The sequence below is a fragment of the Microbacterium sp. CIAB417 genome (assembly GCF_022788845.1).
Genome location: NZ_JAHZUT010000003.1, coordinates 850844 through 963948, shown reverse-complemented (window position 1 = coordinate 963948; position 113105 = coordinate 850844). Strand labels below are relative to the sequence as shown.

Below are 113105 nucleotides of genomic sequence, written 5' to 3'. Positions count from 1 at the left end.
TCCCGCACCTCCTCCACCGTGCCCCACCCGGTGGAGGGACGCTGCTGGAACAGGCCCTGCGAGTCGCGGTCGCCCCAGTCGAGGTTGCGCAGCCACGACTCCTGCATGGCGGTGCCCAGCGCGATGGCGATCCCGCGCTCGGGAACACCCAGCTCGCGGCCGATGCGGATGATGGTGCGCGCGTTCTCGGACTGCTCCGCGTCCAGCTCCAGGCCGGTCCCGGCCGCGGCGGCCGGTGCCGGTGCAGGCGCGGATGCGGCGACGGCCGGCACGGTGATCGTCTGGCCCGGGTAGATGATCGAGTCCCAGGTGAGGCCATTGGCGGCGAGGACCGCCCCCGCCGTGACCCCGTGGCGCCCGGCGATCCCGCTGATCGTGTCGCCGGCGACGACCGTGTAAGAGGCTCCGACAGCGGGCGTCGGTGCGGCAGCGGGTGCGGGTGCGGTCGGCGCGACGAGGGTCAGTACCTGGCCGGGTCGGATCAGCGAGTTCTCCCACGACAGACCGTTCCAGGAGAGCACGTCGGCTGTGGCGAGTCCGTAGCGCGCGGCGATCGCCGCGACGGACTCTCCGGCCGCGACGGTGTGCGTGCTCGCCGGCGGCGTCTGGGCCGGGCGCGGCGCGCCCAGCCGCGACTGCTCCGTCGTGGACGCGTGCGCGGGCGCGGCGATCAGGGTGAGCGCGACCGCGCTCACGAGGGCGGAGGCGCCGATGACGGCGCGCGGGTGGGGGGAGACGTCCACGAGCATGGTCGTCCTCTCTTTCACATCCGGGGTCCCGCCACCCTGACACGCGTGTGTACCCAGGTCAACGGAAGTGACGGGTGTGACAGATGAGATCTCTCCCATCTTTCGGCGCATGCGCCGCGCGGCGTGCGGCGCGCGGATGAGAACATGGACGGGTGAGTTCTGAGACCCCTGTCCCCACCGAATGGCTTGCACTGCCCGAGCTGGTCGAACTGACCGGCGAGTCGCTGAGCCGTGTCCGGCGTCTGCTCGACGAGGGCTATCTGATCGGGTCGCGTCGTGAAGGCTCCTTCCGTGTGCCGAGCGTCTTCTTCGTCGACGGTGCGCCGTTGTCGTCGCTGCGCGGCACGATCTTCGCGCTGCGGGACGCGGGACTGACCGACGACGAGGCCATCGACTGGCTCCTCGCGTACGAGGAGTCGATCGGGCAGGCGCCGATCACGTCGCTGCTGCAGGGGCGCAAGAGCGAAGTGCGACGCGTCGCGCGCGCCCTCGCCTGAGGCGAGTCTCGCTCAGGAGCGGCGCTCGGTGGCGGCTCGCGCGAGATCGCGCAGTTCGCCGACCGTCGCGTTCGCCAAGGGGGCGGCCGACAGGGCTCGGTCCGCTTCGCGCACATAGGCGGTGATGAGCTGCTCGACGCGATCGACGGCGCCGCTGTCGATGATGGTGCGCTGCAACGCCGCGATCTGCTGCTCGTCGAGATCGGGATCGCCCAAGAGTTCGTCGAGGGTGCGTCGCGCGCCCGCCCCGAGCGCGTCGCGGGCGTAGGCGATGAGCACGGTGCGCTTGCCCTCGCGCAGGTCGTCGCCCGAGGGTTTCCCGGTCTCGGCGGCGTCGCCGAAGACTCCGAGCACGTCGTCGCGGAGTTGGAACGCCATTCCGACCGGATGTCCGAACGCGCTCAACGCGTCGAGCTGCGTCCGATCGGCGCCGGCCAGCGAAGCGCCGATGCGCAGCGGTTGTTCCACGCTGTAGCGCGCCGACTTGAGCGAGGCCACACGCAGCGCGCGATCGGCGTGCGTCGCGTCGTCGGCTACCGCGAAGGCGGACTCCTCGGCGATGTCGAGGTACTGCCCGATGGTGACGTCGCGCCGCATCCGCGCATACTCGGCACGCGCGGCGGCCGCATGGTCCGTGAGCGCCAGCCCCTCCTCGAGGAGGTCGTCGCTGAAGGCCACCAGCAGATCGCCGCCGAGGAGGGCGGCCGAACGACCGAAGGCGGCGGCGTCGCCCGCCCACGAGCGGGCGACGTGCTGGGCCTGGAGGGCGCGGTGCAGGGAGGGTCGTCCGCGGCGGGTGTCCGAGTTGTCGATCAGGTCGTCGTGCACGAGGGCGGCGGCCTGGAAGATCTCCAACGCCGCAGCGGTCGCGACGACGGCTGCGGGCGGCGTGGCGCCGGGGTCGACACGCTCCGCGACGGCGCGCCAACCCGTCACACAGAATCGCGCGCGCAGGCGCTTTCCGCCGGTCACGGTGTCGCGCACGTCTTCGACGAAGGCGAGGGCGTCCGGGCCCATCGCCCGCGCGGCCTGCTCCTGCGATCCGAAGAACGTATCCAGTCGCTGGGAAACCGCTTCGATCGCGTCTGTGGTCCTCGACACGGGCCTAGCCTAGTTCGACAGGCGGCGCGTAGAATCCAAGCATCGCCGTGACCCTAGGGGGACGAATGCCTCTCTCCGAACAAGAGCAGCGCCTGCTCGACGAGATGGAACGCCATCTCATGAGCAATGACGCCGACGTCGTCAGCGCGCCGCAGGGCGGCCGCGCGCTCAGCTACCGCAACATCGTGTACGGCACGATCCTCGTGCTCGTCGGGCTGGGCGGACTGATCGTCGGACTCTCCACGCAACTGATCGTGGTGGGCGTCATCGGCTTCATCGTCATGCTCGGAGGCGTGATCTTCGCGCTCACCCCCTCCAAGACCGCCCGTTCCAGCGCCGCACCTCGAGCCGGCGGCTCCGCATCCCGGCCCTCCGCCGGATTCATGGACCGCATGAACGACCGATGGGACCGCCGCCAAGAAGGCCGCTGACCCTCCCGCTTCTCACAAGCGCCGACCCTTCGGGGTCGGCGCTTTTTTCGTGTGTGGGGAGCGTCCGCCCAGATCTGCCCCCGAATGTGTAGTGAAGTGGAGGGAAGTGGAGTAAAGTGGTGATCACCTCACACGTGGGCCGGACGAAGGAGGGGGGATGCGCGAATGCTGCTCGGCACGCACACCCCCAAGCTCGACGACAAAGGGCGCGTCATCCTCCCGGCCAAGTTCCGTGACGACCTCGGCGGCGGCGTCGTGATCACCCGCGGGCAGGACCGCTGCCTCTACGTCTTCGCGACCGAAGAGTTCGAGAAGGTGCACGAGCGCATCCGCGAGGCGCCGCTGACCAACAAGCAGGCGCGCGACTTCTTGCGGATGTTCCTCTCGGGTGCGAGCGCCGAGAAGCCGGACGGTCAGAACCGCATCACGATCCCGCCGGCGCTGCGCACGTACGCCGGCCTCGAGCGGGAGCTCGTCGTCACCGGTGTCGGTGCCCACGCGGAGATCTGGGATGCCGAGGCGTGGAACTCCTACGCCGAGAGCAATGAAGAGACGTACTCCGAGATGGAGCAGGAGGTGATCCCGGGCCTGTTCTGAGCCCTCGACCCTGATTCCCAGCCGCTCGAGCCCTGACGCACTTCCCCGGTGTCAGGTCGGAGCGGATGGGGATCAGGATCGAGGGACCCGGCCCCCGCATCATGGACTTCCGCGACATCCACACCCCGGTCCTGCTCGAGCGCTGCGTCGAACTGCTGGCACCCGCGCTCGACCGCGAGGGCGCCGTCTTCGTCGACGCGACCCTCGGCATGGGAGGCCACAGCGAAGCCTTCCTCGAACGATTCGACGGACTCCGGCTGATCGGCCTCGATCGCGACACCGACGCGCTGCGCATCGCGGGGGAGCGGCTGGCCCGATTCGGCGATCGCACGACCCTCGTGCACACGGTGTACGACGGCATCCGCGCCGCTGTCGCATCGGCGGGGGTCGACCGCATCGACGGCATCCTGTTCGACCTGGGTGTCTCTTCGCTGCAGCTGGATGAGGCGGAGCGCGGCTTCGCCTACGCCAAGGACGCGCCGCTGGACATGCGGATGGACCAGTCCGCCGGTGTGACCGCGGCGGACGTGCTGGCCACGTACGGCGAGGGGGATCTGCGTCGGATCTTCGAGCGGTACGGCGAGGAGAAGCTGGCGGCGCGCTACGCGCGCGCGATCATCGCCGCCCGTCAGACGGAGCCCATCGTCCGTTCGGGTCGTCTCGTCGAGATCCTCGACGCCGCCACCCCCGCCGCACTGCGCAACGCGGGTCACCCGGCCAAGCGGGTGTTCCAAGCCCTGCGCATCGAGGTCAACGCGGAACTGGCCGCTCTGGAGCAGGCGCTGCCCGCGGCCCTCGAGCTGCTCGCCGTGGGCGGCCGCATCGTCGTGCTCAGCTACCAGTCGCTCGAAGACCGCTTCGTCAAGCGCGAGCTCGCCCGCGCGAGCAGCTCGACCGCCCCCGCGGGCCTGCCCGTCGAGCTCCCCGAGCACGCGCCCCAGTTCCGCCTGCTGGTGAAGGGGGCCGAACTCGCCTCCGACGCCGAGCGCGAGTCCAATCCGCGCGCCACCCCGGTACGACTTCGTGCCGCCGAACGAGTCCGGGAGATCGTATGAGCACCACCACGAGCACGGCCTGGGCCATCGAGCCGCTCGAGCGCGGATCCGAGGTCGGGCGTCGGGCGGAGCGCACTCTCCGCCCCGTCGAATCCCCGGCCCGCCGTCGTCGTCCCCGCCTGGTGTACGGCATCATCGCCGTCGCGGGGGCGCTGGCGATCGCGGGTGCGCAGATGGTGCTGTCGGTCCTGTCGACGCAGAGCTCGTTCGAACTCGCGAGCCTGACGCAGCAGCAGCGTGATCTGACGGTGCAGAAGCAGATCCTCTACGACCAGGTCGCCGGCCTCAGCTCGCCCCAGTACCTCGCCGCGAACGCCGCGGCACTGGGCATGGTCATCAACGAGTCGCCGAGCTATCTCCGCCTCAGCGACGGTGCGGTCCTCGGTGCGCAGCAGGCATCCGTCTACACGTCGACGATCGACCCGCTGGGGCGCGGCGCCGTGTCGAACGCGCTCATCACCGAGACCCCCCTCGTCACCGCACCCGACGCCACCATCAACGGCGTGCAGGCACCGCCTGCGCCCGAGACCGAGACGGGCACGGGGACCGATCCGACGACACCCCCCGCGCTGACCGACGGACTGCCCACCCCTGCCACACACTGAGACCATGACGACGAGAAGCACGCGAACCCCCCGTCGCCGCACCGTCATCGCCCTGGCCGTGGTGCTGGCCGTCCTCGTCGCCTTCGTGGTGCGCCTGGTGGACATCCAGGTCGTGAACGCCGGAGAGCACATCGACGACTCGCTGCGGATCGCCATGGGCGGCAAGACCACCCTGTACGGCACGCGCGGATCGATCGTCGACGAGAACGGCAACGTCCTCGCGGGAAGCATCCTCACCTACGACGCCGAGCTGGATCCCAGCAATGTGGGACCGATCGAGCGCACGGATGCCTCGGGCAACGAGATCGAGGTCGACTGGCCGACCGTCGCGGGCGAGATCGCCCAGATCACCGGCCAGAGCTCCGAGGACGTGCAGAAGATCGTCGCGGACGCTCTCGCGGTCAACCCGAAGTCGCAGTACGCGTCGCTCAAGAACGGGCTCTCGACCGAGAAGTACCAGCAGCTGCTGGATCTGCGCATCCCGTACCTGACGATGCGACCGCATCCCGCCCGGACGTACCCCGATGGGGCCGTCGCCGGCAACCTGGTCGGATTCGTGGGCTCCGACGGGGAGCCGCTGGAGGGACTCGAGGCCGCTCAGAACTCGTGCCTCGCACCGACCGAGGGCGAGCGCGTCTTCCAGCGCGGCAAGGACGGCGTGATCATCCCCGGCACCGAGCAGGTGACGCCCGCTGTCGACGGCGGCACACTGACCCTGACGATCGACCGCGACCTGCAGTACTACCTGCAGCAGCTGATCGCGGAGCAGGCGACCAACCAGGGCGCGCAGCACGGACAGATCATGGTGGTGGAGGCCAAGACCGGCAAGATCCGGGCCGCCGCGGAGTGGCCCACCGTCGACCCGAACAACGTCTCGGCGACCGCGCCGGAGGATCGCTCCAGCCGGATCTTCCGCGGCACGTTCGAGCCCGGCTCGACCTTCAAGGCGCTGTCGGCGGCGACGGTGATCGACGCGGGTGCGGCGACGCCGACCTCGACAGTGACCGCTTCTGGGCGCGAGACCTTCCCCAACGGCGCCCGCGTCCAGGACGCGATCCCCCACGGGGCATTGAACTACACGCTCGCGGGCGTGCTCATCGACTCCTCGAACGTCGGCATCTCGAAGTTCGCCGAGAAGGTCCCGGCGCAGACGCGCTACGACTATCTGCAGAAGTTCGGCATCGGCCAGATCAGCGGCGTGGACTTCCCCGGCGAGGCGAAGGGGACCCTGCGTCCCGTCGACCAGTGGGACAACCAGACCTTCTACAACACCTCGTTCGGTCAGGGTGTCGCCACCACGCTGCCGCAGCTGATGGGCGCCTACCAGGCGATCGCCAACGACGGCACGAAGGTGCCGCTCTCGCTCGTCGAATCGTGCACGAAGGCCGACGGAACGGTCCAGGAGACGGATGCGGGCGCGAGTACGCAGGTCGTCAGCGCGAGCACGGCCAGCCAAGTGCGCGAGCTGCTCGAGAACGTCGCCGTGCAGGGCGGCAACGCCAAGACCACGGCGATCAGCGGCTACCGGGTGGGGCTGAAGACCGGAACGGGCGAGATCTCCGACGGCTCCGGCTACAAGAGCGGTGTCTACTTCACCACCATGATCGGCATGGCGCCGGTGGACGACCCGCAGTACATCGTCGCGGTCACCCTCGATCAGCCCACTGCGGTACGCTCGTCTGCGGCCAACGCTGCGGCCTTCCAGAAGGCGATGACCCAGGTCCTGAAGACCTACCGGGTCCTGCCGTCGGACTCGCAGCCCGAGCTGCTGCCGAAGATCGGCTGAGCGGCGCCCTCCCAGACATGATCGCACTCACACTCTCCCGCATCGCCGAGATCCTCGGCGGCACCCTGCTTCCCGCCGGCTCTGACGACGCCGACACCGTGGTCTCCGGCGACGTCGACACCGATTCGCGTCAGATGCGCCCCGGCGGCATCTTCGTCGCCAAGCCCGGCGAGACCACCGACGGGCATCTGTTCGTCGACGCGGCGGTCGCTCTCGGCGCCGCCCTCGCGATCGTCGAACGCCCGGTCGAGGTGGGAGTGTCCCAGATCGTCGTGCCCGACGCGGTCGCGGCCCTCGCCGACCTCGCACGCGCCGTCGTCGCCGAGGTGCGCGCCGGCGGCCGGTTGCAGATCGTGGGGATCACCGGCTCCAACGGCAAGACGACCACCAAGAACCTGCTGGCCCGCATCCTGGAGGCCGAGGGCGAGACGGTCGCCCCCCGCGCGTCGTTCAATAACGAGGTCGGCGCTCCACTGACGATGCTGCGCGTCACCCACGACACGCGCTTCCTGGTGAGCGAGTTCGGGGCCAGCGCCCCCGGGGCCATCGCGCACCTGGCGGGCCTGGTCGAACCCGACATGGGCGTCGTGCTGATGGTCGGCATGGCCCACGCCGGCGGCTTCGGCGGCATCGAGGCGACCTTCCACGCCAAGAGCGAGCTCGTGCGGGCGCTGCGCCCGGGCGGACTCGCCGTGCTCAACGTCGATGACGCACGCGTGCGCGCCATGGCCCCCATCGCAGCCGAACAGTCCGTCGGCGTGCGCTGGTTCGGCCTCGGCGAGGATGCCGCCGTGCGCGGCAGCGAGGTCGAGGTCACCGCATCCGGCACTCGCTTCGTGCTCACGATCGACGGCGAGAGCCGCCCCGTCGCGCTGCGCGTCCTCGGCGCCCACCACGTCATGAACGCCCTCGCTGCGGCCGCCGCCGCGACCGCTCTGGGGGTGGTGATCGACGACGTCGTGACCCGCCTGGAGTCGGTCGAGCTCGCCGAACGCTGGCGTATGCAGCCGCTGGGCTCCGATCGCGTGCGCATCATCAACGACGCGTACAACGCGAGCCCCGACTCGATGGTCGCGGCACTGCGGACGCTGGCGCAGATCACCGCACCGGACGAGCGCATGGTCGCCGTCCTCGGCGCGATGAGCGAGCTTGGCGAGTACGCGGGGGAGGAGCACGACCGCATCGGAGAGCTCGCCGTCCGCCTGCGCATCCCGCGGATCGTCATCATCGGACAGGCCGCACGGCGCATGTACCTCGCCGCGGTCGCCGAGGGCTCCTGGAACGACGAGGCCGTGTTCTTCGACGACGCGGACGCGGCGTACGCCTACCTCATGGGCGAGCTCCGCGACGGCGACCGCGTGCTCGTGAAGTCGTCCAACTCCGCCGGGCTCCGCTTCCTCGGCGACCGTCTGGGAGAATCGTTCTCGTGAGATCCCTCCTGACAGCCGCCGCGATCTCGCTCGCCTTCACCCTGTTCCTGACCCCCGTCTTCCTGCGACTGTTCCGCGCGTGGGGATGGGGTCAGGTGATCCGCACGCCGGAGAACGAGCACAACCCGAGCCATGGCGCCAAGCGCGGCACGGTCACGATGGGCGGCACGATCTTCATCGTGGGCAGCCTCGTCGGCTACTTCATCGGCACCTATGCGGGTGGCAACCCGCCCACGATCTCGGGCCTGCTCGTCATCTGGATGATGGTCGGCTTCGGCGTCGTCGGGTTCATCGACGACTTCATGAAGGTGCGTCGCCAGAACAGCCTCGGGCTGTCGGGATGGCGCAAGATCATCGGTCAGATCCTCGTCGTGGTTCCGTTCGGCATCGTCGGACTGAGCCTGCCGAACGCCGACGGACAGACGCCGGCGAGCCCCTTCGTGTCACTCTTCCGCGACATCCCCGTGCTCTCCTTCATGGCGCTGGGCGCCGTCGTCGGATGGGTGCTCTACCTGGCGTGGATCGCGTTCCTCGGCGTCGCCGCCTCGAACTCGGTCAATGTGGCCGACGGTCTCGACGGGCTCGCCGCCGGCTCCGGCATCTTCGTCACGAGCGCCCTCGCCCTGATCTCCTTCTGGCAGTTCAAGCAGCCGTGCGACCTCGACGCGATCAGCCGAGGGCTGCAGGACGCCTGTTACCAGACGCGCGATCCGTTCGACCTCGCGATCATCGCCGCATCCTTCATCGGTGCACTCGTGGGCTTTCTCTGGTGGAACGCCCCCAAGGCGCGGGTGTTCATGGGTGACGTGGGCTCGATGTCGATCGGCGGTGTGATCGTCGCTCTCGCGATCCTGACCCGCACCGAGATCCTGCTCGCCGTCATCGCCGGCGTCTACGTCATCGCGTCGGGCTCGGTCATCCTGCAGCGCTTCTACTTCAAGCTCACGCGCGGCAAGCGGCTGTTTCTCATGAGCCCGCTGCACCATCATCTCGAGATGCGCGGCTGGCCCGAGATCACGATCGTGGTGCGGATGTGGATCATCGCCGGCCTTCTCGCGCTCACCGGCGTCGGTCTCTTCTACGTGGAATGGCTCGTGCGATCGTGACGGATGCTCGCCTGGACGCCCTGAACAGCTGGCACGCCGACTGGAAGGGCCTTCGCGTCGTCGTGCTCGGCCTGTCGATGACCGGGTTCTCTGTCGCCGACACCCTGGCCGAACTGGGCGCCGATGTGCTCGTGGTCAGCGAGAGCGCCGACGAGGAGTACGCCCGGTTGCTGCCGGTCATCGGCGCGCAGCTGTGGACCGGGCCGCTGGACACCGTCCCCGAGGCGCTGATCGCCCATCGCCCCGACCTCGTCGTCGCCTCGCCTGGCTTCCCCCCGCACCACCCGGTGATCTCCTGGACTCGCGCAGAGGGCGTCCCGCTCTGGGGCGACCTCGAGCTGGCGTGGCGCGTGCGCGACAAGGTGCCACGGCCGGACGGTTCCCCGCACGAGTGGATCCTCGTCACCGGCACCAACGGCAAGACGACGACCACGCGCCTGACCGCCACGATGCTGCAGACCGCGGGCTACCGCGTCGCCCCCGTCGGCAACATCGGGGTCCCGGTGCTGGATGCGGTGCGCGATCCCGCCGGGTTCGACGTACTCGTCGTGGAGGTGTCCAGCCACCAGCTCTGGTATCTGTCGCTGCAGACAGGGCCGGAACCCGTGTCTCCCTGGGCCAGCGTGTGCCTCAACCTCGCCGACGACCACCTGCAGTGGCACGGCTCCTTCGCTGCGTACCGCGATGCGAAAGCCGTCGTCTACGCCCACACGCGGATGGCCTGCGTCTACAACAAGGCCGACGACGCCACGCGCCTGATGGTCGAGGAGGCCGACGTCGTGGACGGCGCGCGCGCCATCGGCTTCGACCTCGGGATGCCGGGGCCCAGCGACCTCGGCGTCGTGGAGGGCATCCTCGTCGACAGGGCCTTCCTCGACGACCGTCGCAACAGCGCCCTGGAGCTCACGACGCTCGAGGAGCTCGCCCGGCAGCAGCTCGCGGCTCCCCACATGGTCGCCAACGTCCTCGCGGCCGCGGCGTTGGCCCGGTCGGTGGGCGCGGAGCCCGCCGCCATCCGCGAAGCGCTCGCCCAGTTCCGACTCGACCCGCATCGCATCGAGATCGTCGCCACAGCGGCGGGGGTGACCTGGGTGGACGACTCCAAGGCCACGAATCCGCACGCCGCCGCCTCCTCGCTCGCCGCCTACCCCGGCGCCATCTGGATCGTCGGCGGTCAACTGAAGGGCGTGGACGTCTCGGATCTCGTCGCGACACGCGGCATCCGGACGAAGGCTGCCGTCGTCATCGGCGCCGATCGCACCGAGGTGCTGGCGGCGTTCGCGCGACACGCGCCCGCGGTTCCCGTCTTCGAGGTCGCTGACACCGAGACTGAAGACGTCATGGCGCAGGTCGTCGAGCTGGCGATGAAGATCGCGCACGACGGGGATGTGGTTCTGCTCGCCCCCGCCGCCGCATCCTTCGATCAGTTCACGTCTTACGCGGACCGCGGGACACGCTTCGCGGACGCCGTGCGCACGAGGATCGAAAGGGATGCGGGTGGTCGACACGACGAGGACCAGGCCCCTCCCGCAGGAGCCTGAGCCCGCGAAGCGGGGACTGGCCGCGCGCGTCTCTCTCGGACGCGTCTTCGCTCCCGTGCCCAGCGAGTTCCTGCTCATCGCGTCGACGGCGCTGATCCTCACCGGCTTCGGGCTCGTGATGGTGCTCTCCGCCACCTCGGCGACGAGCGAGGACGCGGGCGGCGGTCCCTACGACGCCGTCATCAAGCAGGGTGTGTTCGCGGTGATCGGCATTCCGCTCATGTTCCTGGCCTCCCGCATGCCCCTGCGGTTCTGGAAGCGCATGGCCTGGCCTGCTCTCATCGGGGCGACCGTCTTCCAGCTGCTCGTGTTCACGCCGTTGGGCATCACGAACGACGGCAACCAAAACTGGATCCGCATCGCAGGCCTCCAGGCGCAGCCGTCGGAGTTCCTGAAGGTCACCCTCGCGATCTGGCTGGGATACATCCTCTATCGCAAGCGAACGCTGCTCGCCGACTGGCGCCACGTCTTCATCCCCGCCGTTCCGGTGGGCATCGCCGTGATCGGAACGGTCATGGCCGGGCACGACCTCGGCACCGCGATCATCCTCGTGCTCATCATGCTCGCGGGTCTGTTCTTCTCCGGTGTGAAGCTGCGGGTCTTCCTCCTGCCGCTCCTGCTCTTCGCGGGCGGCGTCGCGTACTTCGCGATCTCGAGCCCCGACCGCATGCGCCGGTACATGAGCTTCCTCTCCAACGACTGCCTCGCCGACTACTACGGCGACTGCTACCAGCCGCTGCACGGCATCTGGGGCCTCGCCGGCGGCGGCGTGTTCGGCGTGGGCCTCGGTAACTCGAAGGAGAAGTACAGCTGGCTGCCCGCTGCGGCCAACGACTACATCTTCGCGATCGTCGGAGAGGAGCTCGGACTGATCGGCTGCATCGTCGTGCTCATGCTCTTCGCGATCTTCGCGGTCGGGGCCTTCCACATCGTGCGCAAGACCGACGATCCGTTCGTGCGGATCGCCGCCGGGGCGATCACCGTCTGGATCATCGGCCAGGCGTTGCTCAACATCGGTGTCGTGCTGCGGCTGCTGCCCGTCTTCGGCGTCCCCTTACCGTTCCTGTCGCAGGGCGGGACCTCGCTCATGTCGGTGCTCATAGCCTGCGGTGTGCTGCTCTCGTTCGCGCGCACCATCCCGCACAAGGCGCGCTCAGCGGCATCCCCGTCGCCGCGTGGCAGAATCGCCCGGTGACGACGTATCTTCTCGCCGGCGGTGGCACCGCCGGTCATGTGAACCCCCTGCTCGCGGTCGCCGACGGGCTGCGCGAGCGCGAGCCGGACGCGGAGATCCTCGTGCTCGGTACCCGCGAAGGGCTGGAATCGCGGCTGGTCCCCGCCCGCGGCTACGAGCTGCTCATCGTCGACAAAGTGCCCTTCCCGCGTCGGCCGAACGGCGCAGCGTTGCGCTTTCCCGCCCGGTGGCGGCGTGCCGTGGCGCAGGTGCGCGGCTACATCCGCGAGCGCGGGGTCGATGTCGTGGTGGGATTCGGCGGGTACGCCGCGGCTCCCGCGTACGTCGCCGCCCGCCGTGCCGGGGTTCCCGTCGTCGTGCACGAGGCGAACGCGAAGCCGGGGCTGGCGAACGTGCTCGGCGCGCGTCGCGCCGCCGCCGTGGGAGTGGCCTTCGAGGGGACGCCGCTGCGCCGCTCCGAGGTCGTCGGGATGCCGCTGCGCCGAGAGATCGTGTCACTCGATCCCGCGGCTCTGCGGCCACAAGCGGCAGCGTCCTTCGGCCTCGACCCGGCTCGCCCCACGCTCCTCGTCTTCGGTGGCTCGCTCGGTGCGCAGCGACTCAACGACGCGTTCGGCGCCGCGTACGAAGACGTCCTCGCGGCCGGCTGGCAGCTGCTGCACATCACCGGGGAGCGGTCCGAGCTCGCCGACCCCGCCGTGCGCGGCTATGTCGTGCGTCGATACATCGACCGGATGGACTACGCCTTCGCGGTCGCCGATGCGATCGTCTCCCGCTCGGGAGCGGCGACGGTCAGCGAGATCAGCGCGCTCGGCATTCCCGCCGTCTATGTTCCGTATGCGGTCGGCAACGGCGAGCAGAGCCTGAACGCCGCATCCGCCGTCGCCGCGGGAGCGGCGGTCGTCATCCCGGACGCAGAACTGGACGCCGACCGGGTGCGCTCCGAGATCCTGCCGCTGATCGCGGACCGCTCTCGCATCGCACGGATGCGGGAGGCATCGGGCACCGTCGGCACGCGCCGCGGAACGGAGAACGTCATCGCGCTCATCGACCGCGCGCGGGGCTGAGCCGGTTCAGCGCATCGCGCGCAGCGCATCGGTCACGAGTCGGACCGCTTCGTCGTCGTCGATTCCGAGCGAACGAACCGTCGCGGTGTACGCCACCGCGGCGCGCTGGGCCTGGCTGCGCAGCGGGTCCTCCGCGAACGACACGAACGTGCCCGCGCGACCTCGTGTCTCGATCACGCCGTCCGCTTCGAGCTCCTTGTACGCGCGAGCGACCGTGCCGGGTGCGAGGCCCAGTCCGTCCGCGAGCGCCCGCACGGTGGGCAGCTTCGCGCCGGGCGCGAGTGAGCCGTCGGAGATCGCGGAGACGACCTGCGAACGCAGCTGCGCGTAGGGCGGTTCGGGCAGAGTCTGGTCCACGTTCAGCGAGAGCATGCTCCCCTTCGTAGCGTCGGCGCAGAGCGTCGTCAATGTGGAGCGGGGCCGTCAGCGCGCGCCGGAGCCGTGCTCACACGGGGCGAACGTAGACTTTGACGGTCATGATCAGACCCGACCTGAGCCTTCCCCTGCCCGCCGACATCACGGCGGCCCATTTCATCGGCATCGGCGGATCCGGGATGTCCGGACTCGCGAAGATGTTCCTCGAGCGCGGCATCCGCGTGTCCGGTTCGGACCGCTCCGACTCCCGCGCCCTGCGCGAGCTCGCCGCTGCGGGTGCCGACGTCCATGTCGGTCACGACGCTGCACACCTCGGGGATGCGGACACCGTGGTGCACACCGGAGCCATCTGGCCGGAGAACCCCGAGTTCGTGACGGCCAAGGAACGTGGGCTGAGCGTCATCCACCGTTCGCAGGCGCTTCACTGGCTCATCGGGTCCCGCCCGCTCGTCGCCGTCGCCGGAGCACACGGCAAGACGACCTCCACCGGGATGATCGTCACCGCGCTGCAGGCCCTCGGCGCCGACCCGAACTACGTCAACGGCGGTGTCATCGCGCAGCTGGGCACCTCCAGCGGCACGGGCGCCGACGAGCTCTTCGTCATCGAGGCGGATGAGTCCGACGGCACGTTCCTGCTGTACGACACCTCTGTCGCGCTCATCACGAACGTCGATCCCGACCACCTCGATCACTGGGGCAGTCGCGAGGCCTTCTTCGACGGTTTCGTCCGCTTCGCCGACGACGCCTCTGAAGCTGTCGTGATCTCGGCGGACGACCCCGGCGCCCGCGACGTGCGCGCCCGCATCCGGCACGAGAGGGTGCTGACCTTCGGCGCGAACGAGGACGCGGACGTGCGTGTCACGGACATCGACGCCGCCGCGACGGTTTCGTTCACCGTCAGCGTCGAGGGGCGGTCAGAGCGCGTGTCGCTCTCCGTCCCCGGGGCGCACAACGCCATCAACGCGGCCGGCGCGATCGCCGTCCTTCTCGCGCTGGGCCATGCCTTCGCCGATGCGGTGCGCGCCGTCGCGGGGTTCTCGGGCACCGTCCGCCGGTTCGAGCTGCACGGCGTCGAGCGCGGCGTGAGCGTCTACGACGACTACGCGCATCATCCGACCGAGGTGCAGGCCGCGCTGAGCGCCGCGCGCACCGTCGTGGGCTCGGGCCGGCTGATCGCCGTCCACCAGCCGCACACGTATTCGCGCACGCAGCTGATGTCCGGCGAGTTCGCCCGCGTGCTCGAGGAGCTCGCCGACCACACGGTCGTGCTGGACGTGTACGGCGCGAGGGAGGATCCGATCCCCGGCGTGACCGGGGAGCTCGTCAGCGACGCATTCGTCGATGCCGCCCGCGTCCACTACGTCGCCGACTGGCAGGAGGCGGCCGACTACACCGCCGAGATCGCTCGTGAGGGCGACTTCGTCATCACGCTCGGCTGCGGCAATGTGTACCAGATCATCCCGCAGGTGCTCAGCGCGCTCTCCGCCTCGCCGACGCCCGAGGACTGAGGATGCGTCGACCCTCGCCGTTGCCGCCGCAGGGCGGGAGACCCGCCGACACGCCGCTGCGCGCGCGCCCGGTGGAGCCGCGGCGCGACGAAGCGTCGCAGCCTGTCGCGGACGAGGATCTTCAGGAAACGGCCCCCATCGCGCCGCTGTTCCTGCCCGGCGCCGGTCCCGGGAGGTCGAAGCCCGACTCGGCGCAGGACGCCGAGCGCACGGATGCCGAACGCGTCGACAGCGACACCGCGCCCGTCGGCTGGCGCGACGTCTGGCGCGCCGCCCGCTCCCGGCGCAAGGCCCTGCGCGCCGAGGTCAGGCGCTTCACGGTCCGCCAGCGTCGCCGGCGCATCATCTGGCTGAGCGCGGCCGCATCCCTCGTGCTCGTCACGATCGCGACGGTCGGCGCGGCGTACAGTCCGCTGTTCGCCGTGGAGAAGATCAGCATCGTGGGCACCTCCCAGCTGTCCGCCGCCGACGTCGAGGCCGCCCTCGACGGCGAGCGCGGAACCCCGCTCGCCGCGATCGACGCGTCCTCGATCAAGGCGGCGCTGGTGGCTTTCCCGCTCGTGGAGAGCTACACGCTCGAAGCGCGTCCGCCGCACGAGCTCGTCGTGCGGATCGTGGAGCGCACGCCCATCGGCGTGATCTCCGGCGCGGCCGGTTACACCCTCGTGGATGCGGCCGGCGTCGCGCTGTCGACCTCGCCGACTCCGCCGGCGGGCTACCCGCTCATCGACGCCGCGGGCGGTGAGGACGGGGTCGCCTTCGCCGCGATCGGCAAGACGATGCGCGCGCTGCCCGCCGACCTCCGTGCTCAGGTCACGCAGGTCGAGGCGAAGACCGCCGACGATGTGACGCTGACCCTCGGCGGCACGAACACGCGCGTGGTGTGGGGGAGCGCGGACGAATCCGCGCTCAAAGCGCTCGTGCTGCAGAAGCTCACGGCGACCCGTCCACCGGACGGCGTCGCCGTCTACGACGTCTCCTCGCCTGAGGTCCCCGTCATCCGCTGACGCCTCCGGCGACGAATCCCGCAGCACTTGGGCGACACGCCCGCGCGCCTGCGCGCAGCACGGCGTGCGGCGCATACCTTCGATTCAGGAATTGCATACCGGGCAATACTTTAACCCTTTACGTGAGGTTTAAGGTTCAACGCTTCGGTAGGGACGTCGGTTCAACGAGACGAAAGGGCTGGGATGAGCCAGAACCAGAACTACCTCGCGGTCATCAAGGTCGTCGGGGTGGGTGGCGGTGGAGTCAACGCCGTCAATCGGATGATCGAGCTGGGTCTGCGCGGAGTGGAGTTCATCGCGGTGAACACCGACGCCCAGGCGCTGCTGATGAGCGACGCGGACGTCAAGCTCGACGTCGGCCGCGAGCTCACGCGCGGTCTCGGAGCGGGAGCGGATCCCGAGGTCGGCCGACGTGCCGCCGAGGATCACGCCGAGGAGATCGAGGAGGCGCTGGCCGGTGCCGACATGGTCTTCGTGACCGCCGGTGAAGGCGGCGGAACCGGCACGGGCGGCGCACCCGTGGTCGCACGCATCGCGAAGTCGATCGGCGCGCTGACCATCGGTGTCGTCACCAAGCCGTTCTCCTTCGAGGGGCGCCGCCGCCAGAGCCAGGCCGAGGCCGGCGTGGCGAAGCTGAAGGAAGAGGTCGACACCCTCATCGTCGTCCCCAACGACCGTCTCCTGGAGATCAGCGACCGCGGCATCTCGATGATCGAGGCCTTCGCCACGGCGGATCAGGTGCTGCTCGCCGGTGTGCAGGGCATCACGGACCTCATCACGACCCCGGGTCTGATCAACCTCGACTTCGCGGACGTGAAGTCCGTCATGCAGGGAGCGGGTTCCGCCCTCATGGGCATCGGCTCGTCCCGTGGTGCGGACCGCGCCATTAAGGCAGCCGAACTGGCCGTGGAGTCGCCGCTGCTGGAAGCCTCGATCGAGGGTGCGCACGGTGTGCTGCTGTCCATCCAGGGTGGTTCCAACCTCGGCATCTTCGAGATCAACGATGCGGCGCAGCTGGTCAAGGAGGCCGCGCATCCGGAGGCGAACATCATCTTCGGCACGGTCATCGACGACACGCTCGGCGACGAGGTGCGCGTGACGGTCATCGCCGCAGGATTCGACGGCGGCGAGCCCAGCCCGCGGCTTGAGCCCGTGACGGCGACGCGCCCCGCGGTCAACCCGCTCACGACCCCGGCCGCCCCCGCCGTCGCCGTGGAAGAAGCAGCTTCCACCCCGGTGCCCGCCGCTGAGGAGCCGCCGGTGGTGCCGGTCACCGCAGGCGTCTCGGAGTCGTCCTCGTACGACTCCGCCTTCGGCGACGACGACCTCGACATCCCCGACTTCCTGAAGTAAGCCACGCGCAACGGGCGGGTCGCGGACATCCGCGACCCGCCCGTGCCGATTCTCCTGGAGGACGAGTGGGCGACACCCTCGCATCCCGTCTGGCATCGATCGACGCGCGCATCGCGGAGGCGGCGAAGGCCGCGGGCCGGGACGCGAACGACATCACCCGGATCGTGGTGACCAAGTTCCATCCCGCGTCGCTCGTGCGTGAGCTGCACGCGCTCGGTGTGCGCGAGGTGGGCGAGAACCGTCAGCAGGAGCTGACGACCAAGCGTGAAGAGACGTCCGAGCTCGCGGACCTCGTCTGGCATTTCATCGGTCAGGCCCAGACGAACAAGGCGCGCGCCATCCGTGACGCCGCATCCGCGGTGCACACCGTGGATCGTGCGCGACTCGCCGACGCGCTGCAACGCGCAGCAGGCGAGGGTGACGCGGCGCTCGACGTGCTCGTGCAGATCAACCTCACCGACGACCCCGGACGCGGAGGGGTCGCCCCGGAACGCCTCGAGGCGTTGGTCGAGCACGTGCTCGGCTGCGACACACTGCGCCTGCGCGGCGTGATGGCGGTGGCCCCTCTGGATGAGGATCCCGCCGCGGCCTTCGCCCGCGTGGCCGAGTATGCCGCGCGCGTGCGCCGGATCGAGCCCGCGGCGAGCTGGATCTCCGCCGGGATGACCGGCGATTTCGTCGAAGCGATCGCCGCAGGCGCGACACACCTGCGGATCGGGTCGGCAATCACGGGTCCGCGCCCGCTACACGGTTAGCCTCGAAGAGGACGAGCAAACGGAGGATGCGATGTCGAACCCGCTGAAGAAGACCATGGTCTACCTGGGCCTCGCTGACGAGGAAGAGGTCTACGAGGAGCAGCCTGCTCCGGTGCGCGAGCGCCGCAGCAAGCCCGAGCAGGTCGTCGAGAAAGCCGCGCCCGTGACCCCCATCCACCGCCCCGCGGTCGTCCGTCAGCCGTCCGTCGGTGCGGTGACCGAGATCCTCACGGTGCACCCCAAGCAGTACCGCGATGCACAGATCATCGCCGAGAACTTCCGCGAGGGCGTGCCGGTCATCATCAACCTGTCACAGATGAGTGACGCCGACGCGCGCCGTCTCATCGACTTCGCGAGCGGACTCTCGCTGGGGCTCTACGGTCGCATCGAGCGCGTGACGAGCAAGGTCTTCCTGCTCTCGCCGGAGAACGTCGCCGTCTCGGGCGACGGTGCCGTCGCACAGGCCGACCCCGAAGCGACGCCGTTCGCTGCACAGCAGTAACGCGTCGTGGAGGTCGTCCGCCTCGTCGCCTCGATCGCGAACATCCTGCTTCTGATCTATCTGCTGGTGCTGTTCGCGCGGTTGGTGCTGGATTACATCCCCATCTTCAATCGCGAATGGCGCCCGCGTGGTGCGGGTCTCGTGGCCGCTGAGCTCGTCTACACGGTCACGGATCCGCCCATCAAGCTGTTCCGTCGTTTCATCCCCCCGCTGCGCGTCGGCCCGATCGCGATCGACTTCGCTTTCACGCTGACGATGCTGCTCTGTTTCATCCTGCTGTCGGTCACCGGTTCCCTCGCAAGGTGATTCACGGCCGACTATGCTTGGCTGGAGCGGCCCGTCCGCGGGCATCATCCCCCTGAAATCGGCACGCCGCCACGCCCCGAAAGAGGAATCATCATGGCATTGACTCCGGATGACGTCGTCACCAAGCAGTTCCAGCACGTCCGGTTCAAGGAGGGCTTCGACCCGGACGAGGTCGACGACTTCCTCGACGAGATCGTCGTCGAATGGCGCAAGACCATTGCCGAGAACGACGAGCTGAAGGCGAAGGTCGCGGCGCTCGAGTCGGGCGCATCCTCGGCTCCCGCTGCCGCCGAGCCCGTCGCCGAGGAGCCCGTCGCCGAGACGCCCGCTCCGGCTCCGGTCCCCGCTGCGGCTCCGGCTCCCGCCGAGGGCGCCGCAGCCACCGCCGGCATCATCGAGCTGGCGCAGCGCCTGCACGACGAGCACGTCGCGGAGGGCAAGGCCCAGCGCGACCAGCTCATCGCCGACGCTCAGGCCCAGGCCGCGACGATCGTCGCCGAGGCCGAGGCCAAGGGTCGCGACGAGATCGCTCGCCAGGAGAAGGAGCGCAAGGCGCTCGAGGCCCGCATCACCGAGCTCCGCCAGTTCGAGCGCGATTACCGCGCCGAGCTGCGCAGCTTCATCGAGGGCAAGCTCCGCGACCTCGAGACCTCGCCCAGCGGCTCGTCCAACACGCCGGTCTCGGCCATCGGTCTCTGAGTAAGGCCTTGTCGGACCGACGACCCCTGCGTCAGGCGGCGGCCGGCATCATCATCGCGTCTCTCGCGGTGCTGGTGCTGGCCGCCGACCAGTTTGCGAAGCTCCTTGCGATCGCCGAGCTGCCTCCCGAGCAGCCCGTGCCGATCATCGGGGACTTTCTGATCTTCTACCTCGTGAGGAATCCGGGGGCGGCGTTCTCGCTCGGCGAGGGCGTGACCTGGATCTTCACCATCGCGATGGCGGCCGTGGCCGTGGCCATCGTGGTCATCGCTCGCCGCATCCGTTCGCGGCTCTGGGCGGTCGTGCTGGGGCTGCTGCTCGGCGGCGTCCTGGGTAACCTCACCGACCGGTTGTTCCGTGAGCCTGGTTTCGCGGTCGGCCACGTGATTGACTACATCTCCACGCCCTGGATGATGCCCGCGATCTACAACGTCGCGGACATCTTCATCGTGACGATGATGATCTCCGTCGCGCTGCTCGTGCTCGTCGGCCTTCGCTTCGACGGCACGCGCGAGCGTCGTTCGAGCGCCTCCGCACCGACAGACGATGCGGCCGCGGCCGGCGACGCCACTCCCGCGGGCACCGGCGAGTTGCGCGATCCGCTCTTCCCCACGGCAGACCCCGACGCGGGCGCTCCGCCGGCGGTCGACGACGGTCGCCGCGAGAGCTGATGGAGTCGCGCAGTCTGCCCGTCCCCGACGGGCTCGACGGCGTCCGTGTCGACGCCGCCCTCGCCAAGATGCTCGGTTTCTCGCGGACGTTCGCCGCGGAGATCGCCGACGCCGACGGCGTGGAACTCGACGGCCGGGTCGTCGGGCGCTCGGACCGCCTGCGTGCCGGCGGCTGGCTTTCGGTGAGCTGGGAGCCCAAGCGCGAGCCCGAGGTCGTTCCAGTGGAGGTGCCGGATCTCGGCATCGTCCACGACGACGACGACATCGTGGTGGTCGACAAGCCTTCCGGTGTGGCGGCGCATCCCTCGCTCGGGTGGGACGGCCCCACCGTGCTCGGCGCCCTCGCCGCCGGCGGCTATCGGATCGCGACCACCGGTGCCGCCGAGCGACAGGGGGTCGTTCATCGGCTGGATGTGGGCACCAGCGGGCTGATGGTCGTCGCGAAGACCGAGAGCGCCTACACCGCGCTCAAGCGCGCGTTCAAGGAGCGCGAGGTCGAGAAGATCTATCACACCGTCGTGCAGGGGCATCCCGACCCCCTCGCCGGCACGATCGATGCGCCGATTGGGCGGCATCCGTCGCACTCGTGGAAGTTCGCGGTGCGCCCCGAGGGCAAGGATTCGGTGACGCACTACGAGACGCTGGAGGCGTTCCCCGGCGCGTCCTTGCTCGAGGTGCACCTCGAGACGGGCCGCACCCACCAGATCCGGGTGCACATGGCCGCGCACCGGCATCCGTGCGTCGGCGACCCGCTCTACGGTGCCGACCCGACGATGTCCGCCCGCCTGGGCCTCACGCGACAGTGGCTCCACGCTCGAGAGCTCTCGTTCACGCATCCGCTGACCGGCGAATGGGTCACCTTCACGTCCGAGTACGCGCCGGACCTCGCCGCTGCCCTCGCGATCCTCCGTCGCGACTGATCCGCGCTTTCCCCGCCTTCTTGCCCGCGAGACTGCATCCCGTTCACGAGATCACGGTATTTACCCGTGATCTCGTGCGGGAAATGCAGTCTCGCGGGGAGGGAGCGGGGGAGAGAGCGAGGGAGAGGAGATCAGGGTTCGCCGAGGCGGTCGGCCAGCGCGCGGGTCTCGACGCGGGACGTCAGCAGCGCGCCGACCAGCGCACGGTACGCGGCCTCGAGTGCGGTGGCGTCGCCGTGCGCGGAGGCCAACGTGAGCCCGCCTCGGAGGTTCGTCGCGGCCGCGCCCAAGCCCGCGGCCGTGATGTCGGCAGCGACCGCCAGATCCGACATCAGGTGACGGTTGCCCACATCCGCCACCTCCCGAAGCTCCCGCGCCAGCGCGAGGGACAGGTCGCCGAGAGCTGCGGATGCGGCGCAGGCGTCCGTCGCGGCGGCGAACACCGCCGGTGAGCGGTCCGGAGAATCGGGCAGCGCAAGCGCGGCGCCCAGCATCTCCGAGGCTTCGGCATCCGCCGCGGCCGCCGCCATGAGCCGATCGCCCAACAGGTCGAGGGCGAGCGCGCGTTCGCGCGCGCGGGGTTCGTCGGGCGTGTAGGCGCACACCATCGTCCCCAGTGCCGCGCCGACCGCCGCCACGACCCCGCCCGCGGCGCCGCCGCCGGGATTGCCGGTCGGGCGGCGCAGGCCCTCGAGGAAGGCGCCGAGCGTGCGCCCGGTCAATGCGGCGGTCGCCATCAACGGCCGCCGGCGAAGCGTGTCGGACCGTCCTCGAGAGCAGCGGCGACGCGCGCGCGCATCTCGTCATCCAGACGCGACAGGTCGTCGAGCGGATACCAGCCCACTTCGGTCATCTCGCCGTCGGCGGGGTAGGGCTCACCCTCGAGCCACGCGCACCGGAAGGTGAGGTCGAGGTAGTCGGTCTGGTCGCCGTTCGCGTAGACCACGCGCGGGATCTGGTGCACCCAGGCCAGGCGGTCCACGCGGATGCGGACTCCCGCCTCCTCTTCGGCCTCCCGGCGCGCGGCGTCGGCGGGCTCCTCGTGCGGGTCGACGATGCCCGTGATGGGGGTGAGCGCGCCGTTGTCGCTGCGCCGTCCCAGCAGGATGCGTCCCTCGTGCACGATCACCGCCGTGACGCCGGTGAGGGTGAGCGGATGCGTGCCGACCATGCGGCGTAGTTCGAGGATGAACTCGGGGGTGGCCATGCCGCAACGCTAGTCGACGGGGCCGATCGGGCGTCCGATGTCGGAGGGCCGCGTACGCTGGATAGGTGGCAGACTCCTTCGTTCACCTCCATGTGCACAGCGAGTACTCGATGCTCGACGGCGCCGCCAAGATCGGCGCGATGACGCAGGCGGCGTCCGAGTACGGGATGCCGGCGATCGCCGTCACCGACCACGGAAACACATTCGCGGCGTTCGAGTTCTACCGTGCCGCGCAGGGCGCCGGCGTGAAGCCGATCATCGGTCTCGAGGCCTACGTGACCCCGGGAACGCACCGCAGCGACAAGTCGCGTGTCGCCTGGGGATCGCCCGACCAGAAGAGCGACGACGTCTCCGGCTCGGGTGCGTACACCCACATGACGATGTGGAGCCAGACCACCGAGGGCATGCACAACCTCTTTCGGCTGAGCTCGCTGTCGAGCATGGAGGGGTACTACTTCAAGCCGCGCATGGACCGCGAGCTCCTGCAGACCTACGGCAAGGGGCTCATCGCGACGACGGGCTGCCCGTCGGGCGAGGTGCAGACGCGCCTGCGGCTGGGGCAGTACGACGCGGCGCGGGCGGCGGCGGCGGAGTTCCAGGACATCTTCGGCAAGGAGAACTACTTCGCCGAGATCATGGACCACGGGCTCTCGATCGAGCGGCGGGTCATGAGCGACCTCATCCGATTGGCGAAGGATCTCGACATCCCGCTCGTCGCGACGAACGACTCGCACTACACCCACCAGCACGAGGCGGATGCGCACGAGGCGCTGCTCTGCGTGCAGTCGGGGTCCACGCTGGACGACCCCAACCGCTTCAAGTTCGACGGCGACGGCTACTACATCAAGACCGCGCAGGAGATGCGTCAGCTCTTCCGCGACCACCCGGAGGCGTGCGACAACACGCTGCTGATCGCGGAGCGCTGCGAGGTGGAGTTCAACACCTCGGCCAACTACATGCCGCGCTTCCCCGTGCCCGACGGCGAGACCGAGGACAGCTGGCTGGTCAAAGAGGTCGAGAAGGGGCTGCACTACCGCTACCCGCAGGGAATCCCCGACAAGGTGCGCAAGCAGGCCGAGTACGAGACCGGCATCATCTTGCAGATGGGGTTCCCCGGCTACTTCCTCGTGGTCGCCGACTTCATCAACTGGGCGAAGGACAACGGCATCCGCGTCGGACCCGGCCGCGGCTCCGGTGCCGGATCCATGGTCGCGTACGCGATGAAGATCACCGACCTCGACCCCCTCGAGCACGGCCTCATCTTCGAGCGCTTCCTGAACCCCGACCGCGTCTCCATGCCCGACTTCGACGTCGACTTCGACGACCGTCGCCGCGGTGAGGTGATCGACTATGTCACCGAGAAGTACGGCTCGGAGCGCGTCGCCCAGATCGTGACGTACGGCACGATCAAGTCCAAGCAGGCGCTGAAGGATGCGGGTCGCGTGCTCGGCTTCCCGTTCTCCATGGGGGAGAAGCTCACCAAGGCCATGCCGCCCGCGGTCATGGGCAAGGACATGGAGCTCGGCGGCATGTTCAACAAGGAACACCCGCGATACAAGGAAGCCAGCGAGTTCCGCGCGCTCATCGACAGTGACCCCGAGGCCAAGACCGTCTTCGACCGCGCGCTGGGCCTGGAGGGCCTGAAGCGCCAGTGGGGCGTGCACGCGGCCGGCGTCATCATGTCGTCGGAGCCGTTGCTGGACATCATCCCGATCATGCGTCGCGAGCAGGACGGCCAGATCGTCACGCAGTTCGACTACCCGTCGTGCGAGACGCTCGGGCTGATCAAGATGGACTTCCTGGGGCTGCGAAACCTCACGATCATCTCCGACGCGCTCGACAACATCCGCAGCAACCGCGGCGAGGAGCTCGACCTCGAGCATCTCGCGCTGGATGACCGACCCGCCTACGATCTGCTGACTCGCGGTGACACGCTCGGGGTGTTCCAGCTCGACGGCGGCCCCATGCGCTCGCTCCTGCGGCTCATGAAGCCCGACAACTTCGAAGACATCTCGGCCGTCATCGCGCTGTACCGCCCGGGCCCCATGGGGGCGAACTCCCACACGAACTATGCCCTCCGCAAGAACGGGCTGCAGCCGATCACCCCGATCCATCCCGAGCTCGAGGAACCGCTGCGAGACATCCTCGACACGACCTACGGCCTGATCATCTATCAGGAGCAGGTCATGGCGATCGCGCAGAAGGTGGCCGGTTTCTCGCTCGGTCAAGCAGACATCCTGCGCCGCGCGATGGGAAAGAAGAAGAAGTCCGAGCTCGACAAGCAGTACGAGGGCTTCTCCGGCGGGATGAAGGAGCGCGGGTTCGGCGACGGCGCGATCAAGGCGCTGTGGGACATCCTGCTGCCTTTCTCCGACTACGCCTTCAACAAGGCGCACTCGGCGGCTTACGGGCTGGTGTCGTACTGGACCGCCTACCTAAAGGCGCACTACCCCGCCGAGTACATGGCAGCGCTGCTGACCAGCGTCGGCGACTCCAAAGACAAGATGGCGATCTACCTGAACGAGTGCCGTCGCATGGGGATCAGGGTGCTGCCGCCGGATGTGGGGGAGTCGATCAACTTCTTCGCGGCCGTCGGCGACGACATCCGCTTCGGCCTCGGAGCGGTGCGCAACGTCGGATCGAACGTCGTGGACGGCATCGTCACCTCCCGCGAGAAGGAAGGGTTCGCCTCCTTCCACGACTTTCTCGCGAAGGTTCCGATGCACGTCGCGAACAAGCGCACCGTCGAGTCGCTCATCAAGGCGGGTGCATTCGATTCCATGGGCCACACGCGGCGCGCGCTGCTGGAGATCCACGAGGATGCGACCGAGCAGGCGGTCCTCGACAAGCGCCGCGAGGCCAACGGCGAGGTCGGGTTCGACTTCGACAGCCTGTGGGGCGACGACGAGCCGCAGCAGGTCTCGAAGGTTCCGGATCGTCCGGAGTGGACGAAGAAGGACAAGCTGGCCTTCGAGCGGGAGATGCTGGGGCTCTACGTATCCGACCATCCGCTCGCCGGTCTCGAGATCCCTCTCGCCAAGCACGCCTCGACCTCGATCCATGACCTGGTCTCCTCGGAGAGCGTGCAGGACGGTGATCAGGTCACGGTGGCGGGCCTGGTTACCAGCGTGCAGCACCGTGTGGCGAAGCAGAGCGGAAATCCGTACGGCATGATCACCGTCGAGGACTTCAACGGCGAGGTCACCGTGATGTTCATGGGTCGCACCTACACGGAGTTCCAGTCGGTGCTGCAGGCGGATTCGATCCTGGTCGTGCGCGGACGCGTGTCGCGCCGCGACGACGGTCTGAATTTGCACGCACAGAGCTGCTTCAGCCCGGATCTGGGAGCTGTGGATGCCACGTCCGCTCTCGTCCTCGTGGTTCCGGAGCAGAAGGCCACCCAGTCGGTCGTGGAGGAGTTGGCCGCCGTCCTGCACCGCCACCCGGGTGAGACCGAGGTGACTCTGAAACTGCACCGGGCGGGCACCGCGAAGGTGTTCGAGGTGCCGCATCCGGTCACGATCAGCGCGGACCTGTTCGGCGACCTCAAGGGTCTGCTCGGTCCGAGCTGCCTGGGATGACCACCCTGTGGAAGCTATGACTGCTCATAGCCGCCGCCGTTAGGATCGACTCGCTCTTTCCCCTGCCCGCGCCGAGAGGATGCGACATGACCGATGAGAACCCCGTCGTGACCGGTGACGACGAGTTCGTCGACGCCGTAGAGGACGACCAGTTCGACGCGTTCGAAGACGACGACGAGCAGGCGGCGCCCCCGCAGTACGGCGTGTGGCCGTTCTCGATCCGCGAGGTCGTGCTCCTCGGGATCTGGGCCCTCGCGTTCATCGTCTCCTTCTTCTCCCTCAGCTACTACGCCCCCGTCTCGGTGTGGACGATGGGCATCGCGTGGGTGCTGACGATCGGCGTGCCCACGGTGGCCGTGTTCCTGATCGTGCTGCGCCGGCTCTCGCCCCAGGGCATCCGGCGGGTGGGCTCGCTCGGCATCGACCAGTTCGCCTCCGTCGCCTTCGCCGTCTCAGCGGTGGTGTGGGTGCAGATGGTCTGGGAGTCCTTCGCGCTTCCTGGCCTCGGCAGCTGGGTGCACTGGGTCGAGCTCGTGCTCATGGCCGCCGGTGTCGTCTTCACGGCGATGGCCCCCTTCATCCCGGGCCTCAAGGACGACTTCGAGTACCGCGCGGAGACCGTCGCCCACCGCGTCGCGCGGGGTGCCCGCCCCGTCGCGCAGCGCCCGGCGCCGGCGCCCGTCGCCCACGCCGCTGCGCCCGCCGCGACGTACCCCGTGGCACACTCCGAGGCGGGGTGGACGCAGTCCGCACAGACAGCCGAGCCCGCTCACGATGAGGCCGCCGCGCTGTTCGCCACCACCGGCGACGTGTACGCCGATCCCCACGCGCAGACCGCCGACTACGATCAGGGCTTCACCACGGCGGCAGAACCCGCCACCGAGCAGCTCCCGGTCTCCCAGGCGTTCTGGGCCCTCGTGCCCGAGGAGCGCGAGGTGCTCGACGAGATGGGCGTGCCGATCTTCCGGGTGGACTCCACGGCGTGGGCCCTGGTCATAGAGGATCGCGGAGAGGTCTTCGTGGTGCGCCACGAGGACGGTCGCATCGGCTATCTCCACGATGTGTCCGGAGTCACGCGCGGCTGAGGAGCGCACGGAACCGGATGCTCGAGACGGTAGCCTGAAGGGATGCTTCAGACGATCGACCTGCGCGGTCGCACGCTCTCCGCGAGCGAGCTCCTGGCCGCTGTCCCGCGTGCGGAGATGGCGCGCGAAGCGGCTCTGACGGCAGCGGCGCAGATCGTCCATGATGTCGCCGCGCGCGGCGAGCAGGCGCTGCGCGAGCAGGCGGAGCGTTTCGACGGCGTCACCAACCACTCGCTGCGCGTACCGGCGTCGCACCTCGACGAGGCTCTCGCAGCGCTCGCCCCCGAGGTACGCGCAGCGCTCGACGAGGCGATCATCCGCGTACGGGCAGCCTCCAAGGCGCAGGTCCCGCCGCCCACGACGACCGAGCTCGCCCCCGGCGCGCGGGTCGTTCAGCGCTGGCAGCCGGTTCGACGCGTCGGTGTGTACGTGCCCGGCGGCAAGGCCGTCTATCCCTCGAGCGTCGTCATGAACGTCGTGCCCGCACAGGTCGCAGGCGTGTCGGTCGTGGCGCTCGCGTCACCGCCGCAGCGCGAGTTCGGCGGTCGCATCCACCCCGTGATCCTCGCGGCGGCCAGGCTGCTGGGGGTCGACGAGGTCTACGCGATGGGCGGGGCCGGTGCGATCGGCGCCCTCGCCTACGGCGTGCCCTCCCTCGACCTCGACCCGGTCGACGTGGTCACGGGGCCCGGCAACAACTTCGTCGCCGCGGCCAAGCGTGCCGTGGCGGGACTCGTCGGGACGGATGCGGAGGCCGGAGCGACAGAGATCCTCATCGTCGCCGACGACTCCGCCCAGCCCGCGCTCGTTGCGGCGGATCTCATCAGCCAGGCCGAGCATGACGAGCAGGCCTCCGCGGTGCTGGTCACCCCGTCCGTCGAACTCGCCGAGCGGGTCAGCGCCGAGCTCACCATCCGCCAGCCGCGTACCCGCCACGCGGAGCGCGTCGCGGCCGCGCTGTCGGGGCCGCAGTCGGCGATCGTGCTCGTCGATGACGTGGACCAGGCGATCGCCTTCAGCAACGCGTACGCGCCCGAGCACCTCGAGATCCACCTGGCCGAGCCCCGTGTCGACGATTTCGTCAACGCGGGTGCCGTCTTCGTCGGCGATCACGCGCCCGTCAGCCTCGGCGACTACCTGGCCGGCAGCAACCACGTGCTGCCCACCGGCGGTCAGGCGCGGTACGCGTCGGGACTGTCGGCATCGACGTTCCTGCGCCCGCAGCAGGTCATCGAGTACGACCGTGCCGCCCTCGCCGACGTGCGGGACGCGATCGTCACGCTCGCCCGCGCCGAAGCCCTCCCGGCACACGGTGAGGCCGTCGAGGCCCGTTTCGAGGACTAATCTGGCCTGGTCATGCATTGCCCGTTCTGCCGCCATCCCGATTCCCGCGTCATCGACTCCCGCACCACCGATGACGGACTCAGCATCCGCCGACGTCGTCAGTGCCCCGAGTGCGGCGGACGTTTCTCGACCGTCGAGACGGCGAGCCTGAACGTCATCAAACGCTCCGGCGTCATCGAACCCTTCAGTCGCGACAAGGTCGTCTCCGGCGTGCGCAAGGCATGCCAGGGGCGTCCGGTCACCGACGGCGATCTGGCGCTGCTCGCGCAGCGCGTGGAGGAGATCCTGCGACGCACCGGTAGCTCGCAGATCGACACGAACGAGATCGGGCTGGCGATCCTCGATCCCTTGCGCGAACTCGACGAGGTCGCCTACCTCCGGTTCGCGAGCGTCTATCAGGCGTTCGAGTCGCTGGAGGACTTCGAGTCGTCGATCGCGCAGCTGCGCGCCGATCACGAGCTGCGCGCGGCCGCCGCGTCGGAGGCCACGACCGACTGACGGCGCACGAGGCCGCGCGCGGCAGCGATAGCCTGGCTGTCGATGTATGACCTTCTCTTTCGCCGCGTCCTGTCCCGCATGGATCCCGAGACGGCGCACCACGCAGCCATGCTCGTCATCCGGGCGCTGGGGGTCCGCCCGCTCACGCCGCTCGCTCGCGCGCTGACGCGCCCCGCGCCGCAGATGAGGGTTCGCGCCCTCGGGCTGGAGTTCGACTCGCCCTTCGGCGTCGCCGCGGGATTCGACAAGAACGCGGTCGCCGCCGCCGGTCTGTACGCGCTCGGCTTCGGCCACGTCGAGGTGGGCACAGTGACGGCCGTGCCGCAGGAGGGGAACCCTCGCCCGCGTCTGTTCCGTTTGATCCCCGACCGCGCAGTCATCAATCGCATGGGCTTCAACAACGCCGGTGCGGATGCGGCGGCCGCGCGTCTGCGGCGGCTGCGCCGACGGCGCAAACGGCCCGTCCTGGGCGTCAACATCGGCAAGAGTCGTATCGTCGACGTCGCCGACGCCGTGGACGACTACGTCCGCAGCGCGCGCCTGCTCGCGCCACTGGCGGACTACCTGGTCGTCAACGTGTCCTCGCCCAACACGCCGGGGCTCCGGGGACTGCAGGAGATCGATACGCTCCGGCCGTTGCTCGAAGCGGTGCGCGCGGCATCCGGTGCGACGCCCCTCCTCGTCAAGTTCGCTCCCGACCTCTCCGACGACGGCATCCGCGCCGTGGCACGTCTCGCGGTGGAGCTGGGGCTCGACGGGGTCATCGCCACCAACACCACGATCTCCCGCGAGGGCCTGCGCACCGCTCCCGAGATCGTCGAGGCTGCGGGAGCCGGAGGCCTCTCAGGTGCTCCGCTGCGCGAGCGTGCCATCCAGGCGCTGCGGATCGTCCGCGAGGAGGTCCCGTCGGACTTCTGCGTCATCGCGGCCGGCGGCATCGAGACGGCGCAGGATGTTCAGGATCGGTTGGATGCGGGTGCGACGCTCACGCAGGGCTACACCGGATTCCTGTATCGGGGACCGTTCTGGGCGAGGCAGATCAACAGGGGCCTCGCCGCTGCGCCCTCCCGCGTGCGCTGACACGCGAAAGCGGCCGGTCCCGAGGGGCCGGCCGCTGTGTCGATTCGATCAGGCGGGACGCTGTCCGCGCTTCACCTGAGGCTTGGGAAGGCGCATGAAGCGCATCTGGACCGTGCGCATGGCGCCGTAGAAGCCCAGTCCCTTCTCGATGCGATCCTCGCCGAACTTCGCGCGCGCGGCGCGCTTGACGCGGATCGCGGTGATCACCATGTCGAGGACGGCCACGATGATGAAGGCCCACAGGACCAGGTACGCGTAGATCTGGATCGCCGGGATGCCGACGAACATGAGCAGAAGGACCGCCACCATGATCGGCATCACGAGTTCAGCGACGTGCCACGTGGAGTCCACCCAGTCGCGGACGAATCGGCGCTGAGGGCCCTTGTCGCGGGCCTGCAGGTAGCGGTCGTCGCCGTTGGCCATGCCGATACGCGCCTTCTCCTGCCGCTCTCGCAGCTCGGCGCGTGCGCGGGCCTTGGCCTCCTTGGTGTCGGCGACGAGGGGGCGCTTTCGCGCGGCCTCTCGCTCGGCGCGGGTGGGCGTCGCGCGCCCCTTGCCCGTCGTCGGGGTGCTCGGCGCGTCGTGCGCGGCGGAGTCGGCAGAGGTCTTGGCCACGATGGTCCTCAAAAGAACGGGGGAGGGGTGCGCCTTAAGATTACCCGCATGACCTCCGAGAATCCCAGGAACGGGGCCGTTCACGAAGCGGCCGCCGCCGGCATCCCCGTCGCCCTCGCCGATCTGGGTGCGCTCGTGCGCATCCCCTCGATCGCGTGGCCCGCTTTCGACCAGGAGGCGCTCGTGCGCAGCGCCGAGGCGATCGCCGCTCTCGCCGAGGGGATCGGCATCTTCGATTCCGTGGAGATCGCCCGCTCGGCCGTGCCGGGCACGGACGAGGTCGGTCAGCCCGCCATCCTCGCCACGCGCGCTGCGCGCGAGGGTGCGCCGACCGTGCTCCTGTATGCGCATCACGACGTGCAGCCGCCCGGAGACGACGCCCTCTGGGAGACGCCGCCCTTCGAGCCCACGGTGCGCGACGGACGTCTGTACGGTCGCGGCGCGGCGGACGACAAGGCCGGCGTGATGGCGCACATCGCCGCGCTGCGTGCGATCCAGGAGGTGTACGGCGACGACCTGACGCTCGGCATCGCCCTGTTCATCGAGGGAGAGGAGGAGTACGGCTCGCGCTCCTTCGCGCAGTTCCTCTCCGACCATCGCGATCAGTTGCGCTCCGACGTGATCGTCGTCGCCGACTCGGGCAACTGGGATGCGGTCACTCCCGCGCTGACGGTCTCCCTCCGCGGCAACGCCCGCTTCACGCTCACGGTGCGCACGCTCGAGCACGCCTCGCACTCGGGGATGTTCGGCGGCGCCGTGCCCGACGCCACGATGGCCGCCATCAAGCTGCTCGCGACGCTGTGGGACGACGACGGCGCCGTGGCCGTCGAAGGTCTCGCCGAGCGCGACGCTCCGACGCCGGACTACACCGAGCAGACGCTGCGTTCCGAGGCGGGTCTTCCGTCCGGCGTCACCCCGATCGGTCGGGGCACGATCCTGTCGCGCATCTGGAACAAGCCGTCGGTGACGGTGACGGGCATCGACGCGACGAGCGTCGCCGCCGCATCCAACACGTTGGCGCCGGAGATCTCGGTCGTGGTGAGCGCGCGCGTCGCTCCCGGACAGTCGGCGCGCGAGGCGTATGCCGCGATCGAGGCCCACTTGCGCCGGCACGCCCCGTTCGGCGCCGAGCTGACCTTCTCCGACATCGATCTCGGCGACGGCTTCCTCGTCGACACCGAGGGCTGGGCCGTCGAGATGGCTCGGGCGAGCCTCGCGACCGGTTACGGGGTCGACCCGGTCGACGTCGGTGTGGGCGGATCCATCCCGTTCATCGCGGATCTCGTGGAGCAGTTCCCCGGAGCGCAGATCCTGGTGACCGGCGTGGAGGATCCGCATTCCCGTGCGCACAGCCCGAACGAGTCCCTGCACCTCGACACCTTCCGTCACGCGGTGCTGGCCGAGGCGGCGTTGCTGGAGTCATTGAACGAACGGCGCTGAACCGCCCTCACCGCGCCTCGGCGGCGTAGAATCGGCGTGATCCGTCCCTCCGCGGGCGCTCCGCCCCGCATCCGACGTCATCAGACCGTGCCGAGCAGTACACGAGGAGAGTCATGACCGACACCGCCCTGTCGAACGAAGCGACGGCCCGCGCACACGGCGTGGCCCTCACCGACGACGCCGCCGCCAAGGTGAAGAACCTGCTCGAGCAGGAGGGCCGCGACGATCTGCGTCTGCGCGTCGCCGTGCAGCCCGGGGGATGCAGCGGGCTGATCTATCAGCTGTACTTCGACGAGCGCCTGCTCGAGGGCGACCAGACGGTCGACTTCGACGGTGTCGAGGTCGTCGTGGACGACATGAGCGTCCCGTACCTGGACGGCGCGAAGATCGACTTCAAGGACACGATCTCGGAGCAGGGGTTCACCATCGACAACCCCAACGCGGCGGGATCCTGCGCCTGCGGCGACAGCTTCCACTGACCCCGCGACACGCCGAGAGTCGGCGCGTCCAGGCTCGCTTTCCCGCGATCCGGACGCGCCGATTCGTCGTTTCGGGCTGAACGCGTGGCCTGAATCAGGTGTGAGCTTGCTCTAGACTGAAGGAAGCTTTATTCGTGACCTGGAAAGGTGCACCGTGCCTTCGAAACGTCGAATCCGACTAGCCGTTCTTCCGCTGGGGATCGCGACGGCTGCCATCCTCGCCGGATGCAGCCCGACCCAGTTGCACGGCTTCCTTCCCGGGTTCACCGAAGACGGCCAGGCTGCGACGAACCACACCGACATGGTCGCCGGGCTGTGGGTCAACTCCTGGATCGTCCTGCTCGCCGTCGGCGTGATCACGTGGGGTCTGATGCTCTGGGCGATGATCGCCTACCGTCGTCGCCGCGGACAGACCGGTCTGCCGGTCCAGCTGCGTTACAACATGCCGATCGAGATCTTCTACACGATCGTGCCACTGATCCTCGTGGTCGGCTTCTTCGCGTTCACCGCGCGCGACCAGGCGACTCTCGAGACCCAGACCGAGAACCCCGACGTGTCGATCGTCGCGATCGGCAAGCAGTGGGCGTGGGACTTCCAGTACAACGGCGAAGAGGCCTCCGGCGACGACGCCGTCTGGTCCATGGGCATCCAGGCCCAGACCGACGCCGCGGGCAACGTCGACCAGTCGCAGCTGCCGACGCTGTACCTGCCCGTCGACAAGAGCGTCAAGATCAAGCTCGAGTCCCGCGATGTCATCCATTCCTTCTGGATTATCGACTTCCTCTACAAGAAGGACATGTACATCGGCCGTGACAATTACTGGTCGTTCACGCCGACCCGTGAGGGCACGTACGCCGGCAAGTGCGCGGAGCTGTGCGGCGAGTACCACTCGATGATGCTCTTCAACGTCAAGGTCGTCAGTGACGCCGAGTACGAGCAGTATCTCGAGAGCCTGCGCGACAAGGGTCAGACCGGTGACATCCAGGACGCCTACGACCGACTGGGCAACCTGCCGGGCACCGGCGCAACCGCCAAGGGAGACGAGTGATCATGGCGACGACAGTCCCGCTTCAGGAAGCGCCTTCCCGCCCCACGACCCTGCCGCCGCGCCAGGCCGCTCTGCTGAGCTCCTCGCGGATCGAGCAGAAGGGCAACATCATCGTCAAGTGGATCACCTCCACTGACCACAAGACCATCGGGTACATGTACCTGATCGCGTCGTTCCTGTTCTTCCTGCTGGGCGGCGTGATGGCGCTGATTATCCGCGCCGAACTGTTCGAGCCCGGGATGCAGATCATCCCGACGAAAGAGCAGTACAACCAGCTGTTCACGATGCACGGCACGATCATGCTGCTGATGTTCGCGACGCCGCTGTTCGCGGGCTTCGCGAACGCGATCCTGCCGCTGCAGATCGGTGCTCCGGACGTGGCGTTCCCGCGACTGAACGCGTTCGCCTTCTGGCTGTTCCTCTTCGGTTCCACGATCGCCGTCGCCGGATTCCTCACGCCGGCAGGCGCCGCATCCTTCGGCTGGTTCGCGTATCAGCCGCTGGCGAGCGCATCCTTCACCCCGGGCGCCGGAGGAAACCTCTGGATGCTGGGCCTCGGCATCTCGGGCTTCGGAACGATCCTCGGCGCGGTGAACTTCATCACGACGATCGTCACCATGCGAGCCCCCGGTATGACCATGTGGCGCATGCCGATCTTCTCGTGGAACACGCTCGTCACGAGCATCCTGATCCTGCTCGCGTTCCCCGTGCTGGCAGCGGCGATCTTCGCTGCCGCCGCGGACCGCGTGCTCGGCGCCCACATCTATGACCCGCACAACGGCGGCGTGCTGCTGTGGCAGCACCTGTTCTGGTTCTTCGGTCACCCGGAGGTCTACATCATCGCGCTGCCGTTCTTCGGCATCGTGTCGGAGATCTTCCCGGTCTTCAGCCGCAAGCCGATCTTCGGATACAAGACGCTGATCTACGCGACCATCGCCATCGCCGTGCTGTCGGTCGCGGTCTGGGCTCACCACATGTACGTGACGGGCGCAGTGCTGCTGCCGTTCTTCGCCTTCATGACGATGCTCATCGCGGTTCCGACCGGCGTGAAGATCTTCAACTGGATCGGAACGATGTGGCGAGGATCGGTGACGTTCGAGACGCCGATGGTCTTCTCCCTCGGCTTCCTGGTGTCGTTCGTCTTCGGTGGTCTGACCGGCGTCATCCTCGCTTCGCCGCCGCTCGATTTCGCACTGAGCGACTCGTACTTCGTCGTCGCGCACTTCCACTACGTCGTCTTCGGCACCGTCGTGTTCGCGATGTTCGCCGGCTTCTACTTCTGGTGGCCGAAGTGGACCGGCAAGATGCTCAACGAGCGTCTGGGCTACATCCACTTCTGGATCCTGTTCATCGGCTTCCACATGACCTTCCTCATCCAGCACTGGCTGGGTGTCGACGGCATGGTCCGCCGTTACGCGGACTACTCGTCGGCGGACGGCTGGACGTGGCAGAACCAGGTGTCGACGATCGGCTCCATGATCCTGGCCGCATCGGTCATCCCGTTCCTGCTGAACGTCTGGATCACCGCGCGCACGGCGCCCAAGGTCACCGTCAACGACCCCTGGGGCTACGGCGGATCGCTGGAGTGGGCCACGAGCTGCCCGCCCCCGCGCCACAACTTCACGTCCATCCCGCGCATCCGCTCCGAGCGTCCCGCCTTCGATCTGAACCACCCCGAGGCTGCTGTGCCGGTGGGTGTGGGACCCGCGAAGGATGCCCCTGACGCCCCGGTCGTCGATGCGGCCGACGGAGAGGTCAAGTAAGTGCGCACCAACATCAACCTGTGGTGGATCCTGGTCGGGTTCTTCGTCTTCATCGACGTCGTCTACACCGGCTGGAACATCCTCGCCCACCCCGATCTCGCTTGGCACAACGCCATCGAGTGGGTCGGCTCGGTCGCTCTGCTGTTCGGTGCCTTCATGGCGCTCATGATCGGGTTCTACACGCACCGCGTCTACAAGGCCCAGCAGGGTGAGCTCCCCGAGGACACGCTGACGGCCGACATCGACGACGGCGACCCCGAGCTCGGCGAGTTCAGCCCCTGGTCGTGGTGGCCGCTCGTTCTCGCAGCCTCCGCCGCCGTGGCGGCGATCGGTCTCGCGGTCGGCACCTGGATGCTCCCGATCGGTCTCGGCATCTTCGCCGTGGCGATCGTCGGCTGGGTGTACGAGTACTACCGCGGGTACTTCGCGCACTGATCCGTGCCGATCAGGCTCAACGCGGCCGCCGTCTCCGACATCGGCCGATATCGCACGTCCAACCAGGATGCGGCCTTCACCGCGTCCTGGGGGGCCGCCGTCGCCGACGGTGTCGGAGGAGGGCCCTCGGGGGATCTCGCCTCCGCAGCCTTCGTGCACCGGCTCGTGCCTTCGCCCCTCGCGGCGACGGATGCAGAGCAGTTGCTCGTGCAGATCCGAGAAGCGAACTGGGACCTGCGTGCCCACGTGCAGCGTGATCCGTCGCTGCAGGGGATGGCGACGACCTTCACCGGGGTCTTCGTCGCACCCGAGGACCGCCTGTTGCTGGCTCACACCGGCGACTCCCGCGCGTACCTTCTCCGACACGCGCAGCTGCGCCGCGAGACCCGTGACGATTCGTACGTGCAGGCACTCGTCGACAGCGGTCTTCTGACGCCCGAAGCCGCGGCCTCGCACCCCCGACGCAACATCATCACGGCCTCGCTCGGCGGTGGTGAGGAGGACGTCGTTTCCATCGCGGAGCGCGACTCGGTGATCGGTGATCGTTGGCTGCTGTGCAGCGACGGGGTCAGCGACTACCTGGACGACGAGGAGATCGGGTTGACACTGCTCCGCCACCGCGGCGTTGCGGATGCCGCTGCGGCCCTCGTGGCGCTCGCTCTCGACAGCGGCTCACGCGACAATGTCACCGCCGTGGTCTGCGACGTCCTCGATGGCGACGCCGCGGCGGAGCCCGCCACATTCAGCGGCTCGGCGGGTGAGCTCTTCCAGGAGCATCTGGACGTCTCCGCCTGAGCGCCGGTGCCTCAGGGTGCGACGATCGACACGAGCGGGTCGCGGTGGCGCGGGAGAGGCCCGGAGGCGTCCTCAGCGGGATATCCCTCGCGCACCCAGTACTCGTACCCGCCGATCATCTCCTTGACCGCGTAGCCCGCCTCGGCGAAGGCGAGAGCCCCCTTCGCGCCCGCGTTGCATCCGGGACTCCAGCAGTAGACGACGACAGCGGCGCCGTTGGGAACGAGCTCTGCGGCGCGCTCCGCTATTTCGCGGTACGGAAGATGGATGGCGCCGGGAATGTGGCCCTGGTCCCACGCTGCAGCGCTGCGCACATCGACGAGGATGAACTCCTCACCGGCGCGCTGTGCGGCGAAGACGTCGGAAGCGTCGGTCTCGTGGGCGAGCTTGGAAGAGAAGTAGCTGCGTGCATCCTGCATGCTGCGACTCTAGGCATCCTGGGGCCGGCGGGCAGTAGTCAGAACGGCCGTGGACCGGCGGGATCCTGCCTGTCAGGTCAGGAGACCACCGATCGTGACGGGGCTGTCGACGATGTTGCCGACGATTCCGCGGATGACGTTCTCTCCGGTCTCCTGGCGCAGCCCCGCATACCATGCGGCCGTGGTCTCCGGGTCGAAGCCGTGGGTCTCGGCGGCCCGCTTACGCGCCCTGAGCACGAGGTCGCCGGCCCGAGCCGTGCGCGCAGCCTCATACCGCCGTAGGGCGTCCGGGACTCCGAGTGTCGTGGTCGCGAAGACGAGGCCGAGCACGAAGCTGTCCTCGAGGGCCGAGCAGGCGCCCTGGCCGATGTCGGGGGCGGTGTTGTGCGCGGAGTCCCCGAGCAGGACGACGCGACCGCGCGTCCACGTGTGGAAGGGATCGATGTCCCAGATCTCGACGCGATTGAGCGACGTCGCCGGATCGATGGCATCGAGCAGGATCTGTACCCCCTCCGTCCATCCGGCGAACGCCTCACGCAGCGGCGCGACGCCCTCGCTACGGTCGTAGGGGAGCCCCGAGGGCTGCGGGACGTCGAAGAAGAAGTAGAAGCGATCGCCGGCGACGGGCATCACCGACACGCGCTTTCCCTCGCCCACGTACGTCGTCCACTGGTCGGTGGGGGAGATGCGGGCATCGACCGGAACGAGGCCGTTGAAGTTCGTGTATCCCGAGTATCGACGTTCCGTGGGCGCACCCAGCACGTACTCGCGGGTGAGTGAGCGCGCCCCGTCTGCCCCGATGACCAGGTCAGCCTGTGCGGTACTGCCGTCCTCGAACGTGACGGTGACCTCGTCGTCCGCCTCGGAGATACCCGTCATCCGCATCCCGAGGTGGATGCGGTCGCCGCCGACCGTGTCCATGAGCAACGCCTGGAGGTCGGCGCGGGCGACCGGGTAGGCGCGCTGGCCCGTCTGCTGGGTGACGGGGTCGAGACTGAAGCGGCACATCTCGTCTCCGGCGAGCCCGTCGACGTAGGCCATGTAGTCCATACGGCCGCCGAGAGCGGCCACCTCGTCGCCGAGGCCGAGCCAGTTCAGGACCTTGACGCCGTTGGGCCAGAGCGAGAGCGCCGCACCCACGGGGCGGTTCTCGCGGATCTGGTCGTAGACGTGAACGTCGTGGCCGAGCCGGGCGAGCGCGATCGCCGCGCTCGTTCCGCCGATGCCTGCTCCGATGATGATGACTCGCACATTGTCACGCTAGCGAGGCGCTGTCACGGGAATGTTACAGACACCAACATCGATGAGCACAGATGGAGAGAGGGCCCCGATCCGCGGATCGGGGCCCTCTCTCCATCTGACCGCGACTACTTCTTGTCGTCGTCCGCTTCGGGCTTCTCTGCGCCCTCGAGGAACTTCGGCGCGGGGATCTCGACCTCTGCCTTGTCGTGCAGGGCGACGGTCGGGCGGCCCTCGGCGGCGGCGCGCTCGGCGGCGCCCTCGAGTTCTGCCGTCTCCTCGGCGTCGATGTGGTCGAGCTCGTGGTGCTGGTGCGCCAGGGCAGCATCCACCTCGGCCTGCGTGACCGGGGTCAGACGGTCCTCGAAGAACCAGCGGGACAGCGATGCACGCATGTTCTCGTGCCACGGGATGCGGCCCTGCGCGTTGGGGCGTACGACCAGCGGTTCGTTGACCTCGAAGTCCACCAGCTTCCAGCGCTCGTACTCGTCGACGGGCTGGTGAACCTCGATGTACTCACCGCCGGGCAGGCGCACGATGCGGCCGGACTCGTAGCCGTGCAGCGCGATCTCGCGATCCTTCTTCTGCAGCGCGATGCACAGGCGCTTCGTGACGAAGTAGGCGATGATCGGGCCGACGATGAGCAGAGCCTGCAGCGTGTGGATCACGCCCTCCATCGTCAGATGGAAGTGCGTCGCGATGATGTCCGACGAAGCCGCGGCCCAGAGAACCGCGTAGAACGTGACGCCCGCGGCGCCGATGGCCGTGCGGGTCGGCGCGTTGCGCGGACGCTGCGCGATGTGGTGCTCGCGCTTGTCACCCGTGATCCACGCCTCGATGAAGGGGTAGATCAGCACGAGGACGATGAACAGGCCCAGGATGAGCAGCGGCAGGAGGATGTTCCACGACCAGGTGCGGTCGAGGAAGACGAACTCCAGGTGCGGCGGGACGAGGCGCAGCGCGCCGTCGGCGAAGCCGATGTACCAGTCCGGCTGCGTACCGGCCGACACGGGCGAGGGGTCGTACGGGCCGTAGTTCCAGATCGGGTTGATCGTGAACAGCGAGGCGATCAGAACGATCACACCGAAGGTCAGGAAGAAGAAGCCACCCATCTTGGACGCGTACACGGGCACCATCGGGTAGCCCACCACGTTGCTGTTCGTGCGGGCGGGGCCGGCGAACTGGGTGTGCTTGTTGATGATCATGAGCACCAGGTGCAGTGCCAGCAGCGCGATCAGGATCGCCGGCAGCAGCAGAATGTGCAACGTGTAGAGACGGCCGACGATGTCGGTTCCGGGGAACTCGCCGCCGAAGAGGAGGAAGGAGATCCACGTGCCGACGACGGGGATGCCCTTGACCATGCCGTCGATGATGCGCAGACCGTTACCCGAGAGCAGGTCGTCGGGGAGGGAGTAGCCGGTGAAGCCCTCCGCCATCGCGAGGATGAAGAGGATGAAACCGATGACCCAGTTCAGCTCGCGGGGCTTGCGGAACGCGCCGGTGAAGAAGACGCGCAGCATGTGCACGCCGATACCGGCGACGAACACGAGCGCTGCCCAGTGGTGGATCTGACGCACCAGCAGGCCGCCGCGCACATCGAACGAGATGTGCAGCGCGGACTCGAGCGCCGCGGACATCGCAATGCCGCGCATGGGCTCGTACGCGCCGTAGTAGTGCGTCTCGACCATGGAGGCCTGGAAGAAGAACGTCAGGAACGTGCCGGACAGCAGCACGACGACGAAGCTCCACAGCGCGATCTCGCCGAGCATGAACGACCAGTGGTCGGGAAAGATCTTGCGACCGAGCTCTTTGACGAGACCCGAGAGGCTCGTGCGCTCATCCAGATAGTTCGCAGCGGCGCCGACGAAGCGGCCGCCGAGGGGCTTGCTGCGCTCCGAGGAGCGCGCAGGCATCGCGGGTTCCGTCGTGACGTTCTCCGTGGGGTGGGTTGCGGTGCTCAATGGCGCTCCCAGAAGCTCGGACCGACGGGCTCGGTGAAGTCACTGCGGGCGACGAGGTAGCCCTCGTCGTCGACCGCGATGGGCAACTGCGGCAGCGGACGCGCGGCCGGCCCGAAGATGACCTTCGCGCCGTCGGAGACGTCGAACTGCGACTGGTGGCAGGGGCAGAGGAGGTGGTGCGTCTGCTGCTCGTAGAGGGCGACGGGGCATCCGACGTGGGTGCAGACCTTGGAGTACGCGACGATGCCGTCGTACGACCAGTCCTTGCGGTCCTCGGCTTCGATGAGCACGTCCTGCGGCATGCGCATGAGCAGGACGATCGCCTTCGCCTTCTCCTCGAGGTAGCCGTCGTGGTGGCTGAGGGAGGCGAGCTCTTCGGGGATCACGTGGAACGCGGAGCCGAGGGTGACATCCGATGCCTTGATCGGGCGACCGCTGGGGTCGTGCGCGAGGCGCATGCCCTTCTTCCACATCGTGTGGCTGAGCAGGTGCACCGGGTCGCCCGCATAGGGGTTGTCCGGGCTCGACTCCGGAGCGAGGCCCCGGAAGAGGACCACGCCGGGCACGACGGAGGCGACGAGAGCGGCGAACAGCGAGTTGCGGATCATCGCTCGGCGCCCGAATCCGGACTCCTCGTTGGCGACGGTCAGGGCCTCGACAACCGCCTCGCGGGTGGTGTCACGACCGCGCGTCGCGTGACGCGGCTCGATGAACTCCTTGTCGGACATGATCGCCTTCGACCAGTGGATCGCGCCCACGCCGATGGCCAGCAGCGCGAAGGCGATGCCGAGTCCGATGAAGAGGTTGTTGTCGCGGATGGCCGCGATGGAGCCGCTCTCGATGGGGAAGACCATGTAGGCGACGACGGCCCACACGGATGCCGCCACCGACAGGTAGAACAGCGTGTACACGGTGCGGACGGCGCGCTTCATCGCGGCGGGGTCCTTGTCGGTCACGCGCTCGCGGTGGGGCGGCAGACCGGGGTTCTTCACCGGGTCGGACACCGTCACGGCGAGCCCGCTGGAGGGCTTCCAGGAAGCCCTCTCGTGCTCGAGCGCGTCGTCCTCGTGTGCCATGGTGCTCCTCGTACGTTCCGTCAGTTCGTCAAAAAGATCAGTTGGACTTCGCGGTGATCCACACCGTGATGGCGATCAGCGTGCCGATGCCGAAGATCCAGATGAACAGGCCCTCCGAGACGGGGCCGAGTGAGCCGAGCGAGAAGCCACCGGGGGACTCGGTCTTCTGCATGTACAGCAGCGCCGAGATGATGTCGCGCTTGTCCTCGGGGGTGAGGTTCATGTCGCTGAAGACCGGCATGTTCTGCGGTCCGGTGACCATGGCGGCGTACATGTTCAGCGCGCTGGTCGTGTGCAGGTCGGGGGCGTACTTGCCCTCGGTGAGTGCACCACCGGCTCCGGCCACGTTGTGGCACATCGCGCAGTTGATTCGGAAGAGCTCGGCCCCGGCGGAGACGTCTCCCTCGCCGTCGAGGACCTCCGACGCCGGGTAGGTCGGACCGGGAGCGATCGACTGGACGAACTTGGCGATCGCCTCGGTCTGCTCGTCCGTGAACTGAACGGGCTTCTGCGGCGCCTGCGGTGCCTGAGCCTGCAGGGGCATGCGACCGGTCGAGACCTGGAAGTGAACCGAAAGCTCGCCGACGCCGTAGAGCGACGGGCCGTTCTCGGTGCCCTGGAGATCCATACCGTGACAGGTGGCGCAGTTCGCCTGGAACAGCTTCTTGCCGTCTTCCACGGTGAGCTGGGATGCGGCGGTCTGCGTCTCGGTGGTGGCCGCCATCGCGGCCGACGCGCCGGCGTAGATGCCGCCGGTCATCAGGAGGCCGATGCCGATCAGGGCGGCGGCGGCCAGGGGGCTTCGACGACCGGAGGTGCGCCGCTTCTTCTCACGTGCCATGGTGCAGGACTCCGGCTTCTTATTTCAGGAAGTAGATGACGAGGAACAGGGCGATCCAGACCACGTCGACGAAGTGCCAGTAGTAGGACACGACGATCGAGGTGGTCATCTCCTTGCGCCCGAAGTTCTTGACCGCGTAGGCGCGGCCGATGACGAGGAGGAACGCGACGAGACCGCCGGTGACGTGCAGGGCGTGGAAGCCGGTCGTCAGGTAGAAGGCGGAGGCGTAGGCGTTCGCCGAGATCGGCATCCCCTCGGCGACGAGCTGGGCGTACTCCCACACCTGGCCGGACACGAAGACGGCTCCCATGAAGAAGGTGAGGAAGAACCACTCGACCATGCCCCAGCGACGCAGGTTCCAGAACGAACCGGTGCGGTAGGGCTGGAAGCGCTCGGCCGCGAAGACGCCGAACTGGCACGCGAAGCTGGACAGGACCAGGATCAGGGTGTTGACGGCTGCGAACGGAACGTTCAGCAGCTCGGTCTCCTGGGCCCACAGGTCGGGCGAGGTGCTGCGGAGGGTGAAGTAGATCGCGAACAGACCCGCGAAGAACATCACCTCGCTGCCGAGCCAGACGATTGTCCCCACGGCGACCGGATCTGGCCGTTTGACCGAACGGAGGGCCTGGTTATATGTCGCTGGCGTCGTCACGCTCACCATTATGACCGATATTCACGGCTGACTCTTGCACCTCGTGCCCCCGAACGGGCCTTGTCGCAGCTTAGGGCGACCTAAGAGAATGCGGCGAGCCGGCCGTGAAGACGCTCGGCATCCGGTGATCCGGGCGGCCGGGTCATGGCCGCCGTCGGGCGGACGCGCTCGGTAGGATCGGGAACCATGTTCCCCGTGCGCACCTGGTCCGACATCCTCACGGAACTGCTCGGGGGTGCCGACCTCAGCGTGTCGGATGCGACATGGGCGATGCAGCAGATCATGGCGGGCGAGGCGACGCCCTCTCAGCTGGCCGGATTCCTCATCGCGCTCCGCGCCAAGGGTGAGACCGTGGACGAGATCGTGGGCTTCCGCGACGCGATCCTCGCGGCCGCCCTCCCGCTTCCCGTGCCCGCCGATGTGCTCGACATCGTCGGGACCGGCGGCGACCGGTTCGGCACCGTGAACATCTCGTCGACCGCCGCGATCGTCGCCGCATCCACCGGAGTGCCGGTCGTCAAGCACGGCAACAAGGCGGCGAGCTCCTCCTCGGGCTCCTCCGACGTGCTGCGCGAGCTCGGTATCGATCTGACCCTCAGCCCGGATGCGGTCGCGACGACGCTCGAGCGCGCCGGCATCACCTTCGCGTTCGCGGCGGCGTTCCATCCGGGGTTCCGCCATGCCGGACCGACGCGGGCCGAACTCGGCGTTCCGACGGTCTTCAACTTCCTGGGCCCACTGTGCAACCCGGCGCGCGCGGAGGCCAACGCCGTGGGCGTCGCGCACCTCGACCGCGTGCCGCTGATCACGGGAGTCTTCCGCACCCGCGGTGCGACGGCCCTCGTGTTCCGCGGCGACGACGGGCTGGACGAGCTGACCACGACCGGCCACAGCAGGATCTGGGAGATCTCACGCGGAGACGTGCACGAGCACGACCTGGATCCGCGGGATCTCGGCATCCCGCTCGCCGACATCTCCGAGCTCATCGGCGGCTCGCCCGCCCACAACGCCGACGTCGTACGCCGGGTGCTCGCGGGCGAACGCGGTCCGGTGCGCGACATCGTGCTGCTCAACACGGCGGCCGGGCTCGTGTCGTACCGTCTGTCGCAGGACGCGGCCGAGGTGCAGCGTCCGATCCTCGAGCGCCTCGCCGAGGCGAAGGACGAGGCGGCAGCGGCGATCGACAGCGGCGTGGCCGAGCGCACGCTCGCGACGTGGGCGGCGACGACGCAGGAACTCGCGGCGGGCTGAGCGTCCTGGCGGGCCGATATTCACGGCGCCCCCTCTTTCGGCGGCTCACAGCGCACCCCTAGGTTCGAAGCACCACCGTTCTAACCCACCGAGGAGCAGAGATGTCCACCGCCACCACCGCCGACACCATCGAGGCGCCCGCCAAGAAGGTCGGCTTCGTCAAGATCGCCGCAGTCCTGGGAATCCTGGGCGGCGTTGCCCTCATCGTCGTGGGCATCGCCGTCTGGGTCATGGTCTCGTCGCAGCTTCGTGCCGAGAACATCGTCGTCCCCGACGACGCGATGGCCTTCCAGGGGCAGGTCGTCGACGGTCCCTTCACCGCCTACGTGCAGGCTGACATCATCCAGCACCACGCGCTCGAGGCGTCCAACGGTGCCACCTACGCCGAACTCGACCGCGACGACCCGGTGCGCGCCACGATGATGAACGCCTCGTTCCTGCGCGCCTCGCTGTTCACCTCGGTCGTCTCCTTCGGCGTCGCCGCGTTCGCAATGGGAATCGGCGTGCTGTCGATCCTGTTCGGCTCGGCCATCTACCGGCTCGCCGCGGTTCCGGTCGTCGTTCGTCGCTCGAACGTCTCCGGCGCCTGATCCGGTCGCGGGTCGGCGTGACGCCCGATCCGACCCGCATTCATAGACTGGACGGATGAGCCCGCCCGCCCCGCCCCATGCTGGGGGTGCGGGGCGGGCATTTCCGTTCCTCGTCGTCATCGGGCTGCTCGTCGCCGCGCTGAGCCTGCGTGGCCCGATCGTCGCTCCGACGCCGGTGATCCGCCAGATCGAGGACGATCTGGGGATCGGGGCGGCATCCGCGGGACTGTTGACCACCGCGCCGGTGCTCATGTTCGCGCTGCTCACGCCGATCGCGGCTCTCGTGATCCGTCGCGCGGGCGCCGAGCTGGCCCTGCTGGTGACCTTGACCGGCGTCCTCCTCGGCACCGCGATCCGCGCCCTTCCCGGTTATCCCGCGCTGCTGACGGGGATGATCGTCATCGGTGCGGCGATCACGATCGGAAACGTCGTGATCCCGGTCGTCATCCGTCGCGACGTGCCGCCGGACCGCGTCGCGTTCGTCACCGCGTCCTACACGGCGACACTCAACGCGGGTTCGCTGGTGACGTCGCTGCTGACCGCTCCGATCGCCGAGGTTGTCGGCTGGAACCTCGCTCTGGTGGGCTGGTCCGTGTTGACCTTCGCTGGGGTCGCCGTGTGGAGCGTGCATCTCGCGCGGGAGCGTCGGCGAGGTGCGCTGTGGGGAGAACGCTTCTCCGGCGCGCCCTCCGCCGCATCCGCCGGCGCGCGTTCCGTCGACGACGTCGCAGCGCTGACGGGGCCGCTGCCCGTCGTGTCCGCGAAAGGCGGCGTCTTCCGGCGGCCGGTGGTCTGGCTGCTGCTAGGCGCCTTCTCGCTCCAGGTCACCATCTATTACGCGCTCTCGACCTGGCTGCCCTCGATCGGAGCCGACGAGCTGGGGCTCGACCGATCCGGTGCGGGCGCGCTCGCTTCCATCTTCCAGGGCGTGGCCATCGCGGGGTCCTTCCTCGTGCCGGTTCTCGCCCGCTACACCCCGCGCATCGTCGTGCCGCTGACCATCAGCGCCTGCTGGCTGACGCTGACCGTGGGCATGCTGTGCGCTCCCGAGCTCATGTGGCTGTGGCTGTCCTTCGGCGCACTCGCGCACGCGGGCGGGTTCGTCGCGATCTTCTCCGCCGTCGTCACCGTGGCCCGCACGGATGCGGAGGCCACGACCATCTCCGCCCTCGTCCAGGGTGGCGGCTACGGCATCGGGGCCTTCGGCGCTCCGATCGCGGGTGCCCTGCACGAGGCGACCGGCGGATGGCAGGGGCCGCTGGTTCTCATGCTCGCCGTCGCGGTCGGTTACGCGGTCGCGATCCTCGCGGCGATGGCTTTCGTGGCCCGCGCGAACGCGGTTCCCAGACCCCACTGATCGGCGAACGCCGCAGCGTCGGGGGAGACCTCACGAAGGGTCGCGTCGAATGCCGGCAGCTCGAGGTCCCGCACCACGCGGACGACCGTGGGGGCGACGGCCAGGTAGTCGGCGCCGGCGGCGACTTTCGCACGTACCCCCGCGCTCATTCCCTCGCCGGCCGTCGCCGCGGCGATGATGCCCGCGAGGTCTCCGTGCGCGGTGAGCAGCGTGGCCGCGGTCTTCTCGCCGATGCCCGCGACCCCCGGCAGACCATCGGATGCGTCGCCGCGGAGCACGGCGAAGTCGGCGTACTGGTGGGGTGCGACGCCGTACTTCGTGCGCACGACGTCATCCGTCACGATCTCGAGATTGCTCATGCCGCGGGCCGTGTAGACCACACGAACCTCCGCGGCGTCGTCGACGAGCTGGAACAGGTCGCGGTCGCCGGTGACGATGTCGACGGGCATCCCCGCATCCGTCGCCAGAGTGCCGATGACGTCGTCCGCCTCGTGCGCGGCGGCCCCGACGACCGGGATGCCGAGCAGGTCGAGGGACGTGCGGATCAGCGGGATCTGCGCCTCCAGCGGGTCGGGGACCTCCTCGACATCGGGGCCGCTCTCCACCTCGGCGACCACGCGGTGGGTCTTGTAGCTCGGGATGAGCTGCACGCGCCATTCGGGGCGCCAGTCGTCGTCCCAACACGCGACGAGGTGGGTCGGCTCGTAGGTGCTGACGAGTTTGGTGACGATGTCGAGCAGCCCGCGGGCGGCGTTGATCGGCTGTCCGTTCGGAGCCTTCACCGAATCGGGGACGCCATAGAAGGCGCGGAAGTACAGCGATGCGGTGTCGAGGAGCATGAGGCGGGACACGGGCTCATCCTGCCACGCGCGTCGGCTTTCGCGAGTGCCCCTGACACGTGAGGCGGACGCGGGCACACTGGGGCGATGGATCCCATCGACGCGCTCCGCGAGATCGCGACGCTGCTCGAACGCGAGCGCGCGTCGCGTTATCGGTCCCAGGCCTTTCGTGCGGCAGCAGAGGCGGTGGCCGAGCTGCCGCAGGCGGCGCGGTCGGACCCTGAGACCCTGCGGCGCACGAAAGGGATCGGGAAGAGCTCGCTCGAGGTGATCCTGCAGGCCGCGTCGGGCGTCGTCCCCGACTACCTGGCGGAGCTGAGGGACCGCGTTGCGCCGGAGGAGTCGAGCACGCTCTTCGCTCGACTTCGCGGCGATCTTCACGCGCACTCGAACTGGTCCGACGGACAGGCGCCCATCGCGGCGATGGCGGACGCGGCGCGTGCGATGGGCCGCGAGTACGTCGCCCTCACGGATCACTCGCCGCGGCTGCGCGTGGCCAACGGCCTCACGGCTGAACGGCTCGCACAGCAACTCGAGGAACTCCCGCGGTACTCCGGGGACGGGTTCACGCTGCTCAGCGGCATCGAGGTCGACATCCTCGAAGACGGGTCACTCGATCAGACCTCGGAGATGCTCGCGCGGCTGGACGTCGTCGTGGCAAGCGTCCACTCGAAGCTCCGGATGGCGGGTGCCGAGATGACCGCACGGATGCTGCGAGCCGTGCGCGGTGAGCACACGGACGTCCTCGGTCACTGCACCGGACGCCTCGTCGAAGGCTCGCGCGGGACGCGCCCGCCATCCGATTTCGATGCGGAGCGCGTGTTCGCGGCCTGCGCCGAGCGCGGCGTCGCGGTGGAGATCAACTCCCGACCCGAACGGCAGGATCCGCCGGACGAGCTGATCGCGATCGCGCTGGATGCGGGTTGCCTGTTCGCGATCGACAGCGACGCCCACGCGCCGGGACAGCTGTCGCTCCTCGACCACGGTGCTGCGCGGGCCGAGCGCGCGGGTGTGCCGGCGGAGCGGACCGTCACGACGTGGCCGCTGGATCGGCTCCGGTCCTGGCTGGCACGCGATCGTTGAGCGCGCCGGCGTGTAACAGGGCCGACATGTGGCCCGGACAGGATGTCCTCATGCCTCTCGCTTCCTCGATCTCCGCCTCCCTGCCCTCCTGGCTCCTCGACGAGCTCGATTCGCTCCCCGAGGTGCTTCCGACCGCGGAGGAGCGGATGGATCTCGTCAACGCCCTCGCCGATCGCAACTGGCGCGAGGGAAGCGGCGGGCCGTTCGCGGCGATCGTGGTGGATTCGGCCACCGGGCGCCTCGTCTCGGCGGGCGTGAACGTCGTGCTCGCCTCGGGTCTCACCTCCATGCACGCGGAAGTGACGACGTTGAGCCTCGCGCAGACCGCACTCGGGCGCTGGGACCTGGGCGCGGACGGTGCCGAGCTCGAACTCGTCGTCAACTGGCGTCCGTGCGTCATGTGCTACGGGGCCACGATGTGGAGCGGCGTGCGTTCGCTCGTCGTCGCCGGCGAGGGCCCGCTCCTCGAGGAGCTCACGGGTTTCGACGAAGGACCCGTCGTGGACGACTGGGCCGCCCAGTTCGAGCGCCGCGGCATCCGCGTGACGATCGGCATCCGTCACGACGAGGCCGTCGAGGTCTACCGGGCGTACGGGGCGAGCGACTCCGTCGTGTACAACGCGCGAGGCGCCGTCGACTGACCGTTGCGCGATCGTAACCGACGGCGGGGACGCCGCGCGGCGATACTGACCACATGAAGCTCAGTAGGCTCTCGCTCGGTGTCGCCGTCGTCGCCGTGTCCCTTCTCCTGGCGGGCTGCTCGCCCGCATCCTCGTCGTCGCCGACCGGGGACGTGACGCCGATCGGCGGCGACATCGTCGCGCCCGTGACCGTGTCGGCGGGAGATCTCCAGGGAGCCAGCGTTGATCTGGTCGTGGGTCAGACGCTGAACATCGACACCGGCGACCTCGCGGTAGACAGCTACACCGGTACCGTCGCCGACGGGGCCGTCGCCGAGTTCGTCGCGGGCAAGGACGACGGGAGCGCCACCTTCAATCCGGGCGTGCGCGCGCTGTCGGCCGGGACAACGAGCGTCACGATGACGAACACGGACGGCGGGATCCAGCCCCTCGAGTTCACGGTGGTCGTCACGGCACGATGAGCCTGTGAACGATCATGCGGTCGAAGTCCAGCCTCTCGGATTCACGGTGACTCCGGGCACGATGGGTGTGTGAACGACCAGATCGACCCCGCCGTGTTCGCCGAGCTGCTGACGTCGTTGCGCCGCGACGCGTTGGCGCGCCTGACGGCACGGGGTGAGGACATCCGTAGCGTGCAGGACGCCCGCAACGATCCTGCGGGCGCCGACGACGAGCACGACCCCGAGGGTGCCACGCTCAGTGACGAGTGGTCCCGGCTGGAGGGGCTGCGTCGTGCGGCGGCCGCCGAGATCGACGAGGTCGACGATGCGCTGCACCGACTGGAGGAGGGAACCTTCGGGGTATGCGCGTCGTGCGGGCGCGACATCCCGGTCGGTCGTCTTCTCGTGCGTCCGACGGCCACGCTGTGCGTTCCGTGCGCCGAGCGCCGCCGCTGACCTCTCCTAGGCGTCCTCACGTTCCGTGAGGCTGTGGTGGATGCGGTGCAGATCCTCCAGCAGTGAGCCGATGAGCACCCAGTGCGCGGAGGGCGGACGAGCGATCTGCAGCGGCGTGGTGAGCGCGGGCGGCTCGTCGATCGGTGCCGCCTGCGAACCGCGGGTGCGCTCCAGGTCGTGCGCCGCGCGGCGCATCTGCTCCGCGAGGGCTCGGACCTGGGGGTCGGTGACGATCTCGGGCGCGTAATGGTCGTACACGGCACGGGTCATGCCGGTGACCTGCGTCACGATCGGCGTGTAGAGATCCAGGCGGTCCCTGAGTTCGGCCAGCTCCGTGCGATGCCGCCGGCTGCGGGGATTGAGCGCGAGAGATTCCGCTCCGCCACCGATCGCGCGCTCCGCCGCATCCCGCATCGGGCGCAGGAGCCGCGCCTCGACCATCAGCGCCTCCAGCTCGCCCGGGGAACGCTGCGTCTCGAGTGCGTCGGCGAGTCGGTCCAGGGATGCGGCCAGTTCCGTCGACAGTCGATCGGTCGCCTCGCGGGCCGGGGCGATCGCCACGGGAGGGACGATGGCGATGTTGACGACGAAGCCGATGGCCGCACCCAGCAAGGTCTCCAGGATCCGATCGAGCGCGTAGTCGGGGGTGGCCGGACCCAGCGAGAGCACGAGGATGGCGCTGATCGCGATCTGCGTGGAGGCGGTGGGGGACAGGCGAAGCGCCCAGGCGACGAGCAGCCCCGCACCCGCGGCGAGCAGCACGACCCAGGTGCTGTTGCCGAACGCGAGCCCGAGCGCGGACGCGAGCAGCACGCCGGCGATGACGCCGACGGAGCGTTCGATCGCGCGCGTGAACGACTGGTTCAGGCTCGGTTGGACCACCAGGACCGCGGCGATCGCCGCGAACACCGGTGGTGGACCCGGGATCAGCCATTGAGAGAGGAGCCATGCCCCCACGGTCGCGACGGCGGATTTGACGACCAGCAGCAGTGGTGCGCGCTGGGTCGCGCGCACCGTGACCGGGAGCGAGAGGCGTGCCATCAGGGCTGGAGCGCGCGCAGCGACCGTGCGGCATCCGAGGGCGGGCACCCGAGGTCGTGCGCGGTGAAGGTCAGGTCGTATCCGCCGCTGCGCTCCCGCTGCGCCCGCAGGCTCTCGCGTGTGTGGCTGTTGTGCGCGCCGGCGAGGAGGGCCTCGGTGCGGCGCATCCGGATGCCGAGCTCTCCCTTGGCGGTGGTGGCGATCCGATCGACGTCGCCCCACGGTGCCGCACCCATACGTGCGACCCGGATGCCCTCGGCGTCTGCTCGCAGCACGGTCGCGTTTCGGAACTGGCCGATCAGCGAGAATCCGCCGCCCAGCCCGAAGATGCCGACGACGGCGACGCCGAGCAGCAGACTCGGTGTGTTGTCGATGTTGAGGATGACGATGACCACACCCATCGCGGTGATCACGGCGCACAGCGCTGCAAGCACGAGCAGGCGGCCGCGCGGAGTGACGAAGCGGAGGGTTTCGGTGTCGGAGGCCACCCGTTCAGGGTACGTGGCGCGGCGCCGCATCACCGTGTCAGCAGCTCGTCCGTACTCGTGCCGTCGATGGTCACCGTGACCCTGGTGCCCCAGGGGTCGTACGCGGTCACCGCGCGACCGTCGTCGTCGAACGCGACGTTCACGCGGCGCAGCCGGTCGGTCAGCGCGTCCAGCGCGGCACGCTCGGGCACGGCCAGTGCCAGCTCGCCCAGGCCGAGACTCGCCGCCCGGGGACCAGCGCCCGCGCTGTTCCAGGTGTTCATCGCGACATGATGGTGGTACCCGCCGGCCGACGCGAACAGAGCGGTCGGAATAGCGGTGAACGAGGGTGCGAAGCCGAGCGCGTCGACGTAGAACCGACGGGCGGGGGCGATGTCGCCCACCTGGAGATGGACGTGTCCGACGCGGCCTGGCTCGGCCGACACGCGATCGAGACCGTCTTGCGTGAGGTGCGTGCGCAGGTACTCGTTCGGGTCCAGAAACAACGTGTCCATCTGCACTTCGCCGTCGACGTGACGCCAGAGATCGCGTGACCGGTCGGTGTACAACTCGATGCCGTTGCCCTCGGGGTCCGTGAAGTAGAACGCCTCGCTGACGAGATGATCGCTCGATCCGGTGAACCGGGCGCGGCCGTCCTGGGCGGTCCGGTAGACAGTGGCGGCCAGGGTCGCGGCATCCTCGAAGAGGAACGCGGTGTGGAAGAGCCCGGCCGAGCCGGGCGCGGCGAGGGGCAGGTCAGGTGTGTGCACAAGGCGCACCATGGGGACTCCGCCGCGTCCGAGGACGCGATGGACCTCGCGCCCGCGAGAGCGTTCCTCGATGGGCTCCAGCGCGATCGCGGACCCGTAGAAGCCGGTCATCTTCTCGAGATCGCCGACGCGGAGGGTCACCGCATCCATCATCGTGTCATCGGGCAGGAGTTCCCCGGATAGGGGGGCGGGTGCGCTGTTCATGGTGCTCATCTCTTCGGCTGCTGAAGAGTGCAACATCGACGCGACGGCGATTATTGCGTCGGATCGGTGAGCGGGCGAGGATCGTCGAATGGAGAAACAGTCGTGTCCCTGCGGGAGTGACCGCTCTTTCGGGGAGTGTTGCGGTCCCGCACTGGCGGGCACGCCCCCGACGACCGCGGAGGCGCTCATGCGTTCGCGGTATACGGCGTTCGTCCGTCTGGACGCGGACTATCTCATCGACACCTGGCATCCGGGCACGCGACCGTCGGAGCTGACCCTCGACCGAGACGTGCGCTGGCGAGGACTCAGCATCCTCGACACGGTCGGAGGGACACCGGACGACCGCAAGGGCACCGTGGAGTTTCGTGCGGCGTGGCGCGAGGGTTCTTCATCGGGTGTGCTTCACGAACGCAGTCGGTTCGTGAAGCAGAGCGCCCGATGGTGGTATCTCGACGGTGTCCTCGATCCGCCCGGCCCCGGTTCCGCCCCGGCTTCGTAGGCTGGATCAGAGTCTCACAACGCGAAAGGACGCTCCATGTCTCGCATCCTCATCATCGGTGGACACGGCAAGATCGCCCTCCTGCTGGCCCCCCTGCTCGTGGCGCGGGGCGACGAGGTCACCTCCGTCGTGCGCAACCCCGACCACATCGACGACGTGCGCGCGGCGGGGGCGAGCGCGCTGGTTCTGGACGTCGCCGCCGCGGACACGAAGACGCTGTCCGACGCCTTCGCCGGCTTCGACGCCGTGGTGTGGTCGGCGGGCGCCGGCGGAGGCGACGCGGCCCGCACCTACGCCGTCGATCGTGACGCCGCCATCCGCGCCACGGATGCGGCGGAGGCGGCCGGCGCCTCGCGTTTCGTGATGGTCTCGTGGATCGGTTCCTCGCCGGATCACGGGATCGACCCCTCCGACTCGTTCTTCCCCTACGCCGACGCGAAGCTGGCGGCCGACGAGCACCTGCGACGCAGCTCCCTCGAGTGGACCGTGCTCGGGCCCGGGACCCTGACCTCGGATGAGGCGACGGGGCACATCACCACCGAACCGACGGGGCGGGGAGAGGTCTCCCGTGCCGATGTCGCCGCGGTGATCGCCGCGACCCTCGCCGATCCCGCGACCGTTCGACGCACGATCCGCTTCGGAGCGGGCGACACACCGATCGCCGAGGCGCTGTCCGCCTGAGCGTGGAATGCGCCGCGCGGCGCGGGCGTTGACGAGAGCATGACCGCATCCGATCCCGCCGTCGGCGTGCCCGTGGATGTCGTCGTCATCGGAGCCGGTCAGGCGGGACTCTCCGCCGCCTACCACCTGCACCGTCGGGGGTTCCGCCCCCTCGATGCACCGGGCCGCGATTCGCGGAGCTTCGTGGTGCTCGACGCCGAATCCGCCCCGGGCGGGGCATGGCAGCACCGGTGGGAGTCGCTGCGGATGGCGACCGTGAACGGTATCCACGAGCTCCCCGGCTTCCCGGTTCCGCCGGCCGATCCCGCGTCGTCCAGCCGCGACGTGCTCCCGCCGTACTTCGCCGCCTACGAGGAACGCTTCGACCTCCGGGTGCGCCGCCCCGTTCGCGTACGGGCCGTCTCGCGTGACGGGGAGCGGCTGCGGGTCGACACGGATGCGGGGAGCTTCTCGGCGAGATACGTGATCAACGCGACGGGTACCTGGACGCGTCCCCATTGGCCGGCGGTGCCGGGGCGTGAGAGCTTCCGCGGCACGCAGCTGCATGTGCACGACTACGTCTCCGCGGAGCAGTTCGCGGGCAAGCGCGTGGTGATCGTCGGTGCCGGCGTGTCGGGGGTGCAACTGCTCGAGGAGATCTCACGTGTCGCGGACACGTTCTGGGTCACCCGGCGCGAGCCGGAATGGCGTGACGACGAGTTCGACATCCCTGCGCGTGTCGCGGCGATCGCCGGCGTCGAGGAGCGGGTGCGTCAGGGCCTTCCCGCCGGCAGCGTCATCTCTGTCACCGGGATGCACTGGACCCCGTGGGCGCGCGAAGCCGAGCGGCGAGGTGTGCTCGTGCGGCATCCGATGTTCCGCGCGATCGAGCCCGACGGCGTACGGATGCCCGACGGCACCCTGGAACCTGCCGACGTGATCCTCTGGGCGACGGGCTTCCGCCCCGCTCTCGATCACCTGGCGCCGCTTCGGCTGCGGACACCGGCGGGCGGTATCCGGGTCGAGGACTCACGCGCGCTGGACGAGTCGCGGCTGTTCCTCATCGGCTACGGGCCCTCGCAGTCCACGGTCGGTGCCAACCGGGCCGGGCGCTCCGCCGTGCGCCAGCTGATGGCGGACGGCGTGCTGGAGGCGCCCGAGGTGGCGATCGCCGGATGATGCGTTGCGCTGTGTGTCGCCGCGTGCCCTACCCGAAACATGAAAGTCGTAGCGTCGAAGTATGACCACTCCCGCACCCCTGTCGAACCCGCTCGGCGAGCACAGCGCCGAGCGCGACCGTTTCGCCGGCGCCTCGCTGTCGCCGGACGAGTTCAAGGCGCTGTTCCGCGGCCACCCCGGCGGCGTTGCGGTCATCACTGCTGAAGGACCGGATGGCCCCGTCGCGCTGACCGCCACCTCGGTCTCGTCGGTGAGCGCGGAGCCGCCGCTGCTGATCTTCTCCGTCTCCGCCTTGTCGTCGGCCACCCCCGCGATCCTCGCGGCCGACACCGTCGTGGTCCACCTGCTCGACAGCGACGACCTCGGTGTCGCGAAGCTGGCATCGACCAGCGGCATCGACCGCTTCGCTGACACCGAGAGCTGGAGCCGCCTGGTCACCGGGGAGCCCGTCTACAACGGCGTCCGGGCCTGGGTGCGCTGCGCCATCATCGAGCGCATGAACGCGGGAGGATCCACCGTCATCGCAGCCCACGCCCTGCAGTCGGGCATCAACCGGGACGTGCAGCCCGGTGAGCACGGCGACGCGCTGGTCTACCACAACCGCTCGTGGCACCGGCTCGGCGACCACTCGCGGATCGACTGACCCCTTTCACGACAAGACCCCCGCCTCCTCGGAGGGCGGGGGTCTTGTCGTGTGGTCCGCTTTACTCGGCGAGGTGGGCCGAGAGGAACCAGCGGTCCTTCTCGAGGCCGGCACGGATACCGATGACGATGTCCTGGCTCGTGAGGTCGATCTCGTCCAGGCCGTCGATCGCCGTCTGGACGTCGACGATGATCGTGTCGATGTCGGCCACGACGTGACGGATCATGTCGTCCCACTGCGTGAAGCCGGCAGGCACCGACGAGGGCGCCACCTTCGCAGCGATCGTGGACAGGCGCGCATCCACCGGCAGACCCAGGGCGACGATGCGCTCGGCGGTCTCGTCGGCCCAGCCCTGCGCGTGCTCCACGACGGAGTCCAGGAGCTCGTGGATCGCGATGAAGTTCGCGCCGCGCACGTTCCAGTGCGCCTGCTTGCCGGTGACGGCGAGGGCCTGCAGGCCGAGAGTGACGGGGGTGAGGAACTGCGCGGCTCCGGCGGCGACGGTCGGGTCGGCAGCGCTGGCGGGGATGGTCTGGTTCTTCGTCATGACAAAGCCTTCCGTTGGGGCAGTCGCATCTGCTGAATGAAACGCTAGCCAGCCGGAGAAATTCCGCAAGCAAGATGAGGCTGGGCTCACACGATCGGAAATCGTGCCGCAGACGGGATTCGGGGGAACCTGCGGCTAACGTCGGAGGGTGTCAGCCTCAGACCCCGCCCGGACACCGCAGAACCTGGATGAGCCTGCGCGCCTGCGCCGCCGCCAGCCGAGAACGGCGTCGCCCGAGCACGCGGAGCCTTCGCGCTTCATCCCTCATGTGCAGGGCTTGCGTGCGATCGCGGTGCTTCTGGTCGTGCTCTACCACTTCTGGCCGGGGCGGATCCCCGGCGGCTACGTCGGTGTCGACGTCTTCTTCGTGATCTCGGGCTTCCTGATCACGGGCCATCTGATGCGCGAGCTGACGGCCACCGGAACCGTGCGCTTGGCCCAGTTCTGGGCCCGGCGGGCCCGCCGCCTGCTCCCGGCGTCGCTTCTCGTCCTGCTCTTCTGCGCCATCGTCGCCGCATCCCCGTACCTCATGCCCATCTCGGGGCTGCAACGGGAGGTCAGCGAGATCATCGCGTCGACCTTCTACGTCGAGAACTGGTACCTCGCCTTGACGTCCGCCGACTACCTGGGCAACTCGGGTGAGCCTGCGATGGTGCAGCACTACTGGTCGCTGTCGCTCGAGGAGCAGTTCTACGTGCTCTGGCCGCTCATCATGCTCCTTGCGGCATGGATCGGCGTCCGCTTCTTCGCCGGGCGTCGCCGTCGCGCCATCCTGATCGCGCTGGGCGTGGTGAGCGCCGCATCCCTCGTGTTCTGCATCGTCTTGACCCTCAACGATCCCGCGCCGGCCTACTTCGTGACCTTCGGTCGGATGTGGGAGTTCGGCCTCGGCGCCATGGTGGCGCTCGTGCCCGCGCTGCGCGTGCGCAATGCGGCGGCGAGCTTCGTGCTCGGCTGGGCCGGTATCGCAGCACTCGTCTACACGGCCTTCCGGTTCGACTCCTCGACGCCCTTCCCCGGCTACGCGGCGCTGCTGCCGGCGCTCGGAGCGGCCGCGGTGATCGCGGCTTCCAACTCCGCCCGATGGTGGTACCCGACCCGCATCCTGTCGATCGCGCCGATGCGGTTCACCGGCGACATCTCCTACTCGCTCTATCTCTGGCACTGGCCGCTGATCATCATCGCGCCCTCCGTGCCGTTCTGGGGCCTGAGCATCTACCACCGGGTCGCGCTGCTGGCGATCTGCTTCGTGCTCGCGTGGCTGACCAAGAAGTTCGTGGAGGATCCGGCGCGATCATGGCGGGTGCTCACCTCCCGGCGTCCGCGCGTGACGCTCTGGGCGTCGCTCGCGGCGATGGTGCTGGTCGCGGGAACTGCCGGCGGTGCCTGGGCGCTGAACGCGCCCGCCTACCGCGACGGCGTGGCGCAGCTCGAACAGCTGCGCACCGATCCGCCCTCCTGCTTCGGCGCACAGTCCGTGCTCGACCCGGAATGCCAGGGCACGCCCGCATCCGGCACCATCCTCCCGGCGCCGGGATTCGCCGGTGTCGACAAACCCGCCGACGAGCAGTGCTTCGTGCAGCTCAACGACGCGCGACCCGTGAGCTGCACCTTCGGCTCCGACGCGCCGGATGCGCCCACGGTGGCTCTCATCGGTGACAGCCACGCGTTCCAGCTGCTGTCGACGTTCGAGCGAATGGCGGAGGCGAACGGATGGCGTCTGGTGACCTTCTTCAAGGGTGCCTGTCCGTGGAACGACACCCCGCTGTCGACGCCGGGAGCCTTCGGTGCGGCGTGCTCGGCGTGGCGCACCGCGGTCGATCAGGCGCTCGTGGACGCGAAGCCGGACGTCGTTTTCACCTCCGCCCTCGCGACGACGCCGTACGCGTCGGCCGGGCACAACTCCTCCTACGACGCCGCCGTGGCGGGCTACCGCTCGGCGTGGTCGAAGATGACGGATGCGGGCGTGCCTGTCATCACGGTCGTCGACAATCCGGTGTGGGAGACGGACCCCAACAAGTGCCTGCGCACTCGCGACGCGGCCGCCTGCGACGGTGCGCGCTCCGACGTGCTCGTCGCGAAGGATCCGCTGCGCGAGGCCGCGGACGGCGCATCCGGGGTCACGCTGCTCGACTTCACCGACGTGTACTGCGACGATTCGACGTGCTTCCCCGTGGTGGGTGGTGCGGACGTCTACCGCGACCAGGACCACCTCACGGTGACCTTCGTCGACTCGCTCATGCCGCAGTACACGGAGGCGATCCGCGCCGCGCTGGACCGGGCCGCCGGTTAGGGTCGGGTCATGACCGTCTCGGAATCCGCATCCGTGATCGCCCTCGCCGACACCGCGCCGGAGGTGCCGGCATCCGCGTTCGTCGCCGCCGGGGCCCGCCTGATCGGTGCCGTGCGGCTGGGGGAGAACGCGAGCGTCTGGTACAACGCGGTGCTGCGCGCCGACGGCGACACGATCACGGTCGGAGCCCGCAGCAACGTGCAGGACTCGGTGAGCGTTCATGTCGACGGCGGGCACCCGGTGATGATCGGCGAGGACGTGTCGATCGGGCACAACGCCGTCGTGCACGGCTGCACGATCGGCGACGGAAGTCTGATCGGCATGGGGGCCGTCGTGCTCAACGGCGCGCGGATCGGCGCCGGATGCCTCATCGCCGGGGGAGCAGTGGTGCTGGAGGGGGCGGAGATCCCCGACGGCTCCCTGGTCGCCGGCGTGCCCGGCAAGGTACGGCGTGCGCTGACGGATGACGAGCGCGCGGGGCTGGTACGCAACGCCGTGGCCTATCTCGCGCACAGTGAACGTCACGCCGCAGCCAGCTGACTCGCTCTCCACAACTCCGGGCGCGCGAGACAGTCCGTCCTGATGCCTCCTTTAGCGTGGAACCCCCGGGTGGGCGCAAGGGTTACGGCGGAGTTTTCTCTGCTCGGTTAGCGTGTGCGAGGTCCCCGCAGCATGTCGAGAATCAGGGCGTCATGGCAGAAGCGGCACCGGCCGGTTGGTACCCCGATCCCGCGGGCGGCGGTGGGTGACATTACTGGGACGGCACCGCGTGGACCTCGCACGTGAGTCCCGAGGTCCCGATGCAGCCCGCGCCCGCCGCGCCAGAGCGGGCCGCATCCGCACCGATGCAGGCCGCATCCGCTCCGGCGCAGGCCGCGCCCGCATCCGCGCCGGAGTCGGGCGTGCGTCCGGCGCGCAAGCGCCGCAAGGGGCTCATCATCGGGCTCGGTGACGCGGCGCGCTCCGAGGACGCGCGGTGGATGATCGACGCCTCGATCAGCTCGTACGCCACGACGCCGCAATGAGCCAGGACGGAGCGGGGCCGAGTTCGGGAGTGGGCGCGAGCGAGCTCCCCGAGAGCGATCTGCCCGGCTTCGTTCCGGTCGAGTGGCGCGAGCATCGCTACGTCCAGGCGGGCGGAGAAGAGTCTGCGTCACGGGGGTGGCTTGCCGCGTTCCTCCGCACTGCGGCAGGCGCTCCGTTGCCCGCATCCCGCGGCTGCGTGGAGGAACGGGTGCTTGTTCGCACGCCCGACGGTCTGGTGTTCGCGGGGTTGTCATGTCGCGGCGACATCGAGGGGTGGCGCGCGTATGTGGACGCTGCGGCGCGTTCTCAGCAGTCGCTGATCGCCCGGATCGAGGGAGACGATCTCCTCCTCGACGACGGCCGACGCTATCGGCTCGCGGACTGCGATCGCGTACGGGGCTGACGGCGGCGCGCCGGGCTAGAAGGGCGCCTGCTCGGCCGCGTCGTGCGCTGGGTCTTCGGGGGATTCGATGAACTGTGCGGGCGGCGGCGGGTCGTCGATGTAGGTGGCGCCCAGCGGCGAGGTCCACTCGATGACACCGCCGGGCAACTGTCGGACGCGCCATGCCGTGAACTGCTTCATCGAGTGATGTCGCTGGCACAGACACTGCAGGTTGTCGAGGTGCGTCGGTCCACCGCGTACCCAGTCGCGCACGTGGTCGATCTCGCATCGGATGGCGGGAACGCGGCATCCGGGGAATCGGCAGTGTCGATCGCGGGCGTGGACGGTGCGCCGCAGCGCCGGCGGCACGCTCCGCCTGTCGACGGACACGACCTGACCGGATGCAGCGTCGGTGAGGATGCGGTCCCAGCCGGTGCACGATTCTCCGGCGAGTACGCGGGCGGTCTCGGCATCGATCGGGCCGCGGCCGACGAGCTCGCCCACCTGGGCGTCGCGGCCCGTGAGCGTGCCGACCGGGACGACGACCTGTACGTGTGCGCGGATCGCGCCGAGGGTGCCTGGGCCGTCGTCGTCGCGTGTCGGGTCGGCGCCCGGCTGCGTCGTGAGGAGCATGTCTGCGAGAAGGTCGGCGCGGATCTGATCCGTCGTGCGGGTGTCGCTCGCGAACAGGAGGTCGCCGCCATCCGGCTCGTCTCCGGCGCGGCGCGCTGCGTTGGCCCGGTCAGCGGCCTGCCGGCGGAGATCGATCAGGGCCTGGGCCTGTCGGGTGAGGCGGTCGTGGATCGCATCGGCGATGACGGCAGGCTGGATCGAAACGACCTCGCTCATTCCGTGGGGGAGCGGTGTCGTGAACACACGTCGACCCTCGCGTGCGGTGGCGTGGCGCTCGGTGAGAGTGGTCGGATGCTGCCGCTCAGCGAGGATCTCTACCCGCGAGCGCGCGCGACCCACCGTCTCGGTCTCGCAGATCGTCAGCGCGCCCCGCTCGAATGCCGCTCGACGGTGATGGGGGAGGTTCGCTCCGGCGTCGACGATCACGCGCGCGTGGCTCAGTTGGATGCGGCCCGCGGCGAGGGCCGCGTGCGTCAGCGGATAGTCGTCGACGAGCTCGGCCGCCGCGCTCATCTGCCGCTGCACGGTTCTGTCGGCGAGGCGGGTCGCCGCGGCGATCTCGGAGGCGACGGCGCGCTGGGCCATGTCGTGCACGCGGACGTTCGCGCGCGAACCGGAAGCCAATCGACGCGCGAGATGTTCGGCGTCAGCGAGCGCCTTCATTCGGCGAGCCTGCGCCGCAGCGATGTCGACATCGGCCTTGCGCACCGTGTCGACGGCCTCGGCCAGCGCCGCCGCATCCGCGTCGCTGAAGTCGATCATTCCGTCGTCTCGCACGTGCCCACATCTCGTCGGGGTGCGCTCTCGCGCGACCTGTTCCGCCTCGGAAACAGAGCCGGTGAATGAGCTTCTCACCAGGTGTTTCCGACCTGAGATCAGTGTGGCACCGACCTCAGACATCGCCGGGGGCGGGGTGGTGCACGAGGATCGGGTCAGCGCGTGTGGACGACATGAGTGCGGGATTGATCGCCGCAATGTCCGGATCGGGACTCGCCCTGCTGGCGGTTGCGCTGATTGCCACCTTGATGACGCTGCGTCGCGGTCGCGTCCGTGGCGCGAGCCAGGCGAATCCCGAGCTGGTACGCGCGCGCCGACATCCAGCGTCAGATCTACGCTGGTCGCACCGGGCGCCGGATGTAGTCGGGTCGTCCCACGCGCTTCTGCGCGTTCTCCGAACGAACCGACCGCGCGTCGGGCAGGGACGACACCTGCGTCGCGTCGGCAGGAGATCGCCGCCGAGCAGGACCATTCGGCGCGAATCTTCCTGCTCAGCGGCATTTCTCCTGCAGAACGGATGCGTTTCGACGCCCGTAGTACCTCTGCGGAGGGGATGACGGTCCCCACCGCCTCTCCACACGCCGCTGCGCGGCGCGCGGAGCCTCTGCGGCGTGGGCCCAATCGTCCCCACCGCCTCTCCACCCGCGGCTGCGCCGCGCGTGGAGCCTCTGGCGGCGTGGGCCCACCCAAGGGTTCGATTCGCTCAGCCGATACATGCAGAGAGCGGCCCGGATAAACCGGACCGCTCTCTGCATTGGAGGGGATGACGGTCCCCACCGCCTCTCCACACGCCGCTGCGCGGCGCGCGGAGCCTCTGCGGCGTGGGCCCAATCGAAGACGCAGGCTTCGCCTGCTTTCGATTCCCGGCAGTACACGACATAAGCGTGAAGGCCCGGACGAGCCGGGCCTTCACGCTTATCGGAGGGGATGACGGGAATCGAACCCGCGTAATCAGTTTGGAAGACTGAGGCTCTACCATTGAGCTACATCCCCGGAGCGGCATCGGCCGCAACCTCAGCAAGCATAGCTGAGTTCTCAACGTCGATTCGACGCGCGGGCAGCGTCGGCTAGACTTCTCGGGGCCGAATCCGGTGCACGTTCGCGTGCCCGCCCGCCCGGGGCGTAGCTCAGCTTGGTAGAGCGCCCGCTTTGGGAGCGGGAGGCCGCAGGTTCAAATCCTGTCGCCCCGACACGGCCCCCAAGACCCCAGACCTTCAGCCACCGTGCGTTGGCGCGGAACAGAGGAGAACAACAGGCATGGTCACTAGCACCGTCGAGAAGCTCACCCCGACCCGGGTGAAGCTCGAGATCTCGGTCTCGCCCGAGGAGCTCAAGCCCTCGATCGCTCACGCGTACGAGCACATCGCTCAGGACGTCCAGATCCCCGGCTTCCGCAAGGGCAAGGTCCCGGCACCGATCATCGATCAGCGCATCGGGCGCGGCGCCGTGCTCGAGCACGCCGTCAACGAGGGCCTCGACGGGTTCTACCGCGAAGCGGTCGCCGAGCAGGGTCTGCGCGTCGTGGGTCGTCCCGAGGCCGACATCGTCGCCCTCCCCGAGGTCAGCGACTTCTCCGGCGACCTGAAGGTCACCGTCGAGGTCGACGTGCGCCCCGACTTCGAGCTGCCCGCTTACGAGGGCCTCGAGATCATCGTCGACGCCGTGGCCACGGATGAAGCGGCCATCGACGTAGAGCTCGACAACCTCCGCGCGCGCTTCGGCACGCTCGTCACGGTCGAGCGTCCCGCCGCGAAGGGTGACTTCGTCGAGCTCGACCTCGTCGCCGCGATCGACGGCAACGAGATCGATCGCGCCGAGGGCGTCTCCTACGAGGTCGGCTCGGGCGAGCTGCTCGAGGGCATCGACGAGGCCATCGAGTCTCTCACCGCCGGTGAGGACACCACCTTCCGCTCGAAGCTGGTCGGCGGCGACCACGCAGGCGAAGAGGCCGAGGTCTCCGTCAGCGTCAAGGCCGTCAAGGAGCGCGAGCTGCCCGACGCCGACGACGACTTCGCCCAGATGGCGAGCGAGTTCGACACGATCGACGAGCTGCGCGCGAGCCTCTCCGAGCGTGTCGCACAGCAGTCGAACTTCACGCAGGGCGCCGCCGCGCGCGACAAGCTCGTCGAGGTCCTGCTCGAGAAGGTCGACATCCCCGTGCCGCCGAAGCTGGTCGAGGACGAGGTCCACGCCCACCTCGAGGGCGAAGGTCGCCTCGAGGACGATGAGCACCGCGCCGAGGTCACCGAGGCGAGCGAGAAGCAGTTCCGCACGCAGGTGCTGCTCGACAAGATCGCCGAAGAGGCGAACGTTCAGGTCTCGCAGGACGAGCTGACCCAGTACCTGATCCAGTCGGCCGCGCAGTACGGCATGGCTCCGCAGGACTTCGTGAACGCGCTGCAGCAGGGCAACCAGCTGCCGGCCCTGATCGGCGAGGTCGCCCGCAACAAGGCCCTTGCGATCGCGCTCGGCCGCGTGAACGTCGTCGACACCGACGGCAAGCCCGTCGACCTCACCGGCTTCATCGCCGTCGAGGACGAGCCGGCAGCTGAGGCCGACGTTGTCGAGGAGGCAGAGGAGATCGCCGACGCCGCCGCGGACGCCGAAGACGAGGCTGCCGCAGAAGAGGCCAAGCCCGCGAAGAAGGCGGCCGCCAAGAAGCCCGCCGCGAAGAAGGCCCCGGCTAAGAAGGCCGACGCCGAGTAAGACGCGCCAGCACGAAGGGCGGATGCGGAAGCATCCGCCCTTCGTCGTCCCGGAGGAGAGGAATCATGACCGACTGGCAGACACGCGTCGACGCCGTGTGGGACGACGAGTCGCTCAGCGACGAGGCCCGCATCGATGAGATCGAGCGTCTGGCGAGCGAGTGCGACGCCGGAGACGCCGTCGCCCTGTTCGAGCGCGCCGGAGCCTACGACTCCGCGGGTCGCGAGGCCGAGGCCGAACCGCTGTACCGCGCCGCGCTGGCGGCGGGGCTGGACCCCGAACGGCGCACACGGGCCGTCATCCAGCTCGCGAGCACCATCCGCAACCTCGGCAAGCTCGACGAGAGCCTCGCCCTGCTGGAGAACGAATACCGCACGGTCGAAGCGGGCGGTATGAGGGATGCGGCGGCAGCCTTCTACGCGCTCGCGCTGGCGTCGTCGCATCGGGAACGCGAGGGTCTCGCGATCGTGCTCGAAGCACTGGCTCCGCACCTTCCGCGTTACCAGCGATCCGTGCGCGGATACGCCGCCGAACTCGTTCATGCGCCGGGGCGTATGCCGACGGCGAACACGGGCGAGGGGTCCGAAGCGCGCCGGTAGATTCGTTCTCACGATCACCGAACAGGAGTGAACATGGCCGACCCCCTTGTCGCGACAAGCGTCTTCGACAGGCTGCTGAAGGACCGCATCATCTGGCTCGGATCCGAGGTGCGGGATGAGAACGCCAACGAGATCTGCGCGAAGATCCTGCTGCTCGCCGCCGAGGACTCGCAGAAGGACATCTACCTCTACATCAACTCGCCCGGTGGGTCGATCACGGCAGGCATGGCCATCTACGACACCATGCAGTTCGTGCCCAACGACATCGTCACCGTCGGCATCGGCATGGCGGCCTCGATGGGTCAGCTGCTGCTGACCGCCGGCACGAAGGGCAAGCGCTACATCACGCCGAACGCTCGCGTGCTGCTCCACCAGCCGCACGGCGGATTCGGCGGTACCGCCAGCGACATCCAGACCCAGGCTCAGCTCATCGTGTCGATGAAGAACCGCCTGGCGGAGATCACGGCGGCGCAGACGGGCAAGTCCGTCGAGCAGATCAACGAGGACGGCGACCGTGACCGCTGGTTCACGGCCGACGAAGCGCTCGAGTACGGTTTCGTCGACCACATCCGCGAGTCCGCGACCGACGTCGTCGGCGGCGGCGGCACGGCGAACTGACGAGCGACGGCGAGAAGAGAGAACCCGAATGAACATTCCCACTTTCGGCGCCGCGGCCCACACGCCGCAGGGGCTGCAGATGCCGTCGAGCCGCTACGTGCTGCCCCAGTTCGAGGAGCGCACGGCCTACGGCTACAAGCGCCAGGATCCGTACAACAAGCTGTTCGAGGACCGCGTCATCTTCCTGGGTGTCCAGGTCGACGACGCGTCCGCGGATGACGTGATGGCCCAGCTGCTCGTGCTCGAGTCCCAGGACCCCGACCGCGACATCATCATGTACATCAACTCGCCCGGCGGCTCGTTCACGGCCATGACCGCGATCTACGACACGATGCAGTACGTGTCGCCGCAGATCCAGACCGTCGTGCTCGGTCAGGCCGCCTCGGCCGCGGCCGTGCTGCTCGCCGCCGGCGCGCCCGGCAAGCGTTTGGCGCTGCCGAACGCGCGCATCCTGATCCACCAGCCCGCGATGGGCGAGGCGGGCCACGGCCAGGCCTCCGATATCGAGATCCAGGCGGCGGAGATCCTGCGGATGCGCACCTGGCTCGAGGAGACCCTCGCGAAGCACTCGCACCGCACCAAGGAGGAGGTCAACCGCGACATCGACCGCGACAAGATCCTCTCCGCCGAGACCGCCGTCGAGTACGGCCTGGTCGACCAGGTGCTGACCACGCGCAAGCGCACGCCCGCGGCTCTCACGAGCTGACATCGTGCCAGAGGCGACGCCCCGGTCCGAACGAGGATCGGGGCGTCGCCGTGTCTGCACACATCCTGACGCGCAATACGACCGTTGTCCTCGACTCCGGTTAGGCTCGATGTACAGCGCAGCTATCCGGGGGGAAGAGAGGCATCATGGCACGAATCGGTGAGAGCGCCGACCTGTTCAAGTGCTCCTTCTGCGGCAAGAGCCAGAAGCAGGTGCAGCAGCTCATCGCTGGCCCTGGTGTGTACATCTGCGACGAGTGCGTCGAGCTGTGCAACGAGATCATCGAAGAGCGCATGGCCGAGCAGACCTCCGGCGAGGTGGCCGAGTTCGATCTGCCGAAGCCGCGCGAGATCTTCTCGTTCCTCGAGGACTACGTCGTGGGGCAGGAGCAGGCCAAGCGTGCCCTGTCCGTCGCGGTCTACAACCACTACAAGCGTGTGCGCGCCCAGGGAACGATCATCTCGGCCGACCAGCGAGCCGATGAGGTCGAGATCGCCAAGAGCAACATCCTGATGCTCGGCCCGACCGGATGCGGCAAGACGTACCTCGCCCAGACGCTCGCCAAGCGCCTCAACGTGCCCTTCGCCGTCGCCGATGCCACAGCCCTGACCGAAGCGGGTTACGTGGGCGAAGACGTCGAGAACATCCTTCTCAAGCTGCTGCAGGCTGCCGACTTCGACACGAAACGTGCCGAGACCGGGATCATCTATATCGACGAGGTCGACAAGATCGCCCGCAAGGCCGAGAACCCCTCCATCACGCGTGATGTCTCGGGCGAGGGTGTGCAGCAGGCGCTGCTGAAGATCCTCGAGGGCACGGTCGCCTCGGTTCCGCCGCAGGGCGGGCGCAAGCACCCGCATCAGGAGTTCATCCAGATCGACACGACGAACGTGCTGTTCATCGTGGCCGGTGCCTTCGCGGGGCTCGAAGAGATCATCTCGGCTCGTGTCGGCAAGCACGGCGTCGGCTTCGGCGCGCCGCTGCAGCGCAAGGACGACGGGCCCGACCTCTTCAGTGAGGTGCTGCCCGAAGACCTGCACAAGTTCGGCCTGATCCCCGAGTTCATCGGCCGACTTCCCGTCGTCGCGGCGGTCTCACCGCTTGACCGCGAGGCTCTCATGGAGATCCTGACCGAGCCGAAGAACGCCCTCGTGAAGCAGTACCAGCGCATGTTCGAGCTCGACGATGTGGAGCTGGACTTCGAACGTGACGCCCTCGAGGCGATCGCCGAGCTGGCCGTCTCTCGCAAGACCGGTGCCCGCGGCCTCCGCGCGATCCTCGAAGATGTGCTCGGTCCGATCATGTTCGAGATTCCCTCCAGCGAGGATGTCGCGAAGGTCGTCGTCACCCGCGCGGCGGTCGAGGACGGCGCGGCACCCACTCTGGTGCTGCGTCAGAAGCGCAAGACCGCCTGATCCGTAGGGGCTTTCCCCGGGTGATGAGGTGACGAGCGGTATCTCCGGTCATGGTCGGCAGGCCCGCGTCGGCCCGCTGCGGTGGAACGGTCTGCCGGGCCGTGCCGTGCGGTTCCTGATCGACACGGATGCCGCGCCTGCGCTCGAGCTGGCGGGGCGGGACCTCGTGGCACAGGGGTTCGCCGCCGGCGACGGCAGTTTCGAGGAACGGGTCCGGCGATCCGATTCTGGGTGGATCGCGCACGACCTGTACCTAGGGGAGGTGAAGATCTCTCGGAAGCGCGGGGTGATCACGTGGTTCGTGGAAGACAGCGTGCTCGAGTTCCTGCCGCGGTTCCGACGCGCGGCGACGCCGACGCTGGTCATCGCGTGTGCCCGGCCGACCCGCGAAGCGACAGAGCTCCTCATCGCCTCCCATGTTTCCGTGCGCGGCGCGTCCGACAGCAATGACGCCGCTCCGTTGCTGCGGCGCGCGTGGGACGGGCTCGAAGAGCGATTCCGTGCAGATGGCGTCTTCGTTTCACGCGAGACGCTCTGGAAGATCGAGAACGACGGGTCGCCCGCCTCCCAGAAGGTCGTGCGCGACCTCCTCGGGTGGCGTTGATCCGTCAGCCGCTCAGGCCACGGCGTCGCAGCAGCGGCTCGATCGCGGCGTCGCGTCCGCGGAAGTCGCGATACGCCTCGAGTGGATCCTTCGCGCCGCCCACGCCCAGCAGTCGACGGCGGAACCGCTCGCCCGCAGCCCGATCGAGGCCGCCGTTCTCCCCGAACCACTCCACCGTGTCCGCGTCGAGCACCTCGCTCCAGATGTACGAGTAGTAGCCGGCACTGTAGCCGCCGGAGAAGACGTGGGCGAAGTAGGTCGTGGAGTAGCGCGGGGGCACGGCGGGCTCCGTGAGGCCGATGTCCTCCAGAGCCTGGCGTTCGAAGTCCGCGACGTCGATCTCCGCCGACGCGTCCTCGACGCTCAGCGAGTGCCAGGCCAGGTCGAGCCAGGCTGCCGCGAGGTACTCGCTGGTCGCGAACCCCTGGTCGAACGTCCCGGATGCGGAGAGTCGCTCGATCACCTCTGCGGCCAGGGGCTCATCGGTCTCGATGTGGCGCGCATAGTTCTCGACGACGCCGGGCGCGAGCATCCACATCTCATTGACCTGGCTCGGGAACTCGACGAAGTCGCGGAACACCGCCGTCCCCGCGAAGTGGGGGTACCGCGTACGGGCGAAGAGGCCGTGAAGCGCATGGCCGAACTCGTGGAAGAGAGTGGTCACCTCGTCGAGGGTGAGCAGCGTCGGCTGGCCCTGGCCCGGGTCGGACACATTGAGGTTGTTCACCACGACGGGCGCTGACCCGCGCAGCTCGGACGGGGTCACGATGGAGTTCATCCACGCGCCGCCGCGCTTCGTGTCCCGCGTGTAGAGATCGAGGATGTAGAGCCCGAGACCCGTCCCGTCCTCTTCGAACACCTCGAAGACCCGCGCGCCGGGGTGGTACGCCACGAGGTCGTGTCGCTCGGTGAAGGTGATGCCGTAGAGCGCGGTGGCGGCGGCGAAGACGCCGTCGCGCAGCACGCGTTCGGCCTCGAACCAGGGGCGCAGTCCGGCCGTGTCGATATCCAGCTGGGTCGCGCGCAGCTGCTCGGTCGCGAAGGCCCAATCGTGCGCCGCGAGGTCGGCGATACCGGAGACCTCGGCGCGTTCCGCCTTCTCCGCAGCGGCATTGCGCGATGCGGGCACCGCGAGGCGTCGCAGCAACTCAGCGACGGCCTCGGGGGAGCCCGCGGTCTGATCAGCCGTGACGGCGGCCGCGTGCGTGGGAAAGCCGAGAAGCGCCGCGCGCTCCGCCCGGAGGCGCACGATCTCACGCACGGTTGCGCTGTTGTCGTTCTCGCCGCCACGCCCGCCCCGGGCGCGGGACGCAGTCATGATGCGCTCGCGCACGGAGCGGTCGGCGAGCGACGCCAGCCACGGGTGCCCCGTGAACAGCGGCAGCGTGATCAACCAGCCGTCCCCTCCGCGCTGTTCGGCGGCTCTCGCTGCGGCGGAGCGTTCGCCGGCGGCGAGACCCTCCAGCTCCCGCTCGTCGCTCACCTGCACCGCGAGTTCATTCGTGTCGGCGAGCAGGTGCTTCTCGAACGTCGTGGTCAGGATCGACAGTCGCGTGTTGATCTCGACGAGACGTCGTTTGTCATCGGGGGAGAGCCCGGCGCCTGCCAGGGTGAGTTCGCGGTAGGTTCGCGTCAGGAGTCGGAGCGACTCCGCATCCAGTTCCAGGGTGTCGCGCACCTCGTGCAGTGCGCTCACCCGCGCGTAGAGGCGCTCGTCGAGTCGGATCGCGTCGCCGTGAGCGGAGAGGAGGGGCGCGAGCTCCTCCTCGATCGCCTGGATGGCGGGGGTGGCGTCCGCCGAAGAGACGGTGAAGAACGTCCGACTCACCCGGTCGAGCGTCTCGCCCGCGCGCTCGAGGGCGACGAGCGTGTTCTCGAACGTCGGAGGTGCCGTCTGGGACGCGATCCGCTCGACCTCCGCACGGTGCTCGCGAAACGCTTCGTCGAACGCGGGCAGGTAGTGCTCGGGCTCGATCGCGGCGTAGTCGGGAAGCGCGTACGGGAGGACGGGCGGGGAGAGCAGCGGATTGACGGACGCCATCCGCTCAGACTATCGGCGCTCCGGATGAGAGCCGACCGGCGAGCTCAGGCGAACTCGTCGTCGACGTCGTGGCGGACGACCGCGTTCCCGGCGGCATCCAGCGACACGATGACGCCCGTGTCGAGCTCCGCGACGGGCCGTCCCTCGAGCCACGTCAGCGTCCATCGCGGCGTCGGCTGCGACGACCACTGCGACTCGGTGATGGCCGACTCGACGGCGGCGATCTGCTCACGGAGCGAAGCGGGAACCGAGGCGGGCGGCTCCGTCCGGGCGCTCCAACGCGTGCCGAGCTGCATGTCAGACCTCCTGCGGGGCGAATTCGATGTCGACGACCTGGACGGCCTCGGCCTCGACGATAGCGAGATCGGCGATGCGGCCCACGGCCTTGAGGTCGCCCTCGGCAGTCGCTAGGGAGGTGGCGATCGCCGCCGGTGCTCCGAGGGTCAGGCGTGCGATCGGCGTCTTCTGCGACGCCTTCGCCTCGGTCTTGGCCCGCCGGATCGCGATGAGCGCGGAACTCGCCGCAGTGAGGACCGCGGGGTCGCCGGCATCGGCTTCGCCGTCGTTCGGATTCAGCGGTTCGGGCCACGGGGCGGTGTGGACGGAGCCGTCCTCGAACCACGACCACGCCTCCTCCGCCGCGAAGGCGAGCACCGGGGCGAGCAGGCGCAGCAGCGTCGACAGCGCCGTGCGCAGCGCCAGCGCGGCCGACGCCTGTCCCACGTCGCCCTGATCGTAGGCGCGCTCCTTCACGAGCTCGAGGTAGTCGTCGCAGAAGGTCCAGAAGAACGACTCGGTGATCTCCAGCGCCCGCGCGTGGTCGTAGGCCTCGAAGGCCGCCGTCGCGTCGCGTACGACGCGGTCGAGCGTGGCGAGCATCGCCGCATCCAGCGCATGGGTGACCTGGGCGCCTTCGGGCACAGGGAAGGACAGCACGAACTTCGCCGCGTTGAGCACCTTGATCGCCAGGCGTCGGCCGATCTTGACCTGGGTGGGGTTCTGCGGGTCGAACGCGGCGTCGGCGCCGAGCCGACTCGATGCCGCCCAGTAGCGCACCGCGTCGGTGCCGTGCTGGTCGAGGATGTCGGCAGGCGTGACCACATTGCCCTTGGACTTCGACATCTTCTTGCGGTCGGGGTCGACGATGAAGCCGCTGATGGCCGCATCCGTCCACGGCGCGCGGTCGTCCTCGAGGGCGGAGCGCACCATCGTGGAGAACAGCCAGGTGCGGATGATGTCCTGGCCCTGCGGGCGCAGATCGAACGGTGCGACGAGGTTCCACAGCTCCTCGTCACGCTGCCAGCCCCCGGCCAGTTGCGGCGTGAGAGACGATGTCGCCCACGTGTCGAAGATGTCCTTCTCGCCCTCGAAACCCCCGGGGATCCCGCGCTGCGACTCGTCGTAGCCGGGAGCGGTGTCGGTGGTCGGGTCGACGGGGAGGGATGCGACGTCGGCGGTGATGACGCCGCCTTCGACCCGCTCGCCGTTCTCGTCCAGGGGGTACCAGACCGGGATCGGAACACCGAAGAAGCGCTGGCGGCTGATGAGCCAGTCGCCGGTGAGTCCGTTGGTCCAGTTCTCGTAGCGCACGCGCATGAAGTCGGGGTGCCACTGCATCCCTGCTCCGAGGGCGAGCAGCTTCTCACGGAAGGATTCGTCGCGGGCGCCGTTGCGCAGATACCACTGGCGCGTCGAGACGATCTCTAGGGCGCGATCACCCTTCTCGTAGAACTTCACCGGGTGGTTGAAGGGCTTGGACACCTCGAGGAGCTCGCCGGAGGCCTCCAGCAGCTCGACCATCTTCTTCTTCGCGCTGAAGACGGTGAGCCCCGCCAGCTCCGCGTACGCAGCCTTCGCCGCATCCGTCTCGAGTGCGGCAGGCGCGTCGGGGAGGATGCGGCCGTCCTTGCCGAGGATGGTGCGGTTCGGCAGATCCAGCTCACGCCACCAGATGATGTCGGTGACGTCGCCGAAGGTGCAGACCATCGCGATGCCCGAGCCCTTGTCCTGCTGCGCGAGGGGGTGCGCGAGCACCGGCACCTCGACGCCGAACACGGGCGTGCGCACGGTGTGACCGAAGTACGCCTGGTACCGCTCGTCGTTCGGGTTGGCGACGAGGGCGACGCACGCCGCGAGCAGTTCAGGGCGGGTCGTTTCGATGTGGATGTCGCCCGAGCCGTCGGTCTTGTGGAAGGCGAGACGGTGGTAGGACGCCTGCTGTTCGCGGTCCTCCAGCTCGGCCTGAGCGATGGCGGAGCGGAAGTCGATGTCCCACAGTGTCGGCGCGAGCGCCTGGTACGCCTCGCCGCGCTCCAGGTTGCGCAGGAACGCCAGCTGGCTCGTGCGGATCGTGTCGTTCGAGATGGTCCGGTAGGTCTGGGTCCAGTCGACCGAGAGACCGAGCTGGCGGAAGACGGCCTCGAACGCCTTCTCGTCCTCGAGTGTCAGCTCTTCGCAGAGGTCGATGAAGTTGCGGCGGCTGATCGGCACCTGGTCGGCCGGCTTCAGGCTCTTCGCGTCGCCGCGGAACGGGGGAGTGAAGTCGGGGTCGTAGGCCAGCGAGGTGTCGCAGCGCACGCCGTAGTAGTTCTGCACGCGGCGCTCGGTCGGCAGCCCGTTGTCGTCCCAGCCCATGGGGTAGAAGACCGTCTTGCCACGCATCCGCTCGAAGCGCACCTTCACGTCGGTGTGCGTGTAGCTGAACACGTGGCCGATGTGCAGCGAGCCGGATGCGGTCGGCGGGGGCGTGTCGACGGAGAAGACGCCGCCGCGGCCGGAGGTCTTCGCGGCTTCGCGATCGAAGAGATAGGTGCCCTCGTCGGACCAGGCCTGGTCCCACTTGGCTTCGAGGCCCTCGAGTGCGGGCTTGTCGGGAATGGCCATGGGTGTCTCCTCGATATGTGCGGCACCGTGTGTGCGTGCCTGAGTGTGGGGTGCGGCAAGTCTACCGGGACGCCGACGTGCCGCATCCGAGGAGGGATGCGGCACGTTACGGCTGGGAGCACTGAGTCGTGGATCAGGCGCGATCGTGGAGGGTGATCCGGTATCCGTCCGGGTCGGCGAAGGTGAAGGTGAGTCCGAACGGGCCTTCGACGGGCGCGGAGACGATGGTGTGTCCCGCGGCGACCAGACCGTCATGGATCTCCTGGACCCCGGTCGCGTGCATCCAGACGGCCGTGCCGATGCCCGGCTGATTGATGCCGACGAGGTCCGTGTCGGGAAGGAGGTCTCGCAGCGCGAAGGCGATGGGTGTGGTCGTGAACACCACAGCGTGCGGTGGGCCGGCGGGGGAGCGCACGAGTCCGAGGTGGGTCTCGTAGAAGGCCTGCGATGCGTCGAGATCGCGCACCTGGAGGGAGACGAAGTCGGGGCCGGTGACGGGCATGGGAGCTCCTTGCTCTATGTCAGATAACTGACACGCAATCTATGTCAGAATACTGACATGAGTCAACCCGGTCCGCAGATCGACCTGGACACCTCCCTGGGCTACCTCGTCAAGCAGGCGGCGAGCGCGCTGCGCGTCGCGATGGAGGATGTGCTCCGGCCGCTCGGCATGACGATCACGCACTACTCGTGCCTGGAACTGCTCGCGCAGCGGCCCGGCTCGACGAACTCGGAGCTGGCGCGCGGCACGTTTGTGACGCGTCAGTCGATGAACGTGTTGCTGCAGGCCCTCGAGCGGGACGGCGAGGTCGTCCGCCCCGCCGATGCCGCCGTCGGCAAGGCTCTTCCCACGCGGCTGACTCCGTTGGGGCGGCGGCGCCTCGATGAGGCCAGCGCCGCGGTGCGGTCCGTCGAGGCGCGGATGCTCTCAGGGCTCAGTGACGCCGAGCAGTCCGCCGCTTTCGCCGCACTGACGAGCATGGTGCGCTCTCTGCGCAGCTCGCCCTCACCTTCCGCCTAGCGCGCCGCGGTCCATTTGGCGCGATCGATCGCGAAGCCGAGGTGCGGCATGTCTGCGCCGCGGTAGCGCGTCGTGAAGGCGCGGCGCACCCGCATCCCGAGTCGGATGGCGACGTTCATGGACGCGATGTTCGTGCCGCGCACCTTCGCCCAGACAGCGTCGACCCCGAGCTCGTCGAACGCCCAGTCACGGCAGGCGGATGCGGCCTCCACAGCGAAGCCCCGATGCCACTGATCATCGTGATCGCATCGCCCAGGATCGCTCGCAGTGCGGGAAGGTCCTCGTCCGTCATCGGGCGCAGCGTCAGGCGATCGGTGGCGATGTGCACGCATCCATCTTCGTCGACCTGGATCCACCTCTCGGCGCGCTAGAATCGCAGGTACACGCACAGATCCGGCCATCACCGGGGAGCACTCGGAAGAACAGCGTTCGCGCCCAGTAGAACCGAGCGGGGCAGGCCCGTCATCGCCGCAGTGAAAGTGGTCGGAGGTGGTTTTCTCCGGCAAGCAGGGTGGTACCGCGGCCTCGGTCGTCCCGGCAGGAAGAGTTCTTCGACCCCTGCGAGATGACGATGACCTACCCCCGTTCCTCGGCCTTCGGGCCCGCTGCCGACGTTACGCCGAGCCCACGCTTTCCCGAGATCGAGCGTGAGGTTCTCGACTTCTGGTCCGCGGACGACACCTTCCGCGCATCCATCGCTCAGCGTGAGGGCGCCGACGAGTGGGTATTCTACGACGGGCCTCCCTTCGCCAACGGTCTGCCGCACTACGGTCACCTGCTCACGGGTTACGCGAAGGACCTGTTCCCGCGCTTCCAGACCATGCGAGGCAAGAAGGTCGACCGCGTCTTCGGCTGGGACACCCACGGACTCCCCGCCGAGCTCGAGGCGATGAAGCAGCTCGGCATCACCGAGAAGGACGAGATCGAGCGCATGGGAGTCGCGACCTTCAACGCGAAGGCCCGTGAGTCCGTCCTGGCCTACACGCACGAGTGGGAGGACTACGTCACCCGCCAGGCCCGGTGGGTGGACTTCGAGCGCGGTTACAAGACTCTCGACACCGGCTACATGGAATCGGTCCTCTGGGCCTTCAAGAGCCTGTGGGACAAGGGGCTCGCCTACGAGGGCTACCGGGTGCTGCCCTACTGCTGGCGCGACGAGACGCCGCTGTCGAGCCATGAGCTGCGCATGGACGACGACGTCTACAAGATGCGCCAGGACCCTTCCGTCACGGTCACGTTCCCGCTCGTCGGCGCGAAGGCCGAGGCTCTGGGACTCACCGGGGTGCGGGCGCTCGCGTGGACGACGACACCGTGGACGCTTCCCACGAACCTCGCGCTCGCAGTCGGGCCCGCCATCGAGTACGCCGTGCTGCCCGCCGGTCCCGCGGGCGCCGCCGATGTCCACCGGGCACCCGACGGAACGCCCGACGATGCTCTCGAGACCAGCGCGCACCGCTATCTGCTCGCCGCGGACCTCGTGGGTGCCCATGCGAAGGATCTCGGCTACGACTCGGCGGATGCGGCGCGCGGCGCCGTGGAGCGCCGGATCGTCGGCGCGGAGCTGTCGGGTGTGTCGTACGACCGCTTGTTCGACTACTACGCGGACGCCGAGACGTGGGGCACCGAGGACGCCTGGCGCATCCTCGTCGACGACTACGTCACGACCACCGACGGCACCGGCATCGTCCACCAGGCACCGGCCTACGGCGAGGACGACAAGCGCCTCGCGGATGCGGCGGGCCTGCCGACGATCGTCAGCCTCGACGACGGAGGGCGATTCCTGCCGCAGGTCGCCGACGTCGCCGGCGAGCTGTGGCTCGACGCCAACCGCCCCCTCATCCGGCTCCTGCGCCAGGAAGGGCGTCTGCTGCGCGAGGCCAGCTACGAGCACTCCTACCCGCACTGCTGGCGATGCCGGAACCCCCTGATCTACAAAGCCGTGTCGAGCTGGTTCGTGCGCGTCACCGACATCAAGGAGCGCCTGGTCGAGCTCAACGAGCAGATCACCTGGGCTCCCGAGAACGTCAAGCACGGACAGTTCGGCAAGTGGGTCGAGGGAGCGCGCGACTGGTCGATCAGTCGCAACCGCTACTGGGGTTCGCCCATCCCGGTGTGGAAGAGCGACGACCCCGCCTACCCGCGCATCGACGTGTACGGCTCGTTCGAGGAGATCGAGCGCGACTTCGGCCGTCTGCCACGCGACCCCGAGGGTAACGTCGACCTGCATCGTCCCTACATCGACGAGCTGACCAGGCCCAACCCGGACGACCCCACGGGTGCCTCCACCATGCGGCGGATCGAGGACGTCTTCGATGTCTGGTTCGACTCGGGCTCGATGCCCTACGCCCAAGTGCACTACCCCTTCGAGAACCGCGAATGGTTCGACACCCACGCACCCGCCGACTTCATCGTCGAGTACATCGGCCAGACGCGCGGCTGGTTCTACGTCATGCACGTGCTCTCGGGCGCGCTCTTCGACCGGCCGGCGTTCACCGGTGTCTCCTGCCACGGCATCGTTCTCGGAAGCGACGGACAGAAGATGTCCAAGTCGCTGCGCAACTATCCGGACGTCAGCGAGGTCTTCGACCGCGACGGCTCCGACGCCATGCGATGGTTCCTCATGTCGAGCTCCGTCCTGCGGGGCGGCAACCTCGTGGTCACCGAGGAGGGCATCCGCGCGGGCGTCCGCGAGTTCCTGCTGCCGCTGTGGAACACGTGGTACTTCTTCTCCACCTACGCCAATGCCGCCGGCGGACCCGACGGGTCCGGGTACGAGGCGACGTGGCGCACCGACTCGACCGATGTCCTCGACCGCTACATCCTCGCCCTCACGGGCGATCTCGTGCGCGACGTGGCCGCCGATCTCGAGGTGCTCGACTCGACGACGGCCGCCGCACGCCTGCGCGACTTCGCCGAGGTGCTGACGAACTGGTACATCCGTCGCTCGCGCGACCGTTTCTGGGTCGGTGTCGGAGACGACGCCCGCTCGAAAGAGGCCTTCGACACGCTCTACACGGTGCTGGAGACGCTCACCCGAGTGGCGGCACCGCTCATCCCTCTGGTCGCCGAACGCGTCTGGCAGGGGCTGACGGGCGGTCGCAGCGTCCACCTGACCGACTGGCCCGACGCATCCGCTTTCGCCGACGCCGCCGACATCCGCGAGGCGATGGATGCGGTGCGCGAGGTCTCTTCGGTCGCCAACGCGCTGCGCAAGCGCGAGGGCAAGCGCGTGCGGCTGCCGCTGCCGTTGCTGACCGTGGTGGTTCCCCACGCGGGCGCTCTCGGGCAGTTCGACGACATCCTGCGCGACGAGCTCAACGTGAAGGCGATCGAACTGGTCGATCTCGGCGAGCACACCGCGGCGGAGTACGGCATCACGCACCGCCTCACGGTCAACGCGCGCGCCGCTGGTCCCCGGCTCGGAAAGCTCGTGCAGCAGGTCATCCGGGCCGCGAAGGAGGGCGACTGGTCCGAGCGCGACGGCGTCGTGACGGCGGGCGGCATCGCCCTCGAACCCGCGGAGTACGACCTCGTCTTCGAGACCAGCGGGCGCCCGGACGGCGAGGCGCTGGCAGTCCTGGGCGGAGGTGGCTTCGTGCTGCTGGCGACCGCGACGACGCCCGCCCTCGAGGCCGAAGGTCTGGCACGCGACGTGATCCGCGCCGTGCAGGACACCCGCAAGGCCGCGGGCTTCGAGGTCAGCGACCGCATCCGGCTCGTTCTGACGTTCGCGGATGCCGCGGACGCGGACGCGGTCGCGTCGGCGTTCGATGCGGCGGATGTCGCGGGGGAGACCCTGGCTCTCCAGGCGCTGGTGACGAGCACCGACGGCACTGAGCGCGTTCGACGAGCCGTCGACAGCCACGATGTCGAGTACACGGGGGAGTTCGCCGCGGGAGCGTACGCGAACGCGGGGGCGTTCACCGTGGGCGTCGCACGAGTGGAGGTCGCACGATGAGCGGAACCGAGAACGAGCGCAACCGAGCGGATGCGGTGTACGCGGCGCTGCTCGAGCGGCAGGGCGAGCAGTGGGTGCAGCCGCGTATCGAGCGCACCCGGCGCGTGCTCGAGCTGCTGGACGACCCGCAGCGCACCTATCGCGTGGTTCACGTGACGGGCACGAATGGGAAGACGTCCACGAGCCGGCTGATCGAGAGCCTGTTGCGCACCATGGGGCTGCGCACCGGCCTGTTCACGAGCCCGCATCTGGAGCGTTTCACCGAGCGCATCATGGTCGACGGCGAACCGATCGCGGATGCCGCGGTCGTCGAGGCGTGGGAGGAGATCCTCCCGTTCGTCGACCTGGTGGATGCGGAGCTGATCGCCGAGGGCGGCGCCCGGCTCACCTTCTTCGAGGTGCTCACGGTGCTGGCGTTCGTGGCGTTCTCCGACGCTCCCGTCGATGTCGCCGTCATCGAGGTCGGCATGGGCGGCGAGTGGGACTCGACGAACACCGCCGACGGCGACGTCGCCGTCATCGCCCCGGTCGGGATGGACCACGCCGACCGTCTCGGCGACACGATCGAGAAGATCGCCCGGGTGAAGGCGGGCATCATCAAGCAGGACGCCGCGGTCGTCTCCGCCGCGCAGGAGCCGGAGGTCGATCGCGTGCTGCGCGAGGCGGCAGCCGCTCGCGGTGCCACGATCGCGGTCGAGGGCACCGACTTCGCGCTGCGGTCCTATCGACTCGCCGTCGGGGGACAGCTCCTGGATGTGCAGGGGCTGGCCGGTGACTACGCGGAGCTGTACCTGCCGCTCTACGGAGAGCACCAGGGTCGCAACGCCGCCCTGGCGATCGCGGCCGTCGAGTCGCTCATCGGCGCGGGCTCGCAGGCGCTCGCTCCCGATGTCGTCACGGACGGCCTCGGCCAGGCGACCTCGCCCGGGCGCCTCCAGCTGGTGGGTGCGCATCCGACGGTCGTGGTCGATGCGGCGCACAATCCGCACGGAGCCACGGCTCTCGTGGAGGCACTGCGCGGAGCGTTCGACTTCGACGAGTGGGGCATCGTGCTCGGTGTGCTCGGTGACAAGGACGCGCAGGGGATCGTCGCGGCCCTCGCACCCGTGGCCGCCCACGTGTTCGCCACCGCTCCCGACTCGGAACGGGCCAACGACGCCGACACGATCGCGGACGTCGTCGAGGCGCAGGGCCTGCGCGTGACCGTCCACACCGACCTCGCAGACGCGGCCGAGGCGGCTCGGGAGTGGGCCGCCGCATCCGATCGACGCGCAGTGGTCATCGCCGGCTCCGTCGTGCTGGCGGGAGAGGCGCTCGCGCTCGCAGAGGCCGAGGCATGGAAGGACGGGTGGTCGGCGTGAGCGGGAAGCGTCCGCCGCGCGTGCGGCGTCAGCGCGGCGCGCAGGAGTCGCTCGCGCAGGTCGTGCTCGGTTTCGAGACGATCGTCGTCTTTCTCGCGTGGCTGGTGATCTACGGCCTGAAGTCCACTCCCGACGGTGTCGAGCCGTGGTGGGCGATCGTGGTGGGGTCCGTCTTCGCCGTCGTGATGATCGCCGCGAGCGGGGTCGTGCGCTGGCGATGGGGGATCGCGCTGGGATGGGCACTGCAGGTGCTCCTGGCAGCCTCGGCGATCCTCGAGCCCGCCATTCTGTTGGTCGCGTTCATTTTCGGTGGCATGTGGGCGTATGCGACGATCAAGGGAGCATCGCTGGACCGCCGCAACGCGCGTCTGGCCGCCGCATCCGCGACTGCGAACGGAGACTGACCCACCATGGCCATCGAAGAAACCCTCGTCCTCGTCAAGCCGGACGGTGTGGCCCGCGGGCTCACCGGCGCCATCCTCGCCCGCATCGAGGCGAAGGGCTACGCGCTCGTCGACCTGCGTCTGGTCGAGCCTGACCGTGGGCGCCTCGAGCAGCACTACGCCGAACATGAGGGCAAGCCCTTCTACGAGCCCCTCGTCGAGTTCATGATGTCGGGCCCGTCGGTGGCGATCCGCCTCGCCGGAGACCGCGTCATCGAGGGGTTCCGTTCCCTCGCCGGCACCACCGACCCCACCACCGCGGCTCCCGGTACGATCCGCGGCGATTTCGGTCGCGACTGGGGTCTCAAGGTGCAGCAGAACCTGGTGCACGGCAGCGACAGCCCCGAGTCCGCCGCGCGCGAGCTCGGCATCTGGTTCGGCTGAGCCTGACTCTCATGACGAAGCCCGTCTCTCGGTCGAGAGGCGGGCTTCGTCATGATCGAGTGTCAGGGTGAGCTCATCCGCTCGAGGTCACCCGCTCGAGGTCTTCCGCGTTGATCGTGTCGCCGTAGCCGAGCAGATTCTGCACCCCGAGTTGCGTGAACAGCGGCGTGAGATCGATGGAGTCGTCGTCGGGGTCGCGGACGTAGATGCGGAACTGGGTGGCGTTGATCGTGTTGTTCGCCGCAACGATCTTGAGCATCTCGCGGAGATCTTCTGCGGTGAACTCGTCCTGAGCGAGCGTCACGCCCACCGCAAGATAGGTGGTCAGTCCGTCGGTGCCCTTGTCGGCCCATGCCTTCTGCACGGGGAACGAGGCCTGCTCGATCGCGGCCGGGATCTTCTTCTCGAACGACCCGTCGGTGAACGGCAGTTGTGCACAGCCCGTGATCATCGCCACCACTGCCGCCATCACGGCGCCGACCGTGGCGCGAAGAGATCGTCGTGCGGCCATCGTCAGCGCCCTTCGCCCGCGGTGAAGAGCGAGTGCTCGATCACCTCACCGGTCATCAGGTCGAGACCCGGGGGAGGGGTGCCGTAGACGGCTCGGTACTGCTGCTCCCACTTCTCGATGGAGGCGACGTAGTTGGGGTTGTTGTGCGCGTCGATGATGTTGCCGACCGGGGGGAGGATGACCCGGTTGACGTTCATCGGCGTGGGGCTGTCGACGTCAAGGTCGAGCTTCGGCACGGCGTCGTTCTCATGCTGGAAGGCGTAAACCGGGATGTTCGGCGGCACAGTGAACGAATCGATCGGTGAGCCGTTCGTGACCACGCCCACCGTGTTGTACGGGAATGTAGGGTCCGACGCGAGGTTCGCCGCCATGATGCCGCCCTGGCTGAAGCCCGTGAGCACGACGTCCTCGCCAGGGGAGATGCCCGCGTCCTGCATCGCCTCGAGCACCGCCCGCTCGTAGACCGCTTTGAATGCGGGGTTGTCCATCATGAGCGCGACGTTCGAGTCACGGTCGTTGAGAGCGCCCTTGTCGCCGAGCAGCTGCCAGTCCTGCGTCGACGGCAGCGAGACGATCCAGTGCTCTGTGCCGTCCGCAGAACGGACCTTCTTGATGTCGATGACGGAGGCGCCTTCGCCGCCGATCGTGTCGGTGGTCCCGTTGACGCGGACGAGGTCCGAGAGGGAGTTCAGATCGGTGACCTTCTGAGAGAGCTCCCACGCCTCTCGCTGCTTCTCGTCGAGCGTCGCCGGGTCGAGTTCCTCGACGTCGGCATCCTTCTGCAGGAAGTTCTGGCCCGCACCCCCCAGGACCGTCCCGAGGCCGCCGCCGCCGAGCGCACCGGCGAACAAGCCCGGGGGGCCGAAGAGGGCGCTACCCATCGTCATTCCGACCACGGTGCCGATGACGCCGCCGACGACCGGCAGCATCTGGGCGACGATCTCCTTCAGCTCCGCCAACGCCTCGTCGATCAGCGGCTGCAGGCGCTGGATCAGGGAGGCGAGCGCGAAGAGCGCCTCGAGCAGATCGTTGGCGAGGCGTCCTCCGGCTTGCACGAGGTCGTAGGCGGCCTCGGCGAAGTTCTTGATCCGGTCCGCGGCCTCCAACGGATTCAGCGTGAAGGAGAACAGCTCATCGGCGAAGCGCGAGAGGCGCACCAACAGATCGCAGACGAACGAGCGCGTCGCATCGACGATGCGCGCCGCGAGTCGCAGCGCGCCCGCCGTGGCGGATGTCCACTCCGCCGCATCCGTCGCGATGACCGACAGATCCTCGTACCGCTCGCGGAGCGCGCGCACGGTGCGTCCGTCGAGCTCCGCCAGTGCGTTTCGGGCACTCGTGAACTGCGGTGCGAGCTGGGCCAGGTCGCCCGCCGCGTCCTCCCACGTCGCCGCGAAGCCGGCGACTTCGGCGGAGTTTCCCAGCAGCTCATCGAAGAGTTCTCGCAGCGGCTGAACGTACTTGAGGAGCAGACCGGCGAAGCCGGGGATCTGCGCGCAGGCGTCGCCGCCCGGACCGGATGCGGGCAGGCCCTGCGCCCATCCTCCGCTGCGGATCTCGCTCGCGATCGCGGCGGCGCCGCTCACGAGTCCTCTCCCTTGAACGCATCGACGGCATTCTGCTCGAGCGTCGAGAACGCCTTCAGAGCGGCTTCCGTTCCGTCGCCCATACGCTCGGTCAGCTCTCGCGCGGTGTCGAGGAGCTCGCGGGAGCGTCCGGCGAGCGCCTGCACGGCGGGCACGAGAATGCCCTGGCTCAATAGGCCGAATGCGTCTGCGGACAGCGGAGCGTTCACCGAGCCGGAGACCGTGGAGAACGTGCTCGCGGCGGTGCGGAGCGTCTTCACCTGCGAGTTGAGCACTTCACCGTCGAGGACGATGCGCTGGTTGGCTGCCTCTGTCATGCCGACACCCCCAGCGCACGTGCGCTCTCGAGATCGATGTTGGAGTACGCATCAGCGAGGTTGTCCAGCGCGGCGCAGATCTTGCGGACCGCTTCGGTGCGGCTCTCCAGCGAGTCCGAAAAGCGGAGACGGGCGGCGTCGAAGGCGATCTGGGCGTCTCCGGACCACTGGGAGCGGAGGGTCTTCGCGTCGTCGTCGAGCTGCTCGAGGATGGCGTCGATCGCCGTTGCGGCTGCCTGGATGTTCGTGGCCGCTGTTGCCAGGCGTGCGGGGGTCACCGTGAGCTGATCCAGCATCGCGTCACCGCAGATCGGTGCCGGCGCCGAACTGAGCCAGCACCTGCTCGCGCGTCTGAGCGACGATGGGGGAGTCGGGCCCGAGCGAGTCCGCCATGCGGGCCAGAGCGACCTCGGCTGCGGCGCGCTGCGCCTCGCGAACGGTGTCGGTGACCAGACGCGAGAGCGTGCGCGCATCCAGGTCGAAGGCCTCGGAGGCGATGTCCACCTGTTCGATCGCACCGCCCGCGCGGGCTGTGACCGTGACCTCGCGGCCGACCGAGTTGACGCTGGCCCGCGCGTCGCGGACGTCGTCGGCCATACGGGCCGCGTCGTGGGCCGCGGTGCGCGCCCGTTCGGTCTGTGCGATGACGCGCATCCGTGCCGCTTCGAGCGCGGCCAGGCTGTCTGCTTCCAGTGACATCGAGTTCGCTCCCCTGACTCGCCATCACCCTAGCGAGCCGGAGAAGTTCGTCGGGAACCCTTGTGGACAGCGCCCCGATCAGACAAGCGTGGCGAGCACGTGGAGGCGCGTCTCGGCCAGGACGGCGATGATCGCGTAGGCCACGACCGCCATGAGCGGCACCCAGGCGGCCAGTGTTCCGGCGACGTCGCGAACTCGCGCACCGACGGGGACGGCGCCGTTGCGCAGCACGTGCAGCGTCACGGCGAAGAACGACGGGATCGTCACCGACCAGGTGACCATGCACCACGGGCAGAGGGTGCCGAGGGCGAAGATGCTCTGCCCGATCAGCCAGCACACGAAGGCGAAGGCGAAGGCCATGCCCGCCCAGAACGCCAGCCAGAACCAGCGGTTGAAGCGCGCGCCCGCGAGGATTGCTGCGCCCACCACGATCGGAGCGACCCAGCCCGCCAACCCCAGGATCGGGTTGGGGAAGCCGAACACGCTTCCCTGCCACGACTGGAGGTTGGCGGTGCATTGCACGAGGACGCTGAAATCGCAGGACGCCGTGGCGTTCGGGTCGGCGAGGAGGTGGAAACGCTCTGTCGTGAGGGAGAACGCTGCGATCCAACCGACGACTCCGGCGACGATGAGCCAGATGGCCAGAGCGATCGGGCGTGCGGGAGCCTGAGAGTCGGACATGTTCGGATTATGACACCGCCTTCTCATGCGCGCGCTGAGGACCGCGACGGTGCTGTGGCCTCGCCTGACACGGATCGGCGCCGGAAGTGCGATAATGGCTGTTGATGTCCTGCGCGGCCGCGCTGTGCGGGTCATCGACGCAGACTTCGGGCAATGACCGCCCGCGCAGCCCGTGCCGTGTGCCGGCTGCAGACCGAATGAGCCGACGGCACCGCTGGTGCGGCGCCGCACGAGATTTTGCCGGGCGACGCGCGGTGTCGCCCCGGTGAGGAGTACGCCGGTGAAGGCCGATGACGCAAACCAGTCCGATGATCGCAATGAGCAGGGTGACGAGCAGCTGACGTTCCCCGTGGACGAGCCCTCTGGCTCGATCGAGGAGTCCGCGCTCGGCGATGCCCCGGCATCCGTCGAGGGGGAAGAGGCGCCCGAGGGTGCAACGACGGGTGACGCCGTGACGGAGCCCGTGGTCGCAGAGCCTTCCCAGACGCCCGACTCTCCCGTAGACGAGTCGCTGTCGGCCGAAGAAGGCTCCCTGGGGCCCGAGGACGCTGAGGCTGCAGCCGATTCCGCGGAGGAACCGGCTGCCGAGGCGCCCGCATCCGCTGAGGCGGAGACGCCCGCATCCGCCGAGGAGGCTGTCTCCACCGAGGAGTCGGCCGCCGTCGTCGAGGAGGCGCCTGAGGAGAAGCCGGGTCCCGTCACAGCGGTCTCACTGGGACTGCTGCCCGAGGTCTTCGTCTCGGCCGTGTCCACCCAGCTGCACTTCTACGCCCCCGAGGTCGTGCCCCTGCCGGCCCTCCCGGAGCCGGAGGATGAGGACACGCCGTCGTCGTCGAGCCGCCGCCGTGGTCGGCGACGCGGCTCGGAGCGCGACGACTCTGACAGCGGACAGCCCGCTCGTCCGCCGCGTCAGCGGGCCGTCGAGGTCATCACCGAGCCGCAGCGCATCAAGGGCTCGACCCGACTCGAGGCCAAGAAGCAGCGCCGTCGCGACGGTCGTGACGCCGGACGGCGCCGCCCTGTCGTGACGGAGGCGGAGTTCCTCGCGCGCCGTGAGGCCGTCGACCGGGTGATGGTCGTCCGCTCGAAGAACGGCCGCATCCAGATCGCCGTGCTCGAGGACAACGTGCTCGTCGAGCACTACGTGGCGCGCAATCAGGACGCTTCTCTCATCGGCAACGTCTATCTCGGTCGCGTGCAGAACGTGCTGCCCAGCATGGAGGCGGCCTTCGTCGACATCGGCCGCGGCCGCAACGCCGTGCTCTATTCGGGTGAGGTCGACTGGGATGCGGTGGAGACCGGCAACCAGCCGCGCCGCATCGAGCTCGCGCTCAAGAGCGGTGACAAGGTGCTGGTGCAGGTCACCAAGGACCCCGTGGGGCACAAGGGCGCGCGCCTGACGAGTCAGATCTCACTGCCCGGTCGGTACCTCGTGTACGTCCCCGGCGGTGCGATGAACGGCATCTCCCGCAAGCTCCCCGACACCGAGCGCGCACGCCTCAAGCGCATCCTCAAGGAAGTTCTCCCCGAGTCCGCCGGCGTCATCGTCCGCACTGCGGCCGAGGGGGCGACCGAGGAGCAGCTGACGCGCGACGTGCAGCGACTCACCGCGCAGTGGGAGCACATCAGTCGCCAGAACGAGTCCGTCCAGGCGCCCGCCCTGCTGCACTCCGAGCCGGACCTGCTCGTGAAGATCGTGCGCGACGTCTTCAACGAGGACTTCACGAAGATGCTCATCCAGGGCGAGGAGGCGCAGCACACCATCGAGGGCTACCTCGAGGCCGTGGCGCCCGACCTGCTGGAGCGCGTCGAGCGTTACGAGGGCGGGGGAGACCCGTTCGACGACTTCCGTGTCACCGAGCAGATCGAGAAGGCCCTCGACCGGAAGGTCTGGCTGCCCTCCGGCGGTTCGCTCGTCATCGACCGCACCGAGGCGATGACGGTCGTCGACGTCAACACCGGGAAGTTCGTCGGATCCGGCGGAAACCTCGAGGAGACGGTCACCAAGAACAACCTCGAGGCCGCGGAGGAGATCGTCCGGCAGCTGCGCCTGCGAGACATCGGCGGCATCATCGTCGTCGACTTCATCGACATGGTGCTCGAGTCCAACCGCGACCTCGTGCTGCGACGGCTCATCGAATGCCTGAGCCGCGACCGCACGAAGCACCAGGTCGCCGAGGTCACCTCGCTCGGCCTCGTGCAGATGACCCGCAAGAAGCTGGGTCTCGGCCTGCTCGAGACCTTCAGCGAGGCCTGCGAGGTCTGCGCCGGGCGTGGGGTCATCGTGCACCACGACCCGGTCGTGAAGCACCGCGGAGGTGCCGGTAACGGCAACGGCAACGGCGGCAACACCAACGGCAACGGCCGTCGCTCGCGGCAGAACACGCCGCCGCCGGCCCCGGCGGGTCAGGCGCACGTCATCACCGCAGGGGTGAAGTCGGCTCTGGCTCAGATCGCCGCATCCACGATCCATCCGGGTTCCGAGGAGGCGATGGTCTCCGACGTCGAGGTCTCGATCGCATCCGTCGAGGTCGTCGAGCAGGTGGAGGAGCGTCCTCGCGCAAAGCGCAAGAAGCCGCGCCACGACGCCAAGCCCAAGTCGGAGAAGGAGCTGCTGCTGGACTCCGTCCTGGACGCGCTACCCGAGCCGAAGGCTCCGGGGCAGGGGCGCGGGCGTCGCCGCGTGACGACCGCCGCGCTCACCGGCACTCCGGTCGTCCACGTTCCCGACGGCGAGTGATCGCGGCGTCACCGTCCGCGGCGTTCGCGGGCGGTGATGCGCAGCCCTGAGCCGATCAAGGCTCGAACGAGCGTGTGACCGTCGACCGCGTGCGCGCCGGCGGACACGAGCCGCTCGTGCGCGTCATCGGGGACGTCGTAATGATCGAGATCGAAGCCACGCCGGGGGATTCCGTTGGCGGCGGCGAAGGCGTGGAGTTCATCGAGGTTGCTGTCGCTGATGAGGTGCGACCACAGACGGCCGTGGGCGGGCCAGCGCGGGTCGTCGATGAGGATCGCCATCCGACGATCGTAGGGCGCTGCCGAGGGCGTCCGGGCGCGCGCGACACGCGCTCCGGCTCCTTTTGCCACCTCGGCCCTCGATCGGGTAAACTCTTCCTTTGGTGCGTCGCCCTATCGCTGGGCACCCGGCTTGACGATGTGCGAGTCGATGCATCACCGGACTTCTCCGCCCATGGCGGAGTCCCTCCAGACAATCGGAGCCGAGCGCTCCCAAGACGAAACAGGTGTGAAGTGGTTTACGCAGTTGTGCGCGCCGGCGGCCGGCAGGAAAAGGTCGAGGTCGGCACGATCGTCGTTCTCGACCGCCAGCAGGCGAAGATCGGCGAGACCCTCGAGCTGCCGGCCGTCCTGCTCGTCGACGGCGACGCGGTCACGACCGACGCGGCGAAGCTCGCCAAGGTGACGGTCACCGCCGAGGTCCTCGGTGAGGAGCGCGGCCCGAAGATCGTGATCCAGAAGTTCAAGAACAAGACCGGTTACAAGAAGCGCCAGGGGCACCGTCAGGACCTCACGCGCGTCAAGGTCACCGGCATCAAGTAAGTCCAGGAAGAGGCGAAGAAATGGCACACAAAAAGGGCGCGAGCTCGACTCGTAACGGTCGTGACTCGAACGCACAGCGCCTCGGCGTGAAGCGCTTCGGCGGCCAGGTCGTCAACGCGGGCGAGATCATCGTCCGTCAGCGCGGCACGCACTTCCACCCGGGCGCCAATGTCGGCCGCGGTGGCGACGACACGCTGTTCGCGCTGTCGGCCGGTGCCGTGCAGTTCGGCACCAAGGGCGGCCGCAAGGTCGTCAACATCGTGGGCGCCGCGGAGTAATCCGCCGTCATACGCAGACGTCGGCGAGGGGCGGGCTTCGGCCCGCCCCTCGCTTCATATCCAGGAGGGCGCACACATGGTCACGTTCGTCGATCGAGTGACGCTTCACCTGCGCGCGGGCAAGGGCGGCAACGGCTGCGTGTCGGTGCGCCGTGAGAAGTTCAAGCCGCTCGCAGGCCCCGACGGCGGCAACGGCGGCAACGGGGGAGACATCATCCTCGTCGCCGACCCCCAGGTGACCACGCTCCTGTCGTACCACCACTCGCCGCACCGCACCGCTGAGAACGGCGGCTTCGGGATGGGCGACAACCGCTCCGGCGCGATGGGTGAGCCCGTCGAGCTGCCGGTGCCGGTCGGCACGGTCGTGAAGGACGAGGACGGCACGGTGCTCGCCGACATGGTGGAGCCCGGCATCCGCTTCGTCGTCGCACCCGGCGGACGGGGCGGACTCGGCAACGCGGCTCTTGCCACGACCAAGCGCAAGGCCCCCGGGTTCGCGCTGCTGGGCACCCCCGGTTGGGAAGGCGATGTCCGCCTCGAGCTGAAGACGGTCGCCGACGTCGCGCTGGTGGGCTACCCCTCCGCGGGCAAGTCGAGCCTCATCGCCGCGGTCTCGGCGGCGCGCCCCAAGATCGCCGACTACCCGTTCACCACGCTGCACCCGAACCTCGGTGTCGTACAGGCCGGCGACGTGCGCTTCACGGTCGCCGACGTGCCCGGGCTCATCGAGGGTGCCAGCGACGGGCGCGGACTCGGGCTGGAGTTCCTGCGCCACGTCGAACGGTGCACCGCGCTGGTCCACGTGCTCGACTGCGCCACACTCGAGCCGGGCCGTGATCCGTTGTCCGATCTCGACGTGATCCTCGCCGAGCTCGCCGCGTACGAGGTGCCCGAGGGTCAGGTTCCGCTCCTCGAACGCCCGCAGGTCGTCGCGCTGAACAAGGTCGACGTGCCCGAAGCGCGCGATCTCGCGGACCTCGTGCGTCCCGATCTCGAGGAGCGCGGCTATCGCGTGTTCGAGATCTCGACGGTCAGTCGCGCGGGTCTGCGAGAGCTCACCTTCGCGCTCGGCGAGATCGTCGAGAAGCACCGTGCCGAGGTCGCCGCGGAGCCCGCGCCCGAGCGCATCATCATCCGACCCAAGGGTGCCGAGAAGGAGTTCTCGGTGCGGGTGGAGGGCGGCACGTACGGTCCGGTGTACCGCGTGCTCGGCGAGAAGCCGGTGCGGTGGGTGCAGCAGACCGACTTCCAGAACGAAGAGGCCGTCGGCTTCCTCGCCGACCGCCTCGACAAGCTCGGCGTCGAGGACGAACTGTTCCGCGCCGGAGCGACGCCGGGCGCGACCGTCGTCATCGGCGAAGGCGACAGCGTCGTGTTCGACTGGCACCCGTCGCTGTCCTCCGCCGCGGAGCTCATGACGGCGCCGCGCGGCACCGACCCGCGCTTCAACCTCGACGGCCGTCGAACGACCAACCAGCGACGCGAGCGCTATCACGAGCGGATGGACGCCAAGGCCGCCGCACGCGCCGAGCTGGAGGCGGAGCGCATTCGCGAGGGCGAGGAGTGAGCGTGAGCTCACGCGCCGACCTGCCCGCGGCCAGGCGCCTCGTCGTCAAGGTGGGCTCGTCCTCGATCAGCGGTGACAACGCGGCGAACATCCAGCCCCTCGTGGAGGCTCTCGCCGCCGCTCACGGCCGTGGTACCGAGGTCGTCCTGGTGTCGTCGGGGGCGATCGCGACCGGAATGCCCTTCCTGGCGCTCGATGCTCGGCCCTCCGACCTCGCGACGCAGCAGGCGGCCGCAGCGGTGGGTCAGAACATCCTCGTCTACCGCTACCAGGAGGCGCTGCGCCCGTTCGCGGTTGTCGCAGGACAAGTGCTGCTGACCGCGGGCGACCTCGAGAACCCGACCCACCGCTCGAACGCCCGCCGGGCCATGCAGCGTCTCCTCGGGCTGCGTATCCTGCCGATCGTCAATGAGAACGACACGGTCGCCACGCACGAGATCCGCTTCGGCGACAACGACCGTCTTGCGGCGCTCGTCGCCCAGCTGGTCAGCGCCGACGCACTCGTGCTGCTCAGTGACATCGCCTGCCTGTACACGCGGCCGCCGGACGAGCCCGGGGCGCGACCGATCGCCGAGGTGCCCTACGGAGACGATCTGTCGGGCTACGAGTTCGGGTCCGTCGTCGTCAACAGTGTCGGCACCGGGGGAGCGGCGACGAAGGTCTCGGCGGCACGGCTCGCCGCGGCAGCCGGTGTCGCCGTGCTGGTGACGAGCATCGACCTGGTCGACTCCGCCCTCGGCGGCGGTGAGGTGGGCACGTGGTTCGCACCCAACCCGCATCCCGTCGAGCATCCGTTGACCGGACCGGTCCTGACGCGTCGCTAAACTGAGCGGATGAGTCTGACGACCGTCACCGCAGGCGAGCGGATGCTGCTCGCCAAGACCGCCTCGCGCGAGATCGCACGGCTCTCGGACCCGCAGAAGAGCAGGCTGCTGGATCGCATCGCCGACGCGCTGGAAGACGCGACGGACGAGATCGTCGCCGCCAACGGCGAGGACCTCGATCGCGGGCGCGAGCAGGGCCTCTCCGCCGCACTGCTGGACCGCTTGGCTCTCGACACCGCGCGCGTGCACGCTCTCGCTCAGGCCGTGCGGGAAGTCGCCCTGCTGCCGGACCCGGTCGGACGACTGCTCGAGGAGAAGACTCTCGAGAACGGGTTGAACCTCCAGAAGATCTCCGTCCCCTTCGGCGTGGTCGGCTCGATCTACGAGGCGCGCCCCAACGTGACCGTCGACATCGCGGCGCTCGCCCTGCGCTCCGGCAACGCCGTCGTGCTGCGCGGCGGCACCGCCGCTGAGCTCAGCAATGCGGCTCTCGTTGGCGCCATGCGCGCCGCGCTGACGGAGGAGGGCGTCGACCCCGAAGCCATTCAGACGCTCGATGCCTTCGGTCGGTCGGGCGCCACCGAACTCATGCACGCCCGCGGAATCGTCGACGTGCTCGTTCCCCGGGGCAGCGCGCAGCTGATCGAGACCGTCGTGACCGAATCCACCGTTCCGGTGATCGAGACCGGCGCGGGGGTCGTACACGTCTACCTCGACGAGAGCGCACCGCTCGAACGTGCCGAAGCGATCGTGGTGAACGCGAAGGCGCAGCGTCCCAGCGTCTGCAACGCGGCCGAGACGGTACTCGTGCACCGCGCGGCCGCGCCGCGTGTCGTCGGTCCCGTGGTGGCCGCCCTGCAGGAGGCGGGTGTGACGGTGCACGGCGACGAGACGGTGGCGCAGCTCGCGTCCGGAATCGTCCCCGCCGACGAGCAGGACTGGGAGACGGAGTACCTGAGCCTCGACATCGCGATGCGCGTCGTCGACGATCTGGATGCGGCGCTCGATCACATCCGTCGCTACTCGACGCACCACACCGAGTCGATCATCACCGACGACGAGGGCAGCGCCGAGCGCTTCCTGGCCGAGGTCGATTCCGCGGTCGTCATGGCGAACGCCTCCACACGCTTCACCGACGGCGGCGAGTTCGGTTTCGGCGCCGAGGTGGGCATCTCCACCCAGAAGCTGCACGCCCGTGGTCCCATGGGCCTGCGTGAGCTCACGAGCTCCAAGTGGGTCGTCCGTGGCTCCGGGCAGGTACGCGGCTGACAGACTAAGCTGGGAGCGCCCGTGCGCCCCACCGATCGATCGGAGAACCGATGAGCCTCGCCCCCTTCCTCACCCTTGTCGCCGAGGAGGCCGAGCACCACGGTAACGTCGCCGCGGAGACCGTCGGATACGGGATCATCGCGCTCATCGTCTTCACCGCCCTCGCGCTCGTGACCCTCTCGTACCGCAACGTCGCCAACCGTCACGCGCACAAGGCGGAGGCGTACGCCAAGAAGCACGCGGCCGATCTCGAGCCGCGCGGACACGGCCACTGACTCTCGGACAGATGAGCGCAGGTCGAGCGCCGCGCATCGGGGTGATGGGCGGCACCTTCGACCCGGTTCATCACGGACACCTCGTCGCGGCGAGCGAAGTCGCCGCATCCTTCGGCCTCGACGAGGTCATCTTCGTGCCCACAGGCGAGCCGTGGCAGAAGTCTCAGGTCACCGAGAGCGAGCATCGCTACCTGATGACCGTGATCGCCACCGCCTCGAACCCCGACTTCAGCGTGAGCAGGGTCGACATCGACCGCTCCGGGCCGACATACACGATCGACACTCTCCGCGATCTCCAAGCCCAGCGTCCGGACGCCGAGCTCTTCTTCATCACGGGAGCCGATGCCGTGGCGCAGATTCTCAGCTGGAGGGACCATGATGAACTGTGGGACCTCGCCCATTTCGTGGCGGTCTCCCGGCCCGGGCACCCGCTATCGGCGGCCGGACTACCGAGCAAGAACGTGAGTCTGCTCGAGATCCCGGCCCTGGCCATCTCTTCGACGGACTGTCGGAACCGCGTGCACAACGGACAACCGGTGTGGTACCTCGTTCCGGATGGAGTCGTCCAGTACATTGCGAAGCACCACCTCTACCGGAGTAAGGCATGAGCAACCCTGACCAGCCCAGCACTCCGCCGCTGACCCGGCGCCAGATGCGCGACCTGCGCAACACCGGATCGACCCCGATCCAGAACCCGCAGGACGCTCCCGCCAGCGCGCCCGAGCCGAAGCCCGAGCCGGTCGCCCCGCTTCCGCGCGCCGCCGCGCCCGCCATCGTCCCGCCCGCGCCGCGCGCGGATGCCAGCGTCGACCTGGGCGTCTCGCCGCTGACTCGGCGCCAGGCGCGCGAACAGGAACGCATCCGTACGGCTTCCGTTCCGGTCATCACCCCTGACGCGGGTGCAGAAGCCCCGCCCGCGATGGTGAAGCCTGCCGAGGAGAACGAGCCCGCGACCGAGACCGGTGGCATGACGGCGCTATTCGCCCCGAGCGAGGACGAGCGGCCCGCCGACGAGACGCCGTTGGCCGCGGCCGAGGCGGCCCTGGCCGATGAGCCCGCGCCCGTGGTGTCGCCGCAGCTCGGCTCCGCGCTGCTCGAGGGCGGAGTGCCCGAGGTCGCGCTCCCGCCCTCCTTCGACCACCTGCTCACGCGGGAGGGTTCGACGGGCAGCATCGCCACGCCGAACGCTCTGATCCTGTCGCAGACGCCGTCGGCGGATGCGTTCACGTCTCCCATCGCGGCGACCGGCGAGGTGCTCATCACCGGCACGTTCGCGCTCCCCGAGGGACTCGGCTCGCGCGGCCACGCGCCCGGGACCACCGACGGCAAGGAAGCCGACGCCGTTCTCGTGGACGGTGAGCTGCCGCCCGCATCCTCTCCCACCCCGATCGCGGCCAGCGCCGCGATCAGCACCATCAAGAGCGCGGACGAGATCATCCGTCCGCCGGCGCCCGAGAAGGGCAGTCGCCTCATGCTCGTGCTCGCCATCACCGCCGGTGCGCTTGCGCTCGCGCTGGTCGGCGTGCTGGTGTTCGCCGTATCGACAGGACTCTTCTCATGACGTTGACCGATGCATCCGTCGAGGTGCTGCAGATCGCCGCGCGCGCAGCCGACGCGAAGGGCGGCGAGGATCTCGTGGCACTCGACGTGTCGGAGCCGCTTCCGCTCGTCGACATCTTCCTGCTCGTCACCGGGCGCAACGAGCGCAACGTGGCAGCCATCGCCGACGAGATCGAGGAGCAGCTGCTCGAGCACGGCGTCAAGCGTCTGCGCCGGGAGGGCCGCGAGGAGTCGCGCTGGATCCTGCTGGATTTCGGCGACCTCGTCGTGCACGTCTTCCACGAGCAGGAGCGCGTCTTCTACGGTCTCGAGCGCCTGTGGAAGGACTGCCCGACGGTTCCCATCGACCTGCCGGTGCCGACGCGCCCGGAGTGACCGGGCTAATTTCGCTCACGACTCATCCGTGTTGTAAGCTGAATGAGTTGCCCGGACGGGTGACAGAGGGCCTGTGGCGCAGCTGGTAGCGCACCTGCATGGCATGCAGGGGGTCAGGGGTTCGAGTCCCCTCAGGTCCACCCTCACGATACGAAGGCCTCCGCGAAGCGGGGGCCTTCACTCGTTTCCCGGCGCCGATCGACGGCGTCCCGGCACGGGAACGCACAGTTCGTGCGCCGAAAGCGACAGGTTGTGCGTGAGCCCGATGCGGGCCGTGCCGAGCGCGTGAAATAGGACTCGGCACCGGTGCGCTGACGCCCGGGCCGTCCTCCGATGACGGAGGTCTGCACACAGAGGAGAACACAGTGAGTTCAACGACGGCTCGGAAGCCGATGTCGAACAAGAGGTTCCTCGCGATCTGGATCCCGATCGTCGCCGTGGTGGCAATCATCGCCATCGGCGCGAACATCGCGATCGGGATGTATCGAGGAGCCATCGAGTCGTACATGGGCGCGGGAACCTACGCGATCAGCAACACGGCGGACGGCGACAAGCTCGACACCGAGTACTACACGGCCGACTACGCGACGAACGAAGAGGCCAAGAGCGCGTCGTCCGAACTCGTGGAGGAGATCGCGGGCGAGGGCATGACCCTCGTCAAGAACAACGGGACTCTGCCGTTGGCGGCCGGCGCCGTCACACTGCTGGGCCGCGGCGCAGCCGACCCCGTCTACGGCGGCTCCGGTTCCGGAACGGCGGACACCCGCACTGCGGTGAACATCAAGGCCGGCATCGAGAACGGCGGCTTCACAGTCAACGGGACGGTCTACGACCAGCTCGCGGCGTTCGCCGAGGCGAACCCGGCGGCGGAGGGCGGCCGGACGAACATTGTCATGGACAAGCCCGAGGAGTCGAACTACAACATCGGTGAGATGCCGGTCGCCGACTACTCGCAGGCCTCGCGCGACAGCTTCGCGGAGTTCGCGGACGCCGCGATCGTCGTCATCGGCCGTGCCGGCGGCGAAGGCGGAGATCTCGCGACCAACATGGAGAAGTGGGACGAGCGCGCAGAGCCCGGTCAGCACCAGCTCGAGCTCAACGCCGATGAGAAGGACCTGCTCGAACTCGCCAAGAGCCAGTTCGAGAACGTCATCGTGGTCGTGAACGCATCGACGTCCATGGAGCTCGGTCCTCTCCAGGACGACGAGGGTATCGACGGCATCATCCTGGCAGGCTCTCCTGGAGTCAACGGATTCAACGCGCTGGGACCCATCCTGAGCGGCGACATCAACCCCTCGGGGCGCACGGTCGACGTGTTCTCGCGCGACTTCACCGCTGATCCGACCTTCGTCAACTTCGGCGACTTCGCCTACACGAACGTCGACGACGCCTACTTCGTCGACTACGAAGAGGGCATCTACGTCGGCTACCGCTATTACGAGACCGCGGCTGTCGAAGGCTTCATCGACTACGACCAGGCCGTCGTCTATCCGTTCGGCTACGGGCTCAGCTACACGAGCTTCGACAAGGCGATCACCGGACAGCGTCTCGGCGATGTGGACGGCGACATCTCCGTCGACGTGAGCGTCACGAACACCGGCGCGGTCGCAGGCAAGGATGTCGTGCAGCTCTACTACACGGCGCCCTACACGCCGGGCGGGGTCGAGAAGTCCTCCGTCGTGCTCGGAGCGTTCGCGAAGACGAGCCTGCTCGAGCCCGGCGCGTCGGAGACGGTGACCCTCACCGTTCCCGTCGAGGAGATGGCGTCCTACGACAGCACCGGCGACGGGGCATACGTGCTCGACGCCGGCGTCTACGAGATCAAGGTGCAGAACGACTCCCACACGATCGCCGCGGGCACCGCTCCGATCACGTACACGGTCGACGAGAAGGTCACCTACACCGAGGGGCGCGCGAGCGACGAGACGGCGGCGACCAACCACTTCGAGGATGTCACCGCGGCCTTCTCCGAGGGCAAGGTGACTGCGCTGTCCCGTGCGGACTTCGCCGGGACGTTCCCGAAGGCGCCAGAAGGAGCCGACTTCGAGGCGAGTGAGGCGACGATCGCCGACTTCGCTCCGTACGACGCCGCCGCGGCCGCTGCGGCAGACACGGACTCCGAGGCGCCCGTGTGGGGCGCAGATGGCGACGTCTCACTCGTCGACATGCGCGGACTCGCGTACGACGACCCGAAGTGGGACGCCCTGCTTGACCAGCTCACGCTGGACGAGGTCGTCGACATGCTCACCTCGGGTGCGTACAACACGGCCGGTCTCCCGGACATCGGCAAGATCCGGACCAACGACCTCGACGGTCCCGCCGGGTTCAGCTCGTTCATCAACCCCGATCTGTGGACCGGAACGGCCTTCCCGTCCGAGTACCTGCTCGGACAGACGTGGAACGTCGAACTCGCCAACGCGATGGGTGTCGCGATCGGCAACGAAGCGCTCACGATGGGGGCAAACGGCTGGTACGCACCTGCCGCGAACCTGCATCGCTCTCCGTTCGCCGGCCGCAACTTCGAGTACTACTCCGAGGACCCGGTGCTGTCCGGGGCTCTCGCCACGGCTGCTGTGGACGGCGCGCTCACGAAGGGCGTCTACTCGTTCACGAAGCACTTCGCGATGAACGACCAGGAGACGAACCGCGTTAACGGCAACGGCATCGCGACGTGGGCGACCGAGCAGACGATCCGTGAGATCTATCTGAAGCCGTTCGAGATGATCGTCAAGAACGCCAGCGGCGAGCTGTCGTACTACGACGCCGACGGCACGAAGCAGACCGCCGAGATCGGTGCCACCGCCATGATGAGCTCGTTCAACCGCATCGGCGGCACGTGGGCCGGTGGCTCCGCGGCGCTCATGCACGACGTGCTGCGCGGCGAGTGGGGCTTCACGGGCTTCGTGATCACCGACTTCAATCTCTATCCCTACATGTATGTCGATGAGGCGTGGGCCGCTCGCGGCACCGACCACATGCTGACCTTCGCGGGGATGAAGACGGTCGAAGACACCGAGAGTGCCTTCGCACAGTCCAACATCCGCTACGCCGCCCACAACCTGCTGTACACCGTTGCGAACTCCAACGCGGTGAACGGGATGGCTCCGGGAGCGACGCTGACGTACCAGCCCGCAGCGTGGGAGTTCTGGATCACGGTCGGCACCGTCGTGCTGGCACTGCTGGTGGCCGCGGGAGTGGTGTGGATCATCGTCCGCGTCCGCCGTCACCGCAATCGCCCGGTGACGGTCGGCGACGAGCTCGCTTCGTCCTGACACGGCACGTTCGGGGCCGGGCCGCCGCGCCCGGCCCCGAACCGCGATTGTCCTCCCGCGCTCGACGCGCGATGCGAACGACCAAGAAAGACCCATTGTGAAAGACACCCCCTCGCTCGTAGCGAGTCTCTCGCTGCTCGAGAAAGCGGCCCTGCTCAGCGGCGCCAACACGTGGCAGACGCGAGCGATCGAACGCATCGCGCTGCCGCCCGTGTGGCTGGCGGACGGCCCTCACGGTGTGCGCAAACAGGTGGGATCGGCCGACCACCTCGGCATCAACGGCTCAGAACCCGCGACCTGCTTCCCGACCGCCGCCACGATCGCCGGCAGCTGGGACGATGAGCTGGCCGAGCAGATCGGTGCGGCGCTCGGCCGCGAGGCGTCCTCGCAAGGCGTCGGCGTCCTGCTCGGACCGGGCCTCAACATCAAGCGCAGCCCCCTCGGCGGCCGCAGTTTCGAGTACTTCTCGGAAGACCCGGAGCTCGCGGGCAGACTGGCCGCCGCCTACGTCCGCGGCATCCAGTCCGAAGGTGTCGCGGCGACTCCTAAGCACTTCGCGGTCAACAGCCAGGAGCTGCGCCGCATGGTCAGCGACTCGGTCGTCGACGAGCGCACGCTGCGCGAGATCTATCTCACCGCTTTCGAGATCGTCGTCCGCGAGGCCGCCCCGTGGGCGATCATGTCCTCGTACAACCTCGTCAACGGCGTCTACGCCCACGAGAACGCCCACCTGCTGACCGAGATCCTGCGCGACGAGTGGGGCTTCGACGGCGCAGTGATCTCCGACTGGGGCGGGTCCAACGACGCCGTCGCCGCCGTGGCCGCCGGTGCCGCGCTCGAGATGCCCTCGCCCGGTTTCGACTCGGCCCGCGAGATCGTCGCCGCCGTCGAGTCCGGCCGGCTCGCCATCGCAGATCTGGACGCCCGCGTCACCGAGCTCATCGACCTGGTGCGCCGCGTGACCGAGCGCGCCGCCGCTATCGTCGACCTTCCCGCGCATCACGCGCTCGCCCGCCGCGCCGCTGCCGAGTCCGCCGTGCTGCTGCGCAACGAGGGCGACCTGCTGCCGCTCGCGGCGGGGACGCGGGTCGCACTCATCGGCGCCTTCGCCACCGCGCCCCGCTACCAGGGCGCCGGATCCTCGCTCGTGAACCCCACGATCCTTCCGACCCTCGCCGACGTGCTGCCGAACTCCACCCTGGACGTCGTGGGCGTCGCGGAGGGATTCCGCCGCGACGGCCGTGCTGACGAGGCACTGCGCGCCGAGGCGCTGACGCTCGCGGAACGCGCCGACGTCGTGGTGCTGAGTCTCGGGCTTCCCGAGATCGCCGAGTCGGAGGGCATGGACCGCGCGACCCTCGACCTGCCTGAAGAGCAGGTGCGCCTGCTCCGCGATGTGCACCGCGTGAACCCCCGCACCATCGTGCTGATCAGCGCCGGAGGCGTCGTGTCGACGCCGTGGGCGACGGATGCGGCTGCGCTGCTGCACGCCTACCTCGGCGGCCAGGCCGGCGCCGAGGCCATCGTGGATGTGCTCACCGGCACTGTCGACCCGGGCGGACGACTGGCCGAGACGATGCCGCACACTCTCGCCGACACGCCCACCGCGAAGACCTTCCCGAGCGCTGCCCGCACCGCCGAGTACCGCGAGGGGCCGTTCGTCGGCTATCGGCACTACGACACGGCCGGAGTCCCCGTCGCCTTCCCGTTCGGCTACGGCCTGAGCTACACGCGATTCGCGTACTCGGATCTCGAGGTGGATGCCGACGGCGCTCACGTCACGGTCACGAACACCGGCTCTCGGGCCGGGAGCGACGTGGTCCAGATGTACGTCGGACGAGCCGGTGAGAGTGCGCTGGCGCGTCCGCGTCGCGAGTTGAAGGGGTACGCGAAGGTACGCCTCGACGCGGGCGAATCGCGCCGCGTCTCGCTGCCGTTCGGTGAGCGCACCTTCCGGGTCTTCGACGCCGCCGCGAATGCCTGGGTCGTCGAGCGGGGCGCCTACGAGATCTTCGTCGGCGCACACGTGGAAGCGCTCGAGCTGTCGACGACCGTAGAACGCGACGGCGTCGCACCGGCGCCCACCGCGCGGACGGGAGCCTCGCTGACGGATGCCGAGTTCGCGACACTCCTCGGTCGCGAGGTGCCCGATCCGCGCTGGCCCGCAGGGCCGCTCGGTGAGAACGACCCGATGGATCGGCTCGCCGAGGCGCGCAGTCCGCTCGGGCGGCTCGGCTTCCGCATCCTCGACGCAAGGCGCCGCAAGGCGGATGCGGCGGGCACTCCCGACCTGAACGTGCTGTTCCTGCTGAACGGGCCGTTCCGGGTCATCTCGAAGATGAGCGGCGGGCTCGCCACCCGCCGGCTCACCGGTGCCGTGCTGACGCTCGTGAACGGGCAGACGTTGCGGGGCCTCGGACGCGTGATCGCCGCCTACGTTGGCGGCCGACGCGATGAGAAGGCGACGAAGAAGGCGTTCGACGCCGCTGCAGGGAACAGGAGCACACGATGATCACCGCCATCTCGAAGTGGTGGGGTCGCTTCCAGACCTCACGTCCGGAACTGTCGAAGTTCATCATGTTCCTGCTGCTGTCCAACGGCGTCACCGTGCTGCAGCTGGCGCTCATGCCGATCTTCCGCTGGGGCTTCGCGAGCTTCACGGGACTCACGGACGTCGGATTCCAGGTGCTGCCCGTCGGCTCGAACGTCGACGGCAGCCAGTACTACATGTTCGACTACGCCGCCGGGGCGCTTCCCGCCGGCGGTGGCGGGCTGGCGTACTTCCTGGCGGTGCAGATCACACTGCTCATCGCCCAGGTCATCAACTTCTTCCTGCAGCGCAACATCACGTTCAAGTCGAACACCTCGGTGTGGGTGGCAGCCGGCTGGTACACGGTCGCCTACGTGGCGATCACCTTCATCGCCGCCGCGGCTCAAGGCTTCTACAAGGCGCCGATCTACGACTTCTTCATGGTGACCCTCGGATGGGGCTCGAGCGGATCCGTCGTGGCCGATGTGCTGACGATGATCATCAACGCGGCGATCTCGTTCTGGGTGTTCTACCCGATCTTCAAGGTGATCTTCCGTCAGGTGCCGACCGAGGTCGAGGTGGTGGCGGAGCCGGGCGACAAGGTCGAGCGATGACGAACCGCACGCCCGTCGCGCCGGCTCTGTCCATCGTCGTACCGGCGTTCGACGCCGACGAGTACCTGGGGCGCGCGCTATCGGAGCTGGACGCGGTCGCCGGCGTCGAGGTGATCGTCGTCGATGATGGCTCGACGGACGCCACCGGCGCGCTCGCGGACGACTGGGCCGCGCGGCGCCCCGCGTCCCGGCGGGTGATCCACCAGCCCAACCGCGGGCACGGTGGCGCCATCAACGCGGGACTCGCCGCCGCACGCGGCACGTTCGTGAAGATCCTGGATGCGGACGATTGGCTCGACATCGCCTCGCTCGCCCGCCTGGTGCGTGAGCTCGTGGCGCTGCAGGCCGCGGACGTCGACGCGGTGTTCACCGACTTCGTGCACGAGCGCGTCGGCAAGTCGGCGCGCGCTGCGCGTTTCGACTCGGTGTTCCCCTCGGACGGCGTGTTCGAGTGGGCCGATACGGAGCGATTCGGGCGCCGTCAGGTGCTCATGATGCACGCGATCGTGTATCGCACGGAGCTCGTGCGCGCGAGCGGGCTGCTCCTTCCCGAGCACACCTTCTACGTCGACAACCTCTACGTGATGACCCCGTTGGCGCTGGTGCGTCGGATGCGGTACCTGCCGATTCCGCTCTACCGCTATCACGTGGGCCGACCTGGCCAGTCCGTGGCACCGGAGGTCATGGTGCGACGGGTGGAGCAGCAGCTGAGGGTGAACCGGCTGGCACTTGCCGCGCTTCCCTCTCCGCACGCGGTCACTCGCGGTGAGGTACCGGCGCAGCTGTACCGTGCGCTGCTGCACCACGTGGAGGGGGTGTGCGCGGTCACGAGCGCGACGTTGGCCCGAGCCGGGACCGCGGGTCACCTCGTCGAGCGCGACCGGTTCTGGCGAGAAGTGCGTGCGGAGAACCCCTGGCTGTATACGCGCATGCGTCGCAGCCTCCTCGGGGCGGTGAGCAACCTCCCGGGTCAGGCGGGTCGCCGCGCGACGAGCCTGGCCTACGACTGGGCTCGTCGCGTCGTCGGGTTCAGCTGAGACGAGCCCCGGCTTCCTCACGTGCACGACGTCCCGTCTACGATCGATGGGGAGACCGGCCGAACCCGCGGCCGGCTCGTCATCATCGCCGTACGCGAGGCTTCCTGTCTGTGCGCGCGGCGCCGGACGGAGGGTGCCCTGGTGTCATCGCCCCTGCTGACGGTGGCCGTGCCCGCCTACAACTGTGCAGAGTTCCTCGGTCGAGCCCTCGCCGCTCTCTGCGCCGCCGACGCCCGTGTCGAGGTCGTCGTCGTCGACGATGGCTCGACAGACGCGACCGGCATGCTCGCAGAGTCGTATGCGCATACCTACCCTGACCGCATCCGCGTCGTGCACCAGACGAATGGTGGCCACGGAGCCGCGATCGACGCCGGTATCGCGCACGCTCGCGGCAGCTACCTGAAGGTGCTCGACGGCGACGATTGGCTGTCGTCCCCGGCCCTGGCGCGGGTGCTCGATACTCTCGAACGGCTGGAGGAGGCCGGGGGAGTCGACGCGGTGTTCACGGACTTCGTGCACGATCGCGTGGGCAAGCCGGCACGCGCGACGTGCTTCGACACGGTCTTCCCGACCGAGCGTGTCTTCGGGTGGGAGCAGACGCAGCGCTTCGGGCGCCGGCAGTACCTCATGATGCACGCGGTCATCTACCGCACGGCGCTGCTGCGCGAGGTGGGTCTGGATCTGCCGCGCCACACGTTCTACGTCGACAGCCTGTACGTCCTGCGCCCGCTCGCGCGCGTGCGCCGGATGTACTACCTGCCGGTTCCGCTCTACCACTACTACATCGGTCGAGAGGGCCAGTCGGTCGCGCCGGAGGTCATGCTGGCCCGCGTCGATCAGCAGCTGTGCGTGAACCGGCTCGCACTGGAGACTCTGCCGAGCATCGAGGAGGTGCGCGCCGGCCGTGTTCCCTCACGGCTCTACGACGCGCAGCTGCACTACATCCGTGCGCTCTGCGCCACCGTGAGCGCGACGCTCGCGCTGGGCGGCACCGCCCAGCACCTGGCGGTGCGCCGTGCCTTCTGGCGGGAGGTCAAGCGCGACAGCCCCCGCATCCACGGGCGTCTCAGACGGAGCCTCGTCGGCGCGGGAAGCAACCTGCCGGGCTACGCGGGGCGGCGCGTCACCCGGGCCGCCTATCACCTCGCCCGTCGCTACGTGGGCTTCAGTTGAGAACAGACCAGGAAGGAGACAGAGCATGATTCGCATCGGCGTCGTCGAAGACGATCCGGCCAGCATCGACCGCCTGCTGTCGCACCTGGACCGGTTCCAGCGTGAGCACGGCGAACGCTTCCACATCGGGGCGTTCCGCGACGGACGCGACATCATCGAGGACTACCGCCCCGACTGGGACATCCTGCTGCTAGACATCCAGATGGCGCGTGTGGACGGCATGACGGCCGCGCGACGCATCCGCGAGGTCGACAGCGAAGTGCTCATCGTCTTCGTGACCGCGTCGCCGCAGTACGCGGTGAGCGGTTACGAGGTCGATGCCCTCAGCTACCTGCTCAAACCGGTCTCCTACCCGGTGTTCGCGCAGGAGCTCGGGCGTTGTCTGGTGCGCCTGCGCAGGCGCGAACGCCGGCACATGCTCTTCACCGCGGCCGACGGAGATCGTCACCGCCTCGACATCGCCGATGTCCTGTATCTCGAGAGCGCCAAGCACAATGTGCTGATCCACACGCTCGACAGCGATTACACCGTGGCCACGTCGCTGAAGGCGATGGAGGGGGAGCTGGAGGGTGAGGACTTCTTCCGCTGCAACAGCGGATACCTCGTGAACCTCCGCCACGTGACCGGTGTGGAGGGCAACGACTGCCGCATCCGCGGCGGCGTGCGGCTGCAGATCAGCCGGCCGCGCAAGAAGGACTTCCTCGCCGCCCTGGCCGCGTACACCGGCACGCGCGGGATCACGGCATGAACGAGCTGTACGTCGCCGACATCCCCCGCAGCTTCACCGCCATCGCGGAGTGGGGTGCCTGCTTCGTCTTCGTGCTGATCGTCGCGCGCCGAGCGAGCTGGTGGGCCACGGCCGCCGTATCCGCCGCGGGACTGCTTGCGCTGCTCGCCGTTCAGGAAGCGGCCGGGCGCCTCTCGCTCGCACTGTGGATCCCGGGGATGCTGGCCGCCGTCATGGTGATGTTCGCGATGCTGTACGCGACGCTGCGCGTCTCCCCGGTGACGGCGGGCTACCTCACGGCACGCGCGTTCGTGCTCGCGGAGCTCACCGCATCCATCCACTGGCAGCTCGACCGGTTCTACCTCGATGCGCCAGCCGAGGTGAAGACGACGATGATGGTCCTCACCTATGGCGGGATGCTGGGGCTCGCCTGGCTCGCCGAGCGGCGTCACTTGGTGCGTGGAGAGGTCTTCGAGGTGGGCTACGCCGATCTCGTCGCCGCGTTCTCGATCGCGACCGCCACGTTCATCATCTCCAACCTCAGCTTCGTGACGACCGCCACACCGTTCAGCGGCCGTATCGGGCACGAGATCCTGTACATCAGGACGCTCGTCGATCTCTGCGGATACATCGCTCTCTACGTGCAGCACGAGGTGCGCCGCGGCTTCCAGGCTCGCCGTGAAGCCGACGCGATGGCGAGGCTGCTGACCAGCCAGCACCAGCAGTACGAGATGTCGCGGCGAACGATCGACGAGGTCAACCGCAAGTACCACGACATGAAGCACCACCTGGACGCGATCCGCGCCGAGCAGGACCCGCAGTCGCGCCTGCGCATCCTCGACGACCTCGAGACATCGATCCGTGACTACGCCACGCAGGTGCGCACCGGCAACGATGTGCTCGACGCCGTTCTGACGGCCAAGCTCATGTACGCGAGGGAGCAGAGCATCCACGTCGCGACGGTCGCCGACGGGCGGTTGCTGGCGCGATTGCGTCCGCTGGACATCACCGCGATCGCGGGCAACGCGCTCGACAACGCGTTCGAGGCGACGGCACGGCTGCCCGAATCGCAGCGGATGGTGAAGTTCTCCCTCTTCGCGCACGACGACTTCGTGATGTTGCGGGTGGAGAACACGTTCGACGGGCATCTGCGTCGGCGTGACGGTCGCATCATCACGCGCAAGGTGGGCGACGGGCACGGATATGGGTTGCGCAACATCGAGGCGGCGGCGGAGACCTACGGCGGGTCGGTGTCGGTCGACGGTGGCCCCGAGTGGTTCTCGCTCCGGGTGCTGCTTCCCCGGGACGTCGCCGCCGCGGCGCCCTGAACCGTCCGATCAGGCGGCCAACGCCCGGCGGACGTGCCCGATCAGCTGCTCGCGCAGCGGCTGCGCTCTCCGCGTGAACGCCCGTTGTTCGGCGACATAGACGGCCTTGCCTTCCGGCGTCTCCACGGCGACGGGTTCGTAGCCCCAGGCACGGAGGTCGTACGGCGAGGCGCGCATGTCGAGCGCGCGGATGTCACGGGCGAGCGCGAAAGCGTCCAACAGTGTCTCGCCCGGCACCAGCGGACCGAGCTTGACCGCCCACTTGTAGAGGTCCATGCCCGCGTGCAGGCAGCCCGGCTGTTCGTTCGCGGCCTGGGTGGCGCGTTCGAGCGGTGCACGGTTGCGAGGCGCCGCATCCGCGGTGAAGAAGCGGAAGGCGTCGAAGTGGGTGCAGCGCAACTCGTGGGACTCGACGACGGCGTCGGTACCCGCTGATCCCAGTCGCAGCGGCACGGCGTGGCGTGCCGCGGGGGCGCGGTAGAGCATCGCCCACTCGTGCATGCCGAAGCACCCGTACTGCGCGCTCCGTCCGCGGGCGCCCTCGAGGATCGCGGCGACGCCGGTGAGCAGCAGGCGCTTCTCAGCGGCGAAGGCGCGAACATCGACCGTGAGGGAGTCGTTCTCGTCGCGGACGTACCAGCGCCACTCGGCGCGAGCCTCCTGTGCCGCATCCGCCAGGGCGTAGGTCGCGCCCGGATGCCACCGGCGCAGCAGCGCCGGCTTATAGCCGTAGTAGGTGAAGAGGAAATCCTCGACGGGATGGGTCTCGCCGCGAGCGGCCCGGGCGCGACGTCCGGCCGTGAGCGCATCGGCCCGCGCGGCGTGAGCACTCTCGCGAGCGCGCCAGTCGTCGGGGCCGAGGACGGTCTGCGGTGCGAGCAGGGGTGACGCGGTGCTCACGCGGGGTCGATCAGCGCGGGGGAGTCGTTGCGCACGTTCCCGACCGCGGAGGAGACCACCCGCGTCTCGAGGGTCTCGGCGAGGTCGGGAGCCGCGTCGATCGCGGCATCCAGGATGTCGCCGACGTTCTCGGTGTCGGTGTCGAGCCACGCATCGGCGAAGTCGGCGTCGAGGAACAGGGGCATCCGGTCGTGGATCGAACCCAGGGCGCCGATCGCGTCGCGGGTCAGGATGGTGAAGCTCAGCAGCCAGCGGTCGGGGTCGTCATCGCCCTTGCTCGGGTCCTTCCACCATTCGTACAGCCCCGCCAGGAACAGGGGCGAATCGTCGGCCGGATGGATGAAGTGCGGCTCCTTGCCGTCGGCGAGCTGCTTCCACTCGTAGTAGCCGGTCGTCGGAACGACGGCGCGGCGCTTGATGAGAGCACCGCGGAACATGGGCTTCTCCTCGAGCTCCTCCGCGCGGGCGTTGAAGGCGCGGGCCCCGATCTTCGGATCCTTCGCCCACGCGGGCACCAGGCCCCACCTCGCGGGCTCGAGTCGCCGCGTGGGCGGCTCGGTCTTGGCGGAGTCCAGCACGATGGCCGCCGTGCTCATCGGCGCGACGTTGTAGGACGGCGCAGGGAGCGAGGGGTTGATCGTGTCGACGCGCAGTACTCCGACGAGCTCAGACGCGACGTTGGCGACGACGAACCGACCACACATGCCGGTCAGCCTACGCCGGGGCGTACGACACCGGCCTCTTCCAGCCGATCGAGCAGTTCGGCTCCGTCGTCGCCGCTGACCCACGGCACACTCGCGGCGGAGTGGTCGTTCACGGCCGTCCGGCCACCGGCGAGCACGGCTTCTGCGGGCGTCAGGCGGCGGATGGCGACGGCGGCGACGTTGCCGGGATGCGCGCCCGCGAACTCGGTGTAGATCGCATCGTCGGCCTGCCCATCGTCCCCGATGAGCAGCCAGCGGATGTCGGGGAACTCCTGCGCAAGTCGGTTGAGATTCGTCGACTTGTGCGCGCGCCCGCTGCGGAACCATCGATCGTGTGTCGGCCCCCAGTCGGTCAGCAGCATCGCGCCGGAGGGGAAGAGGTGCCGGCGCAGGAAACGGGTCAGCGTCGGGGCGACGTTCCACGAGCCGGTCGACAGGTAGACCAGGGGGGCGCCGGGATGCTCGCGCGTCACGCGCTCGAGCAGCACCGACATCCCGGGCACGGGCTGCCGCGCGTGTTCGTTGACGACGAAGGAGTTCCAGGCCGCGAGCATCGGACGGGGGATGGCGGTGACCATGACCGTGTCGTCGATGTCGCTCACGACACCGAACCTGGCGCCGTCGGAGACGATGAACACGCGCAGCGTGGTGGTCTGACCGCCCTCCACCTGCGCCGTGAGCGTCTGCCAGCCCGGCTCGAGGGTCGCCGGGAGCACCACGTCAACGACGCCGCCGCGGTCGGCGACGACGTCGTGCGTCTCGCCACCCACCATGACCCGCACCTGGCCGTACGCGACCGGGATTGCGGCGAAACTCCGCCATCCGCGGATGCCTGCGTACTCGCCCTTGTCCCGGCCGACCGGGGGGATCACGACGCGTGCGAGCACGCGCACCCAGCGCTCGGAACCGTAGCCGGGAAAGGCCGCCACCGATGGTGTGCGCCCGCGACGACGGGCGCCCCGTTCACGCCACGCGTGAAACCGGCGCTCGAGTCGGGCGATCCAGAGGATCTTGTCGGAACGGGTCGGACGACGGGATTCGGCCACGCCCTCAGTCTTCCACGTCCGTCGCCCGGGGCCCCGGGGTGGACGCGGGCTCGGTCATGTGCCGACGCTCGACCCGCTCGATGATCTTCTTGCCCGCGAACACGAGAACGACGAAAACCACGATGATGGCCACGAAGATGTAGCCCGCGTAATGGATGCGCTCCGACAGTTCGCGGTAGGTGCCCGCAGCGGCGGCCGCCACTCCGATGTAGAGGCTCGCCCAGATGATGCACGCCGGCGCCGTCCAGGCGAGGAACCGTCGATAGGGGAAGCGCGCCATGCCGACCGTCAACGGCACGAGCGAGTGCAGCACGGGCAGGAAGCGCGACAGGAAGATGGCGGGCCCGCCGCGACGCTCGAGATAGCGCTCCGACCTGGCCCAGTTCTCCTCGCCGATGCGGCGCCCGAGACGCGACCGGCGCAACCACGGCCCCAGATAACGACCGAGGATATAGCCGAGCGTCTCGCCCGCCAGCGAACCGATGACGACGGCTGCGCCCAGGACGACGCCCTGCACGGGTGTGGTGACGGCGGTTCCCGCGACGATCACGATCGTGTCACCCGGAACGATCAGTCCGACCAGGACGCTGGTCTCCAGCATGATCGCGACGCCGGCGAGAACGACGCGCAGCACCGGATCGATCTCGCGCACGGCATCGAGGATCGCGGTGAGCAGATCGTTCACGCCGTCGAGCCTAGAGGCTCGCAGTGTCGCTAGCCTGGGAGCGTGCCCGCTGCTCCCATCCGCGTGCACGGCGCGAACGATCCCGCCGCCGTCCATGCACTCTTCGCCGAGCGCGACCATACGTTCTGGCTGGATGCAGGGCCCGGTGCCGACATCGGCTACAGCTGGATCGGATACGGCATCCCCGTCGACGGCGACGAGGTCCGTGCGGTGCAGGTCCCCTCGGGCGAGGCCGCGCCGCATCCCGCCGGCCCGTTCCGGAGCGGCTGGGTGGGATGGCTGTCGTACGAGAGCGGAGCGGATGCGGCGGGCGCGCCGGTGGCATCCGACGAGATGCCGCGCGAGAGCTGGATGAGGGTACGCACGCTCGTGACCTTCGATCACGCCGCCGGCGCGACCTGGGTCAGCGGCGAGGAAGCCGAGGCCTGGGCGGAACGCATTGTGTCGGCGCCTCCGGTCGCTCCCGTCGTGGTGCCCGAGCGGGGCGCGGCGATCGCGCGGGTCGACGCGTTCCGGTACGCCGACGACATCCGCACCGCCATCGCGGCGATCGGTCGCGGGGACGCCTACCTCCTGTGCCTGACGACGCGCTTCGACGTTGCTGGCGATGTCGATGCGCTCGACGCCTACGCGGCGCTGCGTGCCGACACGCCGTCGCATCACGGACTCCTGCTGCGAAGCGGCGGCGTCGCGCTGGCCGGGGCGAGTCCCGAGCGGTTCCTGGTCGGTCGCGACGGTCGCGTGAGCACGCATCCGATCAAGGGGACGCGCCCGCGCGGCTCCACCCCCGAGGCGGATGCCGGCCTTGCCGCCGATCTCGCGGCAGACCCGAAGGAGCGCGCCGAGAACGTCATGATCGTCGACCTCATGCGCAACGATCTGGCGCGGGTGTGCGATCCGGCCACGGTGAGCGTCGACCGCCTGCTGGAGGTCGAGACGTATCCGCGCGTGCACCAACTCGTGAGTTCGGTCAGCGGCGTGCCGCATCCGGGCGTGACCCTGGGGGAGATGCTCGCGGCGGTCTTTCCCGCGGGCAGCATGACCGGGGCGCCCAAGCTGTCGGCGATGACGCTGCTGCACGACATCGAGGGCGCGCCACGGGGCGCCTTCTCCGGATGTGCCGGTTGGGTGGGTGATGACGGCGCGTTCGATCTGGCCATGACGATCCGCACGCTCGTCGTGCACCCCGGCGGCGCGTACGTGGGTGCGGGAGGGGGGATCACCTGGTCCTCGAACGTCGACGCCGAGGTCGCGGAGGTGGCGCTGAAGGCCACGGCGCCCCTGCGGGCGGCGGGCGCGAGGCTCCCGGCCGACTGGGGTGGTTAGGGGTCGGGTATCCTGAAATTTGCGCCTTGCGCACCTTCCCGACACTCCACGATTGGTCCCTCTGTGTCTACGACCTCGACCGACACCGCAGGCGCGTCCGCCGACGGCGGCTTCGACGCCCACGCCATCCAGGACAAGTGGCAGCAGCGCTGGGCGGAAAGCGACCCCTTCCGCGCCGGCGGTGAGAACGACACCCGCCCGCGCAAGTACGTGCTCGCGATGTTCCCGTACCCCTCCGGCGACCTGCACATGGGCCACGCCGAGAACTACCTCTACTCGGACATCGTCGCCCGATTCTGGCGTCACCGCGGCTACAACGTGCTGCATCCGATCGGATGGGACTCCTTCGGGCTTCCCGCCGAGAACGCGGCCATCAAGCGCGGCGCGAACCCGGTCACCTGGACGTACGACAACATCGCCCAGCAGAAGGAGAGCCTCAAGGCCTACGGCGTCTCCTTCGACTGGAGTCGTGTCCTGCACACCAGCGACCCGGAGTACTACCGGTGGAACCAGTGGCTGTTCCAGAAGCTGTACGAGCGGGGCCTGGCGTACCGCAAGGAGAGCCCGGTCAACTGGTGTACGCACGATCAGACGGTGCTCGCCAACGAGCAGGTCATCGACGGGCACTGCGAGCGCTGCGGCGCCCTGGTCGTCAAGAAGAAGCTGACCCAGTGGTACTTCCGCATCACCGACTACGCCGACCGGCTGCTCGATGACCTGAACCAGCTCGAGGGCTTCTGGCCGCACAAGGTCATCCAGATGCAGCGCAACTGGATCGGCCGCTCCGTCGGCGCCGACATCGACTTCGAGATCGAGGGTCGCGCCGAGAAGGTCACGGTGTTCTCCACGCGTCCCGACACGCTGCACGGTGCCACCTTCATGGTCGTCGCGCCCGACTCCGACCTGGCAGCCGAGCTCGCCGCCGGCGCCGGCCCGGAGGCGAGCGAGCGCTTCCAGACCTATCTGTCGCAGGTGCAGCAGACGACGGATGTCGAGCGTCAGAATGCGGACCGGCCGAAGACCGGCGTGTTCCTCGACCGCTACGCGATCAACCCCATCAACGGGGAGCGCTTGCCGATCTGGGCGGCCGACTACGTCCTGGCCGATTACGGTCACGGTGCGGTCATGGCCGTGCCCGCGCACGATCAGCGCGACCTCGACTTCGCGCGTGCGTTCGATCTGCCGGTGAAGATCGTCGTGGACACGACGGCGCCGATCACCGGCGCCGTGCCGGTCATCGAGCTCGACGCCGACGGCAACCCGATCGACCCGTTCGAGGGCGCCGACACTCTCGACGACATCGACCCGGTACGCACCGGTGTCGCGCTGAGCGGAGACGGCCGCCTCATCAACTCGGGCAGCCTCAACGGCCTCAGCAAGCGCAACGCGATCGCACGCGCGATCGAGGAGCTGACGGCGGCGGGGACGGGCCGCGCGGCCAAGACCTATCGCCTGCGCGACTGGCTGATCTCCCGCCAGCGGTTCTGGGGCACCCCCATCCCGATGCTGCACGGCGAAGACGGCCGCATCGTTCCGGTGCCCGACGACCAGCTGCCGGTGCGTCTTCCCGACCCCGAGGGGCTCAACCTGCTGCCGCAGGGCACCTCGCCGCTGGGCGGTGCCACCGAGTGGGTCCAGGCGAGTGACCCGGAGACCGGCGAGCCCATGCGTCGCGACCCCGACACGATGGACACCTTCGTCGACAGCTCCTGGTACTACCTGCGCTTCCTGTCGCCGGGTGACCCCGACGCCGCCTTCTCGGGTCGTGAGGCCTCGAAGTGGGCGCCGGTGGACTTCTACATCGGCGGCGTCGAGCACGCGATCCTGCACCTGCTGTACGCCCGGTTCATCGTCAAGGCGCTGTACGACATGGGCTACGTCGACTTCACCGAGCCCTTCTCCAGTCTGATCAACCAGGGCATGGTCATCCTCGACGGCGCGAAGATGTCCAAGAGCAAGGGCAACCTCGTGCTGTTCCAGGACGAGCTCGACGCCCACGGCGCCGATGCGCTGCGCGTCGGACTCGCCTTCGCCGGCCCCGTGGAAGACGACAAGGACTGGAAGGACGTCTCGACGACCGGCGCGACGAAGTTCCTCGCGCGTGCGCTGCGCATCGCGGGCGAGGTCTCCAGCCCGACGGATGCGGTCTGGGCCGAGGGCGATGTGGCGCTGCGCCGCGTCACGCACCGGCTGTGGGCCGATGCGCCCTCGCTCATCGAGCAGACGAAGTTCAACGTCGTCGTCGCACGCCTCATGGAGCTCGTCAACGCCACGCGCAAGACGATCGACTCCGGAGCGGGCGCGGCGGACCCCGCGGTGCGTGAGGCTGCCGAGGCCACGGCGATGATCCTCGACCTGTTCGCGCCGCACACGGCGGAGGAGATGTGGTCCCAGCTGGGCTATGAGCCCTCCGTCGGTCTCGCGTCCTGGCGTCAGCCCGACGGAACGCTGCTGGTGGAGGACACCATCACCGCCGTCGTCCAGATCGACGGCAAGGTGCGCGCGACGCTGGAGGTGTCGGCCAAGATCGGCGGCGAGGAGCTCGAGCGCCTGGCGCGCGAGGACGTGCGGGTGCAGCGCGCGCTCGGCGAGCGTGAGATCGTGCGGGCGATCGTGCGGCCGCCGAAGGTCGTGAGCTTCAGCACGCGCTGAGCGAGCTGCTCTCCCCATCGGAGGAACCCCCGCGGTGCATGCACACCGCGGGGGTTCCCTCGTTCGGGCCAGGGGTGCGGGTACCTAGCGTGGGCGTGTGAAGCCCGCATCCGATGCCTCAGGACGTGTGCGTCTGGGGGTCGGCGCCGTCATCGTGCTGGCATTGCTCGTGTTGGCCGTGACGGTCGTGGTGGGGGTGTTCCGGAGTGCGACGGTTCCGCCGCCGGCACCGGTGACGACGCCCACGGCGGCCGTCGAGGTCGCCGAGGTCTACGTGCACGTCTCCGGCGCGGTGACAGAGCCTGGGCTCTATGTCCTGGCGGCGGGATCACGGGTCGCCGATGCGATCTCGGCGGCGGGCGGTTTCGGTGAGAACGCGGACACCGCCGCGGTGAACCTCGCCCGGCCGCTCAGCGACGGGGAGCAGCTCGTCGTGCTCGAGGTCGGGCAGGCACCTCCCGCAGGCGCGACCGAGGCCGAAGGCTCGGACGGCGGCCCGATCAATCTGAACACCGCCGGGGTGGACCAACTCGACGAGCTGCCACGCGTCGGACCTGCCATCGCGCAGCGAATCGTGGACTGGCGGGAGCAGAACGGCCGGTTCACGAGTGTGGACGATCTGCTGGGCGTGCCCGGCATCGGCGAGAAGATGCTCGCGGGCCTGCGGGACCTCGTGACGGTGTGATGGACGCGCGCGCCTGGCGGCTCGTTCCCGCTGCGGCCCTCTGCTGGATCGTCGCGGCAGTGGCGATCACTCAGCCGGCGATGGCGTCCGGTCTGGCGATGTTGTGCGGCGGAGCCGCTGTGGCGACCGCAGCCATCGTTGCGCTCGTCACGCGGCAGAACCCGACTCGGACGTGGACGCTGGCGACGCTCGCCCTGCTCCTCGCGGCGATTCCGGCGGTGTCGGTGGCGGTACTGGAACCGCCCCGCCAGGCGGCGATCGAGATCGGCGACGGCCACCGGATGAACGGCGAGTTCGCGATCGTGGGCAAGGTCGAGACGACCTCACTCGGCTTCCGAACGGATGCGGTGGCGATGTCGGTGTCAGCCGGACGAGAGCCCCTCCCCGGCGGGGTGCCGGTGACGGTTCTGATGTCCGAGCGTCCCGACGGGGCCGAGATCGGCGCCGTCGTGCGGATCGAGGGCGCGGCGTTCGCTGCCGATCCCGGGGAACGCGCCGTGCTCGTCGTGCGCGCGGAGAGCGTTGTGCTGGTTCGAGCGCCCAGCGGGATCGCGGCCGCATCCGCGTGGCTGCGGCTACGTCTCGCGGCATCGACGGAAGGACTGCCTGCGCCCGCCGCGGGCCTCATTCCCGGCCTCGCGGTCGGAGACACCGGCGGCGTCGACGCTGCGTTGGAGCAGCAGATGCGTGCCGCATCCCTCACCCACCTGACCGCCGTGTCGGGCGCGAACTGCGCCATCGTCGTCGGGCTCGCCTTCGTCCTCGCGGCTCGGTGCGGTCTCGGTCGCGCGGGCCGCGTGGCCGCCGGACTCTCGGCGCTCGCGGGGTTCGTCGTGCTGGTGACGCCCGAGCCCAGCGTCGTCCGCGCGGCGACGATGTCCGCGGGCGCGATGCTCGCGTTGCTGCTCGGGCGGCGGGGGAGTGGGCTCGCCCTCCTCGCCCTCGCTGTGTGCGTGCTGCTGGCCGCCGACCCGTGGCTGGCTCTGTCGCTGGGGTTCGCCCTGTCGGTCGCGGCGACGGGTGCACTCCTCGTGCTGGCGCCGCCGCTCGCCCGAGGGCTGGGCAGGTTCCTGCCCGCCTCGCTCGCTCTTGCGCTGGCCGTGCCGTTGTCGGCGCAGCTCGTGTGCAGCCCTCTCATCGTGCTCGTCAGCCCCGGTGTCGCCGTCTATGGGGTGCCGGCGAACCTCCTCGCCGCACCCGCCGCGCCGGTCGCCACCGTGCTCGGGTTGGCCGCGTGCCTCGCGGGTCCCGTGCCCGTGTTGCAAGCAGGGCTGACCGCACTCACGTGGCTGCCGGCGGCGTGGATCGCCGGGATCGCGGGTGCCGTCGACGCGCTGCCCGCGCGGACCCTCCCGTGGGCGGAGGGCTTGCCCGGGCTCGTCGGCCTGGTCGTGGTGACGGCCGCCGGCACGGTCCTCCTGCTCCCGCCGGGACGAACACGCGTCGCTCGCCTCGGCCGCGCACTCTCGGCCGTGACGACTGCAGCCGTTGCCGCCGCAATGGCGGGGATCCTCGTGGTCGAGTCCGTCGTCGTTCCGATGACGACGCCGCAGGACTGGAGCATCGCGATGTGCGACGTGGGGCAGGGGGAC

General features: G+C 68.9%; 113 protein-coding genes and 3 tRNA genes (2 of these 116 running past the window's edge). 80 read left to right on the top strand and 36 right to left on the bottom strand.

What is annotated here, in order from left to right:
• Positions 1-749, bottom strand: the 5' portion of a protein-coding gene (locus tag KYX17_RS17030) for a LysM peptidoglycan-binding domain-containing protein (RefSeq protein WP_243228099.1). 199 nt of this gene lie to the left of the window's left edge; 749 of the gene's 948 nt are visible here — the first part of the coding sequence; it begins with the start codon at positions 747-749; its stop codon lies off the left edge, out of view.
• A gap of 152 nt (positions 750-901) precedes the next feature.
• On the opposite strand from KYX17_RS17030, the gene KYX17_RS17025 reads away from it, so the two are divergent.
• Positions 902-1246 carry an Rv2175c family DNA-binding protein gene (locus KYX17_RS17025; protein WP_243228098.1) on the top strand — a complete coding sequence of 115 codons (345 nt, stop codon included), beginning with the start codon at positions 902-904 and terminating at the stop codon, positions 1244-1246.
• 12 nt (positions 1247-1258) lie between these two features.
• Here KYX17_RS17025 and KYX17_RS17020 read toward each other — a convergent pair whose 3' ends face one another.
• The gene (locus tag KYX17_RS17020; RefSeq protein ID WP_243228097.1) at positions 1259-2347 is read right to left on the bottom strand and encodes a polyprenyl synthetase family protein; all 1089 of its coding nucleotides are present in this window, start codon (positions 2345-2347) and stop codon (positions 1259-1261) included.
• 65 nt (positions 2348-2412) lie between these two features.
• Here KYX17_RS17020 and KYX17_RS17015 point away from each other — a divergent pair, with 65 nt between their 5' ends.
• The 10 genes from KYX17_RS17015 to KYX17_RS16970 all read left to right on the top strand — a co-directional run bounded on the left by KYX17_RS17015 (position 2413) and on the right by KYX17_RS16970 (position 13160).
• Positions 2413-2778, top strand: coding sequence for a DUF3040 domain-containing protein (locus KYX17_RS17015; RefSeq protein WP_243228096.1), 366 nt, complete (start codon positions 2413-2415; stop codon positions 2776-2778).
• Positions 2779-2943: 165 nt separating this feature from the next.
• The gene (gene mraZ / locus KYX17_RS17010) at positions 2944-3375 is read left to right on the top strand and encodes a division/cell wall cluster transcriptional repressor MraZ (protein WP_234073091.1); all 432 of its coding nucleotides are present in this window, start codon (positions 2944-2946) and stop codon (positions 3373-3375) included.
• Between the two features lie 65 nt (positions 3376-3440).
• A complete protein-coding gene (gene rsmH / locus KYX17_RS17005) occupies positions 3441-4430 on the top strand; it encodes a 16S rRNA (cytosine(1402)-N(4))-methyltransferase RsmH (RefSeq protein WP_374208964.1) in 990 nt (329 codons plus the stop codon).
• The gene (locus KYX17_RS17000; protein WP_243228095.1) at positions 4427-5035 is read left to right on the top strand and encodes a hypothetical protein; all 609 of its coding nucleotides are present in this window, start codon (positions 4427-4429) and stop codon (positions 5033-5035) included. The genes rsmH and KYX17_RS17000 overlap by 4 nt, the downstream gene beginning before the upstream one ends.
• Before the next feature lie 4 nt (positions 5036-5039).
• A complete protein-coding gene (locus KYX17_RS16995; RefSeq protein WP_243228094.1) occupies positions 5040-6821 on the top strand; it encodes a penicillin-binding protein 2 in 1782 nt (593 codons plus the stop codon).
• Positions 6822-6838: 17 nt separating this feature from the next.
• Positions 6839-8251 (top strand): UDP-N-acetylmuramoyl-tripeptide--D-alanyl-D-alanine ligase, encoded by a 1413-nt coding sequence (murF, locus tag KYX17_RS16990; RefSeq protein WP_243228093.1) that lies wholly within the window; start codon positions 6839-6841, stop codon positions 8249-8251.
• The gene (gene mraY / locus KYX17_RS16985; protein WP_243228092.1) at positions 8248-9357 is read left to right on the top strand and encodes a phospho-N-acetylmuramoyl-pentapeptide-transferase; all 1110 of its coding nucleotides are present in this window, start codon (positions 8248-8250) and stop codon (positions 9355-9357) included. Before murF ends, mraY begins: the two co-directional genes overlap by 4 nt.
• Positions 9339-10898, top strand: coding sequence for a UDP-N-acetylmuramoyl-L-alanine--D-glutamate ligase (gene murD, locus KYX17_RS16980; RefSeq protein WP_243228091.1), 1560 nt, complete (start codon positions 9339-9341; stop codon positions 10896-10898). Before mraY ends, murD begins: the two co-directional genes overlap by 19 nt.
• Complete coding sequence (ftsW, locus tag KYX17_RS16975; RefSeq protein ID WP_243228090.1) at positions 10849-12093, top strand: putative lipid II flippase FtsW; 1245 nt, start codon at positions 10849-10851, stop codon at positions 12091-12093. The genes murD and ftsW overlap by 50 nt, the downstream gene beginning before the upstream one ends.
• Complete coding sequence (locus KYX17_RS16970) at positions 12090-13160, top strand: glycosyltransferase (RefSeq protein WP_243228089.1); 1071 nt, start codon at positions 12090-12092, stop codon at positions 13158-13160. Before ftsW ends, KYX17_RS16970 begins: the two co-directional genes overlap by 4 nt.
• A gap of 6 nt (positions 13161-13166) precedes the next feature.
• On the opposite strand, the gene KYX17_RS16965 is transcribed toward KYX17_RS16970, so the two are convergent.
• Complete coding sequence (locus KYX17_RS16965) at positions 13167-13532, bottom strand: GntR family transcriptional regulator (protein WP_243228088.1); 366 nt, start codon at positions 13530-13532, stop codon at positions 13167-13169.
• A 104-nt stretch (positions 13533-13636) separates the two neighbouring features.
• Here KYX17_RS16965 and murC point away from each other — a divergent pair, with 104 nt between their 5' ends.
• The 9 genes from murC (at position 13637) to KYX17_RS16920 (ending at position 21256) form a co-directional block, all read left to right on the top strand.
• On the top strand, positions 13637-15043 hold the full coding sequence (gene murC / locus KYX17_RS16960) for a UDP-N-acetylmuramate--L-alanine ligase (RefSeq protein WP_243228087.1): 1407 nt from the start codon (positions 13637-13639) through the stop codon (positions 15041-15043).
• A 2-nt stretch (positions 15044-15045) separates the two neighbouring features.
• Complete coding sequence (locus KYX17_RS16955; RefSeq protein ID WP_243228086.1) at positions 15046-16050, top strand: FtsQ-type POTRA domain-containing protein; 1005 nt, start codon at positions 15046-15048, stop codon at positions 16048-16050.
• A gap of 183 nt (positions 16051-16233) precedes the next feature.
• Positions 16234-17403, top strand: a complete 1170-nt coding sequence (ftsZ, locus tag KYX17_RS16950) for a cell division protein FtsZ (protein WP_243228085.1) — start codon at positions 16234-16236, stop codon at positions 17401-17403.
• Positions 17404-17468: 65 nt separating this feature from the next.
• Positions 17469-18158 carry a YggS family pyridoxal phosphate-dependent enzyme gene (locus KYX17_RS16945; RefSeq protein WP_243228084.1) on the top strand — a complete coding sequence of 230 codons (690 nt, stop codon included), beginning with the start codon at positions 17469-17471 and terminating at the stop codon, positions 18156-18158.
• Positions 18159-18189: 31 nt separating this feature from the next.
• Positions 18190-18660 (top strand): cell division protein SepF, encoded by a 471-nt coding sequence (locus KYX17_RS16940; protein WP_137416736.1) that lies wholly within the window; start codon positions 18190-18192, stop codon positions 18658-18660.
• A gap of 6 nt (positions 18661-18666) precedes the next feature.
• Positions 18667-18966 carry a YggT family protein gene (locus KYX17_RS16935; protein ID WP_243228083.1) on the top strand — a complete coding sequence of 100 codons (300 nt, stop codon included), beginning with the start codon at positions 18667-18669 and terminating at the stop codon, positions 18964-18966.
• A gap of 93 nt (positions 18967-19059) precedes the next feature.
• Complete coding sequence (locus KYX17_RS16930; RefSeq protein ID WP_243228082.1) at positions 19060-19665, top strand: DivIVA domain-containing protein; 606 nt, start codon at positions 19060-19062, stop codon at positions 19663-19665.
• Between the two features lie 8 nt (positions 19666-19673).
• The gene (gene lspA / locus KYX17_RS16925) at positions 19674-20336 is read left to right on the top strand and encodes a signal peptidase II (protein ID WP_243228081.1); all 663 of its coding nucleotides are present in this window, start codon (positions 19674-19676) and stop codon (positions 20334-20336) included.
• The gene (locus KYX17_RS16920; RefSeq protein WP_243228080.1) at positions 20336-21256 is read left to right on the top strand and encodes an RluA family pseudouridine synthase; all 921 of its coding nucleotides are present in this window, start codon (positions 20336-20338) and stop codon (positions 21254-21256) included. Before lspA ends, KYX17_RS16920 begins: the two co-directional genes overlap by 1 nt.
• A gap of 131 nt (positions 21257-21387) precedes the next feature.
• Here the strand turns inward: KYX17_RS16920 and KYX17_RS16915 are convergent, their stop codons facing one another.
• Together KYX17_RS16915 and KYX17_RS16910 are read right to left on the bottom strand one after the other, a co-directional pair.
• Positions 21388-21993, bottom strand: a complete 606-nt coding sequence (locus KYX17_RS16915; RefSeq protein WP_243228079.1) for a cyclodeaminase/cyclohydrolase family protein — start codon at positions 21991-21993, stop codon at positions 21388-21390.
• On the bottom strand, positions 21993-22463 hold the full coding sequence (locus KYX17_RS16910; protein ID WP_243228078.1) for an NUDIX domain-containing protein: 471 nt from the start codon (positions 22461-22463) through the stop codon (positions 21993-21995). The genes KYX17_RS16915 and KYX17_RS16910 overlap by 1 nt, the downstream gene beginning before the upstream one ends.
• 110 nt (positions 22464-22573) lie before the next feature.
• Here KYX17_RS16910 and dnaE point away from each other — a divergent pair, with 110 nt between their 5' ends.
• From dnaE to KYX17_RS16885, 5 genes are all read left to right on the top strand, one after another.
• On the top strand, positions 22574-26044 hold the full coding sequence (gene dnaE / locus KYX17_RS16905) for a DNA polymerase III subunit alpha (protein ID WP_243228222.1): 3471 nt from the start codon (positions 22574-22576) through the stop codon (positions 26042-26044).
• Between the two features lie 86 nt (positions 26045-26130).
• The gene (locus KYX17_RS16900) at positions 26131-27129 is read left to right on the top strand and encodes a hypothetical protein (protein WP_243228077.1); all 999 of its coding nucleotides are present in this window, start codon (positions 26131-26133) and stop codon (positions 27127-27129) included.
• A gap of 42 nt (positions 27130-27171) precedes the next feature.
• Positions 27172-28473 (top strand): histidinol dehydrogenase, encoded by a 1302-nt coding sequence (gene hisD, locus KYX17_RS16895; RefSeq protein WP_243228076.1) that lies wholly within the window; start codon positions 27172-27174, stop codon positions 28471-28473.
• 12 nt (positions 28474-28485) lie between these two features.
• Positions 28486-28971: a transcriptional regulator NrdR gene (nrdR, locus tag KYX17_RS16890; protein ID WP_243228075.1), complete on the top strand. Its 486-nt coding sequence runs from the start codon at positions 28486-28488 to the stop codon at positions 28969-28971.
• A 42-nt stretch (positions 28972-29013) separates the two neighbouring features.
• Positions 29014-30051 carry a quinone-dependent dihydroorotate dehydrogenase gene (locus KYX17_RS16885; protein ID WP_243228074.1) on the top strand — a complete coding sequence of 346 codons (1038 nt, stop codon included), beginning with the start codon at positions 29014-29016 and terminating at the stop codon, positions 30049-30051.
• A 48-nt stretch (positions 30052-30099) separates the two neighbouring features.
• Here the strand turns inward: KYX17_RS16885 and KYX17_RS16880 are convergent, their stop codons facing one another.
• Entirely contained in the window at positions 30100-30666 is a 567-nt protein-coding gene (locus KYX17_RS16880) for a DUF3043 domain-containing protein (protein ID WP_243228073.1), read from the bottom strand.
• A 48-nt stretch (positions 30667-30714) separates the two neighbouring features.
• On the opposite strand from KYX17_RS16880, the gene KYX17_RS16875 reads away from it, so the two are divergent.
• From KYX17_RS16875 to KYX17_RS16850, 6 genes are all read left to right on the top strand, one after another.
• Positions 30715-32106 carry a dipeptidase gene (locus KYX17_RS16875; RefSeq protein WP_243228072.1) on the top strand — a complete coding sequence of 464 codons (1392 nt, stop codon included), beginning with the start codon at positions 30715-30717 and terminating at the stop codon, positions 32104-32106.
• Positions 32107-32219: 113 nt separating this feature from the next.
• A complete protein-coding gene (gene erpA, locus KYX17_RS16870) occupies positions 32220-32585 on the top strand; it encodes an iron-sulfur cluster insertion protein ErpA (RefSeq protein ID WP_243228071.1) in 366 nt (121 codons plus the stop codon).
• Positions 32586-32739: 154 nt separating this feature from the next.
• Complete coding sequence (gene coxB, locus KYX17_RS16865) at positions 32740-33633, top strand: cytochrome c oxidase subunit II (RefSeq protein WP_243228070.1); 894 nt, start codon at positions 32740-32742, stop codon at positions 33631-33633.
• Positions 33634-33635: 2 nt separating this feature from the next.
• Positions 33636-35396, top strand: a complete 1761-nt coding sequence (ctaD, locus tag KYX17_RS16860; RefSeq protein ID WP_137416752.1) for a cytochrome c oxidase subunit I — start codon at positions 33636-33638, stop codon at positions 35394-35396.
• The gene (locus KYX17_RS16855) at positions 35397-35831 is read left to right on the top strand and encodes a cytochrome c oxidase subunit 4 (RefSeq protein ID WP_137416753.1); all 435 of its coding nucleotides are present in this window, start codon (positions 35397-35399) and stop codon (positions 35829-35831) included. It abuts the gene before it with no gap.
• Positions 35832-35834: 3 nt separating this feature from the next.
• Positions 35835-36626, top strand: coding sequence for a PP2C family serine/threonine-protein phosphatase (locus KYX17_RS16850; RefSeq protein ID WP_243228069.1), 792 nt, complete (start codon positions 35835-35837; stop codon positions 36624-36626).
• Between the two features lie 11 nt (positions 36627-36637).
• Here KYX17_RS16850 and KYX17_RS16845 read toward each other — a convergent pair whose 3' ends face one another.
• The 6 genes from KYX17_RS16845 to KYX17_RS16820 form a co-directional block, all read right to left on the bottom strand.
• Positions 36638-37045 (bottom strand): rhodanese-like domain-containing protein, encoded by a 408-nt coding sequence (locus KYX17_RS16845; RefSeq protein WP_243228068.1) that lies wholly within the window; start codon positions 37043-37045, stop codon positions 36638-36640.
• Positions 37046-37117: 72 nt separating this feature from the next.
• Entirely contained in the window at positions 37118-38296 is a 1179-nt protein-coding gene (hpxO, locus tag KYX17_RS16840) for an FAD-dependent urate hydroxylase HpxO (protein ID WP_243228067.1), read from the bottom strand.
• A gap of 116 nt (positions 38297-38412) precedes the next feature.
• Positions 38413-40197, bottom strand: coding sequence for a cytochrome bc complex cytochrome b subunit (locus tag KYX17_RS16835; RefSeq protein WP_243228221.1), 1785 nt, complete (start codon positions 40195-40197; stop codon positions 38413-38415).
• 44 nt (positions 40198-40241) lie between these two features.
• Positions 40242-41321, bottom strand: a complete 1080-nt coding sequence (locus tag KYX17_RS16830) for a ubiquinol-cytochrome c reductase iron-sulfur subunit (RefSeq protein ID WP_243228066.1) — start codon at positions 41319-41321, stop codon at positions 40242-40244.
• Between the two features lie 37 nt (positions 41322-41358).
• Positions 41359-42162, bottom strand: coding sequence for a c-type cytochrome (locus KYX17_RS16825; protein WP_137416758.1), 804 nt, complete (start codon positions 42160-42162; stop codon positions 41359-41361).
• Positions 42163-42181: 19 nt separating this feature from the next.
• Positions 42182-42823 carry a heme-copper oxidase subunit III gene (locus KYX17_RS16820; RefSeq protein WP_243228065.1) on the bottom strand — a complete coding sequence of 214 codons (642 nt, stop codon included), beginning with the start codon at positions 42821-42823 and terminating at the stop codon, positions 42182-42184.
• A 177-nt stretch (positions 42824-43000) separates the two neighbouring features.
• Here KYX17_RS16820 and trpD point away from each other — a divergent pair, with 177 nt between their 5' ends.
• The 3 genes from trpD to KYX17_RS16805 all read left to right on the top strand — a co-directional run bounded on the left by trpD (position 43001) and on the right by KYX17_RS16805 (position 46012).
• A complete protein-coding gene (gene trpD / locus KYX17_RS16815) occupies positions 43001-44065 on the top strand; it encodes an anthranilate phosphoribosyltransferase (protein ID WP_243228064.1) in 1065 nt (354 codons plus the stop codon).
• A gap of 101 nt (positions 44066-44166) precedes the next feature.
• Complete coding sequence (locus KYX17_RS16810) at positions 44167-44655, top strand: aromatic ring-opening dioxygenase LigA (RefSeq protein ID WP_137416761.1); 489 nt, start codon at positions 44167-44169, stop codon at positions 44653-44655.
• 55 nt (positions 44656-44710) lie between these two features.
• Complete coding sequence (locus KYX17_RS16805) at positions 44711-46012, top strand: CynX/NimT family MFS transporter (protein WP_243228063.1); 1302 nt, start codon at positions 44711-44713, stop codon at positions 46010-46012.
• Here KYX17_RS16805 and KYX17_RS16800 read toward each other — a convergent pair.
• The gene (locus tag KYX17_RS16800) at positions 45943-46851 is read right to left on the bottom strand and encodes a 5'-3' exonuclease (RefSeq protein WP_243228220.1); all 909 of its coding nucleotides are present in this window, start codon (positions 46849-46851) and stop codon (positions 45943-45945) included. The two genes, KYX17_RS16805 and KYX17_RS16800, sit on opposite strands and share 70 nt — an antisense overlap.
• An 87-nt stretch (positions 46852-46938) precedes the next feature.
• On the opposite strand from KYX17_RS16800, the gene KYX17_RS16795 reads away from it, so the two are divergent.
• From KYX17_RS16795 to KYX17_RS16780, 4 genes are all read left to right on the top strand, one after another.
• On the top strand, positions 46939-47934 hold the full coding sequence (locus KYX17_RS16795; protein WP_243228062.1) for a PHP domain-containing protein: 996 nt from the start codon (positions 46939-46941) through the stop codon (positions 47932-47934).
• A gap of 50 nt (positions 47935-47984) precedes the next feature.
• Positions 47985-48575, top strand: coding sequence for a nucleoside deaminase (locus tag KYX17_RS16790; protein ID WP_243228061.1), 591 nt, complete (start codon positions 47985-47987; stop codon positions 48573-48575).
• A 53-nt stretch (positions 48576-48628) separates the two neighbouring features.
• Entirely contained in the window at positions 48629-49036 is a 408-nt protein-coding gene (locus tag KYX17_RS16785) for a hypothetical protein (protein ID WP_243228060.1), read from the top strand.
• 69 nt (positions 49037-49105) lie between these two features.
• On the top strand, positions 49106-49471 hold the full coding sequence (locus KYX17_RS16780) for a TraR/DksA C4-type zinc finger protein (protein WP_243228059.1): 366 nt from the start codon (positions 49106-49108) through the stop codon (positions 49469-49471).
• A gap of 6 nt (positions 49472-49477) precedes the next feature.
• Here KYX17_RS16780 and KYX17_RS16775 read toward each other — a convergent pair whose 3' ends face one another.
• From KYX17_RS16775 to KYX17_RS16765, 3 genes are read right to left on the bottom strand one after another with little or no spacing between them, the layout of a single operon-like run.
• Positions 49478-50512: an aromatic acid exporter family protein gene (locus KYX17_RS16775; RefSeq protein ID WP_243228058.1), complete on the bottom strand. Its 1035-nt coding sequence runs from the start codon at positions 50510-50512 to the stop codon at positions 49478-49480.
• On the bottom strand, positions 50512-51000 hold the full coding sequence (locus KYX17_RS16770; RefSeq protein WP_243228057.1) for a hypothetical protein: 489 nt from the start codon (positions 50998-51000) through the stop codon (positions 50512-50514). The genes KYX17_RS16775 and KYX17_RS16770 overlap by 1 nt, the downstream gene beginning before the upstream one ends.
• Before the next feature lie 29 nt (positions 51001-51029).
• Complete coding sequence (locus tag KYX17_RS16765) at positions 51030-51962, bottom strand: VOC family protein (protein WP_374208963.1); 933 nt, start codon at positions 51960-51962, stop codon at positions 51030-51032.
• 79 nt (positions 51963-52041) lie between these two features.
• Between KYX17_RS16765 and KYX17_RS16760 the strand changes: the two genes are divergently transcribed.
• From KYX17_RS16760 to KYX17_RS16745, 4 genes are all read left to right on the top strand, one after another.
• Positions 52042-52452: a YchJ family protein gene (locus KYX17_RS16760; RefSeq protein ID WP_243228055.1), complete on the top strand. Its 411-nt coding sequence runs from the start codon at positions 52042-52044 to the stop codon at positions 52450-52452.
• Positions 52453-52488: 36 nt separating this feature from the next.
• A complete protein-coding gene (locus tag KYX17_RS16755; RefSeq protein ID WP_243228054.1) occupies positions 52489-53133 on the top strand; it encodes an NAD(P)H-binding protein in 645 nt (214 codons plus the stop codon).
• 39 nt (positions 53134-53172) lie between these two features.
• Positions 53173-54291 carry an NAD(P)-binding domain-containing protein gene (locus tag KYX17_RS16750; RefSeq protein ID WP_243228053.1) on the top strand — a complete coding sequence of 373 codons (1119 nt, stop codon included), beginning with the start codon at positions 53173-53175 and terminating at the stop codon, positions 54289-54291.
• Positions 54292-54352: 61 nt separating this feature from the next.
• Positions 54353-54934 carry a flavin reductase family protein gene (locus KYX17_RS16745; RefSeq protein ID WP_243228052.1) on the top strand — a complete coding sequence of 194 codons (582 nt, stop codon included), beginning with the start codon at positions 54353-54355 and terminating at the stop codon, positions 54932-54934.
• 61 nt (positions 54935-54995) lie between these two features.
• On the opposite strand, the gene KYX17_RS16740 is transcribed toward KYX17_RS16745, so the two are convergent.
• Entirely contained in the window at positions 54996-55481 is a 486-nt protein-coding gene (locus KYX17_RS16740; protein WP_137416773.1) for a Dps family protein, read from the bottom strand.
• A 148-nt stretch (positions 55482-55629) separates the two neighbouring features.
• On the opposite strand from KYX17_RS16740, the gene KYX17_RS16735 reads away from it, so the two are divergent.
• The 4 genes from KYX17_RS16735 to KYX17_RS16720 all read left to right on the top strand — a co-directional run bounded on the left by KYX17_RS16735 (position 55630) and on the right by KYX17_RS16720 (position 59203).
• A complete protein-coding gene (locus tag KYX17_RS16735) occupies positions 55630-57774 on the top strand; it encodes an acyltransferase family protein (RefSeq protein WP_243228051.1) in 2145 nt (714 codons plus the stop codon).
• Positions 57775-57783: 9 nt separating this feature from the next.
• The gene (locus tag KYX17_RS16730) at positions 57784-58314 is read left to right on the top strand and encodes a gamma carbonic anhydrase family protein (protein WP_243228050.1); all 531 of its coding nucleotides are present in this window, start codon (positions 57784-57786) and stop codon (positions 58312-58314) included.
• Between the two features lie 242 nt (positions 58315-58556).
• Positions 58557-58799 (top strand): hypothetical protein, encoded by a 243-nt coding sequence (locus tag KYX17_RS16725; RefSeq protein WP_243228049.1) that lies wholly within the window; start codon positions 58557-58559, stop codon positions 58797-58799.
• Positions 58751-59203: a hypothetical protein gene (locus KYX17_RS16720; RefSeq protein ID WP_243228048.1), complete on the top strand. Its 453-nt coding sequence runs from the start codon at positions 58751-58753 to the stop codon at positions 59201-59203. Before KYX17_RS16725 ends, KYX17_RS16720 begins: the two co-directional genes overlap by 49 nt.
• Before the next feature lie 15 nt (positions 59204-59218).
• Here KYX17_RS16720 and KYX17_RS16715 read toward each other — a convergent pair whose 3' ends face one another.
• The 3 genes from KYX17_RS16715 to KYX17_RS16710 all read right to left on the bottom strand — a co-directional run bounded on the left by KYX17_RS16715 (position 59219) and on the right by KYX17_RS16710 (position 61585).
• Positions 59219-60577, bottom strand: a complete 1359-nt coding sequence (locus KYX17_RS16715) for an HNH endonuclease signature motif containing protein (protein WP_243228047.1) — start codon at positions 60575-60577, stop codon at positions 59219-59221.
• Between the two features lie 130 nt (positions 60578-60707).
• Positions 60708-60836, bottom strand: coding sequence for a hypothetical protein (locus KYX17_RS32070; RefSeq protein ID WP_283818153.1), 129 nt, complete (start codon positions 60834-60836; stop codon positions 60708-60710).
• A gap of 678 nt (positions 60837-61514) precedes the next feature.
• Positions 61515-61585 (bottom strand) — tRNA-Gly (locus KYX17_RS16710).
• Positions 61586-61708: 123 nt separating this feature from the next.
• Between KYX17_RS16710 and KYX17_RS16705 the strand changes: the two genes are divergently transcribed.
• The 7 genes from KYX17_RS16705 (at position 61709) to KYX17_RS16675 (ending at position 67240) form a co-directional block, all read left to right on the top strand.
• A tRNA-Pro gene (locus KYX17_RS16705) sits at positions 61709-61782 on the top strand.
• A gap of 67 nt (positions 61783-61849) precedes the next feature.
• Positions 61850-63298 carry a trigger factor gene (gene tig / locus KYX17_RS16700; RefSeq protein ID WP_243228046.1) on the top strand — a complete coding sequence of 483 codons (1449 nt, stop codon included), beginning with the start codon at positions 61850-61852 and terminating at the stop codon, positions 63296-63298.
• Between the two features lie 65 nt (positions 63299-63363).
• A complete protein-coding gene (locus KYX17_RS16695; protein ID WP_243228045.1) occupies positions 63364-63897 on the top strand; it encodes a tetratricopeptide repeat protein in 534 nt (177 codons plus the stop codon).
• 33 nt (positions 63898-63930) lie between these two features.
• The gene (locus tag KYX17_RS16690) at positions 63931-64515 is read left to right on the top strand and encodes an ATP-dependent Clp protease proteolytic subunit (RefSeq protein ID WP_137416779.1); all 585 of its coding nucleotides are present in this window, start codon (positions 63931-63933) and stop codon (positions 64513-64515) included.
• 28 nt (positions 64516-64543) lie between these two features.
• Positions 64544-65221 carry an ATP-dependent Clp protease proteolytic subunit gene (locus KYX17_RS16685; RefSeq protein WP_137416780.1) on the top strand — a complete coding sequence of 226 codons (678 nt, stop codon included), beginning with the start codon at positions 64544-64546 and terminating at the stop codon, positions 65219-65221.
• Positions 65222-65367: 146 nt separating this feature from the next.
• Positions 65368-66636: an ATP-dependent Clp protease ATP-binding subunit ClpX gene (gene clpX, locus KYX17_RS16680; RefSeq protein WP_243228044.1), complete on the top strand. Its 1269-nt coding sequence runs from the start codon at positions 65368-65370 to the stop codon at positions 66634-66636.
• Between the two features lie 28 nt (positions 66637-66664).
• Positions 66665-67240, top strand: coding sequence for a hypothetical protein (locus KYX17_RS16675; RefSeq protein WP_243228043.1), 576 nt, complete (start codon positions 66665-66667; stop codon positions 67238-67240).
• Between the two features lie 4 nt (positions 67241-67244).
• Here the strand turns inward: KYX17_RS16675 and KYX17_RS16670 are convergent, their stop codons facing one another.
• From KYX17_RS16670 to KYX17_RS16655, 4 genes are all read right to left on the bottom strand, one after another.
• Complete coding sequence (locus tag KYX17_RS16670; RefSeq protein WP_243228042.1) at positions 67245-69281, bottom strand: M3 family metallopeptidase; 2037 nt, start codon at positions 69279-69281, stop codon at positions 67245-67247.
• A gap of 44 nt (positions 69282-69325) precedes the next feature.
• Positions 69326-69577, bottom strand: a complete 252-nt coding sequence (locus KYX17_RS16665) for a hypothetical protein (RefSeq protein WP_243228041.1) — start codon at positions 69575-69577, stop codon at positions 69326-69328.
• 1 nt (position 69578) lies between these two features.
• Positions 69579-72164: a valine--tRNA ligase gene (valS, locus tag KYX17_RS16660; RefSeq protein ID WP_243228040.1), complete on the bottom strand. Its 2586-nt coding sequence runs from the start codon at positions 72162-72164 to the stop codon at positions 69579-69581.
• A gap of 133 nt (positions 72165-72297) precedes the next feature.
• Positions 72298-72666, bottom strand: a complete 369-nt coding sequence (locus KYX17_RS16655; protein WP_243228039.1) for a VOC family protein — start codon at positions 72664-72666, stop codon at positions 72298-72300.
• A gap of 57 nt (positions 72667-72723) precedes the next feature.
• Between KYX17_RS16655 and KYX17_RS16650 the strand changes: the two genes are divergently transcribed.
• Positions 72724-73185, top strand: coding sequence for a MarR family winged helix-turn-helix transcriptional regulator (locus KYX17_RS16650; RefSeq protein WP_243228038.1), 462 nt, complete (start codon positions 72724-72726; stop codon positions 73183-73185).
• On the opposite strand, the gene KYX17_RS32450 is transcribed toward KYX17_RS16650, so the two are convergent.
• Positions 73182-73517 carry a GNAT family N-acetyltransferase gene (locus tag KYX17_RS32450; protein WP_249223625.1) on the bottom strand — a complete coding sequence of 112 codons (336 nt, stop codon included), beginning with the start codon at positions 73515-73517 and terminating at the stop codon, positions 73182-73184. The two genes, KYX17_RS16650 and KYX17_RS32450, sit on opposite strands and share 4 nt — an antisense overlap.
• A gap of 239 nt (positions 73518-73756) precedes the next feature.
• Between KYX17_RS32450 and ileS the strand changes: the two genes are divergently transcribed.
• Genes ileS through ndk form a run of 4 tightly spaced genes read left to right on the top strand, consistent with a single transcriptional unit; the run spans position 73757 to position 79331 of the window.
• On the top strand, positions 73757-77143 hold the full coding sequence (gene ileS / locus KYX17_RS16640) for an isoleucine--tRNA ligase (RefSeq protein WP_243228036.1): 3387 nt from the start codon (positions 73757-73759) through the stop codon (positions 77141-77143).
• On the top strand, positions 77140-78504 hold the full coding sequence (locus KYX17_RS16635) for a folylpolyglutamate synthase/dihydrofolate synthase family protein (protein ID WP_243228035.1): 1365 nt from the start codon (positions 77140-77142) through the stop codon (positions 78502-78504). Before ileS ends, KYX17_RS16635 begins: the two co-directional genes overlap by 4 nt.
• On the top strand, positions 78501-78908 hold the full coding sequence (locus KYX17_RS16630) for a DUF4233 domain-containing protein (protein ID WP_137416790.1): 408 nt from the start codon (positions 78501-78503) through the stop codon (positions 78906-78908). The genes KYX17_RS16635 and KYX17_RS16630 overlap by 4 nt, the downstream gene beginning before the upstream one ends.
• A 6-nt stretch (positions 78909-78914) precedes the next feature.
• On the top strand, positions 78915-79331 hold the full coding sequence (gene ndk, locus KYX17_RS16625) for a nucleoside-diphosphate kinase (protein ID WP_243228034.1): 417 nt from the start codon (positions 78915-78917) through the stop codon (positions 79329-79331).
• Positions 79332-79404: 73 nt separating this feature from the next.
• On the opposite strand, the gene KYX17_RS16620 is transcribed toward ndk, so the two are convergent.
• The 6 genes from KYX17_RS16620 to KYX17_RS16595 all read right to left on the bottom strand — a co-directional run bounded on the left by KYX17_RS16620 (position 79405) and on the right by KYX17_RS16595 (position 83125).
• Positions 79405-79842, bottom strand: a complete 438-nt coding sequence (locus KYX17_RS16620) for a hypothetical protein (RefSeq protein ID WP_243228033.1) — start codon at positions 79840-79842, stop codon at positions 79405-79407.
• Between the two features lie 2 nt (positions 79843-79844).
• Positions 79845-81428, bottom strand: a complete 1584-nt coding sequence (locus KYX17_RS16615) for a hypothetical protein (RefSeq protein ID WP_243228032.1) — start codon at positions 81426-81428, stop codon at positions 79845-79847.
• The gene (locus KYX17_RS16610; RefSeq protein WP_243228031.1) at positions 81425-81745 is read right to left on the bottom strand and encodes a hypothetical protein; all 321 of its coding nucleotides are present in this window, start codon (positions 81743-81745) and stop codon (positions 81425-81427) included. The genes KYX17_RS16615 and KYX17_RS16610 overlap by 4 nt, the downstream gene beginning before the upstream one ends.
• Positions 81742-82041 carry a WXG100 family type VII secretion target gene (locus tag KYX17_RS16605; protein WP_243228030.1) on the bottom strand — a complete coding sequence of 100 codons (300 nt, stop codon included), beginning with the start codon at positions 82039-82041 and terminating at the stop codon, positions 81742-81744. Before KYX17_RS16605 ends, KYX17_RS16610 begins: the two co-directional genes overlap by 4 nt.
• Before the next feature lie 4 nt (positions 82042-82045).
• A complete protein-coding gene (locus KYX17_RS16600; protein WP_243228029.1) occupies positions 82046-82444 on the bottom strand; it encodes a YbaB/EbfC family nucleoid-associated protein in 399 nt (132 codons plus the stop codon).
• Positions 82445-82522: 78 nt separating this feature from the next.
• Positions 82523-83125 (bottom strand): vitamin K epoxide reductase family protein, encoded by a 603-nt coding sequence (locus KYX17_RS16595; RefSeq protein ID WP_243228028.1) that lies wholly within the window; start codon positions 83123-83125, stop codon positions 82523-82525.
• Between the two features lie 280 nt (positions 83126-83405).
• Between KYX17_RS16595 and KYX17_RS16590 the strand changes: the two genes are divergently transcribed.
• Complete coding sequence (locus KYX17_RS16590; protein WP_374208962.1) at positions 83406-85865, top strand: Rne/Rng family ribonuclease; 2460 nt, start codon at positions 83406-83408, stop codon at positions 85863-85865.
• A gap of 8 nt (positions 85866-85873) precedes the next feature.
• On the opposite strand, the gene KYX17_RS16585 is transcribed toward KYX17_RS16590, so the two are convergent.
• Positions 85874-86146 (bottom strand): DUF4031 domain-containing protein, encoded by a 273-nt coding sequence (locus KYX17_RS16585; protein ID WP_243228027.1) that lies wholly within the window; start codon positions 86144-86146, stop codon positions 85874-85876.
• A gap of 231 nt (positions 86147-86377) precedes the next feature.
• On the opposite strand from KYX17_RS16585, the gene rplU reads away from it, so the two are divergent.
• The 17 genes from rplU (at position 86378) to KYX17_RS16500 (ending at position 103515) form a co-directional block, all read left to right on the top strand.
• Complete coding sequence (gene rplU / locus KYX17_RS16580; protein ID WP_137416799.1) at positions 86378-86686, top strand: 50S ribosomal protein L21; 309 nt, start codon at positions 86378-86380, stop codon at positions 86684-86686.
• 20 nt (positions 86687-86706) lie between these two features.
• A complete protein-coding gene (gene rpmA / locus KYX17_RS16575; RefSeq protein WP_137416800.1) occupies positions 86707-86964 on the top strand; it encodes a 50S ribosomal protein L27 in 258 nt (85 codons plus the stop codon).
• A 76-nt stretch (positions 86965-87040) separates the two neighbouring features.
• The gene (gene obgE, locus KYX17_RS16570) at positions 87041-88531 is read left to right on the top strand and encodes a GTPase ObgE (protein WP_243228026.1); all 1491 of its coding nucleotides are present in this window, start codon (positions 87041-87043) and stop codon (positions 88529-88531) included.
• Complete coding sequence (gene proB, locus KYX17_RS16565; protein ID WP_243228025.1) at positions 88528-89355, top strand: glutamate 5-kinase; 828 nt, start codon at positions 88528-88530, stop codon at positions 89353-89355. Before obgE ends, proB begins: the two co-directional genes overlap by 4 nt.
• A 9-nt stretch (positions 89356-89364) precedes the next feature.
• Positions 89365-90624, top strand: coding sequence for a glutamate-5-semialdehyde dehydrogenase (locus tag KYX17_RS16560; protein ID WP_243228024.1), 1260 nt, complete (start codon positions 89365-89367; stop codon positions 90622-90624).
• Between the two features lie 50 nt (positions 90625-90674).
• Entirely contained in the window at positions 90675-90899 is a 225-nt protein-coding gene (locus KYX17_RS16555) for a hypothetical protein (RefSeq protein WP_243228023.1), read from the top strand.
• Between the two features lie 11 nt (positions 90900-90910).
• Positions 90911-91507 carry a nicotinate-nucleotide adenylyltransferase gene (gene nadD, locus KYX17_RS16550; RefSeq protein ID WP_243228022.1) on the top strand — a complete coding sequence of 199 codons (597 nt, stop codon included), beginning with the start codon at positions 90911-90913 and terminating at the stop codon, positions 91505-91507.
• On the top strand, positions 91504-92460 hold the full coding sequence (locus KYX17_RS16545; protein ID WP_243228021.1) for a hypothetical protein: 957 nt from the start codon (positions 91504-91506) through the stop codon (positions 92458-92460). Before nadD ends, KYX17_RS16545 begins: the two co-directional genes overlap by 4 nt.
• Positions 92457-92834, top strand: coding sequence for a ribosome silencing factor (gene rsfS, locus KYX17_RS16540; RefSeq protein ID WP_137416807.1), 378 nt, complete (start codon positions 92457-92459; stop codon positions 92832-92834). Before KYX17_RS16545 ends, rsfS begins: the two co-directional genes overlap by 4 nt.
• Before the next feature lie 67 nt (positions 92835-92901).
• Positions 92902-92974 (top strand) — tRNA-Ala (locus KYX17_RS16535).
• Between the two features lie 225 nt (positions 92975-93199).
• Positions 93200-96106: a glycoside hydrolase family 3 protein gene (locus KYX17_RS16530; RefSeq protein ID WP_243228020.1), complete on the top strand. Its 2907-nt coding sequence runs from the start codon at positions 93200-93202 to the stop codon at positions 96104-96106.
• 97 nt (positions 96107-96203) lie between these two features.
• Complete coding sequence (locus KYX17_RS16525) at positions 96204-98618, top strand: glycoside hydrolase family 3 C-terminal domain-containing protein (protein ID WP_243228019.1); 2415 nt, start codon at positions 96204-96206, stop codon at positions 98616-98618.
• Entirely contained in the window at positions 98615-99250 is a 636-nt protein-coding gene (locus KYX17_RS16520; protein WP_243228018.1) for a hypothetical protein, read from the top strand. Before KYX17_RS16525 ends, KYX17_RS16520 begins: the two co-directional genes overlap by 4 nt.
• Positions 99247-100287, top strand: a complete 1041-nt coding sequence (locus KYX17_RS16515; RefSeq protein ID WP_243228017.1) for a glycosyltransferase family A protein — start codon at positions 99247-99249, stop codon at positions 100285-100287. The genes KYX17_RS16520 and KYX17_RS16515 overlap by 4 nt, the downstream gene beginning before the upstream one ends.
• A 141-nt stretch (positions 100288-100428) precedes the next feature.
• Complete coding sequence (locus tag KYX17_RS16510) at positions 100429-101460, top strand: glycosyltransferase family 2 protein (protein WP_243228016.1); 1032 nt, start codon at positions 100429-100431, stop codon at positions 101458-101460.
• A 25-nt stretch (positions 101461-101485) separates the two neighbouring features.
• Positions 101486-102208, top strand: a complete 723-nt coding sequence (locus tag KYX17_RS16505; protein ID WP_243228015.1) for a LytTR family DNA-binding domain-containing protein — start codon at positions 101486-101488, stop codon at positions 102206-102208.
• The gene (locus KYX17_RS16500) at positions 102205-103515 is read left to right on the top strand and encodes an ATP-binding protein (RefSeq protein ID WP_243228014.1); all 1311 of its coding nucleotides are present in this window, start codon (positions 102205-102207) and stop codon (positions 103513-103515) included. The genes KYX17_RS16505 and KYX17_RS16500 overlap by 4 nt, the downstream gene beginning before the upstream one ends.
• Before the next feature lie 9 nt (positions 103516-103524).
• Here KYX17_RS16500 and KYX17_RS16495 read toward each other — a convergent pair whose 3' ends face one another.
• From KYX17_RS16495 to KYX17_RS16480, 4 genes are read right to left on the bottom strand one after another with little or no spacing between them, the layout of a single operon-like run.
• A complete protein-coding gene (locus KYX17_RS16495) occupies positions 103525-104415 on the bottom strand; it encodes a 3-methyladenine DNA glycosylase (RefSeq protein ID WP_243228013.1) in 891 nt (296 codons plus the stop codon).
• Positions 104412-105119 carry an SOS response-associated peptidase gene (locus KYX17_RS16490; protein ID WP_243228012.1) on the bottom strand — a complete coding sequence of 236 codons (708 nt, stop codon included), beginning with the start codon at positions 105117-105119 and terminating at the stop codon, positions 104412-104414. The genes KYX17_RS16495 and KYX17_RS16490 overlap by 4 nt, the downstream gene beginning before the upstream one ends.
• A 5-nt stretch (positions 105120-105124) precedes the next feature.
• Positions 105125-106165, bottom strand: coding sequence for an App1 family protein (locus tag KYX17_RS16485; protein WP_243228011.1), 1041 nt, complete (start codon positions 106163-106165; stop codon positions 105125-105127).
• 4 nt (positions 106166-106169) lie between these two features.
• A complete protein-coding gene (locus KYX17_RS16480) occupies positions 106170-106850 on the bottom strand; it encodes a DedA family protein (RefSeq protein ID WP_243228010.1) in 681 nt (226 codons plus the stop codon).
• A 42-nt stretch (positions 106851-106892) separates the two neighbouring features.
• On the opposite strand from KYX17_RS16480, the gene KYX17_RS16475 reads away from it, so the two are divergent.
• The 4 genes from KYX17_RS16475 to KYX17_RS16460 form a co-directional block, all read left to right on the top strand.
• On the top strand, positions 106893-108176 hold the full coding sequence (locus KYX17_RS16475; RefSeq protein ID WP_243228009.1) for an anthranilate synthase component I family protein: 1284 nt from the start codon (positions 106893-106895) through the stop codon (positions 108174-108176).
• Positions 108177-108239: 63 nt separating this feature from the next.
• Positions 108240-110828, top strand: a complete 2589-nt coding sequence (gene leuS, locus KYX17_RS16470; protein WP_243228008.1) for a leucine--tRNA ligase — start codon at positions 108240-108242, stop codon at positions 110826-110828.
• A 97-nt stretch (positions 110829-110925) separates the two neighbouring features.
• Complete coding sequence (locus KYX17_RS16465) at positions 110926-111513, top strand: ComEA family DNA-binding protein (protein WP_243228007.1); 588 nt, start codon at positions 110926-110928, stop codon at positions 111511-111513.
• Between the two features lie 59 nt (positions 111514-111572).
• On the top strand, positions 111573-113105 hold the 5' portion of the coding sequence (locus KYX17_RS16460; RefSeq protein ID WP_243228006.1) for a ComEC/Rec2 family competence protein. It continues 810 nt past the right edge of the window; 1533 of the gene's 2343 nt are visible here — the first part of the coding sequence; its start codon is at positions 111573-111575; its stop codon lies off the right edge, out of view.

Bases quoted from the DNA above. Each gene is read 5' to 3' on its own strand.
- KYX17_RS17015 (WP_243228096.1), top strand. From the start codon at position 2,413: ATGCCTCTCTCCGAACAAGAGCAGCGCCTGCTCGACGAGATGGAACGC.
- mraZ (WP_234073091.1), top strand. From the start codon at position 2,944: ATGCTGCTCGGCACGCACACCCCCAAGCTCGACGACAAAGGGCGCGTC.
- rsmH (WP_374208964.1), top strand. From the start codon at position 3,441: ATGGGGATCAGGATCGAGGGACCCGGCCCCCGCATCATGGACTTCCGC.
- KYX17_RS17000 (WP_243228095.1), top strand. From the start codon at position 4,427: ATGAGCACCACCACGAGCACGGCCTGGGCCATCGAGCCGCTCGAGCGC.
- KYX17_RS16995 (WP_243228094.1), top strand. From the start codon at position 5,040: ATGACGACGAGAAGCACGCGAACCCCCCGTCGCCGCACCGTCATCGCC.
- murF (WP_243228093.1), top strand. From the start codon at position 6,839: ATGATCGCACTCACACTCTCCCGCATCGCCGAGATCCTCGGCGGCACC.
- murD (WP_243228091.1), top strand. From the start codon at position 9,339: ATGGCTCGTGCGATCGTGACGGATGCTCGCCTGGACGCCCTGAACAGC.
- ftsW (WP_243228090.1), top strand. From the start codon at position 10,849: ATGCGGGTGGTCGACACGACGAGGACCAGGCCCCTCCCGCAGGAGCCT.
- KYX17_RS16965 (WP_243228088.1), bottom strand. From the start codon at position 13,532: ATGCTCTCGCTGAACGTGGACCAGACTCTGCCCGAACCGCCCTACGCG.
- murC (WP_243228087.1), top strand. From the start codon at position 13,637: ATGATCAGACCCGACCTGAGCCTTCCCCTGCCCGCCGACATCACGGCG.
- KYX17_RS16955 (WP_243228086.1), top strand. From the start codon at position 15,046: ATGCGTCGACCCTCGCCGTTGCCGCCGCAGGGCGGGAGACCCGCCGAC.
- ftsZ (WP_243228085.1), top strand. From the start codon at position 16,234: ATGAGCCAGAACCAGAACTACCTCGCGGTCATCAAGGTCGTCGGGGTG.
- KYX17_RS16940 (WP_137416736.1), top strand. From the start codon at position 18,190: ATGTCGAACCCGCTGAAGAAGACCATGGTCTACCTGGGCCTCGCTGAC.
- KYX17_RS16930 (WP_243228082.1), top strand. From the start codon at position 19,060: ATGGCATTGACTCCGGATGACGTCGTCACCAAGCAGTTCCAGCACGTC.
- KYX17_RS16920 (WP_243228080.1), top strand. From the start codon at position 20,336: ATGGAGTCGCGCAGTCTGCCCGTCCCCGACGGGCTCGACGGCGTCCGT.
- KYX17_RS16915 (WP_243228079.1), bottom strand. From the start codon at position 21,993: ATGGCGACCGCCGCATTGACCGGGCGCACGCTCGGCGCCTTCCTCGAG.
- KYX17_RS16910 (WP_243228078.1), bottom strand. From the start codon at position 22,463: ATGGCCACCCCCGAGTTCATCCTCGAACTACGCCGCATGGTCGGCACG.
- dnaE (WP_243228222.1), top strand. From the start codon at position 22,574: ATGCTCGACGGCGCCGCCAAGATCGGCGCGATGACGCAGGCGGCGTCC.
- KYX17_RS16900 (WP_243228077.1), top strand. From the start codon at position 26,131: ATGACCGATGAGAACCCCGTCGTGACCGGTGACGACGAGTTCGTCGAC.
- hisD (WP_243228076.1), top strand. From the start codon at position 27,172: ATGCTTCAGACGATCGACCTGCGCGGTCGCACGCTCTCCGCGAGCGAG.
- nrdR (WP_243228075.1), top strand. From the start codon at position 28,486: ATGCATTGCCCGTTCTGCCGCCATCCCGATTCCCGCGTCATCGACTCC.
- KYX17_RS16885 (WP_243228074.1), top strand. From the start codon at position 29,014: ATGTATGACCTTCTCTTTCGCCGCGTCCTGTCCCGCATGGATCCCGAG.
- KYX17_RS16875 (WP_243228072.1), top strand. From the start codon at position 30,715: ATGACCTCCGAGAATCCCAGGAACGGGGCCGTTCACGAAGCGGCCGCC.
- erpA (WP_243228071.1), top strand. From the start codon at position 32,220: ATGACCGACACCGCCCTGTCGAACGAAGCGACGGCCCGCGCACACGGC.
- ctaD (WP_137416752.1), top strand. From the start codon at position 33,636: ATGGCGACGACAGTCCCGCTTCAGGAAGCGCCTTCCCGCCCCACGACC.
- KYX17_RS16845 (WP_243228068.1), bottom strand. From the start codon at position 37,045: ATGCAGGATGCACGCAGCTACTTCTCTTCCAAGCTCGCCCACGAGACC.
- KYX17_RS16835 (WP_243228221.1), bottom strand. From the start codon at position 40,197: ATGCCTGCGCGCTCCTCGGAGCGCAGCAAGCCCCTCGGCGGCCGCTTC.
- KYX17_RS16830 (WP_243228066.1), bottom strand. From the start codon at position 41,321: ATGGCACACGAGGACGACGCGCTCGAGCACGAGAGGGCTTCCTGGAAG.
- KYX17_RS16825 (WP_137416758.1), bottom strand. From the start codon at position 42,162: ATGGCACGTGAGAAGAAGCGGCGCACCTCCGGTCGTCGAAGCCCCCTG.
- KYX17_RS16820 (WP_243228065.1), bottom strand. From the start codon at position 42,823: ATGGTGAGCGTGACGACGCCAGCGACATATAACCAGGCCCTCCGTTCG.
- trpD (WP_243228064.1), top strand. From the start codon at position 43,001: ATGTTCCCCGTGCGCACCTGGTCCGACATCCTCACGGAACTGCTCGGG.
- KYX17_RS16810 (WP_137416761.1), top strand. From the start codon at position 44,167: ATGTCCACCGCCACCACCGCCGACACCATCGAGGCGCCCGCCAAGAAG.
- KYX17_RS16805 (WP_243228063.1), top strand. From the start codon at position 44,711: ATGAGCCCGCCCGCCCCGCCCCATGCTGGGGGTGCGGGGCGGGCATTT.
- KYX17_RS16800 (WP_243228220.1), bottom strand. From the start codon at position 46,851: ATGCTCCTCGACACCGCATCGCTGTACTTCCGCGCCTTCTATGGCGTC.
- KYX17_RS16795 (WP_243228062.1), top strand. From the start codon at position 46,939: ATGGATCCCATCGACGCGCTCCGCGAGATCGCGACGCTGCTCGAACGC.
- KYX17_RS16790 (WP_243228061.1), top strand. From the start codon at position 47,985: ATGCCTCTCGCTTCCTCGATCTCCGCCTCCCTGCCCTCCTGGCTCCTC.
- KYX17_RS16785 (WP_243228060.1), top strand. From the start codon at position 48,629: ATGAAGCTCAGTAGGCTCTCGCTCGGTGTCGCCGTCGTCGCCGTGTCC.
- KYX17_RS16775 (WP_243228058.1), bottom strand. From the start codon at position 50,512: ATGGCACGCCTCTCGCTCCCGGTCACGGTGCGCGCGACCCAGCGCGCA.
- KYX17_RS16765 (WP_374208963.1), bottom strand. From the start codon at position 51,962: ATGAGCACCATGAACAGCGCACCCGCCCCCCTATCCGGGGAACTCCTG.
- KYX17_RS16760 (WP_243228055.1), top strand. From the start codon at position 52,042: ATGGAGAAACAGTCGTGTCCCTGCGGGAGTGACCGCTCTTTCGGGGAG.
- KYX17_RS16755 (WP_243228054.1), top strand. From the start codon at position 52,489: ATGTCTCGCATCCTCATCATCGGTGGACACGGCAAGATCGCCCTCCTG.
- KYX17_RS16750 (WP_243228053.1), top strand. From the start codon at position 53,173: ATGACCGCATCCGATCCCGCCGTCGGCGTGCCCGTGGATGTCGTCGTC.
- KYX17_RS16745 (WP_243228052.1), top strand. From the start codon at position 54,353: ATGACCACTCCCGCACCCCTGTCGAACCCGCTCGGCGAGCACAGCGCC.
- KYX17_RS16740 (WP_137416773.1), bottom strand. From the start codon at position 55,481: ATGACGAAGAACCAGACCATCCCCGCCAGCGCTGCCGACCCGACCGTC.
- KYX17_RS16730 (WP_243228050.1), top strand. From the start codon at position 57,784: ATGACCGTCTCGGAATCCGCATCCGTGATCGCCCTCGCCGACACCGCG.
- KYX17_RS16715 (WP_243228047.1), bottom strand. From the start codon at position 60,577: ATGATCGACTTCAGCGACGCGGATGCGGCGGCGCTGGCCGAGGCCGTC.
- tig (WP_243228046.1), top strand. From the start codon at position 61,850: ATGGTCACTAGCACCGTCGAGAAGCTCACCCCGACCCGGGTGAAGCTC.
- KYX17_RS16695 (WP_243228045.1), top strand. From the start codon at position 63,364: ATGACCGACTGGCAGACACGCGTCGACGCCGTGTGGGACGACGAGTCG.
- KYX17_RS16690 (WP_137416779.1), top strand. From the start codon at position 63,931: ATGGCCGACCCCCTTGTCGCGACAAGCGTCTTCGACAGGCTGCTGAAG.
- KYX17_RS16685 (WP_137416780.1), top strand. From the start codon at position 64,544: ATGAACATTCCCACTTTCGGCGCCGCGGCCCACACGCCGCAGGGGCTG.
- clpX (WP_243228044.1), top strand. From the start codon at position 65,368: ATGGCACGAATCGGTGAGAGCGCCGACCTGTTCAAGTGCTCCTTCTGC.
- KYX17_RS16670 (WP_243228042.1), bottom strand. From the start codon at position 69,281: ATGGCGTCCGTCAATCCGCTGCTCTCCCCGCCCGTCCTCCCGTACGCG.
- KYX17_RS16665 (WP_243228041.1), bottom strand. From the start codon at position 69,577: ATGCAGCTCGGCACGCGTTGGAGCGCCCGGACGGAGCCGCCCGCCTCG.
- valS (WP_243228040.1), bottom strand. From the start codon at position 72,164: ATGGCCATTCCCGACAAGCCCGCACTCGAGGGCCTCGAAGCCAAGTGG.
- KYX17_RS16655 (WP_243228039.1), bottom strand. From the start codon at position 72,666: ATGCCCGTCACCGGCCCCGACTTCGTCTCCCTCCAGGTGCGCGATCTC.
- KYX17_RS16650 (WP_243228038.1), top strand. From the start codon at position 72,724: ATGAGTCAACCCGGTCCGCAGATCGACCTGGACACCTCCCTGGGCTAC.
- KYX17_RS32450 (WP_249223625.1), bottom strand. From the start codon at position 73,517: ATGCGTGCACATCGCCACCGATCGCCTGACGCTGCGCCCGATGACGGA.
- ileS (WP_243228036.1), top strand. From the start codon at position 73,757: ATGACCTACCCCCGTTCCTCGGCCTTCGGGCCCGCTGCCGACGTTACG.
- KYX17_RS16635 (WP_243228035.1), top strand. From the start codon at position 77,140: ATGAGCGGAACCGAGAACGAGCGCAACCGAGCGGATGCGGTGTACGCG.
- ndk (WP_243228034.1), top strand. From the start codon at position 78,915: ATGGCCATCGAAGAAACCCTCGTCCTCGTCAAGCCGGACGGTGTGGCC.
- KYX17_RS16620 (WP_243228033.1), bottom strand. From the start codon at position 79,842: ATGGCCGCACGACGATCTCTTCGCGCCACGGTCGGCGCCGTGATGGCG.
- KYX17_RS16610 (WP_243228031.1), bottom strand. From the start codon at position 81,745: ATGACAGAGGCAGCCAACCAGCGCATCGTCCTCGACGGTGAAGTGCTC.
- KYX17_RS16605 (WP_243228030.1), bottom strand. From the start codon at position 82,041: ATGCTGGATCAGCTCACGGTGACCCCCGCACGCCTGGCAACAGCGGCC.
- KYX17_RS16600 (WP_243228029.1), bottom strand. From the start codon at position 82,444: ATGTCACTGGAAGCAGACAGCCTGGCCGCGCTCGAAGCGGCACGGATG.
- KYX17_RS16595 (WP_243228028.1), bottom strand. From the start codon at position 83,125: ATGTCCGACTCTCAGGCTCCCGCACGCCCGATCGCTCTGGCCATCTGG.
- KYX17_RS16585 (WP_243228027.1), bottom strand. From the start codon at position 86,146: ATGGCGATCCTCATCGACGACCCGCGCTGGCCCGCCCACGGCCGTCTG.
- rpmA (WP_137416800.1), top strand. From the start codon at position 86,707: ATGGCACACAAAAAGGGCGCGAGCTCGACTCGTAACGGTCGTGACTCG.
- obgE (WP_243228026.1), top strand. From the start codon at position 87,041: ATGGTCACGTTCGTCGATCGAGTGACGCTTCACCTGCGCGCGGGCAAG.
- KYX17_RS16560 (WP_243228024.1), top strand. From the start codon at position 89,365: ATGAGTCTGACGACCGTCACCGCAGGCGAGCGGATGCTGCTCGCCAAG.
- KYX17_RS16555 (WP_243228023.1), top strand. From the start codon at position 90,675: ATGAGCCTCGCCCCCTTCCTCACCCTTGTCGCCGAGGAGGCCGAGCAC.
- nadD (WP_243228022.1), top strand. From the start codon at position 90,911: ATGAGCGCAGGTCGAGCGCCGCGCATCGGGGTGATGGGCGGCACCTTC.
- KYX17_RS16545 (WP_243228021.1), top strand. From the start codon at position 91,504: ATGAGCAACCCTGACCAGCCCAGCACTCCGCCGCTGACCCGGCGCCAG.
- rsfS (WP_137416807.1), top strand. From the start codon at position 92,457: ATGACGTTGACCGATGCATCCGTCGAGGTGCTGCAGATCGCCGCGCGC.
- KYX17_RS16520 (WP_243228018.1), top strand. From the start codon at position 98,615: ATGATCACCGCCATCTCGAAGTGGTGGGGTCGCTTCCAGACCTCACGT.
- KYX17_RS16515 (WP_243228017.1), top strand. From the start codon at position 99,247: ATGACGAACCGCACGCCCGTCGCGCCGGCTCTGTCCATCGTCGTACCG.
- KYX17_RS16505 (WP_243228015.1), top strand. From the start codon at position 101,486: ATGATTCGCATCGGCGTCGTCGAAGACGATCCGGCCAGCATCGACCGC.
- KYX17_RS16500 (WP_243228014.1), top strand. From the start codon at position 102,205: ATGAACGAGCTGTACGTCGCCGACATCCCCCGCAGCTTCACCGCCATC.
- KYX17_RS16490 (WP_243228012.1), bottom strand. From the start codon at position 105,119: ATGTGTGGTCGGTTCGTCGTCGCCAACGTCGCGTCTGAGCTCGTCGGA.